The organism is Deinococcus sp. NW-56 (genome assembly GCF_002953415.1).
Taxonomy (GTDB): Bacteria; Deinococcota; Deinococci; order Deinococcales; family Deinococcaceae; genus Deinococcus.
Genome location: NZ_CP026516.1, coordinates 1064477 through 1175719 on the forward strand (window position 1 = coordinate 1064477; position 111243 = coordinate 1175719).

The following is a 111243-nucleotide window of genomic DNA, read 5'->3' on the forward strand; positions in this document are numbered from 1 at the left end:
CGGGCCTACCGCGAGTTTCTGGAAGGGCAACTTGGCGGCGTGCCCACCGAACTCGCCGCTTTGCCCCTGACGGCGACGGCGGCGGACGGCGAGGTGCTGCTGGCCCACGGCAGCCCGGCGGACGCGTGGGAGGCCCTGTTCAACTTGTCCGACGAGGAGAAGATGGCGCGGGTGCAGAACTGGCCGGGCGCGAAGGTCGTCGTCGTCGGGCACACCCACACCGAGGCAGTCTGGACGCGGGACGGCCTCACCTTCGTGAATGCCGGGGCCGTTTCACGCCAGAAGGACGGCGACCCCACCGCCCGCTGGGTGCTGCTGGAGCGCCGCGCGGGGGTCTGGAACGTGACCTTCTGCCGCACGCCCTACGACACCGAAGCCGCCGCACGGTGGGCCACCGACCACGCCCCGGACGGCGGCGCTGAAGCCTACATGGTGCGGACCGGCCTCAGGCCGTAAAGCCCTCGCCCTCCTCGGCCAGCCGCAGAACGTCCCCGAAGGGAAAGCCCTCGTCCTCCAGCCCGCCGGGGGGGACTACCCAGAGGGTCGGCATACGGGGAGGCTGGGTCGGAAAGTCACCGTAGCCGTCGGTGAGGTAGATCAGCACGTCCGGCTCGTGCGTCTCCGCCAGCGCGAAGATGGGCCGGAAGTCGGTGCCGCCGCCGCCCTGGGGCGGGGGGATGGGGTCGCCGGGGCGCAGTTCCCAGGGGCCATAGGCTTCGGTATCGGCGTAGTAGAGGGTCGCGCGGACGTGCGGGTACGCGCCCAGCACCCCCTGCACCTCGGCCACCAGCGCCCGCACCGCCGCGTCGTCCACGCTGCCGGAGGTGTCCACGGCGACGAGGGCGGTCAGCGACTCGTCGTCCAGCGCCTCCAGATACAGCCCCCGTCCCACAAAGCGGCGGTCGAAGCCCCCGAAGTCCACCGGCGTCCGCGCCAGAAAGCGCCAGAGCTGCGCCCGCCAGTCCAGCCGCGCGGGCGAGAGCCGGGCGAGTTCGCGGTGCATGCCCAGGGGGTCGTGCCCCTGCCCCGCCATCGCCTCCACGCTGCGGGCCTGCGCGAGTGCTTGCTGCCACTGCCGCGCCCCCTGGCCCCCCGGCTTGCCGTCACGCGGCGGGGCGTCGGAGGGCGGGCCGTCCAGCAGATCGTCGGCCTCGTCCTGGCCGTCCTGGGCTTCGCGGCCTTCCAGCGAGGTGTAGACCTCCTCCACGCTGAGGCGCTCCAGATGCTCGTCGCGGGCGGCCCCCGGCGGCAGCGGCAGCCCGGCGGCGGCGACCATCCCGTTCACGATGGTGTCGGCGGCGCGGTTCCAGCGCTTCTTCTCGCGCGGTCCCCGGCGGGGCACGTGCGAGAGCGCCGCGTGCAGGACCTCGTGCAGCAGCAGGCCGTCGAGCACGTCGGGCGGGAGGCTGGCCGCCACCTCCGGATTCACGTACACCCGCTCGCCGTCGGTGCCTGCCGCCGCGACCTCGCGCGAGGGCACGAACTCCGCGTGCAGCAGCAGCGTGGCGAAAAAGGCGGACTTGCCCCGCAGCCGCAGCCGCGAGCCGGAGATCAACGGTTGGAGGTCGGGGGAGGTCACGGGGCGGCCCTCATCCCCCCGCCAGCTCCAGCGTCCCCGCCACCAGCGTGGCCAGCCGCTCGTCGCGCGAGAGCAGCCCGGCGAGGTCGCCGAGTTGTCCGGTCGCCTGGAACTTGCTCACCAGCGTGGCGACATACAGTTGCAACCACTCCGGCCCGGCGGCGTCGGCCAGCCAGGTGAAGGCGTGGTAGGCCTCGTCCGCATTGGCGGCGCGGGCGGCGAGGCCCACCACGGCGGCATACCGGACGCTGGGTTCGGCGGGCAGCCTTAGCCCTGCGCCCTGGCCGCGCAGCACCAGCCCCAGGTCGGGCAGGCCCTCGTACAGCCGGACGAAGGCGGCGAACTCGGCCCCGGCCGCCTCCCCCACGGCGGGCGCAGCGTCCAGCCCGGCGCGGTGCAGTTGCGCGGCCATCTCCCACGCGCGGGGACTCGGCCACGCGGGTTGCGTGGGGTCCAGGTGGTGCAGCAACTCGGGCCGGAAGGTCAGGAAGGCGATCACGTGCTCGTGCAGCCCCTTCCCCAGCGCGTAGGAGCGCCACGAGTCGAAGTCGGGCCGCACGCCGAGGTGCAGGAAGCGGTTGGCGAGGGGCGGGGGCATGTCAAAGACGCTCGCCCGGTCCTCCTTGCGGTTGCCTGCGGCCCACACGAACCAGCCCTCCGGCAGCTCGTAGCTCCCGACCCGGCGGTCGAGGATGAGCTGCTGCGCCATCCCCTGCATGGTGGGCGGGGCCATGTTCACCTCGTCCAAGAAGAGGACGCCCTGCCCCCCGCGTGGCAGGAACTCGGGCGGATACCAGCGGCTCACGCCCCCGCCCTGGCCGTCGGCCTCGGGCACCGGCAGACCGCGCAGGTCGGTGGGCGCGAGCTGCGAGAGGCGCACATCCACGAAGTCCAGCCCGTGCGCGGCGGCCACCTGCGCGACCACGCTGCTTTTGCCCACGCCGGGCGGCCCCCAGATCATGGTGGAGAGCTTGAGGTTCCCCGTGACTAGCGCGGAAAGGTACGACTGCAACTCGGCGGGGGTGAGGGTCACGGGGGAGAGGGTAGCGCGTGGGGGCGGGTCAGCGCGGAGAGGGGGCGGACAGTTCGCCGCGCAAGCGTTCGCGCAACTCGCCCGCCGAGTACGCCCGCGAGGGGAGGCGCACCAGCCGCAATCCCGCCGACCGGAATGCTACGTCCTTCACCGCGTCCCGGTGCTGCTGTTTTTCGCTGCCGTGGGAGGCCCCGTCCAGCTCGATGGCGAGCACCGGGCGGTAAGCCGCCCCACCGTCCACGATCAGAAAGTCCACGTGCTTGTCCCTGAGCCGCGCGTAGGTCGCCTGCCGCCCCTCCTGCGCCGTGATTTTGAACAGATCGTTCAGCCGGACATTCGGAAAGACCCGGTAGGAGGTGCCCGCCAGCGCTTCCTCCAGCGCCCCGAAGAAAGCGTGCTCGTCCCGGCTGAAGAAATACCGCTTGACCTCCACGGGCAGGCGGTCGGGCACGGTGCCCGGTGGGGACGGCGGGGTGGGCTGGGCGCGGGGCGTTTCCCGGACACCGAACAGGCTGGCGAGACAACCGAGGGGAGCCATACGGGCGAGCCTACCGGGTCGGCGGGCGGGCCGGGGCGGCATCTTCGTCACCCTTTCCCCGCGTAGACTGGGCCAAACTGCCCTTCTTTCCCCCACGCCCCCGCTATACTTCCCCCGATTCTTTGACCCGGTTCAATTTACCTGCGTCCACTCTGTCTGCCGCGCCCATCTCAGGAGGCCCTGCCCTTGCTGCCGCTCGAACATAAAATCCTCTTCTTCCTTTTCGCCCTGGTCGCCGGACTGTACGGCCTGTGGGGCTTTTACCGCCTCTACCTGCGGATTCGCCGGGGCGCCCCCGCCTCCGAGATCCGCTGGAACGAGATGGGGTCGCGGCTGTGGTACGCCGCCAAAACCTCGCTGACGCAGGAGCGCACCTTCCGCCGCCGCCCGTGGGTCAGTGCGCTGCACAGCCTGATCTTCTACGGGTTCGTGTACTACCTGCTCGTGAACGTGGTGGACGGACTGGAAGGCTTTATCCCCTTCCACATCTATTCCGATACCTTCCTGGGCGCCACCTACAACCTGCTGGCCGACGTGCTGTCGTTCCTGGTCCTTGTCGGCGTGGTGAGCCTGGTGGTGCGCCGCCTCTTCCACCCGTCCAAGCGGGACTTCCGCTTCACCGAGAAGACGCTGCTGCACCCGCGTGTCAAGAACAACTTCATCAAGCGCGACTCACTGATCGTGTCGAGCTTCATCTTCTTCCACGTCGGCAGCCGCATCCTGGGCAACGCCGCCAAGATGGTGGAAGAAGCCCGCGACCTGGGCCGCTACGACGCCTTCCAGCCCATCTCGTCGGCGCTGGGGTCGGCGCTGTTCTCGGGCCTGAGTGAGCAGGCGATCCAGAACTGGCGCATCTTCGGGTACTGGGGAGCGCTGGGCAGCGTGCTCGCGTTCCTGGCCTACTTCCCCTACACCAAGCACATCCACATCTTCATGGCGCCGATCAACTACGCCCTCAAGCGTCCGGTCGGCTCGGGCGTGCTGCCCCCCATGAAGGGGCTGGAAGAGGCGATGGAGGCTGAGGAACCCAAGCTGGGCGCCGAGAAACTCGAGGACCTCGAGTGGCCCCGGCTGCTGGACGCCTACGCCTGCATCCAGTGCAACCGCTGCCAGGATGTATGCCCGGCGAACGCGACTGGCAAGGCCCTGAGTCCCGCCGCGCTGGAAATTAACAAGCGCATGGAGCTCAACGACCTGACCTCCAACGGGCAGAGCGGCGTGCTGCTGGGCGGCCCCAGTACCCTGGGCTTCGCCGCGCAGGGTCTCGCGGCTCCGGCGGGCGCTCCGCACCCCAGCCCCTTCGTGCTGCGGCCGACCGCCTTCGAGTCGGGGGCCAGCACCGCGCACCCGCTGCTGGAGTTCGCCATCAACGAGGAGTCGGTGTGGGCCTGCACGACCTGCGGCGCCTGCATGCAGGTCTGCCCGGTGCAGGACGAGCAGATGCTCGACATCATCGACATCCGCCGCCATCAGGTCATGGTCGCGGGCGAGTTCCCCCCGCAGCTTCAGACCGCCTTCCGGGGCATGGAGCGGGCCAGCAACCCCTGGGGCATTTCCCGTGACAAGCGCATGGAGTGGGCCGAGGGGCTGAAGGTGCCTACCATCGACGAAAACCCCGAGCCGGACGTCATCTACTGGGTGGGCTGCGCGGCCTCCTACGACCCCGGCGCCCAGAAGGTGTCCCGCGCCTTCGTGCAACTGCTCGACAAGGCGGGCGTGAATTACGCCGTCCTGGGCAAGAAGGAAGCCTGCACGGGCGACTCGGCCCGCCGGGCGGGGAACGAGTTCTTGTACCAGCAGCTCGCCCAGGAGAACGTGGAGACGCTCAACTCCGTGCGCCCGAAGCTGATCGTCGCCACCTGCCCGCACTGCATGAACGCCATCGGGCACGAGTACAAGCAGCTTGGCGGCCATTACCAGACCATCCATCACACCGAGTACCTCGAAACGCTGGTCGCGGCGGGCAAGCTGCCCCTGGCGCAGCTTCAGGAGCACGTCACCTACCACGACCCCTGCTACCTGGGCCGTCACAACGGCGTGTACGACGCGCCGCGCACGCTGATCACCCAGATGGCCGGACAGGTGCTGGAGCTGGAGCGCAGCCGCGAGGGGTCCTTCTGCTGCGGGGCGGGCGGGGCGCAGTTCTGGAAGGAGGAGGAAGAGGGCCGCGAGCGCGTCTCCGACAACCGCTTCCGCGAGATTCAGGCCCGGCTGGACGGCGCCACGCAGGCGGTCGCCGAGTACGAGCAGACCGGCAAGGTGGTCGCCGTGGGCTGCCCCTTCTGCAAGTCGATGATGAACTCGACGCCCGAGAAGGCCAAGCACGACGACATCGTGGTCAAGGACGTGGCCGAGCTGATGCTGGAAAGCGTGCAGCGGGCGACGGGCGAGTGGGTGGCCCCCACCGCCGCGCCGGAAAGCACCCTGGAGGACTCGCCCCAGCCCACCGTCCCCAACGCCGAAACGCCGATGGCCCGCACGGGCGCGGCCCCCAGCGCAGGCCTCGGGGACGACGTGGTGGGCAGCACCAGCGCCGACGTGCTCAACGCGCAGCCGGGCAGCCCGGTTGGGAACGCCGACACCCAGCCCGAAGCCCAGGCGGCCGCACCCAGCCCGCTGACCTCCAGCTCGGCGGATTCGTCGCCCCGGAAGGCGTGGAAGCCGGGAGAGGTCGCCAGCCCCCAGCCTGCTGCCGCCAGTGACGAGACTGGTCCCGCGCCCGCCCGCAAGAGCTGGAAGCCGAAGGGAAGCGGGGACGACGTGAGCGCGGCCCCGGTGGAGGAAGTGTCCAACGTCCAGCCGCCCGCCACCAGCGAGGGGGCGGCCCCGGCCCGCAAGGCCTGGAAGCCCAAAGCCAGTGACGACGTGAACCCCACGCCCGTCGTGCCCGAGGCGCAGGCCGAAGCCGCTGCCCCCGCCCGCAAAGCCTGGAAGCCGAAGGCCACGGCCGAATCCCAGCCTGCCGAGGCCGCCCCGGAGCCGTCCGTTACGGTCGCGGCCCCAGTATTGGAGACGGCCGCGCCCACGGGCGAGCGCAAGAAGTGGAGCCCGAAGGCGGCTGCGGTCCCGGCCCCCGAAGCGGCACCGCAGGCCGAAGTGTCCGTGCCGACTGAGGCTGCTCCCGCGACGGGCGAACGCAAGAAGTGGGCGCCTAGGGCGGCGAGCGCCACCCCTGCGGAACCGCCTGCCGTCACCGCCGAGTCTGCCGCCCCCGCTCCCACCGAGCGCCCCAAGTGGCAGCCCCGCCGGGGGGCGGAAGCGGCCGCGCCACAGCCCCCCGTCGACGCCGCGCCGATCACCGAGCACGTCCACCTCGACCGGGTCGGGGAGAACCTGCTGGAGGAGGGCGCGCAGGCCACCTCCGAGCCTGGCCCCGGCGGCCGCAAGAAGTGGCAGCCGAAGAAAAAGGACTGACCTGTCCTCCTGACCCAAACGCCGTCCATCCGGGCGGCGTTTTGCCGTGTGGGCGGCGAGCCGTTGCCCACCCCCGGCCCGCGTTAAGATGCCCCCCATGACCATCGCCATCGTCACCGACTCGACGAGTGACCTCAGTCCTCAGCTTTGCGGTCAGTACGGGATTCGCAGCGTGCCGCTGTACGTTCACTTCGACGGCCAGATGTACAAAGACGGGCTGGAAATCACGCCTGCCGACCTCTTCGCCGGAATCAGGGCGGGCAAGAAGACCCCCAGCACGTCCCAGCCCAGCCCGGCCGAGTTCGCCGCCGTCTACGAGGACGCGCTCAGGGCGGCCGACGAGGTGCTGAGCCTTCACATCAGCGGGCAACTCTCGGGCACGGTAGGCAGCGCCCGGCTGGCCGCGCAGGACTTTGGCGGACGCGTCACGGTGATGGATAGCCGCTCGGCCACCCTGGGGCTGGGCATGCAGGCGATCCGGGCGGCGCAGCGGGCCGGGGAGGGCCGCTCCATGGCCGAGATCGTGGGTGAACTGGAGCGGGTCGCGGCGAAAACGGATATCCGCTTCACGGTGGACACCCTCGACTTCCTGCGGGCCAACGGGCGCATCGGCGGGGCGACGGCGCTGCTGGGCGGCCTGCTGAACATCAAGCCCATCCTGACGGTGAAGGCGGGCCGGGTCGAGGCCGCCGGGCGCGTGCGCGGCAGCAAGAAGGTCGTGCAGGACCTCGTGGACCACATCCGCAAGTACGTGGAGACCAACGGCGGCGCCCGCGTCACCTTCCTCTCGACCCTGGGCGGTGAGGCGACCTTGCAGGAGATTCGCGCGGGGGTGGCCGGGGTCAACTTCGAGGACCTGGGAGACCACCACATCGGCGCCGTGATCGCCACGCATGTGGGGCCGGGAACGGTCGGCGCGGCCCTGGAGCCGTTGACGGCCTAGGCTGTGGCGCCCCCCCCCGCCCTGCGCAACAAGGGGCGCTATGTGCTGCTGGCCCTCGCCCTCGCGGGGCGTGGGCCGCGTGGCGCCCGGCCCCGGCCCCGGCCGCTGCGGCCCCGCCCGACCTCGTAACCGTCGCTGCCCCGGCGGAGGCGCCCGCCGCGCCCTGCCTCGGCCCGGCCCCCGCCGCTGCGCCCGCCCCGGCTCCGCCCCAGGCCCTCAGCGGCCGGCTGGGCCTGTGGGTTGCCGAGATCGATCCCGCCACCCTGCGCCCGTTGCGGGCGGTGGCTCAGGCCCCCGACGGGGTGTTTCCGCTCGCCAGCACCTACAAGCAGGCGGTGCTGTGGGCGGTGCTGCGCGAGGTGGACGCCGGGCGGCTCTCGCCGGGCGAGCGCTTCGACGTGTCCACCGCCAGCCAGAGCCTCGGCGACTACCCCTACGACGGCAGCAATGTCCGCGACCTCACCGAGCGGATGATCCGCCACAGCGACAACACCGCCACCGACCTGCTGCACCGCCGGGTGGGGCTGGGCGCGGTGCAGGCCCTCGCCGACGACCTCGGGCTGTGCCGCACCCGCCTGATCCTGCCCACCAAGGCGTGGTGGACCGCGCAGACCGGCTCGTCGCCCGCCTTTCTCGCAGCGACAGGTTGGGACAAGGCCACTGGTCAGGAACGGGCGCGGCTGGCAGCGGCCATCGACGCGGACGCCCAGCGCCTGCGGGCTGACGTGCTTCAGAACCGGCTGAACACCTACTTCGACGGCACCCCGGACCCGGCCGATGACCTGCGGGTCCATAACCTCAGCACCCCCTACGAGTTCGCCACCCTGCTCGCGCACCAGCACCTGCGCTCCGGTCTCTCGCCGGATACCCTCGCCTGGCAGCGCGAGGTCGCGGCGATGGGCTACGGCCGCTCGGCCCTGTCCCCGCAGGGCGCCGGGAAGGTGGCGGCTTTCGCGGGCAAGGGGGGCAACGGCTGGCGGCTGCTGACCTACAGCGGCTACCTGCGGACCGAGGATGGGCGCCACCTCGTCTACGCCTTCATGCAGCACGGGGCCGACGAAACCTACACCATGCCGAACACCCGCGCCGCCTTCGCCTGGATCGGGGCCGGGCTGGGGGCGGTGCTCTCAAAGCCGTAAGGGGATCGACATGGGGAAAGCCGCCCGGAGCATCGTCGACGGGCGGCTTTCCCCGTTGGCCCCGGCAGTCAGCCGCCCAGTCCCACCCGTTCGAGTTCCGCTGTGATCGCCGCGTCCAGCCGTTCACGAGCCTGGGCATACGGTTGCGTCAGGGTGGCGCCCGCCGCCGGGACATGCCCGCCCCCGCCCAGCGCCACGGCGACATTCTGAGCGCTGACGCCCCCGCGCGATCTGAGCGACAGCTTGATCCGGTCGCCGAAGTCCTTGACCATCACGGCGAGGACCGATCCCTCGGCGCCGCGCAGGATGTTGACGTAGGTTTCCACGTCCTCCCAGGTCGAGCCTGCCCGCTCCAGCATCGCGTCGTCCACCCGGGCGAGGACCACCCGGCCGCCGTGCAGGAATTCCATCGTGCTCAGCACCTCGCGCAGCAGCAGGTAGTAGGAGCGGGAATGCTGGCCCAGATTGTCGTTGATCCAGCCCAGCCGCGCCCCGTGCGAGAGCAGCCGGGCCGCCGCCTCGAAGGTCCGGGGGGTCACGCTGTCGTAGCGAAACGACCCCGTGTCCGTGTTCAGCCCCAGCATCAGCGGGGTGGCGATGGCCTCGGACCAGGGGGCACCCAGCGCGTCCACCACGTCGGCCACCATCATCGTGGTGGCAGGCAGGCTGGGGTCAACGAGCAGGGCGGCGGCCTGACGGCGGTTGGTGCCGTGGTGGTCGATGTTCACGACCGGGCCGCTGAACGTGCCGAGGTCGGCCCCCGCTACCCGCGCGGGATCGTTGTTGTCCACGTCCAGCACGGCGGCGAGTGCCCCCTGCGGCCACTGTGCGAGCGTGGGGACGACCTCGCCTTCCCGCACCAGAAAGCGCAGGTAGCGCGGCACGTCCATCACGGCGATGACCTCGCGGCCCAGCGCCCGCAGCGCCCGCGTCAGGCCCAGCACGCTGCCCAGCGCGTCCCCGTCGGGGTTCTCGTGCGACAGCACCACGGTGGGGCCAGGGTGTGCCCGGAGCAGCCCGGCCACGGTCTGCACGGCCTGGGGGTAGGAGAAGTCGCGGTCGTTGATCGCCGTCATGGGGGCGAGTATAGGGATGGGCCAGCCGGGGAGAACACGGCCACATGAGAGAAGACTCAGGGTTCCTGGCCGCCGCGACACGGGCCAGCCGGGGGAGCGCCGCCTGGGCAGGTGGCTGCGGCACAATCGGCCCATGACCCGGCCTGTTTCTGCACACCTCCGGCACGTCGCCTTCGACTGGGGCGGCGTCTTCACCGTCGGTACCTTCGACGGCCGCTCGACCGCCCGCCTCGCCGAGCGGGGCGGCCTTCCGGTGGAACGCGTGCGTGAGAGCTACTTCCGGCATGTGCATCAGCTGGAGGTGGGCGCGTGGACCCTCCCGCAGTTCTGGGACGTGCTGGCCGCCGAGACGGGCCTCACCCTGACCTACTCCGAGTTCAAGGCGCTCTACCTCAGCAGCGTCCACGACAACGACCCGATGTACACCACCCTGGCCGGGATTCCGGCGGGGGTGCGGGTGGGCCTGCTCAGCAACAACTACCCCGTGGTCAGCGACCACCTGCGCCGCGACCCCCGCTTCGCCCGCTTCGACGCGCTGGTCTTCAGCAACGAGTTGCGGCAGAAAAAGCCCCACCCCGACGCATTCGCGGCCCTTGCGGAGGCGATGGGGGTCCCCGCCGCGCAGACTGCCTTCGTGGACGATGTGAAGGAGAATGTCGCGGCCGCGCGGGCAGCGGGCTTTCACGGCCTGCTGTACCACCACGACCGCCACGCCGCGTTCGAGCGGGAGCTGGCAGAGTGGCTGGGTCGGCCTGTCCCCTCCGGCCCCTGACCTGCGGGTGGTGTACTTGCCTTCCTGGTGTACTTCCCCGTCGCCGGGGTACACCACCTCCCACGCCGCGTGACGTGAGTCACACTGCCTCATCGCACAGGAGGAGGCATGGCCGCATGACCCAGACCATCACCACGCCCATCACGCACACCGAGCACCCACAGGCCGGGCGCGTGCTCACGCCGGGGGCACTGAGCTTTCTGGAAGAGCTGCACACCCGCTTCGATGCCCGACGCCGCGACCTGCTGGCCGCACGGCAGGAGCGCCAGCGGCGGCTGGACGCGGGTGAACTGCCCGACTTCCTACCTGAAACCGCGCACATCCGCGAGGGCGACTGGAGGGTCAGCCCGCTGCCCGCCGACCTGCAGGACCGCCGGGTGGAAATCACTGGCCCGGTGGACCGCAAGATGGTGATCAACGCGCTGAACAGTGGCGCCCGCATGTTCATGGCCGACTTCGAGGACGCGAGCAGCCCCACCTGGGCCAACTGCCTGGAGGGTCAGGTCAACCTGATGGACGCGGTGCGGCGCACCATCTCGCTGGAGTCGGGCGGCAAGAGTTACCGCCTGAACGGGACGACCGCCACCCTCCTCGTGCGCCCGCGCGGGTTGCATCTGGAGGAGAAGCACGCGCAGTTGGGAGGTCAGCCCCTCTCCGGCTCGCTCTTTGACTTCGGCCTGTACGCCTACCACAACCTGCACGAGCGGCAGCGCCAGGGCGTGGGCACGTATTTCTATATCCCCAAGCTGGAATCGCACCTCGAAGCGCGGTGGTGGAACGACGTATTCACCTTCACGGAGGACACCCTGGGAGCGCCGCGCGGGACCATTCGCGCCACTGTGTTGATCGAGACGATCCTGGCGGCCTTCGAGATGGACGAGATTTTGTATGAGCTGCGCGAGCACTCGGCGGGCCTGAACTGCGGGCGCTGGGACTACATCTTCTCGTACATCAAGAAGTTCCGCGCCCACGACGACCGGATTCTCCCCGACCGCGCCCAGGTCACGATGTCCACGCCGATGATGCGGAACTACTCCCGCCTCGCCATCCGCACCTGCCACCGCCGGGGTGCCCCGGCCATCGGGGGCATGAGCGCTTTCATCCCGGTCAAGGGCGACCCGGAGGCCAACGACCGCGCCTTCGCCCAGGTCCGCGCCGACAAGGAGCGCGAGGCGGGCGACGGTCACGACGGCACCTGGGTCGCGCACCCCGGCATGGTGGCCCTCGCCGCCGAGGTCTTCGACCGCTTGATGCCGGAAGCCAACCAGATTGACGCCGGCAAGCAGATGGACTTTAGGGTCACCCCCGAGGACCTGCTCACGCCCCCGGAGGGCACGATCACCGCAGCAGGCGTGAACCTCAACGTGGACGTGAGCCTCCAGTACCTCGCCGCGTGGCTGGACGGCCGGGGCGCGGTGCCCATTCACAATCTGATGGAAGACGCCGCCACCGCCGAGATTTCCCGCGCCCAGCTCTGGCAGTGGGCGCACCACGGCCAGCGCACCGAAGACGGCACGCCTATCACCCCGGAAGGCCTGACCCGCCTGATCGCCGCCCACCGCGACCGCCTCGGGCGCGAGCAGCCAGAACGGGAAGCCCGCTTCGGGGAAGCCGCCGAGCTGCTCACCGCCCTCGTCACCGCCGACACCCTCGAGGAGTTCTTGACCCTGCCTGGGTATCAGCGCCTCTCCTAAATCGCCACCTTCCATCCCCGTAACTTCGCCCCACCGGGCGAGGGCCGCCTCTCACACCCCGAGGAGACCACCATGACCCCCACCCCGCGCACGCACGCCGAGATTCTGGAAAAGACCTGGAAGACCGAGGACCGCTGGCAGGGCATCCGCCGCAACTACTCCGCCGACGACGTGGTGCGGCTGCGCGGCAGCCTCCCCATTGAGCACACGCTGGCGCGGCACGGCGCCCAGAAGCTGTGGCGGCTGATGAAGGAAGAACCCTTCGTGAACGCGCTCGGGGCGCTGACTGGCAACCAGGCGATGCAGCAGGTCAAGGCGGGCCTGAAGGCGATCTACCTCTCGGGCTGGCAGGTCGCTGCCGATGCGAACAACGCCGGGCAGATGTACCCCGACCAGAGCCTTTACCCCGCCTCCAGCGTGCCCGACGTGGTGCGGCGCATCAACAACACCCTGCGCCGCGCCGATCAGATTCAACATGCCGAGGGCAGCGGCGACGTGGACTACTTCGCGCCCATCGTGGCCGACGCGGAGGCGGGCTTCGGTGGCCCCCTGAACGCCTTTGAGCTGATGAAGGCGATGATCGAGGCGGGCGCGGCGGGCGTGCATTTCGAGGACCAGCTCGCCAGTGAAAAGAAGTGCGGTCACCTGGGGGGCAAGGTGCTCGTGCCCACCTCGCAGTTCATCCGCACGCTGAACGCCGCTCGTCTCGCCGCCGACGTGTGCGGAGTGCCCACCGTGCTGATTGCCCGCACCGACGCCGACGCCGCCAACCTGCTCACCAGCGACGTGGACGAGAACGACCGGCCCTTCTGCACCGGCGAGCGCACCCCCGAAGGCTTTTACTACGTCAAGCCTGGCATCGAACAGGCGATCAGCCGCGCCCTGGCCTACGCCCCCTACGCCGACGTGATCTGGTGCGAGACTTCGGTGCCCAACCTGGAGGACGCCCGGCGCTTTGCCGAAGCCGTCCACGCCCAGTTCCCCGGCAAGCTGCTCGCCTACAACTGCTCGCCCAGCTTCAACTGGCGCAAGAATCTCGACGATGAGACCATCGCCCGCTTTCAGGTCGAGCTGGGGCGGATGGGCTACAAGTTCCAGTTCATCACCCTGGCGGGCTTTCACTCGCTGAACATGGGCATGTTCGACCTCGCCCACGGGTACGCCCGGCGGCAGATGAGTGCGTTTGTCGAGTTGCAGGAGCGCGAGTTCGCCGCCCAGGAGCGGGGTTTCACGGCGGTCAAGCACCAGCGCGAGGTGGGGACCGGGTACTTTGACCTCGTGGCGACGGCGGCAGGCGGCGGCCAGAGCAGCACGACGGCCCTGGCGGGCAGCACCGAAGCCGAGCAGTTCGTGGGGGCGCACGACTGATCCAGAACCGGGGAAGACACGTCATGACCGCCCAGTGGGGGAGAGCCGGGAAGGTTTTCCCCCTGCGGCGTTGGGGATACGCTGAGGCATGTTCGCCCTGCTGACCGACGCTCCCCTGCCTCCCAATCCGGCTCTGGTTCGGTCGGTCGAGGTCGCCTTTCCAGGCGGACGGGGGGTGCGCGTCCCAGGCCCGGAGCCGATGGCCGACTTCCCCGCCAATCCCGTCCAGACCCTGCTCTCTCCCCGTGGGAACGCAGCCGCCGTGCGCTTCTGCTGGGACATTCCCAAGTACGACTCGTGCCAGGTGCGGCTGGTGCGGCCCAGCGGGGCGGTGCAGGTGCTGAAGAACAGCAATGTGCGGCAGCTCCTCTGGACGCCGGACGGCCAGTACCTGATCGGCGCCGGGGTCAACACGGTGCGGCTGTGGAATCTGGTGGGCCGGGTGCGGACAGCGGTGCCGACACCCGGCGAAGTTTACCCCCAGCCCTTCCGGCGTCTGTCGCGGATTGTCGGGCTCAATCTGTGGGGCCGAGACCTGTGCGTGCGGACAGAAGACCAGTGGTTCGCCCCGACGGGGCAGGAGGCGGGCCGCAGCGTGTCGGCCACCCGCTATACCCTCCCGACCCTGCGTTCACTGCAGGTGCTCTCGTTTGCGGCGCAAGAGGGCCAACAAGCCCCCTGCTCCCTCCCCGTCACCGAGCCATGAAAGTGGCCCAACGAAAAGAGGCGGACTGCTCCGCCCCTTAGTCCCAAGCCAGAATGTTCTACTCCGTCCCCACCTCATGCCCGTCGTCCCGCTGCTCCAGCCGGAAGCCGTGGGGCAGGAAGTCGCGGACCAGCCCGCTGACCACGTCGCCGTTGTGGTTCACGCACACCACCCGCGCGTCGGGCGCAAACTCGAACAGAATCTGGCGGCAGGCCCCGCAGGGACTCGCGGGCGGGGTGGCCTCGGAATAGACCACGAGGTCCGTGAAAGTGCGCTCCCCCGCCGTCGCCATCGCCTGCACCGCCGACTGCTCGGCGCAGCGGGCGAGGCCGTAGGAGGCGTTCTCCACGTTGGCCCCGAAAAAGACTCGGCCCTCTGGGGTGCGCAGGGCCGCCCCCACCCGGAACTTGCTGTAGGGCGCGTAGGCCTGACGGAACGCCGCCTTCGCCCCCTCCAGGAGTTGGGGGTCAGGAGTCACCGGCTCAGGCGTCACGCGTCGACTCCTCGTAGGTCTCGAAAATCATCGTCTCGGGGGCACGTTCCACGCGGACGCGGGCCACGCGGCGCTGGTCGGCCTCCTCGACGGTAAAGACCCAGCCGCCGTGAACGAAATGCTGGCCGGGTTCCGGGATATCGCCGAAGTGGTTGGTCATGAACCCCGACAGGGTATCGTACTCGCCGTCGCCGTCCTCCAGATTGGTGCCCAGCCGCTCCTCGACCTCGCCCACCGTCAAGCTGGCGTCCATCAGGTAGCGGCCCTCGCCCAGCACCTCGATCAGGGGCAGTTCTTCCTCGTCGGTCTCGTCGTAAATCTCGCCCACGATCTCTTCCAGGGCGTCTTCCAGCGTGACCAGGCCCGAGGTGCCGCCGAACTCATCCACCACGATGCTCATGTGCGACTTCTTCTCGCGCATCTTGGTCAGGAGGTCCTTGATCTTCATCCCTTCGGGCACGAAGAAGACCGGGCGCATCACGTCGGCGATTCGCACGGTGTCGAGTTCGTGCAGGTGCGCGAGCAGGTCGCCCGTGTGCACGATGCCCACGATGTTGTCGGCGGTGTCCTGATACACCGGGACCCGCGAGTACCCGTGAATCGCGTTGAGTTCCAGCAGGTGCCGCAGCGGGCTGGACCCGTCCACGACCACCATGTCGATGCGCGGCGTCATGATCTCGCGCACGGTGGTGTCCGAGAGGTCGAAGACGTTGTAGACGAGTTCCTTCTCGTCGTCCTCCAGCACCCCCTCCTGGCTCGACGCGCCCACGATCATGCGGATTTCCTCTTCCGAGTAGGCCGTGTGGTGCCCGGCGACGCCGCGCAGCCCGAAGAGGCGCACCACGCCGTTGCCCATCGCGTTCAGGCCCACGATGGCCCACTTGAACACCGCCGTGAAAACCAGCAGCGGCCGGGTGACGAGCAGCGACACCTGCTCGGAGCGTTGCAGCGCCCACGACTTCGGCGCGAGTTCTCCGAAGACGATGTGCAAGATGGTGCTGATCGCAAACGCGAGGCCGAAGGAAATCGCCGTGATCTGGCCCTCGCTCAGCGTCGTTTCGCCCAGCAGCGGGTGGATCAGGTGCTCGATGGCAGGCTCAGCGACAAAGCCGATGGCGAGGCTCGCCATGGTGATCCCGAGCTGGGTCGCGGCGATATAGAGGTCGAGGTTTTGCAGCGCCCGCTGGGTGGCCTTGGCGGTGCTGTTTCCTTCCTCGGCCAGTTGGTCGATCCGGGTGCGCCGCACGCTGACGAGGGCGAACTCGGTCGCCACGAAAAAGCCGTTCATCAGCACCAGCACGACGAGGGCGAGGATTCCGAGCAGATCATTCATGGGTGGGCGCGCTCCATTCGCGCCCCGGCACGCCGCATGGCACATGCTGCCCGCCCGCCCACGCGTCTAGGGCGTGAGCGGCGCGTCGGTTGCCGGTCGGGGGACCACAGTAAAAATCCCGCCCGCAGGCGGTCTTCACCGGGCGTCAGGGCAGAGCCAGAACTGGGAGGCTCCATAACTCCCCCCAGTCTACCACAGCCCCCGCCCCCGGCCCGCGCAAGTCTCTTGCCCAAGGGACGCTCAAGGCGCCGCCCGTTACCCGGCCAACAGTCGCAGGAGGGGCGGTCCCAGCACGGCCAAGCCGACCCCCAGCGCCCCCAGGCTGGCGACCAGCACGGCCCCCGCCGCCGCGTCCTTCGCCACCTTCGCCAGCGGGTGCCACTCGGGCGAGGCGAGGTCCACCACCGCCTCCAGCGCCGTGTTCAGCAGCTCCACGCTCAGGACCAGCCCGCAGGCGAGCAGGATGGGGGAGAGCGGCACGCCCAGCACCAGGGCCAGCCCCAGCGCCAGCACGCCCGCCCAGACCTCGATGCGGAAGTTGGCCTGCGTCCGGTAGACGTGCCGCAGCCCGGCCCACGCGAAGCCCGCCGAGCGCCACCAGCGGCGGAGGCTGAGGGCGGAGCCGTCCGACCTCACGTCAGGCTTCGGGCGATGGAGCTTCAGGGGGCAGCGCGGCGCGGGCGGCGGCCCAGGCGCCATGGAAGACCTGCCACTCCTCGCCGGTCGCGCCCTCCTCGAAGCCCAGGCCCTCGGCGTGGGGGTGGTCAAAGCCGACGAGGTGCGTCAGGCCGTGGCTGGCGAGCAGGGCAACCTCGCGGGTGAGGCTGTGGCCCCGCGCCTGCGCCTGCCGCCCCGCCGTGTCCAGGCTGATGATGATGTCCCCCAGGTGCGGCGGCATGAAGGGGTCGCCAGGTTCCCAGGTCGGAAAGCTCAGCACGTCGGTGGGCGCGTCCTCGCCCCAATGCTCGTGCTTGAGCTGACGAATGGTGCGGTCCCCGACCAGCACGACCGTCACATCGCGGTCCTCCACCCCGAAATGCCGCATCGCCGCCCCCAGCGCAGAGCGCAGGGCGGGGCGCAGGCCGGGCGGCGGGGTCTTGCGGGCCACGAGGTCGATCACCTCCCAAGAATAGGGCAGCTGAATGGCCGACAACTTCCGACGACGGGCCAGGGGAAAACCGCCGGACCCGTACCGGAGTTTTGAAGCTGGGGGCGAGGGTCAGGGGGTGGCGGGCGGCTGGCCGGGGGAGGCGGCCCCGTCCGCCTTGAGCCGCACCGGCCACCACGAGCGCGGTCCCAGGTCATAGGCCAGCGCGGGCACCAGCACCGTGCGGACCAGGAAGGTGTCCAGCAGCACCCCGAACGCCACGATAAAGGCGAGTTGCAGCAGGAACAGGATCGGAATGACGGCGAGCGCCGCGAAGGTCGCCGCCAGCACCAGCCCCGCCGACGTAATGACGCCCCCGGTCACCGCCAGCCCCCGCAGAATGCCGGGCCGGGTGCCGTGGTGCAAGGCTTCCTCGCGCACACGGGTCATCAGAAAGGTGTTGTAGTCGATGCCCAGCGCCACCAGAAACACGAAGCCGTACAGCGGCACCGAGGGGTCGGCCCCCGGCAGGTCCAGCACCTGGTTGAACACCAGCGCCGACACCCCCAGCGCCGTAGCGAAGGACAGCACGGTGGTCGCCATCAGCAGCGCGGGCATCAGCACGCTCCGCAAGAGCGCCACCAGAATCACGAAGATCACCGCCAGGATCAGCGGAATGATCAGATTCCGGTCGCGGATGGACGTGTCGGTGGTGTCGATGGCGACGGCGGTGCTCCCCCCAATCAGCGCCTCGCCTGAGAGCCGCTCCCGCAGCGCCCTCACGGTGGCCTCGGCCTCCGGGCTGTCGGCGGGGTCATCCAGGGTGGCCTGAAGCAGGACCTCACCGCCTCGCACCGTCGGCGCCGGGGCGGGGGTGCCAGGAGGACCGAACGCCTGAATGCCGTCCTCCGTCACCGGGGCCGACCCCGAGGGCGAATCCTCGCTCAGCACCGCCACCGATGCCACGCCGCCTTCGGCGAGCAGGGTCGCGGCGACCTCCTCCAGCCGCTCCTGATCGGTCAGGACATAGGCCGGGTTGCCGGAGCCGCCGGGGAAGTGCTCGGCCAGCGCCCGCTGCCCGTCGCGGGCGTCGGACGTGCCCAGTACGAGTTCGCTCTGCGCCACGCCGTCGGCCCGCAGGCCCGGCGCGAAGGCGGCCCCCAGGGCGAGCAGCGCCGTCGCCGCGATCCAGGCGGCGCGGGGAGCGCGGGCGATGCGGCGGCCGATGCGGGCATAGATACCGGTCGCCGTCTGCGCCTCGTCGGTGCGCGAGGGGTCATAGACCGGGCGCTGCGGCCAGTAGGCGCTCCGCCCCAGCACGTACAGCAGCGCGGGCAGCAGCGTCAGCGCGGCGAGCATGGAAAAGACGATGCCCACCGCCGCCACCGGCCCCAGCGATTGGTTGGACCCCAGGTCGCTGAGCAGCAGGCACAGCAGCCCCGCGATCACCGTGCCGCCCGACGCCAGCACGGGTTCCAGCGAGCCTCTAAGCGCGGCGAGCGTCGCCCCGTACCTGTCCGCGTGGCGTCGCAGTTCCTCGGCATACCGCGCCGTGTACAGCAGCGAGTAGTCGGTCGCCGCCCCGATCACCAGGATGAACAGGATGCCCTGCGTCTGCCCGGTCAGGGTAAAGACTCCCCACTTCGCCAGCCACCAGTTCACCAGCAGCGCCACGCACAGGGCAAAGAGGCTGGTCAGCAGCACGACCACCGGCAGCAAGACCGAGCGGTACACGGCGAGCAGAATCACCAGCACCGCCCCCAGCGCCACGAGGAGCAGCAGGCCGTCGATCCCCCCGAAGGCTGCGGTGAGGTCGCCCGTGAACCCGGCCGGTCCGGTCACGTGGGCGGTCACGCCCGTCGGCACCGCTGCCCGCAGCTCGCCGCGCACCTCGGCCACCACTTCCGCGATGTCCGAGTCGGCGTTGATGGGGAGGAAGGCCTGCGCCGCCAGCCCGTCCTCGGAGGGGATCAGCGGGGAGACGCCCTCGACCGCCTCCAGCTCGCCCAGCGCGGCCACGGCCTCCCGCAGCGTGCCCAGGGCCTCCTGGGTCAGCGGCTCCTCGGCGGTGAAGACCGCGATCCCTGGAATGGTGCGGTCGCCCAGAAAGTCGGGCAGGCGGGCAGCCACCCGGGTCGCGTCCGCGCTCGTCGGCAGGAAGGTGGCCTGGTCGTTGGTGGACACCTCCTCCACCCGGCCGAAGTAGGGACCCCCGATCCCAGCCGCCGTGAACCAGACCAGGATGAGGAGCAGCGGCACCAGCAGCCGCACGAACCGTGGAGGGGATGACGAAGCCATGAGGCCAGGGTAAACCCGCGTGAGCGCCCGCCTTGATCGGCGCGGCTTACACTCCGCGCTCCGCTGTTCCCACCGTGATGGCCCCATAGGCACCCTCGCGCTGCACCCCCACCTCCTCCTCGATGGCGAGAATCACACGGTTCACCCGGTTGGGCGTCTCCCCGAGGTCGCGGGCGAGGCTGCGGGCGGTATAGCGGCCGGGTTCGGCCTGGAGCCGCAGCAGGACGCGCACGGCGAGCCGTTCCAGGCTCAGGCCACTGGCACTGGCGGGCATGGGATACCTCCGGTGGGGTGGGCAGCGAAAACCCCGCCAGCGGAGGCGGGGCAAGGGCAGAGGGCACTCAGCGCGGGTCGCCCTCGTCTTCGGGAATGGAGGCGAACTCGCCCCGGCGGGCGGCCCGCTTGTCCTGCTCGGCGTCCTCGGCCTGCTCGTAGGCCCGGATAATCTGGCCCACCAGGGGGTGGCGCACCACGTCCACGTCGGTGAACTCGTGCCACGCGATGCCGTCGATACGACTCAGCACCCGTTTGGCGACCGCCAGCCCGCTCGTCACGTGCCGGGGCAGGTCGATCTGGGTCACGTCGCCCGTGACCACGACCTTGGAGGAAAAGCCCATGCGCGTCAGGAACATCTTCATCTGCTCGCCCGTGGTGTTCTGCGCCTCGTCGAGGATGACGAAGGCATCGTTGAGGGTGTTGTGCGTGACGATGAACCTTTCGGTCACGTACAGCGCGTCCCCTGCCGCCACCCGGATGCACTGCATGGGGGCGCGGCCTACCCGCTCGATGTTCGTGATGAAGCGCGTGGGGCGGCCACCGCCACCGTGCTCGGCGTACCGCTCGGCCTTGCGTGCGAGGCGAAAGGGGGCGACGTGCGCGGGGAGGCGGATGTCCAGCACGTGCGCGTCGTGGCGGTAGGCCACCGGGCGCCCGTTCGCGTGGCCGGGAGTCCGGCCTTCCGCCGCCCTCACCCGGCGCCGCGCCGTCCCACCCAGCGACTGCACAAGTTCGGTCACGTCGTCCGCGAGCTGCGGGGAGGTCGTCGTGTACTGGACGCGGCAACTCCTGCCCGCCTGCGTCACCGGGCCGCCGTCGGTGTCCAGCAGGCCCTGCAAGACGGCGAGGCGCACGGCGGCGGCGTTCTGCTTGTAGACCTCAGGCACGAATTTCTGCGAGGAGGTCTTGCCGTCTAGGCCGAGTGTCCGGAGCGCGGTCGTGACCGGGTTCGCCACCCGCAGGCCCCCGCGTCCCCCCGCCGTGTGGCGCAGGGTGTAGTCGTAGCCACCCTTGTGCGCGACGGCCAGGACGGGTTGCGCCGCTTCCGCCGGATTCAGCGCCGCTTCCAGCGCCGTCACCAGTTCGGGGTCGGCGGTCGAGAAACTGGGCGTGATGGTGCAGGTCGTGCAACCGTCGCCCAGCAGCAGGCCCAGCGCGTAGGGGTCGAGCGGTACGGGCTGCCCAGGCAGTTCGGCGGGGGCGCTCAGCATCGGGATCTCGTAGCGGTACTGGTGGGCTGCCCTGAGGTTGCCCATCATCTCGCGCGTTTCGAGCACCCGCCCCGGCTTCCCGCGCCGCTTGTCAGAGGCCGTCCGCACGGTCCAGAGGTGTTCCTCGCAGCACTCCACGCTCGACCCGTCGCTGAAGGTCACCCGGTAGGAATCTTTCTCGCCCTGCGGATACACGCCGAGGACACGGGTGGGGCGCCCGTCCGAGCCGATCACATGGTCGCCGACCTCCAGGCTGCCCATCTCGCGCCAGCCCAGGGGGGTCAGCACCTTGGTCGTCAGCGGCTGCGCCCGCCCGCGCATAAAGGCCAGCGGCGCCACTTCAATCACCCCACTCGTCAGGTACGACTCGAACTTCTCCTGATCGAGCATGTCGTACAGGGCGTCGTACAGGGGCCGCAGGTAGGGGTCGATCTTGGCCTGGAGGTCGCCGGGCAAGAAGCCCAGCCGCTCGCCCGCCTCCACCGCCGGGCGGGTCAGGATGATGCGCTTGACCTTTTTGGCCTTGAGGGCCTGCACCGCCATCGCCACCGCGAGGTAGGTCTTGCCCGTTCCGGCGGGGCCGACCCCGAAGGTGATGTCGGAGGCGTCAATCTTCTCGAGGTAGACCTTCTGGCCCGGCGTCTTGGCCTTCAGGCCGCGCGGCAGGCTCAGGCCCGAGACCTGGGTTTCGGCGGCCAGGCTGCGGCCCTCGCCGCTGAGGCGGGCACTTCTGAGCAGGCTCTCGGGTGTCAGCTCGCCGCCCGTGCGGACCACGTCGAGGGCGTCGCGCACCATGCGCTCGGCGGCCTGCACGACTTCGGGTGTCTCGCCGGTGATGGTCACCGTCTCGCCCCGCGCGATGATCTTGGCCGGGGTCAGTTCGCGCATCCGCCGCAGGTTGGCGTCCCCGGCGCCCAGCAGGGCGTAGGCCTCGCGCTGGTTTTCGAGGTGCAGGGTGGCGGTGGAGGAAGCTCCCCCCTCGGGGGTGGGCGGACCGGGAGTACGTTCTGTCAAATCGGCTCCTGATGGGACGTGCGCGGCACAGGGCGCACTCTCCCCCCAGAGCGGGCTGGCGGGAGTGGGAAGGGGATCGGCATCTCGGACGCCTCATTCTCTGACCCCGGCCCCCGACCGGACGTGGGGCGGGGCACAATTGAGGCCCGCCAGAGGCTGTGGAAGGCGGGCAGTACACTGGGCCGCGTGACCCTCGGCGTCCCCGACCTTCCGCCCGGCTCTGACCCCGCTCGCCCCCGGCAGGCCTACCTGTACGCCGACCCCGCCGCGCACTCGCGCTCGCCCGCGATGCACCGGGCCGCGTTCGCCCACGCGGGGCTGGCAGGCACCTACGAGGCGGTGCGGGTGCCCGCGCCCGAACTGCCCGCCGCCCTGGCGCGGCTGCGCGAGCCGGGCGTGCTGGGCGCCAACCTGAGCCTGCCGCACAAGGAGGCGGCGCTGAGCCACCTCGACGGCCTCACCCCGGCGGCGCGGGCGATCGGGGCGGTCAACACGGTGGTGAACCGGGACGGGCGGCTCCGCGGCGAGAACACGGACGCGCCGGGGCTGCTCGCGGCGCTGGCGGAGGCGCAGGCTCCTGCCACTGGCCTCGCCGTGGTACTGGGCGCGGGCGGGGCGGCGCGGGCGGCGGTGTGGGCGCTGCGCTCGCAGGGCCGGGAGGTGCGGGTCGTGAACCGCACCCTGGCCCGCGCCGAGGCGCTGGTGCGCGACCTGGGCGGCACGGCGCAGGCCACCGGGGACGTGTCCTGGCCGGGCGTGACCCTCCTCATCAACGCGTCGAGTGCAGGCCTGGACGCCCCGGAGGAGACGCCCCTGCCGGATTTCGACTTCTCGCGCCTGCCTCCTGACGCTCTCGTGTACGACATGGTCTACCGCCCCGCCGAGACGCGGCTGCTGCGGGAGGCCCGCGCCGCCGGACTCCGCGCCGAGAATGGGCTGTCCATGCTCGCGCATCAGGCGCGGCTCGCCTTTCTCGCCTGGACCGGGGTGGACGTGCCCGTGTCCGTCTTCCGAGCGGCGGCGGGCGGCGCGGGGGGGCGTCCGTGACGGGCACCCGGCCGCTGGACCGCCGCTGGCCGCTGGCGGCCTTCACGCTGGTGCTGCTGCTGAGCGTGTTCGCGGCGGCTTTCTTGCACCGCTTCGTGCAGGAGCAGCAGCGGGCACGCTTCGAGCGCGAGGTCAACGCCCACGCGAGCATCCTGCGCGACCGCCTCAACGAGTACGAGACGCTGCTGCGGGCCACCCGGTCCTTCTGGCTGGTGGAGGGCGAACCTGGACAGGGCGAGTACGGCACCTACGTGGACAGCCTGGACCTGCGCGGGCGCTTTCCCGGCGTGCTGGCGGTGGGCTTTACCCGCTGGCGCGAGGGGGCGGGCGGGCGGCCACAGGCGGTCATCGAGCGCATCGCCCCCGCTGACGGTATCAACCGCCGGGCGCTGGGCTTTGACATGCTCACCGAGCGTTGCCGCCGCGCGGCCATCTTGCGCGCGCGCGAGACCGGGCGCAGTCAGGTGAGCTGCCCGGTCAAGCTGGTGCAGCAGGGTGCGGACGGGCAGCCGCTTGACGGCATGCTCCTCTTCCTGCCGGTGGAGACGGGGGGGCGCTTTCAGGGGGTGGTGTACCTCGCGCTGGACACGGCCTCGCTGCTGCGGGCCTTGCGGCCCGACGGGGCGCTGCCGGGTGTGGCGGTCGAGACCCGGCTGGGCGGCGTGCGGCTGGGCGGCGAGCGCCTGAGCGTGCCCGCCGCCTTCGAGCGCGAGGTGCGCCAGGAGCAGGTGGGCGGCGTGTGGACCCAGACCCTGCGGGCACCCGCCAGCTTCGGGCGCGACGCGGCGGCCTCGGTGCCGGTGGTCGTGCTGCTCGCGGGGATGCTGGTCGCGGGCCTGACCTACCTGCTGATGGAAGCGCAGGTGCGGGCGCGGCGCCGGGCCGAGGAGGCGCTGAGTTCCCTGGCGTGGTCGCGCACGCAGCTTCAGCAGTCGCAGGCCGAGTTCGAGGCGATCTTTCACGCGATTCTGGACGCCGCCGTCTTCACGGACGGGGAGGGCCGGGTGCTGCGGGTCAACCGGGCGCTCGAAGAGCAGTTCGGCTATCTCCCGGCTGAGCTGCAGGGCGAGGGCCTGGGGCGGCTGCACCTCGACCGCCGTCTGGAGGGCCGCGCCACCTTCGACCTGATCACCACGCCGTACCGGCGTAAGGACGGCAGCGTCTTTTCCGGCGAGGCGCAGCGCAGCGCCGTGGTGGGGCCGCGCGGGGAGAGCCTGGGCTTTCTGGAGGTGATCCGCGACGTCTCCGAGCGGGTGGAGGCGGAGCGGGCGCGGCAGGCCGAGGAACGGCGCTCGCGGGCGATTCTCGACGCGATTCCCCACATGCTGCTCGTGAGCGACCCCGGCGGGCAGGTGACCTACGTCAACACCCAGCACCGCGAACGCCTGCGGGGCGCGGCGCTGGAGGGTCAGGTTCACCCCGAGGACCGCCCTGCCTACGCCGGGATGTGGGCACGGGCCACCGCGCAGGGCACCCAGGCCGAGGGCGAGGTGCGGCTGATCATGGGGGGCGGGGGACCGGGCCGCTGGTTCGTGGTGCGGGTCGCGCCCATCCGGAACGAGGCGGGCGAGGTGACCGAGTGGGTGGCCTCGGCGACCGACATCCACGACCGTCTGGAAGCCGAGCGGCGTGCCCAGCGCGACGAGGCCCGCTACCGGGGCGTGCTCGAGGGCGTGCCGCAGATCGTGTGGCTCAGCGACGCGGCGGGCAAGGTCACCTACTTCAACCGCCGCTGGACCGAGTACGTGGGCCAGGGGCGGGCCACCGAACCCTTTGCCAGCCTGCTGCACCCCGAGGACCGCGCCGAGTACCTGCTGCGCTGGAAAGACGCCCTGCGGGCGCGGCGGCCCTTCGAGGCCGAGCACCGCCTGCTGGGCGCGGATGGCCGCTACCGGACCTTCGTGACGCGGGCGCTGCCGCTGGGCGACGCGGGGGGCGCCGAGTGGGTGGGGACCAGCACCGATGTCGACGATCAGGTGTACGCCGAGGCCTCGGCGCGGCTGCTCGCCACCGTCTCCGAGCACCTCTCGGCGCGGGCCGACGATCCGCTCGCCTCGCGCTCGGAGAACTACCGCGCCGCCCTCGACCGGATCACCGGGCGGCTGGCCGAGAGCGCCGGGCTGTGGGTCGCCGCGCCGGAGCTGCGGCTGCTGGCCTCCTCCCGCCTGCCGACGGGGCAGATCAGCCCCGAGGTCCGCGCGGCGGTCGGGGAAGCGCTGCGCCGGGTCAGCGGGGCCGAGCAGCCCCTGCACCTCGACGCCGGGTCCACCCCGCTGCTGTACGAGGTGGGCGCGACGGGCGCGGCCTTCTATCCCCTGATCGGGCGCGACGGGGCCGCGCGGGGGGTGTTGGCCCTGACCTACCGCCAGCCGCCCGGCGACCGCGACCACGACCTCGCCGGGGAACTCGCGCAGAGATTTGCCACCGCCCTCGACAACGACGCCCTGCGGCTGGAGGCCGAGGAGGCGCACGCCGACCTCCAGGGCCTCAACCAGTCGCTGGAGGAGCGCGTGCAGCAGCGCACCCTGGAACTTCAGGACGCCAACCGTGAACTGGAAGCCTTTTCCTACTCGGTCAGCCACGACCTGCGCACTCCGCTGCGGCACATCGTGGGCTTCGGGGACCTGCTGCGCAAGGACGCGGCAGGGTCAGGCAGCCTCTCGCCCAAGAGCGAACGGTACCTCGGTGTGATCACCGACGCGGCGGGGCGCATGAGTCAACTGATCGACGACCTGCTGGAGTTTTCACGGATGGGCCGGCAGGAACTGCGCCGGGGACCGGTGGACCTCGGGGCGGTCGTGCGCGAAGCCTGGAAGGACCTCGAACCCGACCGGGCGGGCCGCGACGTGACCTTCGAGCTGGGCGAGCTGCCCACCGTGCAGGGAGACGCCGCGCTGCTGGGACAGGTGTTTGCCAACCTGCTCTCCAACGCGCTGAAGTACTCGCGCACCCGCCAGCAGGCCCGCATCACCGTGGGCGGGGAGCAGGACGGCGAGGAGGTCACCGTGACGGTCCGTGACAACGGCGTCGGTTTCGATCCCCGCTTCGCAGATAAACTGTTCGGCGTGTTTCAGCGTCTGCACCGCGCCGAGGAATTCGAGGGGACCGGAATCGGCCTCGCCAATGTCCGCCGCATCGTCGTCCGTCACGGGGGCCGGGTGCGGGCCGAGTCGGTGCCCGGCGAGGGCGCGGCCTTCCACGTCACCCTGCCGCTGCGGGGTCCGGCCGGGGAGGGCCAGCCGTGAGCGGCGAGCACGCCCTGCCCGAACCCGGTCAGACCCTGCGAATCCTGCACCTCGAGGACAACGAACTCGACCATGAACTCGTCACCATGCACCTGGGCGACCTGCCCTGGCCGGTCGAGACCGAGCGGGTCGAGGACGAGGCGGGCTTTCTGGCCGCGCTCGACACGCACCGCCCGCACCTGATTCTCAGCGACTTCGCCCTGCCCGGCTACGACGGGTTGTCCGCCTTCCGCGCCGCGCACGCCCGCGCTCCTTTCCTGCCCTTCATCATCGTGACGGGCGCGATGGGCGAGGAGACGGCGGTGGACACCCTGCGCGAGGGGGTCACCGACTACATCCTCAAGCAGCGCCTCGAGCGCCTCAGCCCGAGCGTCCGGCGCGCCATCGCGGAGGCCGACGCCCGCGACCGCCGCGAGCGCGCCGAGCAGGAGGTGCGCGAACTCAACCTCTCGCTGCAGGCCCGGCTGGAGGAAGTCGAGCGGTTGCGGGCGATCGCGGAAGGCCAGCGCCAGCGCCTGGAAACGCAGGCCAAGCAGCTCGAGGAGGCGCTCAACCTCCAGAAGACCTTCCTGGCCGAGACCAGCCACGAACTGCGGACCCCCCTGACCGCCCTGCTGGGCTATCTGCGCCGCGCCGAGCGTGAGGCGGGCGGCTCGCAGACCCTGCAGGACGCGCAGCGCGTCGCGGAGAACATGACCCGGCTGGTCAACGACCTGCTGCAACTCTCGCGCGGCGAACTCGTGCAGGGGATCGAGATGCATTTCGTGAACCTCGGCAACCTCGTGCGGCAGGTGGGGCGCGACTACGGGGTGCGGGCGGAGGCGCCCGATCTGGAGATCGTGGGCGATCCGGGGCGGCTCACCCAGGTCTTTGTCAACCTCGTCAGCAACGCGATCCGGGTGTGCGGCACGCCCGACCTCGTGCATATGGAGGCCGAGCAGGGCCGGGGCGGCCAGGTCTGCGTGCGGGTGATCGACCACGGCCCCGGCATCCCCGACACCGTCAAGCCGCGCATCTTTGACAAGTTCTACCGGGGCAAGGAGGCGGGTTCGACGGGCCTGGGCCTGACCATCGCCCAGCAGGTTGTGAACTCGCACGGGGGCCGCATCGAGGTGCAGGACACGCCCGGCGGCGGCGCGACCTTCGTGGTGTGCCTGCCGCCGCCCGAGGAGGACGAGGACGACTTCCTGTCCCAGCCGGGCGGCGAGGCGACGCTGGAACAGTTGCCCTGAGAAGGCGGTGGTGGGGCGCGGTCGCTGGCCGAGCGAACTCAAGAAGAGCGGTGGGGGTGTGGTTTCCTGGGGGCCGTCCTTCTGTCAAATGCTCTAGGCTGGGGCCATGAGCGACGTCAAGACCATGCAGGTGACCTGGCTGGGTGAGCAGCGCTACGTGGGCGTGAGCGCGAGCGGGCACCAGCTCCTGATCGACAACAGCGCCACCAAAGTCGGCGTGTCGCCCATGGAGGCGCTGCTGGGGGCGCTGGCGACCTGCACCGCCTACGACATCGTGCAAGTGATGGGCAAAAAGCGCATCAAGCTCACGAGCTACCGCATCGAGGCCGAAGGCGAGCGGGCCGACGAGCACCCCCGGCGGTACACCCGCATCGTGGTGCGCCATATCGCCAGCGGCGAGGGCCTGACCCCCGAGGCGCTGGAGCGGGCCGCGCACCTCAGCCACGAGAAATACTGCTCGGTGGCGGCCAGCCTGAACAGCGAGATCGTGGTGGAGACGCGGGTGGAGGCGGGCGAGACCGCCAGCGTGTAAGTCACGGCTGAAGGAAGGTGGGAGACGCCGATGGACGTCCCCCACCTTCTTTTTCCAGGCTGGCTACTCCCATACCCGCACCCCCGCCTCCCGCAGCAGCCGAATGACCAGCCCCAGCGGAAAGCCGACCACGTTGGAGTAATCGCCCTCGATCCGGGCGACCAGGGCCATCCCGACCCCCTGAATGCCGTAACCCCCGGCCTTGTCTAGCCCCTCGCCCGTGGCCGCGTAGTGGGTGACCTCGGCGTCTGACAGGGCGCGGAAGGTCACGTCGGTGCGTTCCACGCCACTCCGCTCGCCGTCTGGTGCGAAGACGCTGACCCCGGTGTAGACCTGATGGGTCTGCCCCGAGAGCCGCTGAACGAAGGCGCGGTTCTCGGCCTCGCTTTCTGGTTTGGCGAGCAACTCGTCCCCCAGCGCCACCACCGTGTCGGCCCCGATCACCACCGCGCCGGGGTGCTGCCGGGCCACCGCCGCTGCCTTCTGCCGGGCGAGGCTGTCCGCGAGCCGGGCGGGGTCGCGTTCCTCGCTGGCCTCGTCCTCCCCGCTGACGACGACCCGGAAGGGGACGCCGAGGTTCGTCAGCAACTCGCGGCGGCGCGGGCTGCCCGAGGCGAGAATGACGTCCGGAGCCTCAGTAGCCAGAGCCGTTCCCCCCGCCGCTGACGAGGCCCACGCCGCCCGAGGTGCCCAGACGCGTCGCCCCGGCCTCGATCATCGCTCGCGCGTCGTCGGGGGTGCGGACGCCGCCCGCCGCCTTGATCTGGACGCGCTGTGCTGGCTGGAGGGCCGCGATCACCTCGGCCATCAGGCGCACGTCTTCCACGGTCGCCCCGCCCGTGCCGAAGCCAGTGCTCGTCTTGACGAAGTCCGCGCCGCCCGCGACGGCGGCCTCGGTCGCGCCGCGCTTTTGCTCCTCGTTCAGGTAGCAGGTTTCGATGATGACCTTGAGCACGCGGTCGGGAATCGCCTTGCGGACGGCCCGCACGTCCTCCTCCACGGCCTGCCAGTCCCCGGCGAGCGCCGCGCCGATGTGGATCACCATGTCCACCTCGTCGGCCCCGGCTTCCGCGCTGAGGCGGGCTTCCACGGCCTTTTGCCCTGGCAGGACGGCACCCAGCGGAAAGCCGCAGACGGTGGCGACCTTCACGCCCGACCCGGCGAGTTCGGCGGCGGCGAGGTGCACGTAGACGGGATTCACGCAGACAGCGGCGAAGGCATGCTCGCGGGCCTCGGCACACAGCGTCCGGATGTCGTCCGGGGTGGCGGTGGCCTTGAGGAGCGTGTGGTCGATGTAGGGGGCAAGGTCCATGTCCCGCAGAATAAGGGCTGACCGCGCTACCCTCCTTCCATGACCGACCCGGCCACGACTGACCCGGCTCCCCGCCTCCAGCCCGGCGAGGCTTTCCCCGAGTTCGCCCTGCCTGACGCGGGGGGCCACCTGCACCGCCTGTCCGACTACGCCGGGCGGTACGTGGTGCTGTACGTCTACCCCAAGGACGACACGCCCGGCTGCACGAAGGAAGCCTGCGACTTCCGCGACAGCGCGAGCCTGAAGGCACTCGGCGCCGCCATCCTGGGCCTGAGCCGGGACGACGCGGCCAGCCACAGCGCCTTTGCCGAGAAGTACAGCCTGCCCTTCCCGCTGCTCTCAGACCCCGACGCCGAGTTTCTGAAGGAACTTGGCAGCTATGGCCCCAAGACCCTGTACGGCAAGGTTACCGAGGGCATCAAGCGGCAGACCTTCCTGATCGGCCCGGACGGGCGGCTGGTCAAGTCGTGGCTCGCGGTGAAGGTGGACGGCCACGCGGACGCGGTCGCCGCCGCCATCGAAGCCGACCGGGGAGGGCGCGGCGATGGGTGACCTCGAAGCGCTGAAAAAGGAGGCGGCCCTCCGCGCTGTCGCCCTCGTCGAGAGCGGGATGCGGGTGGGGCTGGGAACGGGCAGCACGGCCAAGTACGCCATCGAGGAACTTGGGCGCAAGCTGGCGGTGGGCGAGTTGAAGGACATCGTGGGCGTCGCCACCAGCGAGGCGTCGGAGGCGCTGGCCCGCGAGGTCGGCGTGCCCGTGCAGCCGCTGGACCCCCGGCCGCTCGACATCGCCATCGACGGGGCGGACGAGATCGACCCCGACCTGAACCTCATCAAGGGGCTGGGCGGGGCGCTGCTGCGCGAGAAGCTCACCGAGGTGCAGGCGCGGCGGCTGGTCATCATCGCGGACCACACCAAGCTGGTCACCCGGCTGGGGGAGAAGGCACCGCTCCCCGTCGAGATCACCCGCTTCGGCTTTCTCTCGACGGTCGAGCGGTTGCGGGCGCTGGTGCCGGGCGGCAGGTTGCGGCAACCGGGAGCGCAGCCCTACGTGACGGACAACGGGAACTACATCTATGACGCGCAGCTCCCTGCCGCGTTTGACCCTGCCGAGTTGGAGCGGCAGCTTAAGGGCACGCTGGGGGTCGTGGAGACGGGCTTTTTCCTGGGCGTGGCGGACGTGGCGTTCGTGGCGGCGCCGGAGGGGGTGCGGGAGGTTCGGCGGGGGTAGGGGGAGCGGCGCTGCGCTCGGCAAAGGTCGTCCCCCCATATTCCGGTCCCGCTTGCCTCGCCCCCGTTTCCCCCTCCACGCCATCCTTCGCCCGAGGGAAAGGCCTCGGCGCATCCGCGCCGAACGGCTCGTCTGCCTGGAAAGAGGACTTGCGAGGTGGGGACGTTGGGTTCGGCGGACACAGGGAGAAGATGGCTTCAGCAAAAGCGCAGTTTCACCCCTCTCTCCCCGTGGGCGACTCGTAGAGCCGCGTAGCGAAGGTCCTTGCGGAGCAAGGGGTAAGGGGGCAACGCCGGAACCGCAGACCCCCCCCACCCCCTGCTGGCCGCTCCCTAGAACCGCCCCAACTGCTCCGCCAGCACCTCCGGGTCCTTCGTCGGCAGGTCGCAGGCGTGGCCCACACACACGTAGGCGGTGCCGCCGCCCGGCCGCCCCTCCAGCACGGGCAGCCCCTCGCCCTGTTCGGCGGGAGCGAGGGCCGCGAAGGGGAGGGGAAAGCGGGCCAGCACCCGCTCCAGCCCGGCGCGTTCGGTAGGGGTACCGATCAGGGCGACCTCGACGTGGGGGGCTTCAAGGAAGGCCGCCGCCTGCCACAGCCCGCCCATACCGTGCGGGGCGGCGAGCATGTCGGCCGCGTAGGTCTGGACGGTGCGGCGGGCCAGGGTCTCGGCCTCCTCGTCTCCGTAGTAGCGGCCCATCCACAGTCCCAGCAGGGCGGCGGCGGCGTTGTCGCTAAGGACCGCCGCGTCGAAGGCCTCGGCCTGACGGGTGAGCAGGGTTTCGGCGTTGCCCCCGGTGGAGCGGAAGAGGCCCGCCTCCTCGTCCCAGAAGTCGCGGCGAACAACCTCCCACAGCTCCCGCGCCCATTCCAGATGGGCGAGGTCGCCGCCCGCCTGGTACAGCGCGACGAGGCCCAGCGCGTAGAGGGCGTGGTCCTCCAGCAGCCCCTCCACGCGGGCCACCCCGTCCTTGTAGGTGTGGCGCAGGGTACCGTCCGGAAGGCGCATCCGCTCGCGCACGAAGTCGGCGTTGCGGCGGGCCACTTCCAGATAATGGGCCTCCCCCAGAATCCGCCCCGCGTCCGCGAAGGCGGCGAGTGCCAGCCCGTTCCACGAGGTCAGCACCTTGGTGTCGGTGCCGGGCTGGGGCCGCCCCTGCCGCGCCTCGAACAGGTGCATCCGGGCGGTGTCCAGCCGCTCCAGCAGAGCGGGCATGTCTTCGCCCAGGTCGCGGGCCAGCGCCTCCGGCGGGGTGGGCACGTGCAGCACGTTGCGGCTGCCGTACTCCGGGCGGTGCGGGTCGAGGAAGTTGCCCCCCTCGGTCACGCCATACACCCGCAGCACGAGGTCAGCGTCGGGGCCGTCCCCCAGGACTTCCCGGATTTCGTCGGGCGTCCAGGTGAAGGTCAGCCCTTCCACTCCCTCGGTATCGGCATCCTGCGCGGAGTAGAAGCCGCCCTCCGGGGCGAGCATCTCGCGTTCGAGGTAGGCCAGCGTCTCGCGGGCGAGGCGGGCGAAGGTCTGGTCGCCCGTGTACTGCGCCGCCCGCAGCAGCGTGCGCGTGAGCTGCGCGTTGTCGTAGAGCATCTTCTCGAAGTGGGGGACCAGCCACTGCGCGTCCACCGAGTAGCGGTGAAAGCCGCCGCCGAGCTGGTCGTAGATGCCGCCCGCCCCCATCCGCCGCAGGGTGTGCAGGGCCATGTCGCGCCCGTCCTCCCGCGTCAGCAGGAAGTCCAGCGTGGTCGTCCCCGGAAACTTGGGTGCACTCCCAAAGCCGCCCCGGTCGGCGTCGTACACGCGGCGCAGGTTCTCCACCGCGCGGGGCAGGAAGTCGGTGGGGAGGTCATCCGCCGTCCCGCGCGGGCGGCTGGCCTCGCGGATGTGGCCGGTCAGGGCCTCGGCGTTACCCAGCAGCTTGTCCCGGTCCTCCTGCCACGCCCGCGCCACGGTCGCCAGCAATCGGCGGAAGCCGGGCATCCCATAGCGGTCTTCGGGCGGAAAGTAGGTGCCCGCGTAGAAGGGCTCGCCGCCGGGCGTCAGGAACACCGTCATGGGCCAGCCGCCCTGCCCGGTCATGAGCTGGGTCGCCGTCATGTACACCCGGTCCACGTCGGGCCGTTCCTCGCGGTCCACCTTGATGTTCACGAAATCCCGGTTCATCTGCGCCGCCGTCGCCTCGTCCTCGAAGCTCTCGTGGGCCATCACGTGGCACCAGTGGCAGGTCGAGTAGCCGATGGAGAGGAGCACGGGCACGTCGCGGCGGCGGGCTTCCTCAAAGGCTTCCGGGGACCAGGGCCACCAGTCCACCGGGTTGTCGGCGTGTTGGAGAAGGTAGGGGCTGGTCTCCTGGGCGAGGCGGTTCATGGGGGCAGGGTAGTGCGCGGCGGGTGAAGGTTCGGGTGAGGGAGGAGGGGAGAGGCTTCATGGGTGTTGGGGATAAGCAAGGCATCTTGATTCGCCTCTGCCCCCACCCCCAGCCCCTCCCCCCAGAGGGGGCAGGGGAGCGACGCTGCGCTGGGCAAAGGTCGTTCCCCCATGTTCCGGCCCTTTCTGGCCTGCCCCCATTTCCCCTTCCACGCCATCCTGCCGCCCAACGTAAGGCCTCGGCACTACCGCGCCGAACGGCTCGTCTGCCTGGAACGTGGACTCGCCAGGCGGGAACGTTGCGAACGGCTGACACAGGGAAAAGAGGGCTAGGGCAAGAGCAAGGTAGTGTTTACGCCCTCATTGCTGGCTAGTTGCTGATAGCTGACCGCCCCCTACACCCCCGCCAGCAGCCGCTCCACATCCTCCAGCGTCGTGTAATGCGCGATGCTGGCCCGCACCACGCCCTCCGGATACAGGCCCAGGTCCTTGAGGGGCTGCACCGCGTAGAAGTGCCCGGCGGCCACGTCCACCCCGCGCTCGCTCAGGCGGGCGGCGGTCGCCTCGGGGGCCTCGCCCTCCACGCGGAAGGCGACGGTGCCGATGCGGGCGGCAGAGGCGGAGGGGCCGTAGACCGTGACGCGCGGCGCCTCCAGCAGCCCCGTCAGCAGCCGTTCCCCGACCGGGCGTTCCAGCTCCACGATGCGGGCGGAAGCGGCGTCCAGCGCCTCGCGGCTCAGGGTGGCGTGGCCGCCCAGGTCGCGCAGGTAGTCCAGGGTGCCCAGCCACCCGGCGAGCAGCTCGAATTGCGGCGTGCCGTGCTCCAGCCCGGTGATGTCCCCCTGGGGCACGAAGCTGAGTTTGGGCCAGGCGAGGTGCGGGCGGTGTTCGGGCGACATCCACAGCGCCCCCAGGTGCGGTCCCCAGACCTTGTAGGGGCTGAACATCACGAAGTCGGCCCCCCAGCCCTGCACGTCGGGAAAGACGTGGGGCGCGGAGTGCACGGCGTCCACGACCGTCCACGCCCCCGCCGCCCGCACCTGCGCGGCGACCGCCGGAATGTCCACCGTGGCCCCCAGCGCGTTGCTCGCCGCCGTCACCGCGACCAGCCGGGTGCGCGGAGAGAGCAGCGCGGAGAGGTCGTCCGCGTGCAGCCCCATGTCGGGCTGCCGGGCGTGCCAGACCTTGACCGTCACGCCCACGCGCTCCAGCTCGCGCCAGGGGCTGGCGTTCGCCTCGTGTTCCAGGCCCGACAGAATCACCTCGTCCCCCGGTCCCCACAGCCGCGCGAAGGCCGCCGCCAGCCGGAAGGCGAGGGCGGTCGCGCTCGGCCCCAGGGCCACGTCCTCCGGGTTGGCGTTCAGGAAGAGGGCGGTCCCCTCGCGGGCGCGGCCTTTGAGCGCCAGAATCTCCTGCCCCGGCCGGTGTCCCGGCATCGCGTTGATGGCCCCGTAGCGGGTGAGGTGCCCCGTGATCGCGTCGATGGAGCGCTGCGGCAGCAGCCCGCCCGCCGCGTTGTCGAGGTAGGCCCGCCCGGAGGCGAGCGGGGGGAACTGGGCACGGATGGCTTCGGGGGTCATGGGGGGAAGTGTAGGACGTGAGGCTGCTTGGCCTACCGTCGCCCCTTCACCCACAGCACCGCCCCCCCCAGCACCAGCCCCCACACCGCACTCCCCACCCCCAGCAGGGTCACGCCGCTCGCGGTGACCGCCAGGGTGAGGAAAGCGGCCTCGCGCCCATAGTCGCCCTCCAGCGCTGCCGTGAGGCTGGAGAGGGTGGTCGTGACCAGCGCCAGTCCCGCCAACGCCGCGACCACGGGCGGGGGGACCGCCGCCACCGCGCCCACCACCCAGCCCGCGAAGACCCCCAGCATCAGGTAGAAGAAGGCCGCGCTCAGGCCCGCGACCCAGCGCCGGGCGGGGTCGGGGTGGGCTTCCTCGCCCGCGGCGATGGCCGCCGTGATCGCCGCGAGGTTGGTGGTATGCGCCCCGAACGGTGCCGAGAGCAGGCTCGCCAGCCCCGAGCCGGTGATCAGCGGCGAGGTGGGCACCCGCCCGTACCCGCAGGCCCGCAGCACGGCCACCCCCGGAAGCTGCTGCGAGGCCAGCGTCAGGATGGTCAGCGGCAGCGCCAGCGTGACTGCACCCCGCAGTGAAAACTCGGGCGTGGTCCAGACCAGCGCACCCAGCCCGCCCCCGGTGAGCGGCCCGACTGCGCCGACCGCCAGCGACAGCCCGGCCCCCGCCAGCAGCGCCGCCGGAACCGCCCAGCGGGCAAACCACACCCGCCCCGCCAAAAAGACCAGCAGCATGCCGCCCACCGGCACCGGGGCCTGCGGCAGCGCCCGGAACGCCCCCAGCACGAAGGGCAGCAGCACCCCGGCCAGCAGCGCGTTCGCCAGCGCCGCCGGAATCCGCGAGGTCAGGCGCTCGAAGGCCCCGCTCCACCCCAGGGCCGTCATCACCCCGGCGGTCAGGACGTAGGCGCCCAGCACCTCGGCATAGCCCAGGTCCCCAGCCGCCGCGAGCGAGGCCACCAGCGCCAGTCCCGGCGTGCTCCAGGCCATCTTGATCGGGGCGCGGTAGTGCCAGCTCAGCCACCCGCCCGACACGCTGATCGCGAGGTAACAGGCCAGCACCCAGCTCGCCGTCTGCCCCGGCGTCAGCCCGAAGTCCCGCGCCGCCCCCACCAGCAGCCCGATGCTGCTCGCCGCCCCGACGACCACCGCGACAAAGCCCGCCACGACCGCCGATCCCGAGGCGTCGCGCCACAGGTCGCGCAGGGTTGGCCGTGAGGAACGGGGCAGGTCGGCGGTGGGAGGCATCGCCCCGCATTCCAGCACGGCGGGGCCTAGCACGGTGGGGCCTCGGCAGACGCTCAAGCCGCCGCTCATGCCGGGGCGCCCCCGGCAGGCGTAGGGTGCGCCCATGACGACCTCCTCCCCGCCCCACCGCCGTCCGCTCGGCCGCACCAACCTGCTTGTCACCGAGATCGGCTACGGTGCCTGGGGCATCGGCGCCGACATGTGGAAGGGCGCTCAGGACGACGAGAGCCTCGCGGCGCTGCGGCGCTACGTGGAACTCGGTGGCAACTTCATCGACACGGCAATGGGCTACGGCAACGGCCACAGCGAACGCCTCGTGGGGCAGGTTGCTCGTGAGTTTCCCGGCACCCTGGTCGCCACCAAGGTCAGCCCCAGGAACATGGAGTGGCCCGCCGCGCCAGGCACCACCGCTGACGAAGCCTTTCCCGGCGAGTACGTCGTGCGGATGACCGAGGCCAGCCTGGAGCGCCTCGGCCTGCCCAGCATCGACGTGCAGCAGCTCCACGTCTGGAACGATTCGTGGCTGGGTCAGGGCGACTGGCAGGAGGCGGCCGCGCAGCTCAAGCGGGAGGGCAAGATTCGCGCCTTCGGCATCTCGATCAACGACCACCAACCGGACAACGCGGTGAAGGCCGTGGAGTCGGGCGCCGTGGACACCGTACAGGTCATCTACAACGTCTTCGACCAGTCGCCGCAGGACCGCCTGTTGGACGCCTGCCGAATGCACGGCGTCGGCGTGATTGTGCGGGTCGCGCTCGACGAGGGAAGCCTGACGGGCACGATCACGCCCGAGACGACCTTTCCCGAGGGCGACTGGCGCCACACCTACTTCGGTGGAAGCCGCAAGGCCGAGTTGCAGCCCCGGCTGCGGGCCATCGAGACAGACCTGGGCATCTCCACCGCGCAGCTTCCCGAAACCGCCCTGCGCTTCGTGCTGAGCCATCCGGCCGTCAGCACGGTCATCGTGGGGATGCGCAGCGTTCGCAACGTGGAGCGCAACCTCGCCCTCGCGGATGGGCGGGGCCTGCCCGCCGAACAGGCGCACAAGCTCTATGCCCACCGCTGGGACCGCAACTGGTACCTCCCGGCGGGGGACTGATACCGAATTGCGATGATTCCTTGGAATCATCCGAGCGGACTTGGAGAGCTGCGAGGCAGAGCGAGGAGCAAAAAGTACGGGGTTGCGGTGATGGGAGACCTTACGGCGTTCTTCCAAACGTTCTGGAATCAGAGCAGTCCCGTATAAGGCCACGCTGTCCCCCTTGGCGAGACTCGACCACACCCCCTTGAGCGTCTGCTCAGACAGCCGCACGCTTCCGCCGGGACCACTCGCCTAGAGTTCCCGGCGGAGGTTTCGTTTCTTGTCGACCGTCCCCCTGCCATCCACCCGCACCCACCTGCCGGACATTCTGCGGCTGGCCCTGCCCGCGAGCGCCGAAGCTGTCATTCAACTCCTCTTCAACTTCCTGGCCCAACTGATCGTCGCGACCCTGGGAGCCACGGCAGTCGCGGCGGTCGGCCTGTCCAACAACGTCACGATGGTCCTGATGTTCACCCTCGCCACCCTGGGGTCGGGCGCGGGCATCCTCGTTGCGCGGGCACATGGGGCGGGGGACCGGGGCGCGGTGAACCGGACGGCGGGCACCGCCCTGCTGCTCGCCCTGGGGGTGACCACCCTGATCGTGGCGGGCTTGTACACCTCCGCTGGTCCGGTGCTGGGGCTGCTGGGGGCTCCGGCGGACCTGCTCGCGGCCGCCACGCCCTTCTTTCAGGTCGCGCTGCTGAGCGTGCCCCTGATCGTGCTGAGCGTGGTCGCGGGCAATGTCCTGCGCTCGCTGGAGCGGCCCCGCATCCCGATGGTCGCCACCCTGATTGCGGCGGCAGTCAACGTGGGGGTGGGCTACGCGCTGGTGCATGGGGCCTTCGGGCTGCCCCGGCTGGGGCTGGTCGGTGCGGCGTGGGGAGCGCTGGCCGGGCAGGCGGTGCGGGTCGGGCTGCTGGCCGCCTTCCTCTATGGCCCGCGCGGTCCCATTGCCCCGGCGTGGTCGGGGGTAGGGGTGGGGGGCCGCGTGCTGGTGCGCGACCTGCTGAACCTCTCGCTGCCGCTGGCGGCCACCCAGCTTGCCTGGAGCGGGGGCAACCTGCTCTACGCCCTCTTCCTGGCGCGGCTGGGCACCGAGGTGCTGGCGGGCGTGCAGATCGGCTACACGCTGGAGGGCATCTTCGTGGTGGCGTCGTCCGGGCTGGTGCCTGCCGCCACCGCCTTGATCGGGCAGGCGGTCGGGCAGCGCGACGCGGCCCTCGCCGCCGAGCGGGCGCGGGCGGTCGAGCGGTTCGGGCTGGTGACCGGCGTCACCTTCGGGGTGCTGTTCGCCCTCTCCGCGTTGGTCCTGCCGCTCCTTTACCCCAGCGTGGGCGCCGAAGTGCGAGGAATCGCGCTGGCGACCATTCTGGTCAACGCCGCCGTGCAGGTCGTCAAGGTCGCCAATATGGTGCGCGGAGCGGGCGTCCTGCCGTCGGGCAGCGACACGCGCGGCGTGCTGATCGGGGACGCGATCAGCGCCTTCGGGGTGGGGCTGCCGCTCGCGTGGCTGCTCGCCTTTCCCCTGGGGCTGGGGTTCTGGGGCGTGCTCGTCGCCCGCGTGCTGGAGGAGGTCGTGAAGATCGCCATCTTTACCTGGCGGCGGCGGAAGCTGTCGTGGGGCCAGGTGATCGCCGGGCAGACGGCCCTGAACGCGGCGACGGACTGAGGAGCGTTAGTCGGTAGCAGGCCGCCGCTGCATCAGCGCCGTCCGTTTGCACCGCGCCACCACCTCGCCGCGCTGGTTGATCGCCCGGTGCTCCACCACCACGATGCCCGCGTCCGGGCGGCTGCGGCTCTCGCGGGCTTCGAGCACCTCGGACTCGGCGCGGATGGTGTCGCCGTGGAAAACGGGCTTGGGAAAGACCACCCCGTCCAGCCCCAGATTTGCCACCAGCGTCCCCAGCGTCAGCTCATGGACACTCAGGCCGACGAGCAGGCTCAGCGTCAGCAGGCTGTTCACCAGCGGCTGCCCGAACTCGGTCGCGGCGGCGTACTCCCGGTCGAGGTGCAGGGGCTGGGGATTCATCGTCAGCGTGGTGAACAACACGTTGTCGGCCTCCGTCAGCGTGCGGGTCACGCGGTGGCGAATGACGGTGCCGGGGGTGAGTTCTTCGAAATAGCGGCCCTGGGGGCGCAGTAGGTCTTCGTTCATGGGGAGCCTCTGGGGAAGATGGGAGTCAGTTCGCCTGTTCGCGGGCGTGAAGGATGGCGCGGGCCTTTGCCAGCATGGGTTCGTCCACCATCTGGCCCTCGAAGCTGAAGGCGCCGTGCCCCGCGAGGGCCGCTTCGTGCGCGGCGTCGAGCAGCCTGCGGGCACGTTCGGCCTCCGCGTCGGTCGGGCCGAAGAACTCGTGCGCCAGGGCCACCTGCGCGGGGTGAATGCACAGCTTGCCGCCGTAGCCCAGGGCGCGGCCCTGCGCGGCGTCCTCGCGGAAGGCGTCGGGGTCGTTCAGGGCCGTCACCACGATGTCGAGCGCGTGGACCCCAGTCAATCGGGCGGCGAGGGCGACGTGCGAGCGGGCGTACAGGACTTCCAGATTGCCCGGCGTCCGCGTACCCCCCAGGTCGGTCGTGTAGTCCTCTGCCCCGAAATAGGCCCACTCCACGCCCTCCTCGGCCAGAATCTCGCGGGCGTTCCAGACCCCCGCGCCCGTCTCCAGCCCGGCCAGGAGGGGGAGGTCCAGGCCCCGCTCCGCGAGCGTCGCCCGCACCCGGCGCACGTCCGCCGCCGCCTCCAGCTTGGGCACGACCACGCCCGCGAGTTCGGGGGTCAGCACGGCGAGGTCGTCCTCAAAAAAGGGTGAGTGCACCGCGTTCACCCGCACGAACACGGCGAGGTGCGGCGCGGCGGCCACGAGGTCGCGGGCCGCGTCGCGGGCGACCGGGCGGGCGGCGGCCTTGGCCTGCGGGGTGGCGGGCACGGCGTCTTCGAGGTCGATCACGACCGCGTCGGGCGCGGAGCGGGGCAGTTTGGCGATCAGGTCGGCGCGGCCCCCCGGCGCGAAGAGGACGCTGCGGGGGCGCAGGCTGGGGTCAGGAGCAGGCACGGGGCTCAGGATACGGGACGGCCCTCGCTCCGGGCTTCAGGGGCGGGCGGGCTCCAGCGGGGCCAGGCTGCGGGCCACCGCTCCGGAGTATCGCAGGACCTCGTACCCCAGGGTCAGCGCCCCGTGAAGGGCCGCCGCGTCCCGCCAGCCGGACCCGAACGCCCGCCACGCGCCCCCGTAGTAGGCGCGGTAGGTGTCTGCTAACGCCCCGTGCCCCCGGTGCTGGAGGTGGGTGACCAGCACGGACCGGGGCTGTCCCCACGCCTCCTCCCACGGCAGCCCCAGCGCGTGCAGCAGCCGGGGCGCCGCCGGAGTGACCCGCCACGCGAGGCCCCGCAAGGCGGCGTACTGATGCGGCCCCACCTTGTCGAAGAGGTCGGCACCCAGGTGCCGGGCCGCCTCGTCCTGCTCGATCAGGGCCAGACGGTCGTGCTCCGGGTCGGGTGCCGTGCCGGGATACGGCTCGCCGTGCAGCACGGTGACGGCCGAGCGGGCGAAACGGGGCATCTCCAGCAGGTCGTTCAGGAGGCTGAGTTGCAGGCGGGGCCAGTGCAGGGGGCGCGGGCAGGCGGCCGCGTAGGCGGCGTTGACCTCGGCCATGAAGCCCAGCGCGGCCTGTGGGGCGGTCAGCTGATGACGGTCCTGCGGGTCACGCAGCCAGAGGTGCAGGTCCACGTCGCTGAGTTCGGGCACGTAGTCGATGGGGTCGGGCCAGGGCTTGCTCGCCGAGCCCTTGAAATACACGCCGCGCAGGCGGTCGTGTCCCAGGCGGGCGAACACGGCGCCCAGCACGGCGGCTCGCATCGCCTCCACTTCGTGACGCAGCTGTTCAGGGTCCAGGGGCCAGGAGGTCATCCGGCCACTCTCGCCGCCTCGCCCGCCCCCGCGCATCCGCCGAACGGCCCACCCGTGCCTACAGCGCGGAGGGAGGAGAGGTGGCAGAGTAGGCCCATGACTCCCACCCCCTTCCAACTCGGCCTGTATTCCTTCGGGGACTTCACGCCTGACCCCGCCACCGGGGTGACCCTGAGTCCCGCCGAGCGCCTGAAGAACTTGCTGGAGGAGGCCGAACTCGCCGATCAGGTGGGCCTCGACGTGTTCGGGCTGGGGGAGCACCACCGCCCCGACTACCTGGTGTCCTCGCCCGCGACTGTCCTCGCGGCGATGGCGGCCCGCACCCACACCATCCGCCTGACGAGCGCCGTGACCGTGCTGGGGACCGACGACCCTGTGCGCGTGTACCAGCAGTTCGCCACCCTGGACCTCCTCTCCGGGGGCCGGGCCGAGATCATGGTGGGGCGCGGCTCCTTCGCGGAGTCGTTCCCGCTGTTCCTGGGCGGGATGCCCGCCGACTACGACGCCCTCTTCGCGGACCGGCTGGAGCTGCTCTTGCAGGTGCGCGAGCGCGAGCAGGTGACCTGGCAGGGCCGCACCCGTCCGCCGCTGGGTGGACAGGGGGTCTACCCGCGCCCTGAAGCGCCCCTCCCGGTGTGGCTGGCGGTCGGCGGCACGCCGTCTTCGGCCCGCCGTGCGGGAACGCTGGGGCTGCCGATGGCGCTGGCGATCATCGGGGGGGCCTACGAGCGGTTCGCGCCCTTCGTGCGGCTCTACCGGGACGCGGCCCGCACCGCCGGGCACGGCGAACTGCCGCTGGGCATCAACGCGCACGGCTTCCTCGCCGACACGTCGCGGGGGGCCGCCGACCTCGCCTTTCCCGCGCACAGCCTCGTCATGAATCGCCTCGGCCGCGAACGGGGCTGGGCACCGATGGGCCGCGCCCACTTCGACGCCGAGCGTGGGCGGGGCGGGGCGCTGTTCGTGGGCGACCCGGAGGAGGTGGCGGCGAAGATCCTGCACCAGCACGAGCTGTTCGGCCACACCCGCTTCCTGATGCAGATGAGCGTGGGCACCCTCCCGCACGCGGCGATGCTGCGCTCCATTGAGCTGTTCGGCACGAAGGTCGCTCCGCTGGTGCGGGAAGAAGTCGCGCGGCGTCAGCCCACGCCGAGTTCGTAACACACCACGAAAAAGCCCTTCACCGTCATCTCGTCCACCGCCCGGAAGCCCGCCGACTCGTACAGGGCGCGGAGTTTGGGGCGGGTGGCGGCGGTGTCCAGCCGCAGGAAGGCGCCCCCGGCCTCGCGGGTTTCGCGGGCGGCCTCGGCCAGCAGCGCGTGGGCCAGGCCCCGCCCCTGCGCTGCCGGATGGACGCCGAGCTTGTGGAGGTAGCGGGCCTGCCCCGGCGGGTCGTCCGGCCAGAAGAGGGGGTCGGCGTCCAGCAGCACGTAGGTGCCCACGGCCTCACCTCGGAGCCACGCGACCCGCCAGCCCTCCGGCGGGTAGTGACGGCTCAGGCGCTCCGGCGTCAGGCTGGGCAGCGGCCACAGCGGTTCGCCCCGCTCCAGCAGCCGGGCGGCGGTGGCGGTCAGCACGGCGGAGGCGGCGCCGAGGTCGCCCTGAGTAAAGGTCAGGTCCACTCAGCCCCCCAGCGGCGCCGCGGGTTCGATGCCCGTCGCGTAGAGGTCGCCGTCCCGCGCCTCCAACCGGACACGGGGCAGCGGCCCATTCGCCTTGCCGAAGACGGCCTCACCCGCCTTCAACGGGTCAAAGACGCTGTAGTGGCAGGGGCACCCCAGTTGCGGGTGCTGGTCTTCCCTCGGCGGGCGGTAGTTGTACGCGAAGGCCAGCACCTCCGGGTCGCGCACGAGGACCACCGGGCAGCCCAGGTGGGTGCAGATGCGGCTGTAGGCGGCGTAGTGGCGGCCCTCCACGCTCAGGCCACCGGGGACCGGCTCCGGGAGCCGCAGCGCCACGCAGGGGCGGCCGTCGTAGGAAAACGGCACCTCCGCCCACGCCTGGGCCAGTTGCCCCGCCGAGGCCACCCGCACCGCCGCTCCCGGCTGAAACTGGGGTTCGCCCGCGTCCCGCTTGCCCAGCGTCACCCGCGAGGCGTACCAGCCCATGTATCCGAAGGTCCCCAGCGTGCCCGCGACGGGCAGGACCCACCAGTTTTCCAGCAGTCGGCGGCGCGTCAGGCGGCGTGCCCTGGGCCGCTCGCCCTCGCCCGTCACTCGCCTTCCTTCTGCCAGCGCTCCAGCACGTCCAGCAGGGCGTTCAGGTCGTCCGTCCCCAGGTTGGGATAGGCGGGCATCGCCCCCTTGCCCTGGAGGATGATCTGCCGCAGTCCATCCCGCGAGAGGTTGGACACCCGCAGGCTGGGACCCAGCGCCCCGCCCCCACCGTTCGCCCCGTGGCAGCTCGCGCAGTTGGCGGCGTAGACGCGCAGGCCGGGGTCCGACTCGTTCTGGCGGGCGCGGATGTCCGTGATCGTCTCGTCGGCGTCGCGGCCGGAGGGGTTCAGGGTTCGGTAGCGTTCCAGTGCGGTCAGGGCGGCCTCGTCCTCCCCGAAGCGAACGAGGGCAAAGCCCAGGAACAGTTGCGACTCGGCGTCGTTGGGGGCGAGCCCCGCGGCCGTCTGGACCAGCAAGAAGGCTTGCTCCGCCTCCTCCGGTCCCAGTGCCTTGCCGCCTTGCGCGGGCCGGGTCAGCAGCACGATGCCCAACCGCCGCAGTGCCTCGGGCTGCCGGGGGTCCAGCCGCAGGGCCGCCGCGTAGGCGCTCGACGCCTCGTCGTACAGGGCGGAGTCGAAGGCCGCCCGGCCCCAGGCGAGGTAGTCGGCCACCGAGCGGCTGGCCTCGGCGCGGCGGCGCAACTCGGGCAGCGCGAGCGAGTTCTGGACGGTCTGCGCCTCACGCGGCGAGAGGGCCGCAAGCTGCCAGCGCGGCACAAAGGTCACCGCTCCAGCCACGGTCACCAGTGCGGCCAGCCCCACCCCGATCAGTGCGAGGCGGCGGGTGCGGCCCGCCCGGTTCGCCGGGGGAGGCGCAGGCGGCAGCGCGTCCAGCGCCCGCAGGGTCAGCGCCGCGCGGCGCTCCAGGTCAGGCCGTCGCCGCTCGTCGGTCAAGGCGGCGAGTTCCCCGTACAGGCGGTCACGCTCGGCCGTCAGCCGCTCGCGCTCCGGGGCGTCGGGGTCACTCGGCGCGGCGGCTCCCAGTGGCGAAAGCACCAGCCACAGCGACACGCCCACGATCAGGGCCAGCAGGATGAGGCTCAGCATCACGCCCCCTCCTTGCGCCGCGTCTGGCGCTGCACTTCGGCGAGGTAGGGGTCAAAGGTGTCCCCCTCGGCCTCGGGCGTGGCGGCAGCGGCGGCGGTGGGCTTGCGCCGCAGGAAGCGCCACAGCACCAGCCCCCCCGCCCCCAGTGCCGCCAGCGGAGCGCCCCACAGCAGCATCCCCACGCCGTCCTTTGGCGGGTCCAGCAGCACGAAGTTGCCGTACCGCGCGGCGAAATAGCTGTAGATCTCCGCGTCGCTGCGCCCCGCCGCCACCTGCTCGCGCACGTCGCGCAGCATCTCGCGGCTGATGTCGTTCGTGCTCTGCGTGATGGGTTCCCCGGTGCAGATCGGGCAGCGCAGGTTGTCCCCGATGGCCTCGGCGCGGAGGGCCTGATCGGTCGTCAGGGCGAAAGAAGTGGAGAGCAGCAGGCTCATGGCCAGAGGCAGCAGGCGTGCCCTCGCTGGCGGCTGGCGGCTGGAAGCTGGCCGCTTCAAATCCCCTCCACCCCGATCTTCTCCAGGCCCACGTTCAGCCGCTCGCGGCTCAGCCCGCCCCGGTCCACGTGGCGGATGATGCCCTCCTGGTCAATGAACACGGTCTCGGGAATCCCCGCCACCCCGTAGTTGATTCCGGTCTTGATGCCGGGATCGCGCAGGTTGGGATAGGCCAAGGCGTACTCGCGGATAAAGTCGCGGGCGTTCTGCTCCTTGGTCTCCTGAAAAAGGATGCCCAGGATGGCAGGGCCGTTCTCGCCGCCCCGCTTCTCGCCCAGTTCGCGGAAGAGCGGCGCTTCCTCACGGCACGGCTCGCACCACGAGGCCCAGAAGTTCAGCACGACCGGGCGGCCCTGCAATGCAGCGAGGCTCACCTGCGCCCCGTCCAGGCTTTCCAGCGTGAACTCGGGCGCGGGCTTGCCCACCAGGGGGCCGCCGTCGGTGGCATTGCGGGAGGGGCTGAGCAGCGCCACGCCCAGCACCGCCACCAGCGTGGCCGCCAGCACGGGCGGAAGCAGTCGCCGCCACAGGGGCGCGGGAGCGGGGGTCGGATTGGAAGAAGGGGAGAGTTCAGTCATGGTGATTCACTCGCTGTGTGTTCTCCCTCCCTCCTTGTGGGGGAGGGTCGGGGTGGGGGGTGGCAAGCGCCAGCTTGCCCTCTTCGCCGTCCAGTCAACGTCACGCGGCATCCCCTCAGTCCGTCGCCGGAGCCGCCTGCAACGCCGGGGCACGGGCCGGAGCGCGGCGCGGGGTCACCAGGGTCAGCCCCGCCCCCAGCACCACGATCAGGGTGCCCCACCAGATCCACGACACCAGCGGGCTTTCAATCAGCCGCACGCTCGCCCACTTCCCCCCTGGATCGAAGGCGGTCACCACGAGGTAGGTGTCGCCTAGCAGCCCGTAGCGCACCGCGGGGGTGGCGAAGAGCGTGTCCCCTCCCTGAACGTACGTATTCAACCGCGCCTCAAAGAGTTCTTCGTCGATAAGCACCTGCGCGACGATAGATCTCCCGTAAGGTTGTTGAACAGGCCGGATCGTTTGCAGGGCAACGGACTCGTTCAACAACTTCGTGGGGGCCGCGCCCACGTTCAGCGTGACCTGCGCGTCCTGCCGGTACGCCGACGAGAACGCGATGCCCAGCGCCATCACGACCAGCCCGACGTGCGCGAGGTACGCGCCGTAGCGCCGGGGCTGCTCGCGCACGAGGCCCACCACGCCGCCCCGCCCGCTCGCCCGGGACGCCCGCAGCGCCCGCCCGGTCAGCAGGCCCAGCCCCACCACGTTGTAGGCCGACAGCCCCACCGTCGCCAGCACACCGACGCCGCGAATCCCGAAGGCGTAGGCGATCACCGCCGCGCCTGCCCCCGCCAGCAGCAGGGGACGCAGTGCCCGCCACAGTCCCTGCCCCTCGGCCCGGCGCCAGGGGAGCAGCGGCCCCACGCCCATCATCAGCAGCAGGCCCAGCCCCAGCGGAATGGCGAAGGCGTTGTAAAAGGCCGGGCCGACCGACGTGTCCCGCCGCCCCTGCACCGCCTCCACGATGGTGGGGAAGAGGGTGCCCACCAGCACCATCACCGCGAACACCAGGAACAGCCAGTTGCCCGCCAGGAACGCTCCCTCGCGGCTCAGGGCGGCGGGCGGCTCGCCCTCGTCGCGCAGGTGCGGCGCCCGCCACGCGGCCAGCCCGATGCCCGCGACCAGCAGGAAGGCGAGGAACCCCAGGAACACCGGTCCCACCGGCCCCCCGGCGAAGGCGTGCACGCTCTGCACGATGCCCGAGCGGTTCAGGAAGGTGCCCAGCACCGTGGACGCGTACGCCAGCACGATCAGCCACACGTTCCACGAGCGCATCAGGCCGCGCCGCTCCTGAATCTGAATGGAGTGCAAGAAGGCGGTCGCCAGCAGCCAGGGGATGAAGGAGGCGTTCTCCACCGGGTCCCAGGCCCAGTACCCGCCCCAGCCCAGCGTCTCGTAGCTCCACCACCCGCCCGCGACGATGGCGGCGGTCAGCAGCGCCCACGCGGTCAGCGTCCAGCGCCGCGTCACGACGACCCAGTGGTCCGACAGCCGCCCGGTCACCAGCGCGGCCACCGCGTAGGCGAAGGGCACCGCCAATCCCACGAAGCCCAGATACAGCAGCACCGGGTGAACGGCCATCATCCAGTGGTTTTGCAGGGCGGGGTTCGGTCCACGCCCGTCCGCCGGAATCTGGGCCAGCGGAGTAAAGGGGCTGGCGACCGTCGCGCAGATGCCCACGAAAAAGAGCAGGCTGGCGTACATCGCGGCCAGTGCCCAGGGCCGCAGCGCGTCGCGCCGCAGGGTCAGGCTGAGGATGAAGGCGTACCCCGCCAGCAACCACGCCCACAGCAGGATGGAGCCTTCCAGCGCTCCCCACAGGCTGGTCACCTTGATCCACGTCGGAGAGGCCCGCATGGAATGCTCGGCCACGTACCGCACCGAGAAGTCGTCGCCCAGCAGCGCCGCCATCAGCGTGAGGGTGGACAGGCTGACGAGTGCGAACACGGCCCACACCGCCCGCCGCGCCGCCTCGGTCGCCCGCGCGTCGGCCTTGAGCCCCCCGAGGGCGGCGAGCCAGGTGCCGCCCAGGGTGAAGGCGAGGGCCGCCAGCAGCGAGAGCTGCCCCAGCGCCCCCAGTGGGCTGGCGTCAAAGGAAATCAGATTCAGCACGTTGTCACCTGCAGGAGTCCGGAGACTTCACTCCAGCCCCAGCGCTCCGCTTTGGTGCTTCCATTGCGCTCCGGACTCTTCAATTCCTGCTCCCTGTCGGTCGGGTTCTCACGAACCGGAATCACTCGGCCTGCCGCAGCAGGTCCTTCAGCTCCGCCTGCGTCTGCGGCACGTTGTACTCCTCGGAGTGCTTCACCACGAGTTCGGACGCATGGAAGGTGTCGCCCTGGAACTCGCCGCGCACCACGACCCCCTGGTCTTCCTTGAACAGGTCGCTCACCGCCCCGGTGTACTGCACGGGAAAGGAGGCGCTGCCGTCGGTCACGTTGAACCGCAGGTCCAGCGTCTGCGGGTTGTACTGCACGGCCTTGACCAGCCCGCCGATCCGCAGCGGGCGGCCTTCCAGCTCGGCGCGTTGCTGCACGTACTCGGTCGGCGTCACGAAGTACTCCAGGCTCTTGCCCAGGTTCCCGAAGGCCAGGAAGGCCGTCAGGCCCACCAGCGCCAGCACGCCCAGCACGGTGGGCAGCGGGTTTTTCTTGCGCCGCCGCGCCTGGGGCAGGGGGTTGGGAACTGTCATCGCCGCTCCTCCTCGTCCCGAACCTGCCGCAGCCGCCACCACATCCAGCCCAGGTAGCCCACCAGCAGCAGGAACGTCACGACGTACACGACCACGACGTATCCGGTGTACTTATCCACGGGCGACCTCCATGCTCTTCAAGTCTTCCATCAGTTCGCGTTCCTCGCGGGCGTCCTCGCGGGCAGCCAGGATGCCGCGCACCCGCAGCAGGTAGGCGTACAGCAGGGTAAAGGCCAGCGTGGCGACGAGCAGCACCCAGCCGTAGATGGGCGCGGCGTCGAAACGGATGCCGCCCAGCAGCTTCAGCGTCTGCGTCTGGTGCACCCCGCGCCACCACTCCACCGCCATGTAGTTGACCGGCACGTACAGGGTGCCCACCAGCCCCACCACGGCGGCGACGCGGGCGCGGCGGTCCGGGTCGTCGATCAGGGAGCGGATCAGGAGGTAGCCCCCGTAGATCACGATGCTCAGGGCGGTGGTCGTCAGCCGGGCGTCCCACACCCAGTAGGCGCCCCAGGTCGGCTTGGCCCACAGCATCCCGCCCACGATGGTGGACACCGTGAACAGCACGCCGATCTCGGCACTCGCCATCGCCAGGCGGTCCCAGCGGCGCTGCCGGGTCAGCAGGTACAGCAGCCCGAACAGGCCCGTGCCGCCGTAGGCGAGGTAGCTCAGCCACGCGCTGGGGACATGCACGAAAAACAGGCGCACCAGCGACCCCTGGTTGAGGTCGAGGGGGGCACTCAGGCCCAGAGCCACGGCCACCCCCAGGCTCAGCAGGGTGGCGAGGCCCAGCCCCGTCGTCACGCGGTCTTGTTTCATCTCAGGTCCCCCATTCTCACCCGCACCCCCTGCCCCACACCGTGAGGCCGGTGGGCGCAGGAATCCTTCGTGCGCCCAAGATCGCGTCCCGGTGGGCCTGGGGACAAGTGCGAGTGTCCCCGGCAGAGGCTATCAGGAGCACTGCTTTTGCCCAGAGCTCATAGCCTCTGCCGCGCCTGCTACCGTGAGGATCACCCTTTCCCCTTTCCCGGAGGCTCCATGAAGCGTTCCCGCGTTCTGCCCGTGCTGGTCCTCGCCGCCGTTTCTGCCGCGCTGCTGGCCGCCTGTGCTCCGTCAGCCACCGCGCCCGCCGCAGCTCTCCCCGACCCCGCTGGCTACCGCCCCGCCGACGTGACCGTCCCGGTGCCCGGCATCGGCGCGGTGGGCCGCTGGATGATCACCAAGGACCTCGTGCCCGCGACGTGGCTGGGCGAGAAGGTCGGCGGGCGCACCCTGCGCGAACCCATCAACGTGCTGCTGATCGACCGGGGCGCCCGCACCCCCCAGGAGGCCACCACCCGCCTGCTCGCCGCGATGCGGGCGGCCGGGTATCCCCCGCGCGGCGGCCACTCCACCGGCTACTGGGGCGAGGTCGGTGGGCAGCTCTACCCCATGCTGCCCACCGGCAGGGGAGAAGCCTTCAGCGACGCGCCGTTCTGGCTGCCCAACAACCACGGGCGCATCTTCGGCCCGGTGGCGGTGGAGGGCGGGTACGCCTTTACCGGGGCCTTCAGCTTGGAGGGCGTGCGCATCTACCCCACGCTGGGCCACCCCTACCGCTCCTTCCAGGTGTCGCGCGAGGACCTCGCGGACAAGTTGAATGCGGCGTCGGTCTACAAACGCGCCGGATACGTGGAGATGGGGTCGCGCCTGGACACGGCGACGGAGACGACCGGGGACCACGACGGGCGGGCGGTGCTGCTGGTGGCGGGGGGATAGGGTTACCCCTCCACCGCAAATCCGAACAGCAGCGTCGCCAGGATCACTGTCCCCACGTCGAAGCCCGCCAGAAAGATCAGCCACGTCGTGACCTCGCCCGACCAGCCGCCCGCAAGCAGCAGGCTGGTCGCCTTCACGGTGGCGATCACCACCGGCACGAGGATGGGAAAGGCCAGCGCGGGCAGCAGGGCCTCGCGGGCGCGGAGGTTCACCGTGATCGCGCTGTAGAAGGTGGTCCCGGCGCTCAGCCCCAGGATGCCCAGCGCGGTCACGAGGGTCAGTGCTCCCCACGGCACGGCCTGCCCGGCTCCCGCCGCCCCGAACAGCAGCAGGCCGGTGGGCAGGGTGAAGGCCGCCACCACCGCCAGCGGCCCCAGCACCCCCAGCAGTTTGCCCAGGTACAGCGCCCCGTGCGGCCCCGGATACAGCAACAGTTGCTCCAGTGCCCCGGCCTCCTGCTCCTGCGCGAAGGCCCGCCCCGCGCCCACCGCCGCCGCGAGCGCGAGGGCCGTCCAGACCGCTCCCGCCGCCAGCCCCGCCGTCTGGGTGGGGGAGCGCCCCGCCGTGTCCCCGCCCAGCGCGAGGCCCAGCACCAGCAGCACCAGCCCGGCGAAAAAGGCGGTGGCGAGCAGCGTGTCGCGGGTTCGCCCGGCCACCCGCAGGTCCTTGGCGGCGAGGGTCAGGACGGTGGACCGGGGGCGAGGGTTGGGGGCGGCGGAGGACGGACGCTCGCCCATGCCCCACGTTCTACGCTCCACGGTCCTCCTCCACCCGGCCCGCCGCCAGCCGCACCGCTCGCGGCGCCACCTGCCGCGCCAGCCCCGGCTCGTGGGCGGCGATCACCAGGGTCACGCCCTGCCCCGCGAGGTCGCCCAGCAACTCCAGCACCAGCGCCCGGCCCCCCTCGTCCAGGTTGGCGAAGGGCTCGTCCACCAGCGTGACCGGGCGGGCCAGCAACCAGGCCCGCGCCAGGGCCAGCCGCTTGCGCATCCCCGCCGAGAGGAACCGCGCCCGCCGGTTCGCGGCCCCCGCCAGCCCCACCCGCGTCAGCGCTCCCGCCACGTCGCCGGGCTGTCCGTGCATCCGCAGGGCGAAGGCCAGATTCTCCGTACAGGTCAGGTCCGGGTACAGCCCCGCGTCCACCGGCATCAGGTGAACGTGGTCGCGCACGGCCCGGCTGTCGCGCAGGTCGTAGCCCAGCACCCGCCCCTCCCCCCGCGTGGGCCGCAGTCCCGACGCCAGCACCCGCAGCAGCGTGGTCTTGCCCGCGCCGTTCTCGCCCAGCAAGGTGATCCCCTCCCCGGCGGGCACGTCCAGCGTCACCCCGCGCAGGATGACCTCGCGGCCCAGCCGCAGCCAGAGGTCACGCAGTTGCAGGGCTTGGGGGGCCGTTGGAGGGGAGGCGGGGTGCGGACTCACACCCTCAGCCACGCGGGCATCACCTCATAGAAGAAGGTCGCCAGCCGCGTGAACTGCCCGGTCAGCATCAGCACGCCGACAAGCACGAGGACCGCGCCGCCCACCTTCTCGAAGACTCCCGCATAGCGGTTGAGCCGCCGCAGGTTCAGGCGGTCCCACAGCAGCGCCGCGATCAGGAAAGGCACGGCCAGCCCCACGGTGTAGGCGGCCAGCAGCCCCACGCCCGTGCCCAGGCTGGTGGTGCTCGCCGCCAGACCCAGGATGCTCCCCAGTGCCGGACCGAGGCAGGGACTCCACCCGAAGGCGAAGGCCGCGCCCAGGGCGACCGGGCCGTAGCCCCCGGCGTTCGCCAGCGCCCGCGTGTCGCGCATCAGGAAGGGCAGGCGCACCACCCCCAGCATCACCAGCCCGAAGAAGAGGATCAGGACCGCTGCCACCTGTCCCAGCAGAATCTTGTGCGGGGCGAGGAGGGCGCCCAGCGTGCTGGCAGTCGCCCCCAGCGCGATAAATACCAGCCCGAAGCCCAGGATGAACCCCAGCGCCCGCCCCAGCGGCGCCCGCGCTCCCCCGATCACCCCGAGGTAACTGGGCACCAGCGGCAGCACGCAGGGGCTGAGAAAAGAGATCAGCCCTGCCAGAAAGGCCACCGTGATGGACGGGGCACTGGGAGCGGTCAACATGGGCCGAGTCTAGCGGGGTGGGGGAGGGCCGGGCGTCCCCCGGTGATCTGAAGCCGTTCCTGCCTTCCGGTCGGGGGGGGGCGGGCCTACCCTGGGGCATGGCCGACGCCTTCTCTCCACCCCTGATTTTCGTCTACAACGCCGACGGCGGCGTGGTGAATGGGCTCAAGGACCTGTGGCACAAGACCGTCTCGCCGCAGACCTACGCCTGCTCGCTGTGCGCGGTGACCTACGGCCCGCTGGGCATGCGGCGCGAGTGGCGCGAGTTTCTGCGCGGGCTGCGGCGCGAGGTCCGCTTCCTGCACCGCGACGAACTGGCCGTCGAGTTCGGTCTGCGCGGGGTGCCTCTTCCGGTCGTCTACGAGCTGAGGCCGGACGGCACCCTGGGCGAGTGGCTTCCGGCCTCCGAATTGCGGGCCGTCACGACGCTGGACGAGCTGATGGAGCGGGTGGCGGAGCGGCTCTGACTCCGGCTCAGCCGATATTCAGCCCCACGTCGAAGGTCGCCCGGTAGCCCTTCTCCGGGCTGCCGACCAGGCTCAGCAGCAACTGATTCCCGCCGTTGCGGTAGATCCCGTCATTGGCGTTGAGCGTGTTGCGCCTGCCCTTCCGGCTGTAAGGAGCGCGGGCATGGACGCGGTCGGTGACCTCCTCGGGAAAGAAGAGCTGGGAGGTGAACTCGCCCGTCACCCGGCCCGCCGCGTTCAGGGGCCGCAGCTTGAAGTGGAGGTGCACCGCCCGGCCCGGATACCACCCCGGATAGACGGTGGTGAAGGTGGCCCGGCCCCGCGCGTTCGTGACCTGGGCACCGCGCAGAAAGTCCCCGGTGTTGCCCTGCACGTCGGAATAGACGCCCAGGGCGTCGCACTGCCACACGTCGATCAGCACGTTCGCGCGGGGCTGGCAGCTTCCGACCGCCACCCGCGAGGTCACGAACTCCAGCGTCAGCGGTACGCCCTCGCTGACCTTCCCGGTCGTGGTGTCCCGGCGAATGTCGCCGCGTCGGAGGCCCTCGTCCACGTAGTACGGTCCCTCGGTCATCGCGGGGCGGACCACGCAGCCGGGCAGCCCGGTCACGCCGCTCGTGCCCGCGCTGGTGCCTCCCGCGCCGCCGGGAGGAGCGCCCCGCTGGGCCAGGACTCCACCCGCCGCGAGGGCCGCCGCGCCGCCGCCCAGACCCAGCAGCCGCAGAGCACGCCTCCGGTCCAGCAGGGTGCCGACCATCTCGTCGTCGTTGTCGCTGTCCGGGTGCTGAGGGTGGGGATTCATAGGGCACCTCCTTGAAAGGTGCCTTCAGCGTAGGGCCAGGCGGTTAAAGGGGCGTTGGAGGGGACGGGGCGGTCACCACGCGGCGGAGCCCCTGTCTACTTGCCCCCAGATGCATCCGCCGCCTTGCCCAGTTCCCCGAAGGCCAGCTCCACCTCCAATTGCGCCACCTTGAGCGCCAGCGAGGCGACCGACGCCGCCAGCGGTTCGCGGGCATGGGTGCAGGCCGCGTTCACGCCCTCCTGGATGGAGAGCAGCGCACTCCGGGCCTGCGAGGCGGCGAGGTACAGGCTGGCGTTGGTCGGCGTCGCGCTGGCCGTGTACACGTTCCGCTGACCCGTCACCAGTTCGTTTCCCCGGTCCAGCAGCGTCTGGACCTTCCTGGGCATGAACTGACACGCCTCGGCCCGCCGCGTTCCCGTGACCGCCCGTGCCAGTTCGGTCCGCGCCTCGAACACCAGGCTGCTGACCTGGCCGACATACCCGCTCAACGTGCCCGGCGTGACGGGCGCCGCCGGTGCGGTCTGTGCAGAAGCGTGCTGCGCCGTGAGCAGGGCGGCGACCCAGAGTAGTCGTTTCATGGTGCTCTCAAGGTACAGGCTTGGTGGGGGCGCGGGGGGCGAGAGCCGTCGCCGCGTCCCCACAGCCGAGGGGCGGCCCCCCTTGGAAGGCCGCCCCCGGCGGACTGGAAGGGTGAGGTGCTTACGCCCCGGCGGGCTGGCTGGTCTTCTTGCGGCGCCGGGCCTGCCACTCTTCGAGCCACACGACCATCGGGGCCACGATGTAGATCGAGGAGTAGGTGCCCACCAGAATCCCGACGAGCAGGATCAGCGCGAAGTCGCGCAGCACCGGCCCGCCCAGCACCAGCAGGCTGACGAGCGGCAGCATGGCGCTGATGGAGGTCATCACCGTGCGCGAGAGCGTCTGGTTGATGGAGGTGTTCACGATCTCGCGGTAACTCGCCCCACGCATCAGGCGCAGGTTCTCGCGGATGCGGTCGGAGATGATGATCGAGTCGTTCAGCGAGTAGCCGATCAGGGTCAGCAGCGCCGCCACCGTCCCCACCGTGAATTCCAGCCCCAGCAGGCTGAAGAGGCCCATCGCGATCGCCACGTCGTGGATCGCGGCCACCACGCTGCCCAGCCCCATCGTGAAGTCGAAGCGGAAGCCCACGTACACCAGGATCAGTCCCAGCCCCAGCAGCGCGGCGAGCGCGGTGTTGCGGGTGAGTTCCTGCCCCACGGCGGGGCCGACCGTCTCGCGGGCCAGCACCTGACCGCCCGGCAGCTCGCCGATGGCGGCCGTGAGCTGGTCGGCCTCGGGAGCGGTCAGTTCCGGCACCTTCACGCTGTACTGCACGCCCCCGGCCACGGGCGTCAGCTCCCGCTGAATGGTCGCGTTCTGGGCGTTCACTTTCTCCAGCCCCGCGCCCGCCACCACCCCGCGCACCTGCTCGGTCGAGGTGTTCGCCGCCGTGCGGACGGTCAGGGTGGTCCCGGAGGTGAAGTCCACCCCGTAGTTCAGGCCCTTGGTCGCCAGCATCAGCCCGCCGCCCAGTGCCAGCAGCACGCTGAGGGTGGTCACGATCGGCGCGGCCTTCATGAACTGGATGTTCGTCTTGCCAATGCGGGTGGGCGCGGAGATGTTCGGCTTCCGCTGCGCGAGCCACTGCATGAACCACTTGGCGAACACGAGGTTCGAGAAGGTCGAGATGACCACACCGATAATCAGGGTGACGGCAAAGCCCTTCACGGCGCCCGTCGAGTAGTTGTAGAGGGCCAGCGCCGAGAGGATCTGCGCGGCGTTCACGTCGAGAATGGCGACCGTGGACTGCTCGTACCCGGCGCCGATGGCGTTGCGGATGCCCTTGCCCCGGCGCATCTCTTCCTTGATGCGCTCGAACGACACCACGTTGCCATCGACCGCGCCGCCGATGGTGAGGACCAGTCCGGCGATGCCCGGCAGCGTCAGGGTGACCCCGAAGCCGCCCAGCGCCCCCAGAATCACGATGGCCGAGAACAGCAGGCCCAGGGCGCCCACCAGCCCGAACCAGAAGCCGTAGTACAGGAACAGCATGGCGAACACCAGCACGATGCCCACCGCCGAGGCGATGGCGCCGCTGCGAATCGCGTCCGCGCCCAGCGTCGGCCCGATGGCGCGTTCGGCCTCGGTCTTGATCTCGATGGGCAGCGCCCCCGATTGCAGCACCAGTGCGAGTTGGCTGGCTTCCTCGGCGTCGAAGTCCCCGGTGATCTGCACGTCGCGGAAGAGGCGCTGCTGGATGGTGGCGACCGACTGAATCTGGTCGTCCAGCACCACCGCCATCAGCTTGCCGACGTTCTGGCCGGTGAACTCCCCGAACTTCTTCGCGCCCTCTTCGGTGTTCTGGAAGGTCACGACCCAACCCCGCCCGTTGGGGTCGGTGGTGGACTGCGCGTTGTCGATGACCTCGCCTGTCGCCTGCACTGGGCCGAGGTCTTCGAGGGTGTAGCCACCCGTCGCGGGCTTCTGCTGCGCGAGGGCCGGGTCAGGCTGCGCCCCGTCCTGCACGATGCGGAACTCCAGCCGCGCCGTCTGTCCGATGATGTCCCGCGCCCGCTGCTGCACGGCGGGGGTCGCCCCCGGAATCTCGACCACCACGCGCTTGCCGCCCGCCACCGTGACGGTCGGTTCGGCCACGCCCAGCGCGTTGATGCGGTTCTCGATGACGGTCTTGACCCGGTCGAGTTCCTCGCGGGTGGCGTTGGGGTTTTCCGGCGCGAGTTCGATGCGCAGGCCGCCCTTGAGGTCGAGGCCCAGCGTCATGAACTGGTAGTTGTCGTCCCAGAGGGTCCAGAGGTTCTTGGTGTGCTCCCAGGGGCGCCAGATGTACAGCAGGCCGCCCAGCAGGGTCAGCACCAGGAGCAGCGCGGTCCAGGGGTTGGGCTTGCTGGCCGTCGGCGCCGGGCGCCGGGGCGGGGGCCGCCGGTTGCGGTTGGGGTTGGAATAGGTCACGGAAAAACTCCTGCACGGGGGAAGGATGGAGGGGCGAAGGCGGCCACCTTTCCCTCAGCCCCCGTCGGTCTGCCGCCGACCCAGCAGTGCGAGGCTGGGAGACAGGGTGGGCGCCGTCCAAACCGGTAGGGGAGCCGCGCGGCGCCGGGCCTGCGGTGGGGTCCACAGCGGCGCGGGGGGAGTCCCCGCGAGCAGATTCGGCCACGCCGGAGCCGGAGCGGGCGCGGGCCGCAACTCGGGCAGCGCCGGGGCGACCGGAGCCGCCGCCACACGCGGGCCGGAGGTGCCCTCCGCCGGGACCGGGGCCTGCTGGCCCAGCAGCACCGCCAGCACCGAGAGCAGGGTCAGCAGCCCCGGCCAGGCCCGCAGCCTCGCCGCCCACCCGGTCAGGGGCGGCAAGTTGGGGCGGGGTTCGTGGGGCTGGGGCATGGCAGGTGGGAAGCGCGGACGGCCGCGCAGTGCTCCGGAGGATAGCAAAGGGTTGATGAAGAAACGGGTCGAGGTGCCTTCTTCCTCTAGCGCCCACTTAACCGTCCCGGCTCACCCTGCGCCTGTCCCGGCGAAGGTCGCCGGGCCGCGTCCACCCAGGAGTGATCCCATGAGCAAGCCAGGCCGCCAGACCCTCTTTGCCCTCGCCGCCGTACCCCTGACCGCTGGCCTCGTGCTGGCGGCGAGCAGCACGACTCCCTCTGCCCAGCCCTCTTCTTCCCAGACCCCCCAGCGGGTGCAGCCCAGCCAGCCGGGCACCAGTCAGACTCAGCCGTCCCCGAACCCGTCGCCCTCCACCGTCACCAACTACGCCGACGTGTTCCTCCAGAAGCTCGCTGCCGCGCTCGGCGTGACCGTGGAGCGCCTGAAGGCAGCGGCCCTGTCGGCAGGGAGCGCCACCGTAGATCAGGCGGTGGGAGCGGGCGACCTGTCCGCCGAGCAGGCCGCTCGGATCAAGGAGCGGATGCAGAACGATCCGCTGCGCTTCGGCTTCGGCCGGGGCGGATTCGGGCGCGGGGACCATGAGCACGGCCCCGGTGGGCGCGGGTTCGGCCGCGACTTCGGGCACCACGGCGGCGAGCGCGGCAGCTTCGGTGGACAGGACCAAGGCAGTGCTCCCGCGCAGGAAGAGGTGGGCGCGGCCGAGATGGGCACCTGACCTTTCCGCCCACCGTGGCCTTTAGGCCCTGAGAAGGACCACAACAACGGAGAGGGGCGGCCCCCACCGGGAAACCGCCCCTCTCTTGCTGAATGCGGATGGCTCAGCGCTGGCTTACGCCTGCTCGACTTCCACCATCTCGCTGGCCTCGATGATGTCGCCGATTTCCACGCCGTCCCAGTCCAGGTTAATGCCGCACTCGTAGCCGGTCTGCACCTCGCGCACGTCGTCCTTGAAACGCTTGAGGCCCACCAGGGTGCCCTCGTAGACGACCTGCTTGCCGCGCGTGACCTTGGCCTTGGCGTTGCGGCGCAGCATCCCATCGGTCACGTAGGACCCGGCGATGTTGCCGCTCTTGGGGTGCCGGATGACCATGCGGACCTCGGCGCGGCCCAGGTAACGCTCCTCGAAGACGGGGTCGAGGTTGCCCTTGATCAGGCGGTCGACCTCGTCAATGAGTTCGTAGATGATCCGGAAGGACTTGATCTCGATGCCCTTGGACTCGGCGACCTTCTTCACGCCGCCCGAGGGCGTCACGCTGAAGCACAGGATGGTCGCGTCGGCGGTCGAGGCGAGCAGCACGTCGCCTTCCGTGGGCGCCCCGATTCCGGCGAGCATGACGTTGAGCTTGACGTCCTCGCTCTCCTTGCGGGCCAGGATGCCCTGGATCGCTTCCACGCTGCCCTGGGTGTCGGCCCGCAGGATCAGGTTGACGGTGCGCGTCTCCCCGAGTTCGCCCATCATCTCCTCGAGGGTCAGGCGGCGGCGCTCGCGGGCGTTCTCCGCGTCGCGGCGGTCACTGGCCCGCTGCGCGATGACTTCACGGGCGGCGTGCTCGTTCTTGGCGCTCAGGACCGTCTCGCCGCTGGCCGGGGCCTCGGAGAAGCCCAGGATCTGCACCGGGGTGCTGGGGCCAGCCTCCTTGAGGCGCCCACCCGCCGAGTCCGTCATCGCCTTGATCTTGCCGTAGCCCTCGCCGACGACCAGGAAATCCCCGACGCGCAGGGTGCCCTGCTGCACCATCACGGTGGCGAGCACGCCCGCCTGACGGTCCACCCGGCTCTCGATGATGACGCCCGAGAAGGGGGCCTTGGGATCGGCCCGCAGGTCCTCGAGTTCGGCCGTCAGGCTGATGTACTCCAGCAGGTCCTCGACGCCCTCGCCCGTCTTGGCGCTGACGGGCACGACGACCAGATCACCGCCGTACTCTTCCGGCACGAGGTTGAGCTGGGTGAGGTCGGTCTTGACCCGCTCGGGGTCGGCCTGCGGCAGGTCCACCTTGTTGATCGCCACGATCATGGGGACCTTGGCGGCCTGCGCGTGCGCGATGGCCTCGCGGGTCTGCGGCATCAGCGAGTCGTCGGCGGCGATCACGATGATGGCGATGTCCGCGACGTTCGCCCCACGGGCGCGGATGGTCGTGAACGCCTCGTGGCCCGGCGTGTCGATAAAGACGATGCGGCCCTTGCTGGTCTGCGCCTCGAAGGCACCGACATGCTGGGTGATGCCGCCCGCTTCCTTGGCGGCAACCTTCGTCTTGCGGATGTAGTCGAGCAAGGAGGTCTTGCCGTGGTCGACGTGCCCCATGATCGTGACCACCGGGGCGCGGTGGGGCACTTCAGGGGCGGCGGGGGCCGCTTCGGGCTCGCGCTCGGCGGTCGCCGTGGCGCTGGGGGCCGGGGAGGCACTCTGGCTGGGAGCCGCCTCGGGCGTCTCGCCCTGAGCCTGGGCCGCCGTTCGGGGCGGGGCCGCCCCCTCGGTGAGGTCCGGGGTGGCTTCGGCGGGGGTTGCCGCGCCGTCCCCAGCTTCATCGGCCAGAATCTGCTTGATCAGCTCGACGGTGTCTTCCTCGATGGTGCTGCTCACGCTCTTGTACGACACGCCGAGGCCGTCGAGGATCTCCAGCATCTTGTGGTTGTCCACGCCCAGATCCTTGGCGAGGGTATAGATACGAACTTTCGACATGCTCACCTCCGGTGAGGCCTGCGCCGTGGCAGGCAGGGGGTTCAGGTTGTCATGGTCGGTCTGGGGCCTGTGCCCTTAAGCTGGGGCAGCGGAGGACGCGTGCAGCGCCGCGCTCACCGCCGGGGCGTCTCCCCGGAAGGTCCGGCGCAGCCGCTTCTCGGCCCAGCACCCCGGCGAGTCGGCGCACACGTAGGCGCCGCGTCCGGTGCGGCCCTTCTGAGCACCGGGAGCCACCTGCCACCCGCCCGCCGCGTCCCGGCTCACGCGCAGCAGCTCGGCCTGGGGCCGCTTCGTGCGGCAGGCCACGCAGGTGCGCTCGGGAACGTGGGCGGTGGGGGAGGAGGCGGTCACCGTGGGGTCACTCCGCCTGGTCGTCCGGACTGGCGGTCGCCACCGACTTGCTGTCCTTGAACAGCGCGTCGAAGGCGGACGCGGCGCCCGAGCGGCTGCCCGCGCCCGTCTGCTCTTCCTGCATCGCCTGCTGCATCGCCGCGTCGAGGTCGGAAACGGCGGCGGTCTCGCGCAGGTCGATCTTGTGCCCGGTCAGCTTGGCCGCGAGCCGGACGTTCTGGCCGCCCTTGCCAATCGCGAGCGAGAGCTGGTCAGGCATCACGGTGACGGTGGCCTCGTTCTCCTCGATCTCGATGGGGCCGACCTTGGCGGGCGAGAGCGCGTTGCGGATGAACTCGCGGGCGTTGGGGTCCCACAGAATCACGTCCACGCGCTCGCGGCCGAGTTCGCCGGTCACGGCCTGGATGCGGTTGCCTCGGTGCCCGATGCACGCGCCGATGGGGTCCACGTTGGGGTTGTGCGAGAACACCGCCACCTTGGAGCGCTGCCCCGCCTCCCGCGCGATCGCCTTGATCTCCACGATGCCGTTGGCGACTTCGGGAATCTCCTGCCGCAGCAGGTACTCCAGCAGGTGCTCGTCGGCCCGGCTCGCCAGGATGGTCGGCCCCTTGGGGGTCTTGCGGACCTCCTTGAGGTAGATCTTGACCCGGTTGCCGGGGGTCAGCTTCTCGCCGGGAATCTGCTCGCGGGGGGGCAGGATGGCTTCTCCAGCGCCGAGTTCGACAAACCAGTTGCCCTTGTTGTCGCTTCTCACGACCTGCGCGGTGAGCACCTGGCCCTCGCGGTCCTTGTACTCGTTGTAGACCACGTTGCGCTCGGTCTCGCGCATCTTCTGGGTCAGGGTCTGCTTGGCGGCTTGCAGGGCGATCCGGGAGAACTTCTCGCGGTCCACCGGAAACTCCATCTCCATGCCGACCTCGACGCCGGGATCGAGTTCGAGCGCGTCCGCGAGGCTGATCTGGAGGTTCTCGTCCTCGACCTTCTCGACGACCTCGCGGACGACGAGCACTTCGAGTTCCCCGCTGACGGGGTCGAGGTGCACTTCGACCCGGCGGTCGGGTTCCACGTTGCGGACGTAGGCCTGCGCGAGCGACTGCTCGAAGGCCTCGATCAGTTGCATCTCGTTGATGTTGCGTTGCTGCGCGACTTCACGCAGCGCGTCGGCGAAATTGAATTCGGGCTGGGTCATCCCAAGTCCTCCTGTATTGAGTTTTATACGGATTCCGTCCGCTTCCTGAACAGCCAGAACAGCAGCGACTGTTCATCCATCTCCCGAAATCCGTCCTCGTTCCTACTCCCTTCGGTCGGGTTTTCAGGTGTCGGGGACACCTTCCAACCGGAAGGCTTGTTAGCGGTGCCGGTCCGGGAACTCGGCGAGGTTGCCCTGAAAGCTCCCCACCGTGAGCGTCACGTCCTCGCCCGCCACGTCGAAGGTGACCTGCTCGCCCTCGACGCCCTTGATGGGGGCGGTAAAGGAGTGTTCGCCGTTTCGCACGCGGGCCTTGAGGCCCACCATGCGCTCGAAGTGCCGTGCCCGCGTCAGCGGCCGCTTGGCCCCCGGCGATTCGAGTTCGAGGCGGTACTCGCCCGAGATGGGGTCGGCGCGGTCGAACTCGGCCCCGACCGTGCGGCTGGCCTGCTCCAGATTCTCGACCGTGACGGGCTGCTCGTCGAGGCGGTCCATCCGGATCACCACGATGGGCCGCCGCCCCGGATTCTGCACCTGCACGTCCAGCACCTCGTACCCCAGCGGGCGCAGGACGCCGTCCGCGAGGCGGTGAAGCTGGTCTGAATTGTTGTTCGCGTTGCTATTCATATTGTAGGCCCCTCTTCTCCGGGGCCGGTCACCACCCCCTCCACGAAAAAAGGTGGGTGCAGAACCCACCTCGCTTTCGAGGATTTCTGGGGGCCAGTATACCGCAAGAGCGGTCAGGGGCCTGAACGGGGGTCACAAAGGGGTCAGTTCGCCGGAGTATCGCTTCCCAGCCGCACGGTCACGTCCGCCCCCGCCACCCCCGGCTCGGCGGTGACCTGCCCGAAACCCACGTCGCGCTGCACGGCGGCGGCCCGCTCGCCACTGAGGGTGGTGGGACCTTCCTGGCGCGGGCCGTTGGCGATGGTCACGTCGGCGTAGCCCAGCCCGCGCAGCCGCGCCTGCATCCGGGCCGCGCTGCCGTCGGGGGCGCCCACGTTGAGCACGGCCACCGAGAGCGAGCGCGGGTCGTTCGGGTCGCGGAAGTGTTGGCGCACCAGTTCGGCCAGGGCCGCCCGGTCCGCGATCCAGGTGCCGCCCGCCCCGTAGTCGCCGGGAACGGTGTGGCTCTGCACGCGCGGACCACGCAGCGCCGCCCCCAGCAGCGCCCCCACCTCGCCGCGCGAGAGGTCCGAGCGGGTGTGCTCGTGCATGGCGCCCACCATGCGCGGCAGCCGCCACCAGTTCAGTGGATTGCGGGTCTGGTTCACCAGCGCCGTGAGGAAAGCCTGCTGGCGCTGCACCCGGCCGATGTCCCCCAGGTTGTCCTTGCGGAAGCGCAGAAAGCCCTCGGCCTGCTCGCCGCTCAGGCGCTGCCGCCCCGGTTGCAGGTCGATGTGGAGCTTGCCCGCGTTGTCGTCGTACTTCATGCGCTGGCCCACGTCCACCGTGACCCCGCCCGCCGCGTCGGTCAAGGCCCGCACCGCCCCCAGCGAGAGCAGCACGTAGGAGTCCACCCGCACCCCGGTCAGCTCCTGCACGGTGGCCGCGAGTACCTCCGGCCCGCCGTGGCGGTTGGCGGCGTTGATCTTGCTCAGGCCCCAGCCGGGCACGTTCACCCAGGTGTCGCGCGGAATGCTCAGCAGGTCGGTCTGCCCGTCGGGGTGCACCTGCGCGAGCACGATGGTGTCGGTGCGCCCCAGGAAATCCTCCGGTTTGGGCGGGTAGGGCCACACGCCCGCCGAGTCGTCATATTCCACGTCCACCCCGGCGAGCAGGATGTTCAGGGGACCGTCCGCCGTACGGGGCAGGGCGCCGTAGCGGGACAGGGCGGGCGCGGCGGGGGCCGCGAGGGCGACGAGGCCCGCCAGCACGACGAGCAGGGAAAGGAGGGTGCGGCGCACGCGGCGAGTGTAGCGGCGCAGAAGATGAGGGGCAACGTCGCAGCCGCGCCGCCCGCGTTCAGCGGCCCACCGCCTCCAGCCAGCCGGGGAGGGTCGCGGGCTGTGCCTGCCCCCAGAAGTGCGTGAAGGCCCGCCCGAACTCGGCATTGACCGCCGCTTCCGACGTGGCGACGCTGTACTCGTTCAGGCCGCGCGGGGTCCATGACGAGTAGTGCAGGTTCTGGCTGCCCACGACGAGCATCTGTCCATCCACCCGCATCACCTTGGCGTGCAGGGCGCCGGGGTACCAGCGGGCCTCGAAGCGGTCTGACAGGCCACGCGCGGCCAGTTCCCGGCGCAGCACCGCCAGCCCGATGCGGTTTTCCAGGCCCAGCAGGCTGTGCTCGTGCGTCATGACCCGCACCCGCACCCCGCGCTCCATCGCCGCGACGAGCGCCCGCATCCACGGCAGCGCGTCCGCCTCGTAGGTGCACAGCCGGGGGTTGAGCAGCGCGAGGTTGCAGCGCAGGCCCATGCTGAAGCTGACGTGCAGCAGCTCGATCTCCTGCCGGGCCGCCCCGATCAGCGCGAGTTGCGCGGCGTCGGCGGCCTGAAAGCCCTCGCGGCGGTAGAGGCTGAAGGCGCGGTCCTCCCCCACGGGGACCAGCGGAAAGGTCGCGGTGCCCTGCGGGTGCGTCGCCTGGGCGGGACCCGCCGCCCGGCACGAGGAGCGCACCCGCCGCGCGGTCACGCCGGGGTCGCACTCGACGCGGGTGGAACGTACCCATAGGTCGTCGAACACATTCAGGCCGTCCCGTGCCACTGGCCCCCGCACGTGCAGCCCGAAGTCGCGCAGGTCGCCGCCCCCTGGCTGCTCGGCGGGAAAATGCAGCGGTCCCACGTTGAACCCCATCGCCACGAGGTCGCGTCCGTCTATGACCAGCAGCTTGGCGTGGCTGTGGGGAAAGGTGCCCGCGTAGTTCGCCACCTCCACCCGCCAGCCCCGCGCCGGGTCCGCGAGGGGCACGCCCGCGTCCAGCAGGTCGCGGATGGCCGCATAGACCTGCGACCCCCATTCGAGGTTGGCGGTGACCGGAAAGTTGCCCAGCGCGACCCGCACCGTGACCCCCTGCGGGTAGGCGGCGGGGTCGGCCTGCACCCGGCGGTACAGCTCGGCCACTCCCCCGGCCAGCACGGCCCCCGGCCCCCGGCGGGGTTCGTCGGCCCATTCCATCACCGCGTACAGCACCTCGCGCCGCGCCCCGGCAATCTGCGCCGCGAGCACGTCGTAGGCCCCGTGGGGGGTGGGCGCTTGAGCACTGAAGGCGGGGTCAGGGTTTGGGGTGTGCAGCAGCCCCAGCACCCGGTTGCCGCACGAGAGGTCGGGCCGCCCGCCCCGCGTGGTGACCTCCCACAGCGCCCGTTCGAGCGGAGCCGTGGGCACGGGGCACTCCAGCCCGGAGGCTGCCGGAATCGCCAGCGGCTCGGCGCGGGTGGGGCGCGACTGCACGAAGGACACGGCCTGCTCGGCGACCCCCCAGACCCCCAGCAGCGTGACCCCCAGCGCGGCGAGGGTGAGGGTGACCTGCCGATGGTCCGCCCCGTCGCGCTCCGGGTGCTCGGCGGCGTCATGGATGCTGGCGGCGACCGCGAGATCGCCCACGACCTGCGCGGCCACCAGAAAGGCCGTGAGCCAGCCCAGGAGTGCCCAGCCGCCCCCGTCGAGCAGGCTGGGCACTCCAAGCAGGGCCACCACCCCGCCCCCCACCAGCCCCGCCGCACCGAAGCCGGTCAGGCCCGCCAGCGCCGGACGCCACGCCACGGCGGCCCGCACGGTGAGCAGTCCCAGCACCCCGCCCGAGATCAGGCCGTACAACCCGCAGGCGGCGGCCACCACCCCCGCGAGTTGCAGGCCGCCCAGCACGTCGCCCAGGCCGCCTCCCTGGTAGATGCCCGCCAGCCCCAGCACCCCGGTGACGGGCACGATCAGCAGCCCCGCCGTCGTGCCCGTCGCGGCCCCCGCCCGCAGCCGCGCTTGCCCCCGCGAGAGGCCCAGCCGCCCCAGCGGCAGCGCCCGCGCCGAGAGCGCCCCCGACAGCCCGAAGCCCAGCGTGACGCTCACGAGTGCCCCCAGCCCGCCCACCAGCGCCCGCACCAGCGGTTGCCCCGGCGGCACCAGCGCCAGCACCACGCTCAGCACGCCGCGAGCCAGCAGCAGCCCCAGCGCCAGCCCCGCCAGCGCGGCGAGCGCGAGCCGTCCGCCCTGGGTGGGGCTGGGAGGACGGGGCAGCAGGCGCATGGAGGTTCAGGATAGGGGAGAGGCCGCCGCCCTACCGCCGCGCCTCCACCCCCAGCCGCGCGGCCCCCAGTCCGCCGTAGCCCACCTCGTCGGCGGGGGGTGGGTCAGCCCGGCCCGCGCGTCGCGCAGCAGGCGCTCGAGCCCCAGCGCGGGCAGCAGCGCCGCCCCACCTGCCGTCCGCACCGCGAGGTCGGTGGCGGCGACGGCCGCGTTCGTCGCGTGGACCTTCGCCGCGCCCAGCAGCGGCACCGCCCCTGGCCCCGGCGCGGCGTCCCAGGCCCGCGCCGCTTCCCCCAGCAGGGCGCGGGAGGCCGTCAGGTCTGCCGCCATGCGGCCCACCGCCTCCTGCACGCGCGGCAGGGTGGCGATGGGGGCGCCCAGCGCGGTGGGCACCCGCTCCCGCGCGTAGGCCGTCAGCGTCTCCAGCGCCGCGTCGCCCACGCCCAGATACGTCGCGGCGAGGGCCGTCCAGAACCACGCGCTGCTCGCGGGATGGGCCGGGGTCGGCGGGGCGACGTGTTCGGCGGGCACCCACACTCCGTCAAAGGTCACGTCATGGCTGCCGCTTCCGCGCAGGGCGAGCGCCCCCACCCAGGTCGGCTCGACCGCCACGCCGGGGGCGTCCAGCGGCACCAGCAGCCGGGCGACCTCCCCGGCGGGGGTGGCCGCGCTGACCACCGCCAGCCCCAGCACCCGCGCTCCGGTGGCCCAGGTCTTGCGCCCGGTGACCCGCCAGCCGTCCCCATCTGGCACCGCCGCCGTGCGCGGCAGGCCCCCGCGCGACGGGCTGCCGAGTTCCGGCTCGCTCGCCAGCGCGTTCACCAGCCGCCCCTCCACGCTTGCCCCCGCCAGCGCGGTCAGCATCGGTTCGGGCAGGGTCTGGCCCTGAAAGGCGGCCCCCACCACGTGCGTGTGCATCGCCAGCACCAGCGCGAGCGCGGCGCCTGCCTGCCCCAGGCGCCGCTGCGCCTCGGCGTACTCCTCCAGCGTGGCTCCCAATCCTCCGGCCTCTCGCGGCAGGGTCAGCCGGGTGTACCCGCTCGCCCGCAGCGCGGCCCCCGCCTCCGGGGTCACGTCCCCAGCCGCCTCGCAGGCGCCCATGTGGGCACGGATGGCCGCCTCTGCCTGTGCGGTCACAGCTTCCAGATCGGCGAGCAGGGGAGATCGGGGCGTCATGGCCCGCAGGGTAGGGCATCCTGCTTTCCCAGATGCCCCCCTCCCCAGTTCGCCCAAAACAGAATACAATGGCCGAACTATGCCCCAATCCCCCCGCGACGCGGCCCGCGCCGACATCCTGTCCCGCTTCCTGCCGAGCGTGGACCGCGACGTGAGCGGTCTGGCGGCGGCCCACTGCGAGGAGCGCAGCCTGACGGCCCCCGGCGGCTTTCCCGCCGCGACCCTCTGCCTGGGCAGCCACGCGGCGGTGACCCGGCTGATCTGGGAAACCTTCGTGCCTGGCTGGGACGACGTGGTGTACGTCTACGACGGCACGCGCAGCGAGCAGACCCGCTACCTGGGGGCCAAGCTTCATCTCACGGTGGCCCTCGCCGCCTCGGGAGACGAGCCCACGCCGGGCGTGCAGGCCGCGCTGGAGGCCGCCCGCCGGGCACTGGCCGACCTGTGGCGGGTGTGGGCGGGGTACCAGGCCACCACGACCGACGCGCTCTCGCTGGCCGTGACCGAGTTCGAGGACGTGCGCTGAGGCGTCCGCCGCCGCGTTACCCTGGGGCACTTCAACTCCCGAGGTGCCTTCCATGTCCCAGCCCACCCTTCCCGCCACCTTTCGTGCCCTGCGGGCCGTCAAGGACGACGCGGGCGTCCGCGCCGAGTTCCAGACCCTCACCCCTGACGACCTGCCGCCCGGCGACACGGTGGTCCGGGTAACCTCCTCCAGCCTCAACTACAAAGATGGGCTGGCGGTGGCCGGTCGCCCAGGCGTCCTGAAGTCCTACCCCATGACCCCCGGCATCGACCTGGCGGGCGAGGTCGTGTCCGACGAGACGGGCACCTATGCCCCCGGTCAGGGCGTCCTGCTGACCGGCTGGGGCATCGGCGAGCGGCAGGACGGCGGGTATGCCGAGTACGCCCGCGTCCGCTCCGAATGGCTGGTGCCGCTGCCCCCCGGCACGGACGCCCACTGGGCCATGAGCGTGGGCACGGCGGGTTTCACGGCGATGCTGGCAGTGATGGCGCTGGAGGAGCACGGGGTGACCCCGGACCGGGGCGAGGTCCTCGTCACGGGCGCGGCGGGCGGGGTGGGCAGCACGGCGGTCGCGCTGCTCGCGGCGGCGGGGTTCACGGTGACGGCGAGCACCGGGCGGACGCAGGAGGAGGGCTACCTGCGCTCGCTGGGCGCCGCGAACGTGATCGGCCGGGGCGAGCTGCCCGCCCAGAAGCGCCCCCTGGAAAAGGAACGCTGGGCCGGGGTCGTGGACTCGGTGGGCGGCGAGACCCTTGCCGGGGCCATCGCGGGCACCCGCACCCACGGGGCGGTCGCGGCCTGCGGGCTGGCGGGCGGGAGCAGCCTTCCGACCACCGTTTTTCCCTTCATCCTGCGCGGGGTGAGCCTGCTGGGCATTGACTCGGTGACCTGCCCCACCCCCAGGCGCCGCGCAGCCTGGGAGCGGCTGGCCCGTGACCTGCCCGCCGACAGACTCGCGGACGTGACCCAGGTGCGGCCCCTCTCGGACGTGCCCGCCCTGGCCGAGCAGATTCTGGCCGGGCAGGTGCGCGGGCGCACGGTGATCGCGGTCGCGCCGGGGGAGATAGGGGGAGATGAGGCCGGGCGCGATTTTCCCATCTTCCCGTCAGCTGGGATGCACTAGGCTGACAGGCATGAGAAAACTTGGAGGTCTGGCGCTGTTGGGGCTGTCGACTGTTTTGGCATCATGTAATACCTCTTCAAGAGCACCCCTGCCCACCCAGACACAAATTACGGGGGATATCCAGACTTGGTCCGGGCCTGGCACCGTTACGCCCCAGAGTAGCGGCCCAGCGTTGCAAAGCGTGGCTGTCAATGCGGACGGTACCTTTGTCATTCCTCTGCCCTCTGCGGCCCAGCTTTCCGGTAAAACTCAGCCAGTTGCCAGCACCTTGCTTGAAGGGCTCAACCTCTTGAACTGCCGTAACGTCAGCCTAACGAGCTCCAATGGTCAAGCTCAGGGCAAGCTGATCTTCGCCCTGCAAGCGCAGGACATGGCAGGCAGCCGTAGTGTGGTGGCAGCCACCCTGTCTACAAGGAACTTTACGGTTAATGTTTCCGCAAACGCATGGCTCTACGTGGATACCGCCACAACGTTGCAGGGACGCATCGGCTGTTCCCTGGTTGGATACAATTTGCCAGTTGATGTCTCCATCAATGCTGAGCCGGGTTGGAATGTCATCAGTATTGATGGTTCTGCTGGAGCATTGAGCTCGGCGGAAGCCGATGCGGAGCGGGCCACCTCTGCCCCTGTGCAAACCTGGGTGACTCTGGAAGAACTCCGGTCACAGCTGCCATTCTGAAGACGGGCTGTAGACTCCGATGATGAATCGCATCTCCCCCCTTCTGCTTCCTGCCGCCCTGCTGCTCGCGGGCTGCGCTCCCCGGACCGTCTCGCTGGGGGCGGCGCCCACCGCACCCGCGCAGCCGGTCACCCAGATTCCGGGGGACATCTCGCGCTGGTCGGGCACGGGCAGCGTCGCGCTGACGGGGCCGGGCGGGCAGGTGCTCGCGCGGGCGGCGGTGGCCCCCGACGGCCGCTTTACCCTGCCGCTGCCGGGCGAAGCGGCCCTGACGCCCCTGCTGCGCTCCCCTGGCGAGGCCCTCTCGGGGCTGGGCTGCACGGGCAGCGTCCTGAGCAGCGAGGCGGGGGCGGGCAGCTACGCCTTCCTGGGCCTGACTCCGCAGGGGTCACAGGCCGCGACCGTCTTCGCCGCGCAGGCCGAGCGCACCAGCTTCGCGTCGGGGACCTTCTCGGGCCGCGTCTACCTGTACGTCAACCGCCCCACCCGCCTGAGCGGCACGGTGGACTGCGGTCAGGTCGTGCAGGACTTCGCCGGGGTCCAGGCCGCCGTGCCCGTCACGGTGGACGTGATCGCGCAGCCCGGCTGGAACGCTCTGGAACTCGGGGTCAATGTTCGGGCCAGCCTGAGCGGCGCGAGCGCGGGCGGACGCCTCTCGGCCGTGGCCGACACCGAGCGGCTGTGGCGCACCCCCGAGGAAGTGGTGCAGCAGGTCACGGGGTCCTGACCGGCCCGGACTGAAGGGGAGGGGGGAGCGGCAGGTCTGCTCCCCCTCGCCTTTTGGCCTGCCCCGGCCATGCTCTACCCTCTTCCCATGCCCGAATCCGCCGCGCCGCCCGTGGGCCGCTTCGCCCCCAGCCCCACGGGCGCGATGCACCTGGGCAATGCCCGAACGGCGCTGCTCGCGTGGCTGCACTCGCGGGCGCTCGGCGGGCGGCACCTGTTGCGGTTCGAGGACCTCGACACCGGACGGGTGCGGCCCTGGGCCTTCGACGTGACCCGGCGTGATCTGGAGTGGTTGGGGCTGGACTGGGATGCCGAATACGTGCAGTCGGAGCGGCTGGACGTGTATGCGGACGCCCTGGCCCGGCTCACGGCGGCGGGCGAAACCTACCCCTGCACCTGCACCCGCCGGGAGATCGCTCAGGCGATTCAGGAGAGCGCGGGAGCACCGCACGGCACCGAGCCGGTCTATCCGGGCCTCTGCCGCCTGCATCCCCCCAGTCCGGGTCGCCCCGCCGCCCTGCGCTGGCGTGTTCCCCACCTGACCGTCTGTGCCCAGGATGCCCTCACCGGGGACAGGCTCTGCCAGCACCTCCCCAGCGAGGTGGGCGACTTCGTGCTGCGGCGGGGCGACGGCGTCTATGCCTATCACCTCGCCGTGGTGGTGGACGACGCGGCGATGGGGGTGACGGACGTGCTGCGGGGCGCGGATCTGTGGCCCGCGACCCCCCGGCAGGTCGCGTTGCAGGGGGCGCTGGGCTATCCCACCCCGAGATACCTTCACGTCCCCCTGATGACCGACTTCCGGGGCGAGCGCCTCGCCAAGCGGGGTGGAGCGCCCCCCGTGCAGGCGCTGCGCGAGGGAGGTGAGGAAGCCGGGCGGGTCCTCGCCACGCTGGCCCGTTCGCTGGGCTGGGACGTGCCGGAGACGGTGACTGCGCGGGACCTCCTCCCCCTCTGGCGGCGAACATTGGAGAAGGCCGGATGGTCGCTCCCGTCACAAACTTAGACCGGTTGTCTAAGTTTCCCCAACTGCACCCGAGCGGGCCGGTCTACCCTGGGGATCATGTCTTTGAGTCTTCCGGCTTACCCGCAGCCTGACGCGCGGGGCCGCTTCGGGCGCTTCGGTGGGCGCTATGTTCCCGAGACGCTGATCCCGGCCCTGGACGAACTGGAGCGGGCCTACCTCGATGCCAAGGGGGACCCTGGGTTCCTGAACGAGCTGGAGCGGCTGCTGCGCGAGTTCGTGGGCCGCCCCAGCCCGCTGTACCTCGCCCGGCGGCTGACCGAGCACGCGGGCGGGGCGAGGATCTACCTCAAGCGCGAGGACCTCAACCACACGGGCGCCCACAAGATCAACAACTGCCTCGCGCAGGCGCTCCTCGCCGTGCGGATGGGCAAGAAGCGCGTGATCGCGGAGACGGGCGCCGGGCAGCACGGGGTCGCCTCGGCCACCGCCGCCGCCCTGCTGGGCCTGGAATGCATCGTGTATATGGGCGCCGAGGACATCCGCCGCCAGGCCCTCAACGTCTTCCGGATGCGCCTGCTGGGGGCCGAGGTCCGCGAGGTCACCTCCGGCACCGCGACCCTCAAGGACGCCACCAACGAGGCGATTCGCGACTGGGTCACGAACGTCCGCGACACCTTCTACATCCTGGGCTCCGTGGTGGGGCCGCACCCCTACCCGGCGATGGTGCGTGACTTCCAGGCCGTGATCGGGGAGGAGGTCAAGGTGCAGCTTTCCGAGTTGGAGGGCCGCTCGGCCCCCGACGCCGTAGTCGCCTGCGTGGGTGGCGGCTCCAACGCCATCGGCATCTTCGCCCCGTATGCCTACCTACCGGAAGCCGAGCGTCCCCGCCTGATCGGCACCGAGGCCGCCGGGGAGGGCGTGGAGAGCGGCAAGCACGCCGCGTCGGTCGCGGGCGGGCGCATCGGCGTGCTGCACGGTTCGATGATGTACCTCCTCAACGACCCGGAAGGCCAGATCGTCCCGCCGCACTCGGTCAGCGCGGGGCTGGACTACCCCGGCATCGGGCCAGAGCACTGCCACTACTCCGAGACCGGCGTGGCCGAGTACGTCCCCGTCACCGACGCGCAGGCGCTCGAAGCCCTGCAACTGCTGACCCGGCTGGAGGGCATCATCCCCGCGCTGGAAAGCGCCCACGCGATCTACCACGCGGTGCAGCTCGCGTCCGAGCTGGGGCCGGAGGGCATCATCGTGGTGAACCTCTCCGGGCGCGGCGACAAGGACGTGGCCGAGGTGATGCGGCTGCTGGAACAGGAACGGGACGCGGGCCTGCTGGACAAGGACCCCGAGCAACTCATCGCGGAGGTGCTGGCATGACCGCCACGCTGACGAGGGGCGCGGAGCGCCTCCACGCGGCGTTTGCCCGCGCCCAGGCCGGGAACCGCGCCGCCTTTATCCCCTTCATGACGGGCGGGTTTCCCAGCGCCGCCGAGTTTCCGGTGGTGGCCGACGCGTTGCTCGCGCACGCGGACATCCTCGAAGTCGGCATTCCCTACTCCGATCCCCTGGGCGACGGCCCCACCATCCAGCGGGCCTCCGAGCAGGCGCTGGCGGGGGGCACGAGCACCCGGCGCACACTGGGGCTGATCCGCGAGTTGCGGGCGCGGCACGACACCCCCATCGCCCTGATGACCTACGTGAACCCCATCTACGCCGTCGGCCCGCGCGAGTTCATGCGGCTCGCGCAGGAGGCGGGGGTGGACGGCCTGATCCTCCCCGACCTTCCGCCCGACCAGGACCTCGAGATCGCCGACCTCGCCGCCGAGCACGGCCTGGCGGTCACCTTCCTGATCGCGCCGACCAGCACGCCCGAGCGGGTCAAGCTGGTGGCGGAGGCCTGCACGGGCTTCCTTTACGCGGTGTCGGTCACCGGGGTCACCGGGACGCGGGAGGGGTCGGCGCTGGCCGAGGTTCCGGCGATGCTGGCGCTGGCCCGGCAGCACGCGCGGGTGCCCGTGGCGGTGGGCTTCGGCGTGAAGGACGCGGCGACGGCCCGTCAGGTCGCCTCGGTCGCGGACGGGGTGGTCGTGGGGAGCGCGTTCATCGGTGCGGTGCAGGGCGGGCAGGACGTGGGGGCGCTCGCGGCCGAGATCGCGGCGGGGTGCGGGCGGTAATCACCACGGTCCTGGCGGCTCCCTCCTGCAAGCCGAGGGGAGGGGGCCGCTTTTTTTCTGCGTTCATGTCGACTTTCTGTCAGACGGCGGCAAGAGGTGACCCTTACCCTGGAGGGCGATGCGTCTGGCCCCCCTCCTTCTGCTGCCCCAGCTTCCGGTCTGGATGCTGCTGGCGGTGGCAGGCATGCAGCTCTCGGCGGCGGTGGACGCCCGCACGCAGGCGACGGCGGAGGCCGCACACTCGCGCGAGCAGCTCTCCCGCATGGAGGCGGCCCTGCGGCTGACCCTCGACCTGGAGACGGGGGTGCGGGGGTACGTCATCACCGGGCAGTCCGCCTTCCTGGCGCCCTACCGGCAGGCGACCGCCGCCCTGCCGGAGGTGCTGGGCACCCTGCGCGAGGGGGCCGCCGCGCAGGCCACCCCGGACCGCCCGGCGCAGCTTGCCCGCATCAGCCGCATCGAGACGCTGCTGGAACGCTGGCAGAGCCGGGTGGGCCGCCCCGAGATCGCGGTGCGCGGGCGCTCGGCGCAGGAGGCGGCCGCGCTCGTGGCGCGGGGCACGGGCAAGCGCCTGATCGACGCGGTGCGGGCCGAGGCCGCCGCCTTTACCCGCACCGAGGGCACCCGGCTGCGCGAGCAGGAGGCGGCGGCGCTGGCCCGCTTGCAGGACCTGCGGCGCACCCTGCTGGAATACGGGACCGCGGTGATCGCCCTGTCGGTCCTCAGCGGCCTGCTCGCGGCGGCCCTGATCTCGCGCAGCTACCGCCGGGTCAGCCTCGCGGCCGAGCGGCTGGCGCGGGGCGAGGGGGGCGTGCGCTTATCGGACCGGGGACCGCAGGAGGTCCGCTCGCTCTCGGCCGCCTTCAACCGCATGAGCGAGCAGCTCGGCGCCGCGCAGCAGGAGGCGCAGGGCCGCGCCGCCGACCTGGCCACCCAGAACGCGCGGATGGCCGCATTGGGGGACCTCAGCGACTGGTTGCAGGCGGCGCGGGGCCTGGAAGAAGGTGGGCAGATTCTGGCCCGTGCCCTGCCCACCCTGCTGCCCGGCACGCGCGGCTCGCTCGCCACCCACAACGCCTCGCGTAACCTCCTCGTGCCGCTGCTGACCTGGGGGGGCGAGACGGCCTCCGGCGGCGCTCCCGACGGCTGCTGGGCGCTGCGCCGGGGCGAGACCCGCTGGCCGCAGGACTCGGGCTTCGCGCCCGCCTGCCCGAGCGGGCCGGGGGGGGGCGGGTACGTCTGCGTGCCCCTCTTCTCGCACGGGGAGACGCTGGGCATCCTGCGGGTGCGGGCCGAAGCCGAGGGCCAACCCCTGCCCCCCGAACTGCGCGGAACGCTGCCCGCCGCAGCGCGGCAGGTGGCCCTCGCGCTCGCCGGGCTGCGCCTTCAGGAGCGGCTGCACCAGCAGGCCATCCGCGATCCCCTCACCGGGCTGTTCAACCGCCGTCACCTCGAAGAGGCGCTGGCCTCGGCCGGGGCACACGCCGCCACGGGCGAGCCGCTCTCCCTGATCGCGCTCGACGTGGACCACTTCAAGCGTTTCAACGACACTTTCGGGCATGAGGCGGGAGACGCCGTCCTGGTGCGCGTCGGCGCCGCCCTGCGTGACCTCGCGCCCCCCGGCGCGGTGCCCGCCCGGCCCGGCGGCGAGGAATTTACCCTGCTGCTGCCGGGGCTGGACACGGAGGCCGCTGCGGCTCTCGCCGAGCGCCTGCGCGAGACGGTCGCGGGCTGGAGCCTCAGCCACGCGGGGATGGCGCTGGGACAGATCACCGTCTCGCTGGGAGTCGCCACGCTGGGAGTTCACGCTCCTGCCCCTGATGGCCTGCCCCGCGTGGCGGACGAGGCCCTCTACGCGGCAAAGGCCGGGGGGCGGAACCGGGTCGTGGTCGCCCGGGGAGCGGATGTCAGTCCACTTGGGATGTTCGCGCACTGAGAGCAAGCCAGGGCAGACCGCAAGAACGAAGAGGTCAGCTCAAGGCCTGCATGTTGATCGACCGCGCCAGCCCCGTCAGTTTCATGTCGGTGGCCTTCTCCTCGTCCTCGGAGGTCTGGAGCAAGGAGGCGTCCTCGGTGCGGCCCAGCAGTTCGGCGTAGGTCCGCAGGGTGCCGTAGGCGGCGATCTCATAGTGCTCGGCCCGCTGGGCAGCGGCGATCAGGCCCGCGTCGCGCACGGCGGGATCGGCCTTTTTCTCCAGCATTTCCCGCGCCTCCGCGACAAGGCCTTGCATGGCCTTGCAGGTCACGCCGCCGGGCTGCCTCCCTATCCCCCCCAGAATCTGCTCCAGCCGCCCGATCTGCTGCTGCGTCTGCCCGGCGTGCAGCTCGAAGCCCTCCCGCAACTCCGGGCTGCCCGCCGCCTGCGCCATCTGCCGCAGCGCCTCCAGCAGTTGATGCTCGGCCGAGTACACGTCCTGAAGCTGCTCGGCGTAGAGGTCCTGAAGGTCGGTCATCTTCATGCTCAGGTTCTGTCCGGTCATGGGGCCATCTTCGCCCCGGCTCCGGCAGGAGGTGTGGGCCGGGCGTGAAGTTTCGTTCACTCCGTTTGGCCCGCTACACTCCCCCTCATGTCTTGGATCAAGCACCTGCGGGTCGGCGAGGCCGACGTCTACTCCCTCACCGACGGGCAGTTCCGTCTCGACGGCGGCGCGATGTTCGGCAGCGTGCCCAGGGTGCTGTGGGAGCGCGTTTCACCCGCCGACGACCTCAACCGCATCCGGTTGCGGATCAATCCGCTGCTGATTCGCCTGGGCGGGGAGAATATCCTCGTGGAGACGGGCTTCTGGGACCAGGGCGGCGAGAAGTTCGAGGGCATGTACGCCCTCGACCGCGACGAGACGGTCTTCCGGGGCCTGTCGGAAGTCGGCCTGACCCCGGACGACATCGGCCTCGTGATCAACACCCACCTGCACTTCGACCACGCCGGGCGCAACGTGACCCCGGCGGGCGAGCCGACCTTCCCTAATGCCCGCTACGTGGTGCAGCGCCAGGAACTCCACGACGCCACCCACACCCACGAACGCAGCCGCGCGAGCTATATTGCGGCCTACATCGAGCCGCTGCGCGACGCCGGGCTCTACGAGGTCGTGGACGGCGAGCACGAGCTGCGGCCTGGCCTGAGCGTGCTGCCGCTGCCAGGGCACAACCTCGGCCAGCAGGGGGTGGTGCTGCGCTCGCGCGGGGAGACGCTGGTGTATACGGCTGACCTCGTGCCCACGCTGGCGCACGTGCCCTACCCGTATGTCATGGGCTACGACCTCTACCCGGTGACCACGCTGGAGACGCGCAAGCGCTACTACGGCGAGTGGTTCGAGTCCGGCGCGGTCCTCTGCACCCCGCATGACCCCGACGTGGCCTTCGCCCGGCTGGAGGAGGGGAAGAAGGGGGGCTTCGTGGGGGTAGCGCTGAACGAATAAAACCCCCTCCGGGGTGGAGGGGGCTCAAGGAGTGGAGGGTCAGCGCAGGATGGAGAGGTAGCTCTGGCGGGTGCCGCTGCTGTCGTAGTCGGCGGTCAGGAAGGCGAGCCCGCCGCCGCCGAGCGTGACGCCCGCCGGAACCTCTCCAAGCTGGACACGGGTGGCCTTCCCCGTGCGGGCGTCGATGCGCAGGACGCTGGTGTAATCCGCCCCCCACAGCACGTCCGGGTTCTGGCGGTCGAAGCCGAACAGGCGGTCGACCCGCAGCTCATTGAAGGTGGTCAGGCTGCCGTCCGCATTCAGGCGCTTGAGGGCGCTGTGCTGGGCGAACCACACCGCCCCCGATTCGCTGATCGCCACGCTGCCGCCCTGATCGGAAACCTCAGCACCCAGCGGCGTCACGGTCCCTGTCTGGGTGTCGATCCGCAGGGCGGCGCTGGAATAGGTGGGCAGGTAGACCAGCGTCTTGCCGTCGCCGCTCGCCACGAGGCGGCCGCCCTGCTGGCCGTAGTCCCGCGTGTCGTCCACGACGGTGACCTCGGCGGCCCCGGTGCCGGGGGTCCAGCGGGCCAGCACGCTGCGGTAGCCCCCGATGCCCACCACGGTGCGCTGCACGAACCACACCCGGCCCTGCGCGTCGGCCACGCCCGCCGACAGTCCGGCCGGACGGGTCAGCGAGGTCGCCTCGCCCGCTGCCGTGAGTCGGACGACCTTGTCGTCGCTTCCCATCGCCAGCACGTCCCCGCCGGGCAGCGCGATCAGGCTGCCGACCGAGAAGGGCACCGTCACCTTGGCTCCGGCCTGGAGGCCCACGTAGCGGGTCAGCTCAGTGCGGACCCCCGAGGTCGCGGGGTCGAAGCCGCTTGCGCCCACCACCCAGACGCCGTCGCCGGAGGGAGCGAGCTGACCTGCCGGGCCGACCGCCGTGCGGGCCGGGCGCACCGTGAGCTGCACCGTGTCCGGCCCCTGGGGCGGGCCAGCCTGCGGCGACGAGACCCGCACGGTCGCCGTGCCGGGCGCCGCGTCCGCCGCCACCGTGAGCGGAATGGTGACCGTGGTGGTCGTGCCCGGCGTGACCTGCGCGGTGACCGGCTGGGCCGTCACGCCCGCCGGGAGGTCGCTGACCGTCACCGTCGCGGGGCCGCTGAAGCCCTCCACGCTGCTCACGTTGACTTTCAGCCCGGCGGTGGTGCCGGGAGAAAGGAACAGGCCGCTCGCCGCCTCGGTCCCCAGGGTCACGCTCACGCTGGGCGCGATGACCCGCAGGCTGGGCAGGGTGCCGCTCCCCACCACCCGGCCGCCCTGCTTCACGACCACTTCGAGGGGGCCGTTGTAGGCGGGGGCGTTCGCTGCCGCCGTGAAGGTCAGGCTGGTCTTCACCGCCTGCGTGGCGAGCCGGGCCAGGGCCGACTGCTCGCCCACGCCCTGTGCTCCCAGGCTCTGGGCACCGACCGCAGGCAGGGTGATCGTGGAGGGCGTGACGGTGACGCCGGGCACCTTCGTTTCCAGGGTGACCGCGCCGCTGATCCCGCCGACCTGCGTGAAGACCGCCTCGCGGCTCACGGCCTGCCCGGCCCGCAGGGCGATCTCGGAGAGGTCGTTGAAGTAAACATTCGCCTGCTGGTCGGCCTGCTCGAATGCCAGCGTGACGCGGGTGCCGGGAGCCACGCTGCGGACGCGGAGCGGCTGTCCTGCGGTGCCAGGTTCCTCGCTGATCGCGTTCCAGCCCTGGGTCAGCGTGAGGTCGAGGTCGAGCGTGGTAGTGCCGCAGGTGGCGGTGCCCCTGAAAGTCGCTCCCCGCGACGAGTACAGCCGGGCGACCTGCTGCCCGTCTGCCGTCCGCTCGGTCACCGTGCCCAGGGGGTCTCCGGAGCGGCTGAAGACGATCAGTTCCGCGAATTCCACGCCGACATTCGTCGCACTGCGGGTGCCCGTGAAGGTACAGCCTTCGAGCAGGATACTGAGCGCCGTCGGCGTGGGGAGCGCGCCATTCACCGCTCCCGCCGCCGTCACCGTGGCGGGTTGCAGGTCGAGCAGGTCATCCCCCTCGGAGAAGTAGGCCGCCACCTCCCCGGTCCCCATGGTCCACCCGCTCAGGGTGCCCTGCAGCCGGGCGAGGTCGAGCGCTGCGCCGGGCTGCGCGGCCGCGCCGTAGATCAGGGTGACCGTCTTGGAGCCGTCCAGCGTCACGGTCTGGGCAGCGGGGGTGAGATAGCCGTTCACTGCGCCGCCCTCCACCCGGAACACGTCCCCGGCCTTCAGGGTCAGAGTCTTACTGCCCGCCACCGGGCCGCTGAAGGCCTCGGCCTTGGTCGCGTCGTTGACGACGGTGACGGAAGCCTGCGGCACGCCCTCGACCTTGAGGGTCAGGGTGTAGGTGGTCGGCGATGGATCGGGCCGCTCCTTGCCGGGGCCGGGGCAGGCGGTGAGCAGGACGGTAAGACTGACAAGGGCAGCGGAGAGCGGAAGCTTCTTCATGAACGCTCAGGATTCTAAGGTGCCCCCGCTGTCTGTGCCTGACGGTTCGCTGACGCCCTCCGAGTTCATGAAGGTCCCGGCCCTCAGGTGCCCCCAGTGTGCTTCCCTGTTGCCTATGGGTGAAGCGAAACGACGCAAGGAACTGGGCCTGATGCCCGTCACCTTCCCGGTCGAGGTGCGGGCCGTGAATGGCGAGGTCACGCTGACGGGCGGTCCCGACGACCCCGCCGTGCGCGAGCGGCTGCTGGAGGGCCTGCGCTCGGCGCTGCCGGGTGGAGCGACCTGGGAGCGGGGCTACCGCCAGCTCCACCTGATGATGGACCGGGGCGCGGGGCCGGTCGCTACCCCCGAGGACCTCGCGGCGATCCCGGTGCCCCCGCAGCGGCGGCTGACGGGCGACCTCGTGCTGAATGCCCGCAGCACCCCGGAGGACGTGCTGCCGCTGGGGGAGGGGGCTTCCCTGCGGGTGCGGACCTCCGAGACCTCGCACGACGGCGAAACCTGGGAGCCGCTCTCGCTGCCGGACGACGGCATGGAGCACCTGCTGCGGCACCCGCTGGCCCGCGAGCGCGGCTCCTTGCTGGGCACCCTGACCGCCGAGCACTGGCGCGAGGGCCGCATCGACCTCGATGCCGAGCCGCCCGAGGCGCTGCTCGAATCGCTGGAGGAGGTGGTGCGCGAGTGGCACGGCGAGGGCGACGAATGGTGGGCGCGGCACCTCGACCTGCTGGAGACGGAGGGGGTCGAGGACGCGCCCCCACGGGCCTTCCGGGTGCGGCTCGACCTGCATGGGCTGCCGCTCCTGCCCTCGCCCGCCAATCAGCCCCACGCGGTGGTGGGCGGGGGCGAGGAGGCGCTCGCCGTCTACCTGACCCCGCTGGCCTACACCCTTGGCGGCGAGGACTGGCTCCCCTACAGCGACGTGGAGGAGGGGGCTCTGGAGTCTTCCAACTTCGGGGACCTGCTGACCCAGATGCTCGACGTGCAGACCGTGCCCGTCACCGTGTGGGCCGACGGGCGGGTGGAGTGGCCCGAGGGCGACGTGCCGGAGGAGCAGGCCGAGCGGGTCCGGGGTGACCTGCGCTCGGCGACCGGGGCGGGCGACCCGGCGGCGTGGGCCGAGTGGACCCGCACCCTCCTCGCGGAAACCTTCGTGGACGAGGCGCCGGGCCTCTCGGAGCGTGGGGACCTGCCCGCCGTGCAGGGTGTCCGGCTCGACCTGCCCACCGACAGCCTCACCGATCCCGACGACCCCGCGCAGTACTTCATCGAGTCGGAGGTGACCTTCGACGGCCAGACCTGGCGCGACCTTTACGCGGAGGAACTCCCGGAGGAGCTGCGGGAGGGCGGGGCGGGCGGCGCGGCGAACTGACCGCCCCTTCCCGGTGGCCGCGTCACATCTTCGGCGGGCGCGGCTTTCCGCTGTCCCAGGCGTGGCGGATGACCCGCACGACCAGCCACAGGCCGCCCAGCAGCAGCGCGAGCAGGAGAAGGGCGAGCAGCAGTTCAATGGGACCGATGCCAGGCATGGGGCAGCGTACCCCGTGCGGATTCGTCCGATTCCTGAACAGTCGGGAGGGCACCGACTGTTCATCCATCTCCCGAAATCCATGCTTTTTCCTTCTCCCTTCGGTCGGATTTCCGGGTGTTCAGGGCACCCTTCAATCGGAATCCGTATCACTCCTGCGCCCCTTCATCCGGTGGGTGCCGCACCGTGCTAGACCGGCCCATGCGCCGCCCGCCCCTCCGTGCCCTCGCCCTGGCCGGTGCCCTGCTGGGTCCGTCCGTCTGTTCGGCCGCCCTCGCCGCGCCGGACATCTTCGTCGCCTACCCCCCGCCGGGGCACCGGGTCGCCTCCGACCACGTGCTGCTGGAGGGCAGCGTTCCGCCGGGGGCAACCCTGCGGATCGGCGGCCGGGCGGCGGAGGTCGGGCCGGACGGCCTCTTCATCCTGTGGTGGCCGCTGCGGGTGGGCACCCAGGACCTGCGGCTGGTGAGCACCCTGCGCGGGCAGACGGGCACCCGCATCCTGCGGGTCACCCGGACGGTGCGGTCGGTGCTGCCCGCCACGCCGACCGCCATTGATGCGGCCAGCGTGCAGCCCGCGCACGACCACACCTTCTGGGACGCCGCCGGGGACAGCGAGGCCGAGCGCACCGTCCCGGTGGCCTTCCGGGGGTCGCCGGGGGGCCGGGCCAGCGTGCGGGTGGGGGAGGGTCCGGCCACGCCACTCCGCGAGGTCGCGCCGGGTGAGTACCGGGGCGGGTATGTCCTGCCGCCCACGCAGGCCCTGGCCGCCGCCCCGGTCACCGTCCACCTGACCGGGCGGGACGGGCGCACGGTGACGCGAACGGCAGCGGGCCGCCTTTCCAACCTGCCCGGCGCCGCCCCGCAACTCGCCGTGCAGCGCCCCGGCACCGTGCCTGGCCGTGCGCTGAACCCGGCCGACACGCTGCTCACCACCCCCTCGGGCGAGCCGCTGCTGTACCCCCGTGAGGGCATGACCTTCCGGGCGGTGGGCCGCGTCGGGCCTGACCTGCGGGTGCGCCTCGCGCCGGGACAGGGGGCGCTGGTGACGGCGGCGCAGGTGGAGGTGCGGCCCGGTGCCCCGGCACCCGTTCTCGCCGGGGCGCTGCGGGTGGAGGGTCTGGAGGGTGCGCCCACAACGGTCGTTCCGGCCCTGCCCCTCGCCGCCGCCCTCCCGGTGCTGCCTCCGGTCCCCGGACCGACCCCGCCCACGGGTGACCTGCGCCTTCGCCTGCCGCTGGGTGGGATACGGGTGCCCTTCACGCTGACGCAGGCGGAGCCGGGGCGCCTCGTGCTCACCGTATACGGGCTGGCGACGCTGCCCGCGCTTCCACCGTCCACCGCCGATCCTTTGCTGGCTGGCCTGGACGTGACCACGCCCGCGCCCGGCGTCTCCCGCCTGACCCTGAGCCTGAAGGCCGCGCAACTGTGGGGCTTCGCGGCGGGTTATGAGGAGGGCGACCTCGTGCTGAGCGTGCGCCGCCCGCCCCTGCTGGACCCAGCGCGGCCCCTCGCCGGGCGGGTGATCGTGCTGGACGCGGGGCACGGCGGCACCCAGAACGGGGGAGCGGGGGCGCTGCGGGTGCCCGAAAAAGACCTCGTGCTGCCGATCACCCTCCGCGCCGCCGAGCTGCTGCGGGCACAGGGGGCTGACGTGCGCCTCACGCGGGACGGGGACGTGACGCTGGGACTGTACGAGCGCGGCCTCTTTGCCGAACTGGAGGAGGCCGACCTCCTCGTCTCTGTCCACGCCAACGCCCTTCCCGACGGGCGCGACCCGCGCGGCATTCGTGGCCCGGAGGTCTTCTTCACCCACCCACAGGCGCAGGCCCCGGCCGCCGCGATTCTGGCGGCGCTGCGGCGCACGCTGCCCGACCTCGGCACGGGCGCGGGCCTCAAGCCGGGGGCCAACCTCGCCCTCACGCGGCCGAGCGGACAGCCCAGCCTGCTGGTCGAGACGGGTTACCTCACCGACCCCGGCAATCTGCGGCTGCTGATGTCCCCGGCAGGGCGGGAGCGGCTGGCGCAGGCCATCGCCTCGGGAATCGCGGATTTCTATGCGGCGCAGGCGGCGAGCGGGGTTCAGCCGCCCGTCACGCGGACCCGCTAGGGTCTCTCCATGACGCGTCTCCTGTCGCTCGGAGCCCTGCTCGCCCTCTCGCTGGGAGCCGCCCAGACGGCCACGCCGCCCGTGCCGGAGGACGTGCGGGGCACCCTCTTCGCCCCCCGCACGGCGGAGGGGCCGCTGCGCGTGAGCCTCACCCTGCGCTCGTCGCTCGCCTCCCCGGTGGAACTGGATGCGGGCCGAGACTCGCGCCAGAACTGCGTCTTTGGCCCTCTCGTGCGTGTGCTGCGGGTAGGCACCCGCGAGGTCGTCTCCCCCGCGCCAGGCAGCGAGCCCCGGCTGTGCGCCCAGGACCTCCGAATCTGGCGACTGGCTGCGGGCGGCGGGGTGACCCTCACGCGGAACCTCGACCTCCCGCCCGGCGAGTACATGGTGGAGGGCTGGTTTGCCGGGCGGCTCGGCGGCAAACGGGTCAGGGTGCCCGCCCAGCCCGTGCGGGTGACGGTGCGGGGGGAGTAGCCCTCAGCCCCCACCCAGCCGCGCCTCCAGCCACTGCGCGGTTTCCTCGGCGCCCATCTGCCGGGCGGCCTCCACCGCCGTGAAGCCGCCCGCATCGCGGCGGTGCGGGTCGGCCCCGTGGGCGAGAAGCTGCTCGATCATCTCCCCGCGCCCGAACATTGCCGCGAGCATCAGCGGGGTGCGGCCGTCCGGCCCGGCTCCGTCCACCTGCGCCCCGTGCGAGAGCAGCAACTCCAGCATCGCCCGGTCGCCCCGGAAGGCGGCGGCCCCCAGCGGCGTCTGGCTCCGGTCGTTGAAGAGTTCGGGGTCGGCGCCGTGTTCCAGCAGCAGCCGGGCCGCTTCATGGTGGCCGTGGTAGCTCGCCAGCATCAGCAGGCTGTCGCCGCGCTGGTTGAGCAGATTGGCGGGCAGGCCGCGCTCCAGCAGCGGCCGCAGCCGCTCGGCATCCCCGAATCGGACCAGTTCCAGCACGTCTTGCAAGAAGGCGAGGGTCTCGGCGTCGGGCACGGGGCGGGTGGGGTCGGACATGGGCGCAGTCTGACGCTTGGGGGCAGGGGTGGAAAGGGGATTCAGGTGGGGGTCACCCTGGCCCCCTACGCTGGGGCATGCTCCGTCGCCTCTGGCTGCCTGCCGCCCTCGCCCTGGGGCTGGCGTCCTCCGCTCAGGCCCAATCCGCGCCGGTCCTCCAGTTCCGGCTGGAACCGGAGACGTACCACGCCTACCAGAACGACCCGCCTCCACCCCTGGCCCTCACCCTGACGCTGCGCAATCCCAGCGCCCGGCCCATAACCGTGACCTGCCGGGCGGTGGGCGGCCCGGTGCTGAAACGGTTCACGGAGGTTCAGGACGGCGAATCGGTCCTGCGCGACGAAACGGTGGGTGAGCTGCGCCCGCAGGCCGGGGCGCCCCTCTGCCGCCGCGTGGGCGAGCGGCTGACCCTGGCGCCACGCACGAGCTACACCTACACGCGGGCGCTGGGGCCGCAGACGGTCGGGGCACAGGTCCACTACCGCAGCGGCTGGAACGTCAGCGCGGCGGCGGGGTCGGGATGGTTGCGAAGCGGGACGGTGACGGCGCTGGTGGTGCCGGGGAGTCGCCCCACGCCGACGCCGAACCCGCAGGCATATCAGGATGCGCTGGAGGCCAGCCGCGCCCGCTGGTACACCCGCAGCAGCCGGTCCTCCCGGCCGGACACGCGCCTCTCCTTCGGCCTCGCGGACGAACTCTCGCGGCAGGCGTTCCTGGCAGAACTGAACAAGCGTGGGCTGGACCCCAGCCGGGTAGAGATCGAGGTCGCACCGCCTGTGCGCTTCCCGGCGAAGCCGACCCCGGCCCAGACCGCTTCCGTGACGGTCACGCCCGCCGCGCAGGGCTACCGCTTCACGTTGAAGGTGACGAACCGGACGGGCCAGCCGCTAGAGGTGGCCCAGAGCTATTGCGAACCGCTCGCCATCGAGCGTGTGCCCGGCGGCCTGCGGATGTGGCAACTCGGCAACGGTCCCTGCCCGGCCGTCGCCGCAGGGTCCATCACCCTGCGGCCCGGCGAGTCCACCACCAGCGAGGCCCGCTGGGACGGCCAGGACAGCCTCGGCCGCCGCGTGCTGCCCGGTCAGTACCGTGTGCGGCTGGCGCTGGGGCAGTTCGTGGGCGAGACGGTCTTCACCGTGAAGTGAGCGCCCCCGCCGCTGTTAAACTTCCCTCTTATGGACCTCAAGGCACAACTCAAAGCCGCCGTCGAACGGGCCGCCGCCGACCTCGGCGCCCCGGTGGACGCGGCGATTCAGGAAACGCCCGCCAGCAAGCCCGGCGACTACGGCACCCCCGCCGCCTTTCAGATGGCAAAGGCCCTGGGGCAGAACCCGGCGCAGGTGGCCGCGCAACTGGCGCGGACGGTGCAGCTTCCGGCGGGCATCGCGCGGGTGGAGGCCGCTGGCCCCTTCCTGAACTTTTTCGTGGACGTGGGGGCCTTCGTCAAGGCCGTGGTCGAGACGCCCTTCGCCATGCCCGCCCGACCCGACAAGATCGTGGTCGAGCACACCTCGGTCAACCCGAACAAGGAACTCCACGTCGGGCACCTCCGCAACGTGGTGCTGGGCGACTCCATGGCCCGCATCTTCCGGGCAGCGGGGTCGCGGGTGGAGGTCCAGAACTACATCGACGACACCGGGCGGCAGGCGGCCGAGGCCCTCTTCGCGGTGTCCCACTACGGCCGCGAGTGGGACGGCCAGAAGAAGTACGACCACTGGCTCGGCGAGGGCTACGTGCGCCTCAACGCCGATCCGCAGAAGCCCGCGCTGGAAGAAGGCATCAGCGCCGTCATGCATCGCCTAGAGGCCGGAGAATTGCGGGGCGAGATCGAAGAGGTCGTCCGGGCGCACCTGGAAACCTGCTTCCGCCTAGGCGCCCGCTACGACCTGCTGAACTGGGAGTCGGACGTGGTGGGCAGCGGCTTTCTCTCGCAGGCGATGAACATTCTGGAGGTCAGCCGCTACACCTCGCGCCCAGCGGAGGGCAAGTACGCGGGCGCCTTCGTGATGGACGTGTCCGAGTTCATGCCGGGGCTGGAGGAACCCCAGGTGGTCCTGGTGCGCTCGGACGGCACCGCGATGTACGCCGCCAAGGACATCGGCTACCAGTTCTGGAAGTTCGGCCTCTTCGAGGGCATGAAATTCAAGCCCTTCACCACCGACCCCGAGGGCAACACCGTCTGGACGAGTGCGCCGGACGGCGATCCCGACACCGAGCGGCGTTTCGGGCACGCCGACGAGGTCATCAACGTGATCGACTCGCGCCAGGACCACCCGCAGACGGTGGTGCGTTCGGCCCTGGGCGTGGCGGGCGAGACCCAGAAAAAGGAGCGGTCCATCCACCTCTCCTACGCCTTCGTCACCCTGGAAGGCCAGACCATCTCCGGACGCAAGGGCATCGCGGTCAGCGCCGACGACGCGATGGACGAGGCCGAGCGGCGGGCGTTGGCGGTCCTGGCCCAGATCAACCCCGACCTCGCCGCCCGCGAGGATGCCCGTGAGATCGCCCGGCGCATCGGCATCGGCGCGATTCGCTTCGCCATGCTCAAGGCCGAGCCGACCCGCATCCTCGACTTCCGCTGGGAGCAGGCGCTCGCGCTTCAGGGCGACACCGCGCCCTATGTCCAGTACGCCGCCGTCCGCGCCGCCAACATCCTCCGCAAGGCGCAGGAGGCCGGGTACGCGGTGGACGGCACCGGGGCCGACTGGGAGGCACTCCCCGACGTGGACCTCACCCTCGCCAAGCAGGTCGCCCGCCTGCCCGAAGTCGTGGCCCAGAGCGTCCGCATCCACTCGCCTCACGTGGTCGCCCAGTACGCGCTGGACCTTGCTACCGCCTTCAACGCCTGGTACAACGCCAAGGACAAGGCTGGAAAACCCGCCACCAACGTCCTGCAAAGCCCCGAGGGGCTGCGCGAGGCCCGGCTGGCACTGGTGGGCCGGTTGCGCCGCGCCTTCGAGGAGACGCTGGACCTGATCGGGATCGAGGTTCCGGCGGCGATGTAACCGCCGAAAAGGGGAGAGGGCCTGGGAGACATTGCCCCAGGCCCTCTCCTTTTGCCTGCAGCCTCAGCGCCGCAAGGCCTGTTCCGTCGCCTGCGCCTCCAGCCGCCCGAAAAAGGCGGCGAGCTGCCCGGCCACCTTGGGCGAGAAGCGGTTGGCGCCGAGGTGCGGGCCGCTGAGCTGCACGAACTGGCTCGGGCCGGGGGCCGCGCGGTTTCTCAGGCGCACCGCGTTGGTCGTCATCGGCACCACGTCGTCGTCGGGGCTGGCGACAAGGAAGAGGGGGAGCCGGGGAGCCTGCTCGGCCAGGCTCAGGGGGTTGAGGTCGGGGGCGGGCTCGCCACCTTGAAGGCCGTAGGCGTGCCCGATTTCCGCCCGGCGGGTCAGCGCGGTGCCCCAGGCGTTCCGCAGGTCGGCCCAGCCGTCGATCAGGGCCACCCCACCCACCGGGTAGGGGCTGCCCGGCAGGGCGCTGCGCAGCGCGAGCAGTCCGCCCATGCTCAGGCCCAGCGCGTAGGTGCGCCCGTTCCAGGCGAAGTGCGACCCCGCCTCCTGGCGCAGGCTGGCGACCTGCGCGAGCGCGGCGGGGCTGCCCCAGGTGCTCTCGCCGCCGTCGTCGCTGAGCAGCACGGCCAGCGGTACGTCCAGCAGGGCCTCGACCAGCACGCTGACCTGGGGGCTGTCCAGCAGCCGTTCGGCGCTCTGGCCGCGCGGATGCGACACGACCACCAGCGCACACTCCTGGCGGTAGCACGCGGGCGGCACCCGCAGGAAGGAGGGGCCGCTGACCCGCTCCAGCCGCACAGTGTCGGGCTTTTTGGGGAGGGGCAGTGGAGGGACGGCAGCGGTGGCCGCCGCGCCCGTCACGGCGAGGGCGGCGGCCAGGGTCGTCAGCAGGGAAAGGGCGAGGCGGTGCATGGGCCGGGGCACTCTACCGCCCCGGCCATGACCCTGTCCTGACGTGCCCGCTGAGCACCCTCTCATGGGGCGGGAGGGTCGGGTGTCAGCGCCCGAAGATAAACAGCCCCAGCCGCTTGCCCAGCAGCAGGCGCCCGATCACCATCGGGACCAGCAGCGCGATCAGGAAGTACAGGGTCGCCGTCAGCGCGAGGGCGAGGGGGCCGCCGTCGGGAATCCCCACCCCGTACTCCAGAAATTGCAGCAGCGCGGGGTGAATCAGGTAGATGGGCAGGCTGACGGTGCCCAGCGTGGCGATGGCCCGCCGCAGCGTCCCCCCGCCCTCCGGCCCCCGCCGCTGCCAGGCGTAGGCCGCGCCCAGCAGCGTCAACGCCACCAGGATGGAATAGCTCCAGTTCAGCGCGTTGTAATGCAGCGGCACGGTGGGCTCACCCTTCAGGTTGCCCACGGCGGTGGGGAGGTACAGCGCAAAGACCACCGCCAGCGCCCCCAGCAGCAGCGGCAGGCGCTGGCGCCACCACGCCGGGAACTCGTCCAGCCGCGCTCCCACCCCGATCCCGGTCAGGACAGGCAGCAGGTACCACAGCACCGTGCTCGCCGGAAACTGGAGGGTCAGCACCTCGCGGTTGAGGAAGTACACCCCGAGTTGGACGGCCAGTCCCAGTCCCAGCATCAGCCCGATGGGGGGGCGGCGCCGGGCCAGGGGCAGCAGCAGCGGCAGCAGCAGGTAGACCTCCAGCGCCACCAGCAGGAAATACAGGTGGAAGCTCGCCTTGCCGTACAGCAGCCAGAAGCTCCAGCGCTCCGGGTCCGCGAGCTGCTCGGGCGGACGCTGGGTCGTGATCACGTACCACACGGCATACAGGGCGCTCCACAGCAGGTAGGGCCACGCCCCCCGCGTGACCCGCCGGGTGAAGTACCGCCCCAGGTCGAACTTCTTGAGCAGGCTGCGGGTCAGCACCACCGCCGAGAGAAAGACGAAGGCGGGCACCGCGAAGTGCAGGGTCCGGTTGAGGATCAGCAGCAGCTCGTACGCGAGCGACCCCGCCTCGGCGTGCCGCAGCGCCATGCCGCTGGTGTGGTGCGCCACGACCTCCATGATGGTCAGCCCCCGGAAGGTGTCCACCGCCGTGAGGCGCGGGGCGGCCGTGGCCCCCTGCTCCAGGGGCGCGGCAGGCGAGGTGGCCGGGACAGGCGTGGCGGGAGCAGGCTCGGACATCCGTTGCCACTCTACCCGCCCCGTGCATGAGGGGCGTCCATCCAAAGGCGGGGGCGGCTCATGGGTAGGGAAGACAGCCTAGCCTCGCCCCCGCACCTCGTACCCGGCCGCCCGCAGCAGGTCGGCTGCCCGCGCCACGTCGGCGGCACTTTCCAATCCCAACCGCAGTGCCCCGCCCTCCTCGCGGATAGCGAGCACCTCGATGTCCTTGATGTTCACGCCCGCGGCCCCCAGCGCCTGCGTCACTGCCCCGATCTGGTTGGGCCGGTCGGGCATGGCGACCACGAGGTCGTGCCGGGGCGGCAGCAGGCTGCGCCGCACCACCGGCAGGCTGTCGCGCGTGCGCTTGCCCTCGGCGGCGGCGGCGAGGAGGTCGCCGGGCCGCTCCAGATCGGCCTCCAGCCGCTCCAGCCCCCGGCGGAAACGGGCCAGGGCTTCGCGCAGGGCCTCCCGGTTCTCCACCACCATGTCGCGGCTCATCCGGGGGTCCCCACTCGCCACCCGCGTGAGGTCGCGAAAACCCCCCGCCGCGAGCAGGCTCAGCCGCTCGTCCCGCGCCACGAGGTGCGTCAGCGCGAGGCTCACGAGATAGGGGAGGTGGCTCACGGTCGCCACCAGGCTGTCGTGCGCCTCGGGCGGCATGACCACCGGGGCGGCCCCCAGCCCCTCCACGAGTTGCCGGGCGCGGCTGAGCGCCGTCAGCGAGGTGTGCTCGGTGGGCGTGAGGACCCACACCGCGTTTTCCAGCAGCGCCGCCCGCGCGTGCGTGACCCCGCCGCGCTCGCTGCCCGCCATCGGATGCCCCGGCACGAAGCCCCGTACCCCCAGCGCGTCGAGTTCGGCGGCGATGCCGGTCTTGACACTGCCCACATCGGTCACCAGCGCGTCCGGCGACAGAAAGGGGGCCAGCTCGCGGGCCAGCGGCCCCAGCGCCCCCATCGGCGCAGCGAGGACCACGAGGTCGCAGCCGCGCAGCCACTCGCCCGGCGTCGCCTGAACCTCGTCCACCACGCCGAGCGCCTCGGCCTCGCGCAGCACGTCCATGCTGGCGTCGTAGCCGACAACCCGCCGCGCCAGCAGCCGCTCGCGCAGCCCCAGCGCCACGCTGCCCCCGATCAGGCCCACGCCCGCGATGGCCGCACGCTCGAAAGGAACCGGGGAGGACGTGAGAGAGGCGGAATCGGCCATGCGGGTCACCGTAGCATGGGTCCCGGACGGGCGCTCTGGCTTGCAGCTCACCGGAGGCCCGGACTGTCGCGGTGTGTGACGCTCCTGTGATACCGGCTCGGCTATAAATGCCCTCGCGCCTATGACCGTTTCTTCATCCTCTGTACCTCAAGACTGCCCGGCCGCTGCCCCAGAGTTGATGCCCACCTTCCAGCCCTCCCGCACCCCGGCGTCCCGCCGCACCCGGCCACCGTCGTTTCTGGAAGCGATGGGACTGGAGGCCACGTACCTCCTCGGGAGGTTGGTGGAGGGGGTGCAGATGGTCGGAAGCTGCACTCGTGGCGCCCTTCACGACATGGCCCGGCCCCTGACCCGAGTACTGCTGCTGGCCCTGCCAGCCCTGCTCGCCACCCTGTGGCTGCCTGCCGAGACTGGGCAAGCCCTGCGCCTCGGCCTGCTGCTGACCGCGCTGGTCGTGCTGGCAGGGCAATTCCTGGTCAATGTGATCCGGCGCTGGAAATTTCGCGCCTACAGCTATTACCGCCGCTGACCCCCGTCTGGCCGGGACGACCTGGAACTGTGGACCGCCGCTCTCCAAACGGGAAGCGGCAGCCCTCATTGGTCGCCTCGGCTCTCCTCCACTCGGACGATCTGAGGAGTGAACCCTGTTGCCTACCCCCGGCGTTTGCGGCGGCGGTAGGTCAGCAGGTCGGCATACATCCGGGTGCGGGCACGCGCCCCCTTCCAGAAACCGCGCTTGGTTTCCTTGAGCACCTGCCGCACCTGCCCCAGCTCCACGTAGCCCCAGCGGGCGCCCGTCTCGCGCAGCCAGTCGGTGATGGGCGGCTCGGGCCAGCGTTCCTCGCCCAGCCGGGGCACCGAGAGCAGCCAGTCGCGGCGGCAGGCCCGCTGCCCGCTGAGGTTGGGGGTCAGGCGGTTCCCCCAGTCGCTCGCGAAACTGCCGCCTCCCTCGAACACCCCGATCGCCATGTCGAGGTCGCCCGCCAGCACGGGCGCCAGAAGCTGCTCCAGATGCTCCCGCGTCAGCCCCATCAGGTCGGCGTCCAGCATGACCACGAACTCGGCTTGGGTGGCCTCCAGCGCCGCCTTGAGCGCCGGACCCTTGCCCCGGTTCTCGCGCAGCGCCACCACCCGCGCCCCCGCCGCCCGCGCGACGTCGGCGGTGCGGTCGGCGCTGCCGTCGCTCGCCACGACGACCTCCGGGGTGAGTTCCAGCGCGGTCCGCACCACGGTCGCCACGGTTTCTTCCTCGTTGTACGCCGGAATCACGACGGCCACACGGGGAACGGGGGAGGGAACGGGCGACGACATCAGGCCGCATGGTACTTCACCCCCGGCCAGCAGACGAAAACCCCTCTCTGCGGGGGAGAGGGGCCAGGAGTGAGGGGGGCGGCTCAGCCCTTGCGGTGCGTCAGCATCTCGTGGCGGTGGACCACCTTGGCGCGGGGGCGACCCTGCTGCTCACCCTGGGCGAGTTCGTGGGCGTCGAGCACCTGCCAGTCGTGGTAGGTGTACACGTCCACGCCCTTGCCCCGCAGCAGGGCGTCCACGGCCTCGCGGCCGGGCTGGGCGGCGGCGGGGAGCGCCCCGGCCCCCGCGTCCGCGAGGAGCCCAGCGACCGTGTCCACCGCGTCTTTCTTGTTCGTGCCGATCACGCCGCTGGGACCGCGCTTGATCCACCCGGCGGTGTATTCACCGGGGCGGCCCTCCACCCGGCCCTCCACGTTGGGAATCACGCCCCGGCGCTCGTCGAAGGGCACGCCGGGCAACGCGACCCCCTTGTACCCCACCGAACGCAACACCATCTGCACGGGGAGCACCTCGTACTCGCCGGTGCCCACCGCGCCCCCCGACTCGTCCAGCACGTTGCGCTCGACCTTCAGGCCGCCCACGTGCCCGGTGCCGTCGTCCAGAATCTCGACGGGCGAGACCAGAAAACGCAGGTGGATGCGCCGCTCCTTTCCTTCCGGCGTGCGAACGGCGAAGTCGCGCAGCACCTCCAGATTTTTCTTCACGGTGTTGTCGGTGATCAGCGCCTCGGTCGCCTCGTCCACCTGCACCTCGGCGGGCTTGACGATGGGGTCGGCGGCGTTCAACTCGCCGAACTCGCGCAACTCCTTGGTCGTGAACTTGGCCTGCGCCGCGCCCCGGCGACCCAGCACCCACACGTCGCGGACGTGGCTGCGCTCCAGCACCGTCAGCGCGTGCTCGGCGATGTCCGACCCGCGCAGTTCCTCCACCGTCTTGACCAGGATGCGGCTCACGTCCAGCGCCACATTGCCCACACCCACGACCGCCACGCCCTGGGCATTCAGCACCAGCTCGCGGGCCGCCGCGTCGGGGTGGCCGTTGTACCAGGCGACGAACTCGGTCGCGCTCATGGACCCTTGCAGGTCCTCGCCGGGAATCCCCAGGCGGCGGTCGGCACTCGCGCCGACCGTGTACACCAGGGCGTCGTACAGGCTCCGCGCCTCCTCGTGCGTGAGGTCAGTGCCGAACTCCACGTTCCCCAGAAAGCGCACGCGCGGGTCGGAGAGCACCTTCTCGAAGGCCCTGGTCACGCTCTTGATCGTCAGGTGGTCGGGGGCCACCCCGTAGCGCACCAGCCCGTAGGGGGTGGGCAGGCGGTCGAACACGTCGACCTCCACCGGCAGGGCCGTCTGCTTGGTCAGCGCCTCGGCCGCGTAGATGCCGCTGGGACCGCTGCCGATCACGGCCACCCGCAGGGGGCGGCCCAGGGAGGGGGTAAAGGTCTGCTCGCTCATCGGTGCCGAGTGTAGCGGGGGCAGCCGGGCCGGAGCGTGCGGGCATTCCCTTGAGCGGGACGGAAGCGGCCCTACAGCAAAAACGCCACCCGGCGTGAACCGGATGGCGCTGGGAAGGGGTGGGGCGTTACGCAGCGGCGATGGTCGCCAGCGCCCGCTCGTCCCTCAGGGTGATCTTGCCGTACCCGGCGCTGATCACGCCCTCGCGGCTGAGTTCGCCCACCACCTTGGTGACGGTCTCGCGCACGGAGCCGACGGCGGCGGCGAGTTCGTCGTGGGTGGCGTAGATCATCGTCTCGCCGGAGTCGAGCTGGGTCGCCAGGGCGGTGTCCTTCAGCTCCAGCAGCTCGCCCGCGATGCGCGCCCGCAGGCGCTTGCCCACCAGGCGGTAGATGCTCTCGTAGGCCCGCTCCAGCGTCTTGACGAGGTGGGTGGTCACGACGAGGTTGTCTTCCGCGCTCATCAGGGCGGGGTTGATCACGTCCACGGTGGAGTCGGTCACGGCCTCCGCGAAGTAGGCGCGGTTCACGCCTGCCAGCGCTTCCTCGCCGAAGTACTCGCCGGGCTTGACGTAGCGCAGGGTCAGGCCGTTGCCGTCGTCGTCCATGGTGTGGACGCGCACCAGGCCGCTTGCCACGCGGTAGAGCATGTCGCTCTTGCCGGGGTAGAGGATCACGGCGCCGGGCCGGTAGGTGACAGTGTCCACGAAGGTCTTGGTCAGGGAGGTGGTGTGCGTCTGCGTCATTTGGGTCGCCTCCTGGCGGTGAAGTTGATCGGTCGCCGGACCATCCCGGCATGGATCACAGTGTAACCCAAGGTCACGTTTTTGTAAACAGTTTTGTTTCTTTAATCAGGCTTTAGGTCACAGATCATTCAAGTTGCCCCAAGCCCGTGGAATGTGCCCAGCACGATGTTTCTCCATATCGTCACAGGTGGATCAGGCTCACTCGGTCCTCATCCTGCAAGGCATCACGGAAAGAAAAACCCGGCCTCCAGAGAAGCCGGGTCGGGGTGCTGGGGAAGGCTTAGAGCGCGTCCTCCCGGCGGATGGGGAAGGCATCGATCACGCGGTCGCCGGAGCCGAGGTTGATCACCTTGACGCCCTGCGCGTTGCGGCCGGTCACGCGAACCTCTTCCACGCGGGTGCGGATCACGGTGCCCTTCTCGGTCAGGACCATCAGCTCCTCGTTGCCCGCCACATGGGTCAGGGCGACGAGTTTGCCGGTCTTGTCGGTCACGTCGAGGGTGATCACGCCCAGGCCGCCGCGCCCCTTGCTGGGATACTCGCCCACCGGGGTGCGCTTGCCCAGGCCGCACTCGCTGATTGCCAGCAGTTCGCTGCCCTCGTCGCCGCCGGGGACCAGCGCCATGCTGACCACCTCGTCGCCCTCGCGCAGCCGGATGCCGATCACGCCCTGGGTCGCCCGGCCGGTGTCGCGCACCTCGGTCGCCGCGAAGCGCATCGCCTGCCCGTCACGGGTGGCGAGCACCACGTGGTCACCGTCGCGCTGGATGCCCACGCCGATCAGCTCGTCGCCGGGCTGGAGGTTGATGGCGATGAGTCCCGCCGAGGTGATGTTGCCGTACTCGGTGATCAGGGTCTTTTTCAGCATCCCGCGCTTGGTGGCAAAGACGAAGCTGCCGGGTTCGCTGAAGCCTCCCACGCTCAGCACCGACGCGATGTTCTCGTCGTCGCGCAGGGCGGGGAAGAGGTTGCGGATATGGGTGCCCTTGGCGTCGCGGCCCGCTTCCGGCAGGTCGTAGATCTTCTCGTGGAAGACCCGGCCCTGATCGGTGAAGAACAGCATGTAGTCGTGGGTGGAGCCCACAAAGACACCCGTGTTCACGTCCTCCTCGCGCAGCTTGCCGCCCGAGGCCCCGCGCCCGCCGCGCCCCTGCGCCCGGTAGGCGGTCAGGTTGGTGCGCTTGAGGTACCCCGCCCGCGTCATGGTGATCACCATGTCCTCGACGGCGATCAGGTCCTCCTTGGAGATGTCGTCTTCGAGGTCGGTGATCGCGCTGCGCCGCTCGTCACCGTAGCGGTCGCGGATGTCGCGGATTTCCTTCTTGATCTCGCGCCACAGCAGCCGCTCCTCGCCCAGGATGGACCGCAGGCGGGCAATGGTCTTTTGCAGCTCGTCGTACTCGGCCATCAGCTTCTCGCGCTCCAGGCCCACGAGGCGCTGAAGGCGCATGTCCAGGATCGCCTGCGCCTGAATCTCGGTCAGGTCGAAGCGGCTCATCAGGGTGTCCCGCGCCTCGGCCGCCGTGTTGCTGGCCCGGATGCGCTCGATGACCTCGTCGATGTGGTCGAGGGCCTTGACCAGCCCCTCCAGCACGTGGGCGCGTTCCTCGGCCTTTTTCAGCTCGTAGGCGGTGCGCTTGGTGACCACGTCGCGGCGGTGGTCGAGGAAGGCCCGCATGGTGTCGATCAGCGGCAGCACGCGCGGCTCGCCGTTCACGATGCTGAGGTTCATCACCGTGAAGGTCGACTGGAGCTGGGTGTACTTGTAGAGCTGGTTCAGGACCAGCGTGGGAATCGCGCCGCGCTTGAGTTCCACGACGATCCGCACGGGTTCCTTGCGGTCGGACTCGTCACGCAGGGCCGAGATGTCGGGAATCTTGCCCGCCTTGTACATCGCCGAGATGGTCTGGATCAGGTTGGTCTTGTTGACCTGATATGGAATCTCGGAGATCACAATCTGCGCCCGGCCGTTCTTCTCGTCGATGCGGGCCTTGCCGCGCACCTTCAGGCCCGAGTGCCCCGTCGCGTAGGCCTCACGGATACCCTGCCGGGAGATGCGCCCCCCGGTGGGAAAATCCGGCCCCTGCACGTGGGTCAGCATCTCGTCGAGGGTGATCGCGGGGTTGTCGATCAGGGCCAGCAGCCCGTTGCTGATCTCGGTGAGGTTGTGCGGCGGGATGTTCGTCGCCATTCCCACCGCGATGCCCGCCGCCCCGTTGATCAGCAGGTTGGGCACCGCCGACGGGAGCACCGAGGGTTCCACGGTGGTCTCGTCGTAGTTGGGCTTCATGTAGACCGTCTCTTTTTCGAGGTCGGCCAGCACTTCCTCGGCGAGCTTGGTCATGCGGGCTTCGGTGTACCGCATCGCGGCGGGCGGGTCGCCGTCGATGGAGCCGAAGTTGCCCTGGGGGTCGACCAGGGTGTAACGCATGTTCCACCACTGGCCCAGCCGTACCATCGCGTCGTAGATGGACGAGTCGCCGTGGGGGTGGTACTTCTTCATGACCTCGCCCACCACGGCCGCCGACTTGGCGTGCTTCTGGTTGGCGGCGAGGCCCTCTTGCAGCATGGCGTACATGATCCGGCGCTGCACCGGCTTCATGCCGTCGCGGACATCGGGCAGCGCCCGGTCCACGATCACGTTCATCGCGTAGTTGATGAAATTGGTCTTGACTTCCGCGGTGATGTCAACGGGATGGATTCCAGTCATGAGACTCCAGTCGGGCGGGCGGCAGGTCAGGGGAACTGGCCCGCCGCCGCGTGAGAGGAAGGGAGGCCCGGCGTCCTTGCCGGGGATGAAGCGAGTCTACCACATTCTGCCCTGAACGTAATCGACTCCCCCCCTTTGCACCCCGCATTCTACCGCATGGAGACGGAAAAACCACGCGGCCGGAGCCGGGAGTGGACGCCAGAGGGAGCTGGGAGAAAGGTGCGAGCCGCCCGCCCTCCACCCTTGTGAGAATTTTGCGTGGAATCGCCGCCTATGATCGGGGCGATGCTGTCACATCTCACACAACTGGTCGCGGACGTGGACGGAGCCTGGGCGGCGGCCATCGGCGGGCTGGACGGGCTGCTGGTGGAGGGCCACGCGGCGGCGAACACCGACCTTAACCTGCTGGTGGCCGAGCACGCGGGGCTGATGCGGGCGTCGGGCGCGGCCTACGGCGACACCCTGAACGGCGGTAACGTGCGCGAGCTGTATCTGCGCGGCGAGCGCCTGAGCGTCTACCTGCACCCCATCACCTCCGCTTTCTTCCTGCTGCTGGCGCTGGACGCCCGCAGCAACCTCGGGCAGGCCCGGCTGTACGGCCGCGCCGCCGCCCACCGTCTGGAGGCCCTGCTGTGAGCGCCCGTTTTGATGCCCTGCGGCCCCTGCCCGGCGTGGTGGCGGCCGCCCTGGTCGGCCCCGACGGGCTGCCCATCGAACTGCTGGGCGAGGGTGGCGACGGTCTGGCCGCCGAACTTGCGGCCCTGCGCGTCAGCCTCGACCGGGTGTGCCGCCGCCTCGGGGCGGGGGAAGTGACCCGGCTGGCCTTTACCAGCGAGCGCGTGGAGGTGGTCGCGGTCACCAGCGGCGACTTCATCCTGGGCGTGGCCCAGACGCGCGGCACCGACACCCGCGCCGCGCAGCAGCTTCTCGCCCGGCTGGCCCTGGAGCTGACCGATCTGCCCCGGCCGGAGTTCGCATGATCTCCGAACTGCTGGAGGTGCGCGGCGTCCGGCACGTCGCCCTGCTGGACGCGGCGGGCAAGGTCGTCACCAGCGCGGGCGCGGGGGCCGACATCAGCGTGGTGCCGCCCGCCCGCGCCGTCGTGGGCAGCCTCAAGGCCGCGCTGGGCGCGGGCGAGTGGCAGGACCTGCTCCTCGACTTCGGGGACGGCCCGGTCCTGCTGACCCCCCACGGCGCCGGGGTCTTGCTGACCGCCTTCGACGAGGTCGCCAGCCTGGGCCGGGTGCGCTTCGCGGTGGGGCGGCTGCTGGGGTAGGGCGGGGGAGCCGCCTGCCGGGGGGTTACACGCCCGGCGCCACCGCCTCCGGCTCCTCTACCCCCTCGCATCCCGGCACCCCATCGAACAGCCCCCGCAGCGGGTAGCGGGCAATCGGCGTGCGCGTGCCGCCGATGCTGAAGCCCTCGGTGCCCAGCATCCGGGTTTCGAGCGCCTCCCGTTCCTCGGGGGTCATGCGGCCCAGCAGGCTCTCCGCGCCCGTCTGGGTGCCGTGGGCGGCGAGGGCCGCTTTCTTGTTGTCCGCGTAGGCGGCCACGTTCATCCGGACCGCCACCGTGTCTGCGGACACCCCATAGACCAGCGGGTCGAGGTCCTGGCCCATCCGGGCGATTCCGGCCGCCGCCTCGTGGGTCATGGCGGTGTAGTACAGCCGCTGCGGCCCGCCGCCGGGCAGGTGCCCGGTGCTGAAAAAGGCGGCGGCGGTCGCCCGGTGAATCTGAAGGTGGTCGACGTGCCCGTAGCCGCCATGCGGGTCGAAGGTGACGATGACCTGCGGCTGCACCTCCTCGATGAGCGCCCGCAGCTTGACCTCCACGTCGAGCGGGTTCACGTTCATCAGCGCGAGGGGATCGTCATAGCGGGTGCGCTCGTAGCGGCCGGAGTCGTGATAGTCGAGAAAAACCGGCTCCCCGATCTCCAGCGCCCGGCACGCCTCGCGCAACTCCTGCTCGCGCTGCTGCCCGAGGTCGTCCACGGTCATGCCCGGCACCGTGATCTTGCCCGCCTCGCCTCGCGTGGCGCAGGCCAGGACCACCCGCACCCCCCGGCGGGCGTAGTGGGTCAGCGTGCCGCCGACGCTGAAGGCCTCGTCGTCGGGGTGGGCGAACACGGCGAGCAGGGTGGGCTGGGGGGCAGCAGTCATGGGCGGCAGTGTACGGCGGGGCGGGAACGTCAGACACGTGTGAAGCGTACGGATGGGGATGCGAGCCGCCCTGCGCAGCCTCTGGACCGTCCTGCGGGAACTGTTCCTGGGGGCTACCGGTCAACCCCGGCCCGGAGCGAGCACGGCGGACCGGGCACGCTTCGCCGCGAAGGTGGAACGGGTGCGTGGCGCCGCGCCCTCCAGCCCCCTGACTGCCCTGCGAACCCTGCTGAGGGAGGCTGCCTTCAGCCTGATCGGTCAGCCCTCGCCCGACGCGTCGCGCAGGCGCAGGCCCCGCCGGTAGAAGTCCCAGAACTCGTCCGGCCACGTCCCGTACAGGCGGCGGCGGTTGGCGAGGTCGGCGGCCTCCAGCGCCGTTCCCAGCGCCCGGTAAAAGCGGCTGCCCTGCTCCTGCATGGCCCGCGCGGTCCAGTAGACCTCGGCGTTCAGGAGGGTAGAGAGGCGGTCCTCGGTCGGGTAATCGGGCATGGAGCCAATCTAGGGTCAGGTCTGCATTCTGTCCCCGGCGTACTCCGGTATCATCGGCCCCGATGACGGCGGCGCCGACCACCACCGACCAGCAGGCCCTGGACATCCTCAAGCGCGTCTGGGGCTACGACGCCTTCCGGGGCGTGCAGGCCGACATCGTGCGGACGGTGGCGGGCGGGGGCCACGCGCTCGTGCTGATGCCCACGGGCGGCGGCAAGAGCCTGTGCTACCAGGTGCCCTCGCTGCTGCGGCCCGGCGTCGGCATCGTCGTCTCGCCCTTGATCGCGCTGATGAAGGACCAGGTGGACACCCTGCGGCAGCTCGGGGTGCGGGCCGCCTTCCTGAACTCGACCCTCAGCCCGGAGGGGGTGCGGGAGGTGGAGGCGGCGCTGCTCGCGGACGAGTTGGACCTGCTGTACGTTGCGCCCGAACGTCTCCTGCTGCCGCGCACGCTGGACCTCCTCGAACGCGCCCCGGTGGCCCTGTTCGCCATTGACGAGGCGCACTGTGTCTCGCAATGGGGGCACGACTTCCGGCCCGAATACGGGCAACTGGGCGTGTTGCCGGAACGCTTCCCCCAGATTCCCCGCCTCGCGCTGACCGCCACCGCCGACGACCGCACGCGGGCCGACATCCTGCGGGTGCTGGGGCTGCACGGGGCGCCGCAGTTCATCTCGTCCTTCGACCGCCCCAACATCCAGTACCGGGTCGCGGCGAAGGAGGGGCCGAAGTCGCAACTTCTCGACTTCATCCGCAGCGAACATCCGGGCGACGCGGGCATCGTGTACTGCCTGAGCCGCAAGTCGGTGGAGGAGACGGCGAAGTGGCTTCAGGCGCAGGGGGTGGACGCCGTGCCCTACCACGCGGGGCTCTCGCCGCGCGAGCGCAACACGGCGCAGGAACGCTTCCTGAACGAGGAAGGCCTGATCGTGGTGGCGACCGTCGCCTTTGGCATGGGCATCGACAAGCCCAACGTGCGCTTCGTGGCCCACCTCGACCTGCCCAAGAGTCTGGAGGGCTACTACCAGGAGACGGGCCGCGCCGGGCGCGACGGGCTGCCCAGCACCGCCTGGATGGTCTACGGGCTGGCCGACGTGGTCAACGTGCGGCGGATGCTGGCGCAAAGTGCCGCGCCCGAGGACGTGCGCCGGGTGGAGGCCGCCAAGCTCGACGCCCTGCTGACCTACTGCGAGGCCGCGACCTGCCGCCGACAGGTGCTGCTGTCGTACTTCGGGGAGACGCTGCCGGAGCCGTGCGGCAACTGTGACGTGTGCCTCGCCCCCCCGCGCGTGCGCGACGCCACGCGGGAAGCGCAGATGGCGCTCTCGGCGGCGATCCGCACCGGCAACCGCTTCGGGGCTGCCCACCTCACCGACGTGCTGCTGGGCCGCGACACCGAGAAAGTGCGGGCGATGGCGCACCATACGCTGCCCACCTTCGGCGTGGGGCGGGCGCACGACGAGAAGACGTGGCGGGGGCTGCTGCGTCAGCTCGTCAGCCTGGGTTACCTCGCGGCGGGCGACCACCACGGACTGAGCGCGACGGCGAAAGCGCGGCCCCTCCTGCGCGGCGAGGAGACGCTGCACCTGCGCGAGGACACCCTGGCGCCCCGCCCGGCCCGTGACCGCTCCGCCCGGCCCGGCCGCGCCCCGGTGGACGCGCAGGACCGCCCGCTCTTTGAAGCGTTGCGGGCCTGGCGGCTCCAGAAGGCCCGCGAGCAGGGCGTGCCCCCCTACGTGATCTTCACCGACGCGACCCTGAAGACCATCGCCGAACTGCGCCCCGGCAGCCTGCACACCCTGGGGACGGTGAGCGGCGTGGGTCAGCGCAAGCTCGCGGAGTACGGGGAGGAGGTGCTGGGGGTGGTGCGGGGGCAGTCGAGCAGCCAGCGGCCAGCTTCCAGCCGCCAGCCCACGGAAGCCGAGCGGGGGGCGGCCGGGAATGCGGCGGTGCTGGGCTTGCTGCGCGGCAGTCCTCCGTCATCGGCTCCCAGCGCTCCGCCCGTCCGCCCCCGCCCGGAAGCCCCGGCCTCCTCACGCCCCGACGCGCTGTTTCCGCACGCCACGGGCGACACGCCACACGCCCCCCATAACCCCGAGGTCGCCGAGGCCCTGCGCGAACTGCGCCGCGAACTTGCCCGCGAGACGGGGCACAGCGCCTTCGTGATCTTCCCGAATGCCACCTTGGACGCCCTCGCGGCCCGGCAACCGCGCACGCTGGCCGAGTTGGAAGGGGTGCCGGGGCTGGGGCCGAAGCGGATAGAGGCTTACGGGGAGCGGATCGTGGACGCGGTGCTGACGGCGCTGGACGGGTAGCGCGGGTTTCTCAGTCCGCCGCCCCCGCCTGCATGGGCCGCACCGCCCGCAGCCGCAGGCTCAGCAGCAGCCCGCCCGCCACCAGCACGAGCGCCAGCACGTAGGCCCGCCGCAGGCCCTCGGCGAGTTCGGGGCCGCCCGACAGGATCGCGGCGGGACCGATCAGGAGGGCCATCAGCGCCACCCCCAGCGCCCCGCCCATCTGCCGGGCGAACAACACGCCGCTCGTCACCGCGCCGAGTTCCTCGCGCTCCGCCCGCTCCTGCGCCGAGAGCAGCAGGCTCAGCATGGCGAAGCCCATCCCCATGCCCACCACGAACCCCAGCACCGAGGTGACCCACAGCGGCGCGTGCACCGCAAAGGTGAGCGCCGCGAACGTCCCCGTCAGCACCAGGAAACCCACCTGCGAGAGCCGCGCGAGGGGCACGCGGTTGAGCAGCCGCGCCGCGAGGATGCTCGTCAGCGTCCAGCCCACCAGCATGGGCGTGAGGATGGCCCCGGCGCCCGTGGCACTCCCGCCGCCCACCCCCTGCGCGTACAGCGGGAGGTAGGCGATCACCCCGAAGTAAGCCGCCCCTCCCAGGAAATTGCCCGCGAAGGCGATGGCGGTCGTGCGCTGCCGCAGCGCCCCCATGGGCAGCAGGGGCTGGGGGTGCCGCCGTTCCACCATCACGGCGGCCAGCAGGATCAAGAGTCCCGCCCCCACCATCGCCCACAGCCGCGACTCCAGGCCCCACACCGTCAGGCCGCTGCCCAGGGTGAAGAGCGCCGCGCCCGCCCAGTCCAGCCGCGCCGGGTGCGGGGTGCCCGTCTCGCGCAGGTGGCGCAGGGCGATCAGCAGCGCCGCCACCCCGAATGGCAGCGAGGCATAGAAGGTCCAGCGCCACGAGAGCGTGTCCGTCAGCCAGCCGCCCAGCAACGGCCCCAGCAGCCCCGAGAGGCCCCACACTCCGCTGATAAAGGCCTGCACCCGCCCGCGTTCGGTCAGCGAGTACGTCTCCCCGATGATGGTCAGGGTCAGCGGCAGCACCGCCCCCGCTCCCAATCCCTGCAAGGCCCGTGCCCCCACCAGCCAACCCATGCTCTGCGCGAGGCCACACAGGGCGCTGCCCAAGAGGAACAGCACCACGCCCACGAGGTACAGCCGCCGCCGCCCCACCACGTCCGAGGCGCGGCCCCACAGTGGGCTGGAGACCGTGCTCGTGAGCAGGTAGACCGCGAAGGGCAGTGCGTAGAGCCGCTGGCCTCCCAGGTCCGCGATCACGCTGGGCATGGCGGTCGCCACCACGCTGGACTCCAGCGCCGCCAGAAAAACGCCCAGAATCAGGCCGGAGGTCGCCAGTTGCCGGACTCGCCGGGCCTGCGGGGAGAGGGGAGCCGCTTCGGTCATGGGGAGCAGGCTACTCCCCTCTCCAGCCTGGAACCCCAGGTCAATAACCCATGAAGAGAGACCCAGACCCAAGGAAAACCGCCCCCCGACTCGGGAGGGCGGCAGAGTGAGGAAGGGTTAGCGGCGGTCGGTGGGCAGGGCCGTGATCGCGGGGTGGGTCGCGGCGCCGCGGGCACCCAGCCACGAGAGCAGCAGGGTCAGCCCGGCGGCCAGCAGCCAGCCCAGGCCGGTGTTGCGGGCGGTGGTGCGGGCGGCCTGCTCAGCGCTCTCGGCGAGCTGCTGGCCCTGGCGCTCCAGTCGGTTGAGTTCGTTGGTGATCACCGTGCGGACTTCCTGAGCCTGGGCATTCGTCAGGCCCTGGCGCTCCAGCCGGGTCTCGAAGGACTCCCCGGTCAGGGCGTTGCGAATGGCGTTCAGGCGGGCGGGCACGAAGTCGGTGATGGTGCCCAGGTCCTGCTGGCCCAGGTCATAGGCCGAGCGGCGAAAGACGTTGGTCACCACGTTGGCGGCGGCGTCCACCTGCTCCTCGCTCAGGCTGGGGCTCTGCTCGGCGATCAGGTCAACCACGTCCTGCTGGTCGACCCCGCTGATGAAGTTCTGCAGGGCATTCTGAACCCCGCCGTCCTGGGCGGCATTGCCCGCCGCGCTGGTCGCCGTGCCCACCACGCTGCTCACGGCACTGGTCGCCAGACCCAGCAGGCTGCGGGCGGCCCCGAACAGGGTGTAGGTCAGCAGCAGCACCAGCAGGCCGCCCGTGATCAGCCCGGTCAACGAGGCGTCTTCCGGGGTCATCGCGGCGATGCCGTCGTCGTTGCGGGTCGAGGGCGCACTCGCCCGCACCGCCGTCCGCCCGGCCGCCCAGGCCCCGACCAGCGCGGCGATGGCCGTCCAGATCGCGGCCTGGATGCCGGTGCCGGTCAGCGTGATACCGGTCAGGGCGGTGATCACGAGGCCCAGGGCCAGCACGGTCAGGGTGCTCACCAAGCCCAGCACGACGCCCGCGAGGACGCCGCGCCAGCTCAGGCGACGGGAGAGCCGATCGGTGTTCAGGGTCATAGAACCTCCTGGGTGCGGGCCAGGGAAGGGGAGTGTCCAGAGGACGGCCCCGCCCGCATTCAGCTTTCACCCTAAGCGCCGATCCCTCTCCGGTGCGCCCCCGCTCGCTTAATGTCGTCCTCACACCAATCGGGGCGGGTGAGCACAGTTCGCTTCCGCCCTGGTCACTTGAGCGGCCCTTTACCTGTTCCGCCCTCCCCGCAGCGGGCGCGTTACGTTGCGGATATGACGCAGCGGACAGCATTGGGGGAGGGCAAGAGCGCCTTCGTGACCGGAGCCAGCAAGGGCATCGGGCTGGAGGTGGCGCGGGCACTCACGGGAGCCGGGTACGCGGTCACGATCACCAGCCGCAAGCAAGGCGAAATCGAGGCGGCGGCCCGCGAGATCGGCGGGCAGGCGCTGGGCGTGGTCTGCGACGTGCGCGACCCGCAGGCCCTCCAGCGGGCGGTGGACGCCCACGTGGAAGCCTTCGGCGGCCTCGACGTGCTGTTCGTCAACGCGGGGCTGGGGCACTTCGCCAACGTCGACGACCTGACGGTCGAGCAGTGGCAGGAGGTGATCGACACCAACCTCAGCGGCGCCTTTTACACGGTCAAGGCGGGTTTGAGCGCCCTCAAGCGGCGGGGCGGGTACATCTTTACCCTGTCGAGCCTCGCGGGGAAAAACCCCTTCGCGGGCGGCGGCGCCTACAACGCGAGCAAGTTCGGCCTCAACGGGCTGTCTGAGGTGCTGACCCTCGACCTGCGGCAGCACGGCATCAAGGTGACCCAGATCATGCCCGGCAGCGTGGCGACCTATTTCAACGGCCACACCCCCAACGAGGCCGATGCCTGGAAGATTCAGCCCGAGGACATCGCGCAGCTCACCCTCGACCTGCTGGCAATGCCGGAGCGCACGTTGCCGAGCCGCATCGAGGTTCGCCCCAGCCGCCCACCGCAGAAGTAAAGGCCGACGCTCCTTCCTGCCCCTGGCCCCAGGCCGGGGGCATTGCCTTGTGCCCCGCCCCCGTTCCCCGATTTGCCCTAGAATGCCCCGCGTGTACACGAACCGCCGCGCACACCACGAGTACGAACTGCTGGAGCGCTTCGAGGCGGGCATCGCCCTGACGGGCAGCGAGGTCAAGAGCGTCCGGGCAGGCGGCGTGGATTTCCGGGACGCCTTCGCGCGTCTGACGGGTGGGAATATCGAGCTGGAGGGGTTGTACATTCCGACCTACACTGAAGCCACCTACAACAACCACGAACCCCGCCGCCCCCGCCGATTGCTGCTGCACCGCGAGGAGATCGGCAAGCTGAAGCGGGCGCTGGAGCAAAAGGGTCTGACCCTGGTGCCCACGCGGCTCTACCAGAAGGGCCGGGTCTTCAAGGTCGAGCTGGCCCTGGCCCGTGGCAAGAAGCTCCACGACAAGCGCCGCGCCGAAGCTGAGAAGACCCTGCGCCGGGAGCTGCGCGAACTGTGAGGGGGCCGCGCTTGAGCCGGGCGCTCGCCCGCCCGCTGCTGCTCTCGGCCGCCCTCCTGATGGCGGGGCTGGCGGGGGCGCAGATCGCCTTCTCGCGCCTCAACCTCGCCGGGCAGCAGGTTCAGAGCGTGAATCTCTACGGGGCCGAGTACGCCAGCCAGAGCGTGCTGGACCGGGTGGTCCGCATCAGCCGCGAGGGCCAGGTCATCCGGGTGGAGGGGTACGGGCACGTCCTGCTGTTCCCCCTCGACGAGGACCCGCAGCGGGCCGCCACCGACTTCAACACCGTGCAGCTCGACACCGAGCGTGTGAAGGCCCGCACCGCGACCCTGCTCAACGGCAATCTCTACCTGCCGCTGGACACGCTGGCGCGGGGCCTGGGGGCGCAGTACCGCGCCGGGAACTTCCGGGTGATTCCTGCCCGGCTCCAGGGGGTGAGCAGCCGCGCGGGGGCGAGCAGCGACCGCCTCGTGCTGGACCTCACCCGCGACGTGAGCTTCAGCGACGAGCTGCGCGGCACCACCGTCACCGTGACGCTGGAGGACGTGCAGGGCGAGGCGCGGCGCTACACCACACGCGGGGCCTTCGTGCCGCGTGCTCAGGTGGCCCGCGACGGGGAGGACCTGAGGCTCAGCTTCACCCTGCCGCCCGGCAGCGGCTACCGGGTCTACCGGGTGGTGCGGCCCGGCGGGTCCCGGCTCGTCGTGGACGCGGGGCCGGGCATTCCCTACACCAGCCCGGCCCTGCTGGAGCGCATCTCGCGCCCGCTGATCGTGCTGGACCCCGCCCGCGTCGAGGGGTTGGGGCGCGACGTGACGCTGGACGTGGCTCGCCGCGCTGCCGAACTGCTGAGTCAGGCGGGGTGGCAGGTGCGCCTGACCCGCGACGGGCAGAGTGCCCTGGGCCTGAACCAGAAGCTCGCGCTGGCCCGCCGCAGCGACGTGTACCTCGCGCTCAACCTGGGGCGCTTTCCCGGCACCGACCGGGGCGGCGTGACCGTGTACGAACCCACCGGCCGCTCAACCGCGCAGATCGTGGAGGCGGTGCGTTCGGGCGGCAAGGCTCCCTACATCGACCTTGCCATCGGGGGGTCGGGGGGGACCAAGCGCCTCAGCGAGCTGCTGCGGGGCGAACTGAAGGGGGGCGGCGTGACCGCGCAGGCCGAGACGGTCAGCCGCACGCTCACGCTGGGTGAGGCGCCGCAGGCCGCGCTGCTGCTGGAACTCGGCTGGGTGGGCAACGAGGAGGATCGCGCCGACCTCGCCTCCGCCGGGCGACTGCGGGCGATGTCGGTCGCGGTGGCCCGCTCGGTGGCGACCTACCTCACCGCCCGCGCCGCGAACGCCGGGCGCACGGTGTCGGCCACGCCCGCTGCCGACACCCAGGCCAGCGGCACGGCAGGAGCAGGCCAATGAAGCGCCTCTTTTCCCTCTTCAACGTGGTAAGCCTGGCCCTGCTGGGAGCGGCGGCCTATGCCTATACGGAAGTGCAGCGGCCCCCGGCGACGCCCGAAGCGCCCAAGCTCCAGCTTCAGGAGCGGCAGTCCAAGCCGGTCAAGGTCTACTTCAGCGACGCGCAGGTCCAGACCATGAAGCCCGAGACCCGCACCGTGCAGGTCACCCAGGACACGCCCGCCGCCACCGCGCAGGCGGCGCTGCGGGCCTGGGCGAACGGGCCGCAGACGCAGGGGTCGCTCCCGGTCGTGCCCAAGGGCAGTCCCGCGCCGAACGTGTGGCTGCGCGGCACGCACGTCTACGTGGACCTGCCGGAGAGCTACCAGCGGCTGCGCTACGGCACCAGCGGCGAGCGGATGCTGCTGTGCACGCTGACCCGCACCCTGCTGGAGGTGCGTGGGCAGGACGTGACCTTCCTGGTCGGGGGCAAGAACGTCGAAACCCTGTGGCACCTCGACCTGCGCGAGCCGTACCGCGCCCAGGACTGCACCGACCAGTGACCCGGCCCGCCTAAGTCATGCTCCGCAGCATCACCCTCCACGGCTTCAAGAGCTTCGCCGACCGCACCCGGCTGGAGTTCGGCCCCGGCGTCAGCGCCGTCATCGGGCCGAACGGCAGCGGCAAGAGCAACGTGGTGGAGGCGATTCGCTGGGCGACCCACGGGGCGCGGGCGCGTGAACTTCGGGCCGGACGCGGCACCGAGCTGATCTTCCACGGGAGCGGCGGCAAGGCTCCCCTGGGGCTGGCCGAGGTCGAACTCGAGCTCCAGACGCCGGAGGGCCGGGTCAACCTCAGCCGCCGGGTCTACCGCGACGGCACCGCCGAACAGGACCTGGGGGGCCGCCCTGCCCGCGCCCGCGACGTGCAGTCGGCCCTGCGCGGCACCGGGCTGGGGCCGGGGGGCCTCGCCGTCATCGGGCAGGGCGAGGTCAGCGGGGTCGTGCAGGCCGAGGGCCGCACCCTGCTGGGCTACGTGCAGGAGGCCGCTGGGCTCTCCCGCGCGGTGAGTGCGAGGCTGGAGGCGGCGGCCCGGCTGCGCGAGGCCGGGGAACACCTGGACCGCCTGCGGCTGGTGCAGGGCGAGCGGGCGGCGGCGGTCGAGCGGCTCGCGCAGGCCGCCCAGGATGCCCAGACCCACCGGCAGCTCAGCGCCCGCGTCCTGACCCTGGAGGACGCCCTGCGCCGCGAGCGCCAACTCGCCCTGGGACGCGAGATTGCAGCGGCTCGGCAGGAGGCGGAGTCACTGGAAACGCGCTCCGCTGCCCTCGCCGGGGAGGTCGCTCGGGGGGCTGAGCGGGTGGAAGCCGCCCGCGACGCCGCCCACGCCGCCCGCGCCCGCGCGGAGGCGTTCGCCGGGGCGCTCGACGCGCTGCGGGCCGCCCGTGACGCGCACGCTCAGGCCGAACGCTACGCCGCTCATCTGGGCGCCGAGGCCGAGCGGCTAGAGGCAGAGTTCGCCGCCCTGCCTGCCCAGGCCCCCGCCGAACCCGCCCCCGACCTCCCCGCGCTGGAAGCCGAGGTCACCGCTGCCCGCACCCGTGCCGAGGCCGCCGAACGCCGCGCCCGCACCCTGGAAGCCGAACTATCCCGCGCCCAGGCCCAGGCTGCCCGCACCGCCGAGGCCGCCGCCCGCCTCGACGCCAGCCGCGAGACGCTGCGCAACGAGCTGGACCGCGCCGAGGGCAATCTGGAGTCGGCGCTGGACTCTCTGGCCGCCGCCCAGGAGCGCCTGACCGCGCTGACCGCCGCCCGCGACGAGGCCGAGGCCGCCCACGCCGCCCAGGCCGCCGGACTCGCGCAGGCCCAGGCCCACGCCCGCCACTTGGAGGGCGAACTCGCCCGCCTGAATGCCGGAGTCGCCCCCCTCCGCCGCGAGCGCGAGCGGTTGGAAGCGGCGCTCAACTCCTACGCCCGTTACGGCGAGGGTGCCCGCAACGCCCTGCGCCTCGATCATCCCGGCATCGTGGGGTCGGTGGCAGACCTCCTGACCGTGCCCGCCGAGTACGAGACGGCCGTGACCGCCGCCCTGGGGCGCCGCCTGGAACAGATTGTCGTCCACTCCGGCGAGGATGCCCGCACCATCATCGAGGAACTCAAGCGGGTGGGGGGCCGGGCGACCTTCCTCCCGCTGGACCTCCTGCGGCCCCGCCCCCGGCGCGACGGGGGGCTGCTGCGCGAGGCGGGCGTGGTAGGCAACCTCGCCGACCTGTGCCCCACCGACCCGCCGCTCGTGGGGGAGGCGATCCTGGCCGACACGCTGATCGTAGATGACCTGCGGGCCGCCAACCGCCTCGCCCGCGCGTATCCGAACCGCCCGCGCCTCGTGACCCTGGAGGGCGAACTGCTGGAGGCCGGGGGCGCGATTACGGGCGGACGCCTGCGCGACAGCGGGAGCAGCGTGCTGGCCGACCAGCGCCGCTTTCAGGAGCTGGACGCCGAGCTGGAGGACGCCGAGCAGCGCACCGCCCGCCTGCGGGCCGAGCTGGAGCGGGTTCAGGCGGGGCTAGCGTGGACCGGGACTGGCCCCTCTTCCCTCCAACTCACCCGCGACGCTGCCGTCCGCGAGGCCCGTGACGCCGAGCGCCGCGTTACCGAGCTGGAGGCGCAGGCCCGCAGCCTGACCGCCCACCGCGACCGCCTGCGCGAACGGCTGGAGGCCTCGGCCCCCGCCGTTCCTGCCCAGCCCACCGAGCCGCCCGCCGACCCCGCCGCGCTGGAAGCCGAGTTGCTCGCCGCCCGCCGCGCCGCCGAGGAGGGCCGCGCCGGGGAACGGGCAGCGCTGGAGGCCCTGGCCCTGGCCCGCGAACTGGACGCCGCGTGGCGGGCCTACCGCAGCGCCCACGCCCGCGCCGCCGACCTGCGGGAGCGCCTGGCCGCCAACGCCGCCGCCCAGCAGACCCAGGGCACCCACCTCGCCGGAGCCGCCGCCGAGGTCGCCCGCCGCGAGGCCGCCCTGGGAACCCTCGACGAGCACGAACTCGCCCGCGCCGAGGCCGAGCGGGAGGCCGCGACCCAGGCCTACACCTCGCTGATCGGGGAGCAGAACAAGGTCCGCGCCCGCCTGGAGGACCTGCGCCTGCTCGTCGCCCGGCGCGAGGGCAGCCTGGAGCCCCTGCCGGATGGATGCAGTCCCCCCGGTACTCCCCGCGAGTGGACCGCCGAACTGACCCGCGTGCGCGGCGAGCTGGAGCGCCTCGGCCCCGTGAATGCCCGCGCCGAGGCCGACCACGCGCTGGAGGTCGCCGAGCTGGAGCGCCTCTCCGCCGAGCTCGGGGACGCCGAGGCCGCCGCCGCCGAGTTGCAGGCCCACCTCACCGGGCTGGAGGGGGCCGAGGAGGAGGCCACCCGCGCGGCCTTCGGGCGCGTCAATACCGCCTTCCGGGAGTACTCCGCCGAACTGCTGGGGGGCCAGGGCGACCTGGAACCCGAGGAAGACGCCTCGGGCCGCCTGACCGGGCTGCGCCTCGCCGTCCAGCCCAAGGGCAAGCGCACCCGCTCCATGACCCTCCTCAGCGCGGGCGAGCGCACGATGGCGGGGCTGGGGTTCCTCTTCGCGCTGAACCACGCCGGGGGAGAGGGCGGGGCGGGCGGCCTGCCCCTCGCCGTGCTGGACGAGGTGGACGCCCCGCTGGACGAGGCGAACATCCGCCGCTTCACGGCCTTTCTGGAACGCTTCTCCGCGCGGGGCGCCCAGTTCCTGCTCGTCACCCACCAGAAGGCCACGATGGAAGTCGCCCACGCACTGTGGGGCGTGACTACCGACGCGTCCGGGGCCAGCCGGGTTCTGAGCATCCGCCAGGGGGACGAGGCGCCCGCGCGGTCCTCGGCCGTTTGAGGAGGGGCTGGGTAAGCCAGTCGCCGGATGCCCTTTCGCCATGTCCCGCGCCATCCTGCCCGCCATGACTGAGCAGACGCCCCCCGAAGTGCTCGCGGGCATCCTGACCCGCTGGCAGCGGCGGGAGTATGCCGAACTCGCCCGCTGGCTGCCTGCCTCCGGTGTCCGGCCCGACCCCTGGCGCACGCCGACGGGCCGGGAGGTGAAGGCCGCCCGGTTGCACTACCGCCGTCAGCCCCTGCGCGACTTCCGCATCCTGACCGCCACCGACACGGACCCCGCCGCCGCCAACGTCGTCGCGGACCTGTTCTGCGTGGTGGACGGCGAACTGGAATGGCAGCGCCGCCGTTACCGGATGATTCACCTTGGCCCGGACGGTCGGCCCCGGCCGCGGGACTGCCCGGAGGGGCTGTGGGTGCCGCTCGCGGTGTATGCCGTGGCATTGCCGCCGGGTCTGCGGGCCTGACCTACTCCCGCACGTCTCTCCAGACCAGCCCGTCCCCCGCCGCGCACAGCGGGCACTCCGCTGCCGGGAAGGTCTGGAAAGGCGGCGCCATCAGCGTGGCCAGCCGTTCGCCCTCCAGCCGCGTCCGGCTGAGCCACGCGCTGACGCCGAGGACCGTGTGGCCCTGTTCTCGCAGGAAGGCCAGGACGGCGCGGGCGTCCGTCCCGGTGCAGATCAGGTCGTCCACGTAGACGACCCGCTCGCCGGGCGTGGGGACGTGCATCCGGTGCCAGCCGGGTCGCTCGCCCGTCAGGACATAGGCGACGGGCAACCCGAGGTGCCGCGCCACGAAGGAGGCCAGGACCGCCCCGCACGCGGGCGCCCCCACCAGCAGGGTCGCCTCGGGAAACGCGGCCCGCAGCGAGGCCGCCTGCACCGCTGCCACCCCGTCCAATGTGGCCGGATCGCGGACGATCTCCCCCTTCTCTATCCAGCCGTCCCCATGAAGGCCGTTGCGAAAGGCGGTGTGGCCGGGGCGTAGAGCGCCGCGTTCTCCCAGCAGCCGGGGGAGGTCAGCCGTCACGGAACATCCTGCGCCAGCACGTCGGCCAGCAGCGCCCGCCCAAGCGGTCCCGCTATCCACGGCAGAAGGCGGGCAACCTCGGCAGGGGAGCCGGCGATTCGGTGGCGCGTTTCAAATGCTGGGTTGAAGACGTCCAGCCGCACCCGCGCCTGGTAGCGCAACTGGAAGTACGGCTCCGGCGTCAGCCCCTCCACCCGCACGGCTCCCAGCAGGCGGCAGGCCAGCACTTCCGCGCAGGCTTCTTCCTGAACCTCACGCCGCAGTGTCGCCTCCCAGTCCTCCCCGGCTTCCGGGTGGCCGCCGGGCAGACTCCACGTTTCGCCGTTCTCGGACACCAGCACCACGCGGCCCTCCTCGGTCAGGCAGACGCCGCTGATCTGTGTGACTGCTTCACCAGAGGAAGGCTGATAACCCGGCAGCCACGTCAGCACGGTGGGGCGGCCCTCCCAGCTTCCGCGCTCGGTCACCCCACCGCTCACCCGTCCAGCCGCTGCACGCTGCTTCCGGCTACGCTCTTGGTGACCAGCAGGCGGCTGGGCAGGCGTTCGGAGAGGCTTTCCACGTGCGTCACCACGCCCACCATGCGGCCCTGGGTGCGGAGGTTTTCCAGCGCCCCCGCGACCGCCTCCAGCGCCTGCGGGTCGAGCGTGCCGAAGCCCTCGTCGAGAAAGAGCGCCCCCAGCACCTTGTTCCCGGCGAGGTAGTCGCTCAGGGCGATGGCGAGCGAGAGGCTGGCGAGGAAGGTCTCGCCGCCCGACAAGGTCTTGACCCCCCGCGTCTCGCCCGCGTTCCAGAGGTCCTGCACGACGTACTCGCCATTTTCCAGCGCGAGGCGGTAGCGGCCGTCGCTGATGTCGTAGAGGAGTGCCCCCGCTCCAGTCAG

At 71.3% G+C, this 111243-nt stretch carries 105 protein-coding genes and 3 pseudogenes (2 of these 108 only partly in view); 46 read left to right on the top strand and 62 right to left on the bottom strand.

The window, feature by feature from the left end:
* On the top strand, window positions 1–456 hold the 3' portion of the coding sequence (locus tag C3K08_RS05415) for a metallophosphoesterase (RefSeq protein WP_104990379.1). 234 nt of this gene lie to the left of the window's left edge; the window shows 456 of its 690 coding nt (coding positions 235–690); its start codon lies beyond the left edge, outside the window; the stop codon is at window positions 454–456.
* Here C3K08_RS05415 and C3K08_RS05420 read toward each other — a convergent pair.
* From C3K08_RS05420 to C3K08_RS05430, 3 genes are read right to left on the bottom strand one after another with little or no spacing between them, the layout of a single operon-like run.
* Window positions 446–1579: a VWA-like domain-containing protein gene (locus C3K08_RS05420; RefSeq protein WP_104990380.1), complete on the bottom strand. Its 1134-nt coding sequence runs from the start codon at window positions 1577–1579 to the stop codon at window positions 446–448. The genes C3K08_RS05415 and C3K08_RS05420 overlap by 11 nt on opposite strands.
* A 10-nt stretch (window positions 1580–1589) precedes the next feature.
* Window positions 1590–2612, bottom strand: coding sequence for an ATP-binding protein (locus C3K08_RS05425; protein WP_104990381.1), 1023 nt, complete (start codon window positions 2610–2612; stop codon window positions 1590–1592).
* A 28-nt stretch (window positions 2613–2640) separates the two neighbouring features.
* A complete protein-coding gene (locus C3K08_RS05430; protein WP_104990382.1) occupies window positions 2641–3150 on the bottom strand; it encodes a DUF2726 domain-containing protein in 510 nt (169 codons plus the stop codon).
* 186 nt (window positions 3151–3336) lie between these two features.
* On the opposite strand from C3K08_RS05430, the gene C3K08_RS05435 reads away from it, so the two are divergent.
* From C3K08_RS05435 to C3K08_RS05450, 4 genes are all read left to right on the top strand, one after another.
* A complete protein-coding gene (locus tag C3K08_RS05435) occupies window positions 3337–6564 on the top strand; it encodes a heterodisulfide reductase-related iron-sulfur binding cluster (RefSeq protein WP_104990383.1) in 3228 nt (1075 codons plus the stop codon).
* A 97-nt stretch (window positions 6565–6661) separates the two neighbouring features.
* Window positions 6662–7507, top strand: coding sequence for a DegV family protein (locus C3K08_RS05440; RefSeq protein ID WP_104990384.1), 846 nt, complete (start codon window positions 6662–6664; stop codon window positions 7505–7507).
* Between the two features lie 3 nt (window positions 7508–7510).
* Window positions 7511–7636 carry a hypothetical protein gene (locus C3K08_RS18720; protein WP_255411730.1) on the top strand — a complete coding sequence of 42 codons (126 nt, stop codon included), beginning with the start codon at window positions 7511–7513 and terminating at the stop codon, window positions 7634–7636.
* Between the two features lie 152 nt (window positions 7637–7788).
* Window positions 7789–8646 carry a serine hydrolase gene (locus tag C3K08_RS05450; RefSeq protein WP_369848553.1) on the top strand — a complete coding sequence of 286 codons (858 nt, stop codon included), beginning with the start codon at window positions 7789–7791 and terminating at the stop codon, window positions 8644–8646.
* Window positions 8647–8714: 68 nt separating this feature from the next.
* On the opposite strand, the gene C3K08_RS05455 is transcribed toward C3K08_RS05450, so the two are convergent.
* Entirely contained in the window at window positions 8715–9722 is a 1008-nt protein-coding gene (locus tag C3K08_RS05455; protein ID WP_104990386.1) for a bifunctional oligoribonuclease/PAP phosphatase NrnA, read from the bottom strand.
* 133 nt (window positions 9723–9855) lie between these two features.
* On the opposite strand from C3K08_RS05455, the gene C3K08_RS05460 reads away from it, so the two are divergent.
* The 4 genes from C3K08_RS05460 (at window position 9856) to C3K08_RS05475 (ending at window position 14262) form a co-directional block, all read left to right on the top strand.
* Complete coding sequence (locus C3K08_RS05460) at window positions 9856–10494, top strand: HAD family phosphatase (RefSeq protein ID WP_104990387.1); 639 nt, start codon at window positions 9856–9858, stop codon at window positions 10492–10494.
* 116 nt (window positions 10495–10610) lie between these two features.
* Window positions 10611–12188 carry a malate synthase A gene (gene aceB, locus C3K08_RS05465; protein WP_104990388.1) on the top strand — a complete coding sequence of 526 codons (1578 nt, stop codon included), beginning with the start codon at window positions 10611–10613 and terminating at the stop codon, window positions 12186–12188.
* A gap of 72 nt (window positions 12189–12260) precedes the next feature.
* The gene (gene aceA, locus C3K08_RS05470; RefSeq protein WP_104990389.1) at window positions 12261–13556 is read left to right on the top strand and encodes an isocitrate lyase; all 1296 of its coding nucleotides are present in this window, start codon (window positions 12261–12263) and stop codon (window positions 13554–13556) included.
* Between the two features lie 88 nt (window positions 13557–13644).
* On the top strand, window positions 13645–14262 hold the full coding sequence (locus tag C3K08_RS05475) for a hypothetical protein (RefSeq protein WP_104990390.1): 618 nt from the start codon (window positions 13645–13647) through the stop codon (window positions 14260–14262).
* A gap of 58 nt (window positions 14263–14320) precedes the next feature.
* Here the strand turns inward: C3K08_RS05475 and cdd are convergent, their stop codons facing one another.
* From cdd to C3K08_RS18405, 9 genes and pseudogenes are all read right to left on the bottom strand, one after another.
* Window positions 14321–14755: a cytidine deaminase gene (gene cdd, locus C3K08_RS05480; RefSeq protein ID WP_104990391.1), complete on the bottom strand. Its 435-nt coding sequence runs from the start codon at window positions 14753–14755 to the stop codon at window positions 14321–14323.
* Window positions 14745–16088, bottom strand: coding sequence for a hemolysin family protein (locus C3K08_RS05485; protein ID WP_104990392.1), 1344 nt, complete (start codon window positions 16086–16088; stop codon window positions 14745–14747). The genes cdd and C3K08_RS05485 overlap by 11 nt, the downstream gene beginning before the upstream one ends.
* Before the next feature lie 255 nt (window positions 16089–16343).
* Window positions 16344–16724: a diacylglycerol kinase gene (locus C3K08_RS05490; RefSeq protein WP_104990393.1), complete on the bottom strand. Its 381-nt coding sequence runs from the start codon at window positions 16722–16724 to the stop codon at window positions 16344–16346.
* 1 nt (window position 16725) lies between these two features.
* Window positions 16726–17208, bottom strand: coding sequence for an rRNA maturation RNase YbeY (gene ybeY / locus C3K08_RS05495; protein WP_199777001.1), 483 nt, complete (start codon window positions 17206–17208; stop codon window positions 16726–16728).
* A 99-nt stretch (window positions 17209–17307) separates the two neighbouring features.
* The gene (locus tag C3K08_RS05500) at window positions 17308–19473 is read right to left on the bottom strand and encodes an MMPL family transporter (protein ID WP_104990395.1); all 2166 of its coding nucleotides are present in this window, start codon (window positions 19471–19473) and stop codon (window positions 17308–17310) included.
* A 46-nt stretch (window positions 19474–19519) separates the two neighbouring features.
* Complete coding sequence (locus C3K08_RS05505) at window positions 19520–19747, bottom strand: hypothetical protein (protein WP_104990396.1); 228 nt, start codon at window positions 19745–19747, stop codon at window positions 19520–19522.
* 67 nt (window positions 19748–19814) lie between these two features.
* A pseudogene (locus C3K08_RS18395) lies at window positions 19815–20168 on the bottom strand (PhoH family protein); the annotation flags it as partial.
* A 312-nt stretch (window positions 20169–20480) separates the two neighbouring features.
* Window positions 20481–21281 (bottom strand): annotated as a pseudogene (locus C3K08_RS18885) (LAGLIDADG family homing endonuclease); the annotation flags it as partial.
* Window positions 21270–21974 (bottom strand): annotated as a pseudogene (locus C3K08_RS18405) (PhoH family protein); the annotation flags it as partial. The pseudogenes C3K08_RS18405 and C3K08_RS18885, both read right to left, overlap by 12 nt.
* A 288-nt stretch (window positions 21975–22262) precedes the next feature.
* Between C3K08_RS18405 and C3K08_RS05515 the strand changes: the two are divergent.
* The 4 genes from C3K08_RS05515 to C3K08_RS05530 all read left to right on the top strand — a co-directional run bounded on the left by C3K08_RS05515 (window position 22263) and on the right by C3K08_RS05530 (window position 28030).
* Complete coding sequence (locus C3K08_RS05515) at window positions 22263–23021, top strand: shikimate dehydrogenase (RefSeq protein ID WP_104991933.1); 759 nt, start codon at window positions 22263–22265, stop codon at window positions 23019–23021.
* Window positions 23018–26266, top strand: coding sequence for a PAS domain S-box protein (locus C3K08_RS05520; RefSeq protein ID WP_104990397.1), 3249 nt, complete (start codon window positions 23018–23020; stop codon window positions 26264–26266). Before C3K08_RS05515 ends, C3K08_RS05520 begins: the two co-directional genes overlap by 4 nt.
* Window positions 26263–27498, top strand: a complete 1236-nt coding sequence (locus tag C3K08_RS05525; protein WP_234009179.1) for a hybrid sensor histidine kinase/response regulator — start codon at window positions 26263–26265, stop codon at window positions 27496–27498. The genes C3K08_RS05520 and C3K08_RS05525 overlap by 4 nt, the downstream gene beginning before the upstream one ends.
* 106 nt (window positions 27499–27604) lie before the next feature.
* Window positions 27605–28030 carry an OsmC family protein gene (locus tag C3K08_RS05530; protein WP_104990398.1) on the top strand — a complete coding sequence of 142 codons (426 nt, stop codon included), beginning with the start codon at window positions 27605–27607 and terminating at the stop codon, window positions 28028–28030.
* 63 nt (window positions 28031–28093) lie between these two features.
* Here the strand turns inward: C3K08_RS05530 and C3K08_RS05535 are convergent, their stop codons facing one another.
* Complete coding sequence (locus C3K08_RS05535; protein ID WP_234009180.1) at window positions 28094–28618, bottom strand: Maf family nucleotide pyrophosphatase; 525 nt, start codon at window positions 28616–28618, stop codon at window positions 28094–28096.
* Window positions 28619–28664: 46 nt separating this feature from the next.
* The gene (gene deoC / locus C3K08_RS05540) at window positions 28665–29342 is read right to left on the bottom strand and encodes a deoxyribose-phosphate aldolase (protein ID WP_104990400.1); all 678 of its coding nucleotides are present in this window, start codon (window positions 29340–29342) and stop codon (window positions 28665–28667) included.
* Window positions 29343–29381: 39 nt separating this feature from the next.
* Between deoC and C3K08_RS05545 the strand changes: the two genes are divergently transcribed.
* On the top strand, window positions 29382–29894 hold the full coding sequence (locus C3K08_RS05545) for a peroxiredoxin (protein WP_104990401.1): 513 nt from the start codon (window positions 29382–29384) through the stop codon (window positions 29892–29894).
* Window positions 29887–30573: a ribose 5-phosphate isomerase A gene (gene rpiA, locus C3K08_RS05550; RefSeq protein ID WP_104990402.1), complete on the top strand. Its 687-nt coding sequence runs from the start codon at window positions 29887–29889 to the stop codon at window positions 30571–30573. Before C3K08_RS05545 ends, rpiA begins: the two co-directional genes overlap by 8 nt.
* A 332-nt stretch (window positions 30574–30905) precedes the next feature.
* On the opposite strand, the gene C3K08_RS05555 is transcribed toward rpiA, so the two are convergent.
* The 3 genes from C3K08_RS05555 to C3K08_RS05565 all read right to left on the bottom strand — a co-directional run bounded on the left by C3K08_RS05555 (window position 30906) and on the right by C3K08_RS05565 (window position 35865).
* A complete protein-coding gene (locus C3K08_RS05555; protein WP_104990403.1) occupies window positions 30906–32936 on the bottom strand; it encodes a thioredoxin domain-containing protein in 2031 nt (676 codons plus the stop codon).
* Window positions 32937–33331: 395 nt separating this feature from the next.
* Entirely contained in the window at window positions 33332–34516 is a 1185-nt protein-coding gene (locus tag C3K08_RS05560) for a cysteine desulfurase-like protein (RefSeq protein WP_104990404.1), read from the bottom strand.
* 32 nt (window positions 34517–34548) lie between these two features.
* Window positions 34549–35865 (bottom strand): benzoate/H(+) symporter BenE family transporter, encoded by a 1317-nt coding sequence (locus C3K08_RS05565; protein WP_234009181.1) that lies wholly within the window; start codon window positions 35863–35865, stop codon window positions 34549–34551.
* Here C3K08_RS05565 and C3K08_RS05570 point away from each other — a divergent pair.
* Window positions 35864–36859, top strand: a complete 996-nt coding sequence (locus tag C3K08_RS05570; protein WP_104990406.1) for an aldo/keto reductase — start codon at window positions 35864–35866, stop codon at window positions 36857–36859. The two genes, C3K08_RS05565 and C3K08_RS05570, sit on opposite strands and share 2 nt — an antisense overlap.
* A gap of 262 nt (window positions 36860–37121) precedes the next feature.
* On the top strand, window positions 37122–38510 hold the full coding sequence (locus tag C3K08_RS05575; protein WP_234009182.1) for an MATE family efflux transporter: 1389 nt from the start codon (window positions 37122–37124) through the stop codon (window positions 38508–38510).
* A gap of 6 nt (window positions 38511–38516) precedes the next feature.
* Here the strand turns inward: C3K08_RS05575 and C3K08_RS05580 are convergent, their stop codons facing one another.
* From C3K08_RS05580 to C3K08_RS05590, 3 genes are read right to left on the bottom strand one after another with little or no spacing between them, the layout of a single operon-like run.
* Window positions 38517–38996 (bottom strand): MaoC family dehydratase, encoded by a 480-nt coding sequence (locus C3K08_RS05580; protein WP_104990407.1) that lies wholly within the window; start codon window positions 38994–38996, stop codon window positions 38517–38519.
* Between the two features lie 25 nt (window positions 38997–39021).
* Window positions 39022–39891: a CoA ester lyase gene (locus C3K08_RS05585; RefSeq protein ID WP_104990408.1), complete on the bottom strand. Its 870-nt coding sequence runs from the start codon at window positions 39889–39891 to the stop codon at window positions 39022–39024.
* 36 nt (window positions 39892–39927) lie between these two features.
* Window positions 39928–40746: a hypothetical protein gene (locus tag C3K08_RS05590; RefSeq protein ID WP_104990409.1), complete on the bottom strand. Its 819-nt coding sequence runs from the start codon at window positions 40744–40746 to the stop codon at window positions 39928–39930.
* 96 nt (window positions 40747–40842) lie between these two features.
* Between C3K08_RS05590 and C3K08_RS05595 the strand changes: the two genes are divergently transcribed.
* On the top strand, window positions 40843–41907 hold the full coding sequence (locus C3K08_RS05595; RefSeq protein WP_104990410.1) for an LLM class flavin-dependent oxidoreductase: 1065 nt from the start codon (window positions 40843–40845) through the stop codon (window positions 41905–41907).
* Here C3K08_RS05595 and C3K08_RS05600 read toward each other — a convergent pair.
* The 9 genes from C3K08_RS05600 to ccsA all read right to left on the bottom strand — a co-directional run bounded on the left by C3K08_RS05600 (window position 41886) and on the right by ccsA (window position 48592).
* Window positions 41886–42368 (bottom strand): N-acetyltransferase, encoded by a 483-nt coding sequence (locus C3K08_RS05600; protein ID WP_104990411.1) that lies wholly within the window; start codon window positions 42366–42368, stop codon window positions 41886–41888. The two genes, C3K08_RS05595 and C3K08_RS05600, sit on opposite strands and share 22 nt — an antisense overlap.
* Window positions 42369–42962, bottom strand: coding sequence for a Rieske 2Fe-2S domain-containing protein (locus tag C3K08_RS05605; RefSeq protein WP_234009183.1), 594 nt, complete (start codon window positions 42960–42962; stop codon window positions 42369–42371). It abuts the gene before it with no gap.
* Window positions 42959–44008, bottom strand: coding sequence for a c-type cytochrome (locus C3K08_RS05610; protein ID WP_234009184.1), 1050 nt, complete (start codon window positions 44006–44008; stop codon window positions 42959–42961). The genes C3K08_RS05605 and C3K08_RS05610 overlap by 4 nt, the downstream gene beginning before the upstream one ends.
* A complete protein-coding gene (locus C3K08_RS05615; protein ID WP_104990413.1) occupies window positions 44008–44442 on the bottom strand; it encodes a cytochrome c-type biogenesis protein CcmH in 435 nt (144 codons plus the stop codon). Before C3K08_RS05615 ends, C3K08_RS05610 begins: the two co-directional genes overlap by 1 nt.
* A 56-nt stretch (window positions 44443–44498) precedes the next feature.
* On the bottom strand, window positions 44499–45080 hold the full coding sequence (locus tag C3K08_RS05620) for a TlpA family protein disulfide reductase (protein ID WP_104990414.1): 582 nt from the start codon (window positions 45078–45080) through the stop codon (window positions 44499–44501).
* A gap of 115 nt (window positions 45081–45195) precedes the next feature.
* Window positions 45196–47190 (bottom strand): heme lyase CcmF/NrfE family subunit, encoded by a 1995-nt coding sequence (locus tag C3K08_RS05625; RefSeq protein ID WP_104990415.1) that lies wholly within the window; start codon window positions 47188–47190, stop codon window positions 45196–45198.
* Window positions 47191–47311: 121 nt separating this feature from the next.
* Entirely contained in the window at window positions 47312–47770 is a 459-nt protein-coding gene (gene ccmE, locus C3K08_RS05630; protein WP_104990416.1) for a cytochrome c maturation protein CcmE, read from the bottom strand.
* The gene (gene ccmD, locus C3K08_RS05635) at window positions 47767–47889 is read right to left on the bottom strand and encodes a heme exporter protein CcmD (RefSeq protein ID WP_104990417.1); all 123 of its coding nucleotides are present in this window, start codon (window positions 47887–47889) and stop codon (window positions 47767–47769) included. Before ccmD ends, ccmE begins: the two co-directional genes overlap by 4 nt.
* Window positions 47882–48592, bottom strand: coding sequence for a cytochrome c biogenesis protein CcsA (gene ccsA / locus C3K08_RS05640; RefSeq protein WP_104990418.1), 711 nt, complete (start codon window positions 48590–48592; stop codon window positions 47882–47884). Before ccsA ends, ccmD begins: the two co-directional genes overlap by 8 nt.
* Window positions 48593–48811: 219 nt before the next feature.
* On the opposite strand from ccsA, the gene C3K08_RS05645 reads away from it, so the two are divergent.
* Entirely contained in the window at window positions 48812–49531 is a 720-nt protein-coding gene (locus tag C3K08_RS05645) for a hypothetical protein (RefSeq protein WP_104990419.1), read from the top strand.
* Between the two features lie 2 nt (window positions 49532–49533).
* Here the strand turns inward: C3K08_RS05645 and C3K08_RS05650 are convergent, their stop codons facing one another.
* Genes C3K08_RS05650 through C3K08_RS05660 form a run of 3 tightly spaced genes read right to left on the bottom strand, consistent with a single transcriptional unit; the run spans window position 49534 to window position 51630 of the window.
* Window positions 49534–50268 carry a heme exporter protein CcmB gene (locus C3K08_RS05650; protein WP_104990420.1) on the bottom strand — a complete coding sequence of 245 codons (735 nt, stop codon included), beginning with the start codon at window positions 50266–50268 and terminating at the stop codon, window positions 49534–49536.
* A gap of 10 nt (window positions 50269–50278) precedes the next feature.
* Window positions 50279–50950 carry a heme ABC exporter ATP-binding protein CcmA gene (gene ccmA / locus C3K08_RS05655; RefSeq protein WP_104990421.1) on the bottom strand — a complete coding sequence of 224 codons (672 nt, stop codon included), beginning with the start codon at window positions 50948–50950 and terminating at the stop codon, window positions 50279–50281.
* A complete protein-coding gene (locus C3K08_RS05660; RefSeq protein WP_104990422.1) occupies window positions 50947–51630 on the bottom strand; it encodes a cytochrome c biogenesis CcdA family protein in 684 nt (227 codons plus the stop codon). The genes ccmA and C3K08_RS05660 overlap by 4 nt, the downstream gene beginning before the upstream one ends.
* Window positions 51631–51728: 98 nt before the next feature.
* On the opposite strand from C3K08_RS05660, the gene C3K08_RS05665 reads away from it, so the two are divergent.
* The gene (locus tag C3K08_RS05665; RefSeq protein WP_104990423.1) at window positions 51729–52097 is read left to right on the top strand and encodes a hypothetical protein; all 369 of its coding nucleotides are present in this window, start codon (window positions 51729–51731) and stop codon (window positions 52095–52097) included.
* Between the two features lie 7 nt (window positions 52098–52104).
* Here the strand turns inward: C3K08_RS05665 and C3K08_RS05670 are convergent, their stop codons facing one another.
* The 4 genes from C3K08_RS05670 to C3K08_RS05685 all read right to left on the bottom strand — a co-directional run bounded on the left by C3K08_RS05670 (window position 52105) and on the right by C3K08_RS05685 (window position 56319).
* Window positions 52105–52899 (bottom strand): intradiol ring-cleavage dioxygenase, encoded by a 795-nt coding sequence (locus C3K08_RS05670; RefSeq protein ID WP_104990424.1) that lies wholly within the window; start codon window positions 52897–52899, stop codon window positions 52105–52107.
* Between the two features lie 95 nt (window positions 52900–52994).
* Entirely contained in the window at window positions 52995–53477 is a 483-nt protein-coding gene (locus C3K08_RS05675; RefSeq protein WP_104990425.1) for a hypothetical protein, read from the bottom strand.
* 121 nt (window positions 53478–53598) lie between these two features.
* Window positions 53599–55890 (bottom strand): protein translocase subunit SecD, encoded by a 2292-nt coding sequence (gene secD / locus C3K08_RS05680; RefSeq protein WP_104990426.1) that lies wholly within the window; start codon window positions 55888–55890, stop codon window positions 53599–53601.
* A gap of 54 nt (window positions 55891–55944) precedes the next feature.
* A complete protein-coding gene (locus C3K08_RS05685; RefSeq protein WP_234009185.1) occupies window positions 55945–56319 on the bottom strand; it encodes a hypothetical protein in 375 nt (124 codons plus the stop codon).
* 169 nt (window positions 56320–56488) lie between these two features.
* Between C3K08_RS05685 and C3K08_RS05690 the strand changes: the two genes are divergently transcribed.
* Window positions 56489–57037: a hypothetical protein gene (locus C3K08_RS05690; protein ID WP_104990427.1), complete on the top strand. Its 549-nt coding sequence runs from the start codon at window positions 56489–56491 to the stop codon at window positions 57035–57037.
* Between the two features lie 114 nt (window positions 57038–57151).
* On the opposite strand, the gene infB is transcribed toward C3K08_RS05690, so the two are convergent.
* The 7 genes from infB to C3K08_RS05725 all read right to left on the bottom strand — a co-directional run bounded on the left by infB (window position 57152) and on the right by C3K08_RS05725 (window position 65903).
* Window positions 57152–59002 (bottom strand): translation initiation factor IF-2, encoded by a 1851-nt coding sequence (infB, locus tag C3K08_RS05695; protein WP_104990428.1) that lies wholly within the window; start codon window positions 59000–59002, stop codon window positions 57152–57154.
* A gap of 75 nt (window positions 59003–59077) precedes the next feature.
* Window positions 59078–59353, bottom strand: a complete 276-nt coding sequence (locus C3K08_RS05700; RefSeq protein ID WP_104990429.1) for a YlxR family protein — start codon at window positions 59351–59353, stop codon at window positions 59078–59080.
* 7 nt (window positions 59354–59360) lie between these two features.
* Entirely contained in the window at window positions 59361–60542 is a 1182-nt protein-coding gene (gene nusA / locus C3K08_RS05705) for a transcription termination factor NusA (RefSeq protein ID WP_104990430.1), read from the bottom strand.
* A 159-nt stretch (window positions 60543–60701) separates the two neighbouring features.
* Window positions 60702–61169 (bottom strand): ribosome maturation factor RimP, encoded by a 468-nt coding sequence (gene rimP, locus C3K08_RS05710; RefSeq protein ID WP_104990431.1) that lies wholly within the window; start codon window positions 61167–61169, stop codon window positions 60702–60704.
* Between the two features lie 143 nt (window positions 61170–61312).
* Window positions 61313–62449 carry an LCP family protein gene (locus C3K08_RS05715; protein WP_234009186.1) on the bottom strand — a complete coding sequence of 379 codons (1137 nt, stop codon included), beginning with the start codon at window positions 62447–62449 and terminating at the stop codon, window positions 61313–61315.
* 58 nt (window positions 62450–62507) lie between these two features.
* The gene (locus C3K08_RS18800; RefSeq protein ID WP_104990433.1) at window positions 62508–64727 is read right to left on the bottom strand and encodes a phospholipase D-like domain-containing protein; all 2220 of its coding nucleotides are present in this window, start codon (window positions 64725–64727) and stop codon (window positions 62508–62510) included.
* A gap of 6 nt (window positions 64728–64733) precedes the next feature.
* Window positions 64734–65903 (bottom strand): acyl-CoA dehydrogenase family protein, encoded by a 1170-nt coding sequence (locus C3K08_RS05725; RefSeq protein WP_234009187.1) that lies wholly within the window; start codon window positions 65901–65903, stop codon window positions 64734–64736.
* Window positions 65904–65982: 79 nt separating this feature from the next.
* Here C3K08_RS05725 and C3K08_RS05730 point away from each other — a divergent pair, with 79 nt between their 5' ends.
* From C3K08_RS05730 to C3K08_RS05760, 8 genes are all read left to right on the top strand, one after another.
* The gene (locus C3K08_RS05730; protein ID WP_104990434.1) at window positions 65983–66429 is read left to right on the top strand and encodes a hypothetical protein; all 447 of its coding nucleotides are present in this window, start codon (window positions 65983–65985) and stop codon (window positions 66427–66429) included.
* A 52-nt stretch (window positions 66430–66481) separates the two neighbouring features.
* Entirely contained in the window at window positions 66482–67552 is a 1071-nt protein-coding gene (locus C3K08_RS05735; RefSeq protein ID WP_104990435.1) for an MDR family oxidoreductase, read from the top strand.
* A gap of 10 nt (window positions 67553–67562) precedes the next feature.
* Entirely contained in the window at window positions 67563–68231 is a 669-nt protein-coding gene (locus C3K08_RS17850) for a hypothetical protein (RefSeq protein WP_158679855.1), read from the top strand.
* Window positions 68232–68253: 22 nt separating this feature from the next.
* Window positions 68254–68958 carry a hypothetical protein gene (locus tag C3K08_RS05740; protein WP_104990436.1) on the top strand — a complete coding sequence of 235 codons (705 nt, stop codon included), beginning with the start codon at window positions 68254–68256 and terminating at the stop codon, window positions 68956–68958.
* Window positions 68959–69045: 87 nt separating this feature from the next.
* Window positions 69046–69963: a tRNA glutamyl-Q(34) synthetase GluQRS gene (gene gluQRS, locus C3K08_RS05745; protein ID WP_104990437.1), complete on the top strand. Its 918-nt coding sequence runs from the start codon at window positions 69046–69048 to the stop codon at window positions 69961–69963.
* A gap of 57 nt (window positions 69964–70020) precedes the next feature.
* The gene (gene trpB, locus C3K08_RS05750) at window positions 70021–71298 is read left to right on the top strand and encodes a tryptophan synthase subunit beta (protein WP_104990438.1); all 1278 of its coding nucleotides are present in this window, start codon (window positions 70021–70023) and stop codon (window positions 71296–71298) included.
* Window positions 71295–72095 carry a tryptophan synthase subunit alpha gene (trpA, locus tag C3K08_RS05755; RefSeq protein ID WP_104990439.1) on the top strand — a complete coding sequence of 267 codons (801 nt, stop codon included), beginning with the start codon at window positions 71295–71297 and terminating at the stop codon, window positions 72093–72095. The genes trpB and trpA overlap by 4 nt, the downstream gene beginning before the upstream one ends.
* A gap of 118 nt (window positions 72096–72213) precedes the next feature.
* A complete protein-coding gene (locus C3K08_RS05760) occupies window positions 72214–74031 on the top strand; it encodes a diguanylate cyclase (RefSeq protein WP_104990440.1) in 1818 nt (605 codons plus the stop codon).
* Window positions 74032–74065: 34 nt separating this feature from the next.
* Here C3K08_RS05760 and C3K08_RS05765 read toward each other — a convergent pair whose 3' ends face one another.
* Complete coding sequence (locus tag C3K08_RS05765) at window positions 74066–74575, bottom strand: ferritin-like domain-containing protein (protein WP_104990441.1); 510 nt, start codon at window positions 74573–74575, stop codon at window positions 74066–74068.
* Window positions 74576–74662: 87 nt separating this feature from the next.
* Between C3K08_RS05765 and C3K08_RS05770 the strand changes: the two genes are divergently transcribed.
* Complete coding sequence (locus C3K08_RS05770; RefSeq protein WP_199777002.1) at window positions 74663–75511, top strand: MBL fold metallo-hydrolase; 849 nt, start codon at window positions 74663–74665, stop codon at window positions 75509–75511.
* A 39-nt stretch (window positions 75512–75550) separates the two neighbouring features.
* On the opposite strand, the gene C3K08_RS05775 is transcribed toward C3K08_RS05770, so the two are convergent.
* Window positions 75551–77989 carry a hypothetical protein gene (locus C3K08_RS05775; protein ID WP_104990442.1) on the bottom strand — a complete coding sequence of 813 codons (2439 nt, stop codon included), beginning with the start codon at window positions 77987–77989 and terminating at the stop codon, window positions 75551–75553.
* A gap of 115 nt (window positions 77990–78104) precedes the next feature.
* Here C3K08_RS05775 and C3K08_RS05780 point away from each other — a divergent pair, with 115 nt between their 5' ends.
* Window positions 78105–79361, top strand: coding sequence for a hypothetical protein (locus C3K08_RS05780; RefSeq protein WP_234009188.1), 1257 nt, complete (start codon window positions 78105–78107; stop codon window positions 79359–79361).
* Window positions 79362–79383: 22 nt separating this feature from the next.
* On the opposite strand, the gene C3K08_RS18725 is transcribed toward C3K08_RS05780, so the two are convergent.
* Window positions 79384–79518: a hypothetical protein gene (locus C3K08_RS18725; protein ID WP_255411731.1), complete on the bottom strand. Its 135-nt coding sequence runs from the start codon at window positions 79516–79518 to the stop codon at window positions 79384–79386.
* A gap of 200 nt (window positions 79519–79718) precedes the next feature.
* Between C3K08_RS18725 and C3K08_RS05785 the strand changes: the two genes are divergently transcribed.
* Complete coding sequence (locus C3K08_RS05785; RefSeq protein WP_104990443.1) at window positions 79719–81626, top strand: N-acetylmuramoyl-L-alanine amidase; 1908 nt, start codon at window positions 79719–79721, stop codon at window positions 81624–81626.
* 9 nt (window positions 81627–81635) lie between these two features.
* Window positions 81636–82100, top strand: a complete 465-nt coding sequence (locus tag C3K08_RS05790) for a hypothetical protein (RefSeq protein WP_234009189.1) — start codon at window positions 81636–81638, stop codon at window positions 82098–82100.
* A gap of 3 nt (window positions 82101–82103) precedes the next feature.
* Here the strand turns inward: C3K08_RS05790 and C3K08_RS05795 are convergent, their stop codons facing one another.
* Window positions 82104–82628 carry an ankyrin repeat domain-containing protein gene (locus C3K08_RS05795; RefSeq protein WP_104990444.1) on the bottom strand — a complete coding sequence of 175 codons (525 nt, stop codon included), beginning with the start codon at window positions 82626–82628 and terminating at the stop codon, window positions 82104–82106.
* A 77-nt stretch (window positions 82629–82705) separates the two neighbouring features.
* On the opposite strand from C3K08_RS05795, the gene C3K08_RS05800 reads away from it, so the two are divergent.
* Window positions 82706–83773, top strand: coding sequence for a hypothetical protein (locus C3K08_RS05800; protein WP_104990445.1), 1068 nt, complete (start codon window positions 82706–82708; stop codon window positions 83771–83773).
* A 30-nt stretch (window positions 83774–83803) separates the two neighbouring features.
* The gene (locus tag C3K08_RS05805) at window positions 83804–85633 is read left to right on the top strand and encodes an arginine--tRNA ligase (protein ID WP_104990446.1); all 1830 of its coding nucleotides are present in this window, start codon (window positions 83804–83806) and stop codon (window positions 85631–85633) included.
* A 63-nt stretch (window positions 85634–85696) separates the two neighbouring features.
* On the opposite strand, the gene C3K08_RS05810 is transcribed toward C3K08_RS05805, so the two are convergent.
* The 3 genes from C3K08_RS05810 to C3K08_RS05820 form a co-directional block, all read right to left on the bottom strand.
* Window positions 85697–86548 carry a S9 family peptidase gene (locus C3K08_RS05810; RefSeq protein WP_104990447.1) on the bottom strand — a complete coding sequence of 284 codons (852 nt, stop codon included), beginning with the start codon at window positions 86546–86548 and terminating at the stop codon, window positions 85697–85699.
* Window positions 86549–86633: 85 nt separating this feature from the next.
* Window positions 86634–87767, bottom strand: coding sequence for an acyltransferase (locus tag C3K08_RS05815; RefSeq protein WP_104990448.1), 1134 nt, complete (start codon window positions 87765–87767; stop codon window positions 86634–86636).
* A gap of 78 nt (window positions 87768–87845) precedes the next feature.
* Window positions 87846–88955 (bottom strand): prephenate dehydrogenase, encoded by a 1110-nt coding sequence (locus C3K08_RS05820; protein WP_104990449.1) that lies wholly within the window; start codon window positions 88953–88955, stop codon window positions 87846–87848.
* 178 nt (window positions 88956–89133) lie between these two features.
* On the opposite strand from C3K08_RS05820, the gene C3K08_RS05825 reads away from it, so the two are divergent.
* Window positions 89134–89484, top strand: coding sequence for a hypothetical protein (locus C3K08_RS05825; protein WP_104990450.1), 351 nt, complete (start codon window positions 89134–89136; stop codon window positions 89482–89484).
* Window positions 89485–89606: 122 nt separating this feature from the next.
* Here C3K08_RS05825 and C3K08_RS05830 read toward each other — a convergent pair whose 3' ends face one another.
* The 4 genes from C3K08_RS05830 to gyrA form a co-directional block, all read right to left on the bottom strand.
* Complete coding sequence (locus tag C3K08_RS05830) at window positions 89607–90266, bottom strand: glycosyltransferase family 2 protein (RefSeq protein ID WP_104990451.1); 660 nt, start codon at window positions 90264–90266, stop codon at window positions 89607–89609.
* Between the two features lie 83 nt (window positions 90267–90349).
* On the bottom strand, window positions 90350–91720 hold the full coding sequence (locus C3K08_RS05835; protein WP_104990452.1) for an FAD-dependent oxidoreductase: 1371 nt from the start codon (window positions 91718–91720) through the stop codon (window positions 90350–90352).
* A gap of 127 nt (window positions 91721–91847) precedes the next feature.
* The gene (locus C3K08_RS05840) at window positions 91848–92465 is read right to left on the bottom strand and encodes a helix-turn-helix domain-containing protein (protein ID WP_104990453.1); all 618 of its coding nucleotides are present in this window, start codon (window positions 92463–92465) and stop codon (window positions 91848–91850) included.
* Window positions 92466–92745: 280 nt separating this feature from the next.
* A complete protein-coding gene (gyrA, locus tag C3K08_RS05845; RefSeq protein WP_104990454.1) occupies window positions 92746–95175 on the bottom strand; it encodes a DNA gyrase subunit A in 2430 nt (809 codons plus the stop codon).
* 285 nt (window positions 95176–95460) lie between these two features.
* On the opposite strand from gyrA, the gene C3K08_RS05850 reads away from it, so the two are divergent.
* Genes C3K08_RS05850 through C3K08_RS05860 form a run of 3 tightly spaced genes read left to right on the top strand, consistent with a single transcriptional unit; the run spans window position 95461 to window position 96451 of the window.
* Window positions 95461–95811, top strand: coding sequence for a roadblock/LC7 domain-containing protein (locus C3K08_RS05850; RefSeq protein ID WP_104991941.1), 351 nt, complete (start codon window positions 95461–95463; stop codon window positions 95809–95811).
* Entirely contained in the window at window positions 95808–96155 is a 348-nt protein-coding gene (locus tag C3K08_RS05855; RefSeq protein WP_104990455.1) for a roadblock/LC7 domain-containing protein, read from the top strand. Before C3K08_RS05850 ends, C3K08_RS05855 begins: the two co-directional genes overlap by 4 nt.
* Window positions 96152–96451: a roadblock/LC7 domain-containing protein gene (locus C3K08_RS05860; RefSeq protein ID WP_104990456.1), complete on the top strand. Its 300-nt coding sequence runs from the start codon at window positions 96152–96154 to the stop codon at window positions 96449–96451. The genes C3K08_RS05855 and C3K08_RS05860 overlap by 4 nt, the downstream gene beginning before the upstream one ends.
* A gap of 25 nt (window positions 96452–96476) precedes the next feature.
* Here C3K08_RS05860 and C3K08_RS05865 read toward each other — a convergent pair whose 3' ends face one another.
* Together C3K08_RS05865 and C3K08_RS05875 are read right to left on the bottom strand one after the other, a co-directional pair.
* Window positions 96477–97334, bottom strand: coding sequence for a PIG-L deacetylase family protein (locus C3K08_RS05865; protein ID WP_104990457.1), 858 nt, complete (start codon window positions 97332–97334; stop codon window positions 96477–96479).
* Window positions 97335–97592: 258 nt separating this feature from the next.
* Complete coding sequence (locus tag C3K08_RS05875) at window positions 97593–97823, bottom strand: hypothetical protein (RefSeq protein WP_104990459.1); 231 nt, start codon at window positions 97821–97823, stop codon at window positions 97593–97595.
* Window positions 97824–97885: 62 nt separating this feature from the next.
* Here C3K08_RS05875 and recQ point away from each other — a divergent pair, with 62 nt between their 5' ends.
* On the top strand, window positions 97886–100138 hold the full coding sequence (recQ, locus tag C3K08_RS05880; RefSeq protein WP_104990460.1) for a DNA helicase RecQ: 2253 nt from the start codon (window positions 97886–97888) through the stop codon (window positions 100136–100138).
* Between the two features lie 10 nt (window positions 100139–100148).
* On the opposite strand, the gene C3K08_RS05885 is transcribed toward recQ, so the two are convergent.
* Both C3K08_RS05885 and C3K08_RS05890 read right to left on the bottom strand, forming a co-directional pair.
* Window positions 100149–101528: an MFS transporter gene (locus C3K08_RS05885; RefSeq protein ID WP_104990461.1), complete on the bottom strand. Its 1380-nt coding sequence runs from the start codon at window positions 101526–101528 to the stop codon at window positions 100149–100151.
* A gap of 117 nt (window positions 101529–101645) precedes the next feature.
* Window positions 101646–102584, bottom strand: a complete 939-nt coding sequence (locus tag C3K08_RS05890; protein ID WP_104990462.1) for a hypothetical protein — start codon at window positions 102582–102584, stop codon at window positions 101646–101648.
* Between the two features lie 225 nt (window positions 102585–102809).
* On the opposite strand from C3K08_RS05890, the gene C3K08_RS05895 reads away from it, so the two are divergent.
* The 6 genes from C3K08_RS05895 (at window position 102810) to C3K08_RS05920 (ending at window position 109798) form a co-directional block, all read left to right on the top strand.
* Entirely contained in the window at window positions 102810–103529 is a 720-nt protein-coding gene (locus tag C3K08_RS05895) for an SDR family oxidoreductase (RefSeq protein ID WP_104990463.1), read from the top strand.
* 82 nt (window positions 103530–103611) lie between these two features.
* Window positions 103612–104043: an SsrA-binding protein SmpB gene (gene smpB / locus C3K08_RS05900; protein WP_104990464.1), complete on the top strand. Its 432-nt coding sequence runs from the start codon at window positions 103612–103614 to the stop codon at window positions 104041–104043.
* 59 nt (window positions 104044–104102) lie between these two features.
* Window positions 104103–105458, top strand: a complete 1356-nt coding sequence (locus tag C3K08_RS05905) for an N-acetylmuramoyl-L-alanine amidase (protein ID WP_104991942.1) — start codon at window positions 104103–104105, stop codon at window positions 105456–105458.
* A complete protein-coding gene (locus tag C3K08_RS05910; protein ID WP_104990465.1) occupies window positions 105455–105997 on the top strand; it encodes a GerMN domain-containing protein in 543 nt (180 codons plus the stop codon). Before C3K08_RS05905 ends, C3K08_RS05910 begins: the two co-directional genes overlap by 4 nt.
* Before the next feature lie 17 nt (window positions 105998–106014).
* Complete coding sequence (locus tag C3K08_RS05915; RefSeq protein ID WP_104990466.1) at window positions 106015–109332, top strand: chromosome segregation SMC family protein; 3318 nt, start codon at window positions 106015–106017, stop codon at window positions 109330–109332.
* A gap of 40 nt (window positions 109333–109372) precedes the next feature.
* Entirely contained in the window at window positions 109373–109798 is a 426-nt protein-coding gene (locus C3K08_RS05920; protein ID WP_158679856.1) for a hypothetical protein, read from the top strand.
* Window position 109799: 1 nt separating this feature from the next.
* On the opposite strand, the gene C3K08_RS05925 is transcribed toward C3K08_RS05920, so the two are convergent.
* The 3 genes in view from C3K08_RS05925 to C3K08_RS05935 are tightly spaced (at most 8 nt apart) and all read right to left on the bottom strand, a layout consistent with a single transcriptional unit that may run on beyond the window.
* A complete protein-coding gene (locus C3K08_RS05925) occupies window positions 109800–110360 on the bottom strand; it encodes an orotate phosphoribosyltransferase (protein ID WP_234009191.1) in 561 nt (186 codons plus the stop codon).
* Window positions 110357–110827, bottom strand: coding sequence for an NUDIX hydrolase (locus C3K08_RS05930; protein WP_158679857.1), 471 nt, complete (start codon window positions 110825–110827; stop codon window positions 110357–110359). The genes C3K08_RS05925 and C3K08_RS05930 overlap by 4 nt, the downstream gene beginning before the upstream one ends.
* An 8-nt stretch (window positions 110828–110835) precedes the next feature.
* On the bottom strand, window positions 110836–111243 hold the 3' portion of the coding sequence (locus tag C3K08_RS05935) for an AAA family ATPase (RefSeq protein ID WP_104990469.1). 2325 nt of this gene lie beyond the right edge of the window; 408 of the gene's 2733 nt are visible here — the last part of the coding sequence; its start codon lies off the right edge, out of view — the gene reads right to left on this strand; the stop codon is at window positions 110836–110838.

What these genes read in the sequence shown, in the direction of transcription:
- C3K08_RS05430 (WP_104990382.1), bottom strand. Translation starts at nt 3,150, where the DNA reads ATGGCTCCCCTCGGTTGTCTCGCCAGCCTGTTCGGTGTCCGGGAAACG.
- C3K08_RS05440 (WP_104990384.1), top strand. Translation starts at nt 6,662, where the DNA reads ATGACCATCGCCATCGTCACCGACTCGACGAGTGACCTCAGTCCTCAG.
- C3K08_RS05455 (WP_104990386.1), bottom strand. Translation starts at nt 9,722, where the DNA reads ATGACGGCGATCAACGACCGCGACTTCTCCTACCCCCAGGCCGTGCAG.
- C3K08_RS05460 (WP_104990387.1), top strand. Translation starts at nt 9,856, where the DNA reads ATGACCCGGCCTGTTTCTGCACACCTCCGGCACGTCGCCTTCGACTGG.
- aceB (WP_104990388.1), top strand. Translation starts at nt 10,611, where the DNA reads ATGACCCAGACCATCACCACGCCCATCACGCACACCGAGCACCCACAG.
- aceA (WP_104990389.1), top strand. Translation starts at nt 12,261, where the DNA reads ATGACCCCCACCCCGCGCACGCACGCCGAGATTCTGGAAAAGACCTGG.
- C3K08_RS05475 (WP_104990390.1), top strand. Translation starts at nt 13,645, where the DNA reads ATGTTCGCCCTGCTGACCGACGCTCCCCTGCCTCCCAATCCGGCTCTG.
- C3K08_RS05485 (WP_104990392.1), bottom strand. Translation starts at nt 16,088, where the DNA reads ATGAATGATCTGCTCGGAATCCTCGCCCTCGTCGTGCTGGTGCTGATG.
- C3K08_RS05500 (WP_104990395.1), bottom strand. Translation starts at nt 19,473, where the DNA reads ATGGCTTCGTCATCCCCTCCACGGTTCGTGCGGCTGCTGGTGCCGCTG.
- C3K08_RS05505 (WP_104990396.1), bottom strand. Translation starts at nt 19,747, where the DNA reads ATGCCCGCCAGTGCCAGTGGCCTGAGCCTGGAACGGCTCGCCGTGCGC.
- C3K08_RS05515 (WP_104991933.1), top strand. Translation starts at nt 22,263, where the DNA reads ATGCACCGGGCCGCGTTCGCCCACGCGGGGCTGGCAGGCACCTACGAG.
- C3K08_RS05530 (WP_104990398.1), top strand. Translation starts at nt 27,605, where the DNA reads ATGAGCGACGTCAAGACCATGCAGGTGACCTGGCTGGGTGAGCAGCGC.
- deoC (WP_104990400.1), bottom strand. Translation starts at nt 29,342, where the DNA reads ATGGACCTTGCCCCCTACATCGACCACACGCTCCTCAAGGCCACCGCC.
- C3K08_RS05545 (WP_104990401.1), top strand. Translation starts at nt 29,382, where the DNA reads ATGACCGACCCGGCCACGACTGACCCGGCTCCCCGCCTCCAGCCCGGC.
- rpiA (WP_104990402.1), top strand. Translation starts at nt 29,887, where the DNA reads ATGGGTGACCTCGAAGCGCTGAAAAAGGAGGCGGCCCTCCGCGCTGTC.
- C3K08_RS05555 (WP_104990403.1), bottom strand. Translation starts at nt 32,936, where the DNA reads ATGAACCGCCTCGCCCAGGAGACCAGCCCCTACCTTCTCCAACACGCC.
- C3K08_RS05560 (WP_104990404.1), bottom strand. Translation starts at nt 34,516, where the DNA reads ATGACCCCCGAAGCCATCCGTGCCCAGTTCCCCCCGCTCGCCTCCGGG.
- C3K08_RS05570 (WP_104990406.1), top strand. Translation starts at nt 35,864, where the DNA reads ATGACGACCTCCTCCCCGCCCCACCGCCGTCCGCTCGGCCGCACCAAC.
- C3K08_RS05565 (WP_234009181.1), bottom strand. Translation starts at nt 35,865, where the DNA reads ATGGGCGCACCCTACGCCTGCCGGGGGCGCCCCGGCATGAGCGGCGGC.
- C3K08_RS05580 (WP_104990407.1), bottom strand. Translation starts at nt 38,996, where the DNA reads ATGAACGAAGACCTACTGCGCCCCCAGGGCCGCTATTTCGAAGAACTC.
- C3K08_RS05590 (WP_104990409.1), bottom strand. Translation starts at nt 40,746, where the DNA reads ATGACCTCCTGGCCCCTGGACCCTGAACAGCTGCGTCACGAAGTGGAG.
- C3K08_RS05595 (WP_104990410.1), top strand. Translation starts at nt 40,843, where the DNA reads ATGACTCCCACCCCCTTCCAACTCGGCCTGTATTCCTTCGGGGACTTC.
- C3K08_RS05610 (WP_234009184.1), bottom strand. Translation starts at nt 44,008, where the DNA reads ATGCTGAGCCTCATCCTGCTGGCCCTGATCGTGGGCGTGTCGCTGTGG.
- C3K08_RS05615 (WP_104990413.1), bottom strand. Translation starts at nt 44,442, where the DNA reads ATGAGCCTGCTGCTCTCCACTTCTTTCGCCCTGACGACCGATCAGGCC.
- C3K08_RS05620 (WP_104990414.1), bottom strand. Translation starts at nt 45,080, where the DNA reads ATGACTGAACTCTCCCCTTCTTCCAATCCGACCCCCGCTCCCGCGCCC.
- ccmE (WP_104990416.1), bottom strand. Translation starts at nt 47,770, where the DNA reads ATGACAGTTCCCAACCCCCTGCCCCAGGCGCGGCGGCGCAAGAAAAAC.
- ccsA (WP_104990418.1), bottom strand. Translation starts at nt 48,592, where the DNA reads ATGAAACAAGACCGCGTGACGACGGGGCTGGGCCTCGCCACCCTGCTG.
- C3K08_RS05645 (WP_104990419.1), top strand. Translation starts at nt 48,812, where the DNA reads ATGAAGCGTTCCCGCGTTCTGCCCGTGCTGGTCCTCGCCGCCGTTTCT.
- C3K08_RS05650 (WP_104990420.1), bottom strand. Translation starts at nt 50,268, where the DNA reads ATGGGCGAGCGTCCGTCCTCCGCCGCCCCCAACCCTCGCCCCCGGTCC.
- C3K08_RS05660 (WP_104990422.1), bottom strand. Translation starts at nt 51,630, where the DNA reads ATGTTGACCGCTCCCAGTGCCCCGTCCATCACGGTGGCCTTTCTGGCA.
- C3K08_RS05665 (WP_104990423.1), top strand. Translation starts at nt 51,729, where the DNA reads ATGGCCGACGCCTTCTCTCCACCCCTGATTTTCGTCTACAACGCCGAC.
- C3K08_RS05670 (WP_104990424.1), bottom strand. Translation starts at nt 52,899, where the DNA reads ATGAATCCCCACCCTCAGCACCCGGACAGCGACAACGACGACGAGATG.
- C3K08_RS05675 (WP_104990425.1), bottom strand. Translation starts at nt 53,477, where the DNA reads ATGAAACGACTACTCTGGGTCGCCGCCCTGCTCACGGCGCAGCACGCT.
- C3K08_RS05685 (WP_234009185.1), bottom strand. Translation starts at nt 56,319, where the DNA reads ATGCCCCAGCCCCACGAACCCCGCCCCAACTTGCCGCCCCTGACCGGG.
- C3K08_RS05690 (WP_104990427.1), top strand. Translation starts at nt 56,489, where the DNA reads ATGAGCAAGCCAGGCCGCCAGACCCTCTTTGCCCTCGCCGCCGTACCC.
- infB (WP_104990428.1), bottom strand. Translation starts at nt 59,002, where the DNA reads ATGTCGAAAGTTCGTATCTATACCCTCGCCAAGGATCTGGGCGTGGAC.
- nusA (WP_104990430.1), bottom strand. Translation starts at nt 60,542, where the DNA reads ATGACCCAGCCCGAATTCAATTTCGCCGACGCGCTGCGTGAAGTCGCG.
- rimP (WP_104990431.1), bottom strand. Translation starts at nt 61,169, where the DNA reads ATGAATAGCAACGCGAACAACAATTCAGACCAGCTTCACCGCCTCGCG.
- C3K08_RS18800 (WP_104990433.1), bottom strand. Translation starts at nt 64,727, where the DNA reads ATGCGCCTGCTGCCCCGTCCTCCCAGCCCCACCCAGGGCGGACGGCTC.
- C3K08_RS05725 (WP_234009187.1), bottom strand. Translation starts at nt 65,903, where the DNA reads ATGACGCCCCGATCTCCCCTGCTCGCCGATCTGGAAGCTGTGACCGCA.
- C3K08_RS05730 (WP_104990434.1), top strand. Translation starts at nt 65,983, where the DNA reads ATGCCCCAATCCCCCCGCGACGCGGCCCGCGCCGACATCCTGTCCCGC.
- C3K08_RS05735 (WP_104990435.1), top strand. Translation starts at nt 66,482, where the DNA reads ATGTCCCAGCCCACCCTTCCCGCCACCTTTCGTGCCCTGCGGGCCGTC.
- C3K08_RS17850 (WP_158679855.1), top strand. Translation starts at nt 67,563, where the DNA reads ATGAGAAAACTTGGAGGTCTGGCGCTGTTGGGGCTGTCGACTGTTTTG.
- C3K08_RS05740 (WP_104990436.1), top strand. Translation starts at nt 68,254, where the DNA reads ATGAATCGCATCTCCCCCCTTCTGCTTCCTGCCGCCCTGCTGCTCGCG.
- gluQRS (WP_104990437.1), top strand. Translation starts at nt 69,046, where the DNA reads ATGCCCGAATCCGCCGCGCCGCCCGTGGGCCGCTTCGCCCCCAGCCCC.
- trpB (WP_104990438.1), top strand. Translation starts at nt 70,021, where the DNA reads ATGTCTTTGAGTCTTCCGGCTTACCCGCAGCCTGACGCGCGGGGCCGC.
- trpA (WP_104990439.1), top strand. Translation starts at nt 71,295, where the DNA reads ATGACCGCCACGCTGACGAGGGGCGCGGAGCGCCTCCACGCGGCGTTT.
- C3K08_RS05760 (WP_104990440.1), top strand. Translation starts at nt 72,214, where the DNA reads ATGCGTCTGGCCCCCCTCCTTCTGCTGCCCCAGCTTCCGGTCTGGATG.
- C3K08_RS05765 (WP_104990441.1), bottom strand. Translation starts at nt 74,575, where the DNA reads ATGACCGGACAGAACCTGAGCATGAAGATGACCGACCTTCAGGACCTC.
- C3K08_RS05770 (WP_199777002.1), top strand. Translation starts at nt 74,663, where the DNA reads ATGTCTTGGATCAAGCACCTGCGGGTCGGCGAGGCCGACGTCTACTCC.
- C3K08_RS05775 (WP_104990442.1), bottom strand. Translation starts at nt 77,989, where the DNA reads ATGAAGAAGCTTCCGCTCTCCGCTGCCCTTGTCAGTCTTACCGTCCTG.
- C3K08_RS05780 (WP_234009188.1), top strand. Translation starts at nt 78,105, where the DNA reads ATGGGTGAAGCGAAACGACGCAAGGAACTGGGCCTGATGCCCGTCACC.
- C3K08_RS18725 (WP_255411731.1), bottom strand. Translation starts at nt 79,518, where the DNA reads ATGCCTGGCATCGGTCCCATTGAACTGCTGCTCGCCCTTCTCCTGCTC.
- C3K08_RS05785 (WP_104990443.1), top strand. Translation starts at nt 79,719, where the DNA reads ATGCGCCGCCCGCCCCTCCGTGCCCTCGCCCTGGCCGGTGCCCTGCTG.
- C3K08_RS05790 (WP_234009189.1), top strand. Translation starts at nt 81,636, where the DNA reads ATGACGCGTCTCCTGTCGCTCGGAGCCCTGCTCGCCCTCTCGCTGGGA.
- C3K08_RS05795 (WP_104990444.1), bottom strand. Translation starts at nt 82,628, where the DNA reads ATGTCCGACCCCACCCGCCCCGTGCCCGACGCCGAGACCCTCGCCTTC.
- C3K08_RS05800 (WP_104990445.1), top strand. Translation starts at nt 82,706, where the DNA reads ATGCTCCGTCGCCTCTGGCTGCCTGCCGCCCTCGCCCTGGGGCTGGCG.
- C3K08_RS05805 (WP_104990446.1), top strand. Translation starts at nt 83,804, where the DNA reads ATGGACCTCAAGGCACAACTCAAAGCCGCCGTCGAACGGGCCGCCGCC.
- C3K08_RS05810 (WP_104990447.1), bottom strand. Translation starts at nt 86,548, where the DNA reads ATGCACCGCCTCGCCCTTTCCCTGCTGACGACCCTGGCCGCCGCCCTC.
- C3K08_RS05815 (WP_104990448.1), bottom strand. Translation starts at nt 87,767, where the DNA reads ATGTCCGAGCCTGCTCCCGCCACGCCTGTCCCGGCCACCTCGCCTGCC.
- C3K08_RS05820 (WP_104990449.1), bottom strand. Translation starts at nt 88,955, where the DNA reads ATGGCCGATTCCGCCTCTCTCACGTCCTCCCCGGTTCCTTTCGAGCGT.
- C3K08_RS05825 (WP_104990450.1), top strand. Translation starts at nt 89,134, where the DNA reads ATGCCCACCTTCCAGCCCTCCCGCACCCCGGCGTCCCGCCGCACCCGG.
- C3K08_RS05830 (WP_104990451.1), bottom strand. Translation starts at nt 90,266, where the DNA reads ATGTCGTCGCCCGTTCCCTCCCCCGTTCCCCGTGTGGCCGTCGTGATT.
- C3K08_RS05835 (WP_104990452.1), bottom strand. Translation starts at nt 91,720, where the DNA reads ATGAGCGAGCAGACCTTTACCCCCTCCCTGGGCCGCCCCCTGCGGGTG.
- C3K08_RS05840 (WP_104990453.1), bottom strand. Translation starts at nt 92,465, where the DNA reads ATGACGCAGACGCACACCACCTCCCTGACCAAGACCTTCGTGGACACT.
- gyrA (WP_104990454.1), bottom strand. Translation starts at nt 95,175, where the DNA reads ATGACTGGAATCCATCCCGTTGACATCACCGCGGAAGTCAAGACCAAT.
- C3K08_RS05850 (WP_104991941.1), top strand. Translation starts at nt 95,461, where the DNA reads ATGCTGTCACATCTCACACAACTGGTCGCGGACGTGGACGGAGCCTGG.
- C3K08_RS05860 (WP_104990456.1), top strand. Translation starts at nt 96,152, where the DNA reads ATGATCTCCGAACTGCTGGAGGTGCGCGGCGTCCGGCACGTCGCCCTG.
- C3K08_RS05865 (WP_104990457.1), bottom strand. Translation starts at nt 97,334, where the DNA reads ATGACTGCTGCCCCCCAGCCCACCCTGCTCGCCGTGTTCGCCCACCCC.
- C3K08_RS05875 (WP_104990459.1), bottom strand. Translation starts at nt 97,823, where the DNA reads ATGCCCGATTACCCGACCGAGGACCGCCTCTCTACCCTCCTGAACGCC.
- recQ (WP_104990460.1), top strand. Translation starts at nt 97,886, where the DNA reads ATGACGGCGGCGCCGACCACCACCGACCAGCAGGCCCTGGACATCCTC.
- C3K08_RS05885 (WP_104990461.1), bottom strand. Translation starts at nt 101,528, where the DNA reads ATGACCGAAGCGGCTCCCCTCTCCCCGCAGGCCCGGCGAGTCCGGCAA.
- C3K08_RS05890 (WP_104990462.1), bottom strand. Translation starts at nt 102,584, where the DNA reads ATGACCCTGAACACCGATCGGCTCTCCCGTCGCCTGAGCTGGCGCGGC.
- C3K08_RS05895 (WP_104990463.1), top strand. Translation starts at nt 102,810, where the DNA reads ATGACGCAGCGGACAGCATTGGGGGAGGGCAAGAGCGCCTTCGTGACC.
- smpB (WP_104990464.1), top strand. Translation starts at nt 103,612, where the DNA reads ATGCCCCGCGTGTACACGAACCGCCGCGCACACCACGAGTACGAACTG.
- C3K08_RS05905 (WP_104991942.1), top strand. Translation starts at nt 104,103, where the DNA reads ATGGCGGGGCTGGCGGGGGCGCAGATCGCCTTCTCGCGCCTCAACCTC.
- C3K08_RS05910 (WP_104990465.1), top strand. Translation starts at nt 105,455, where the DNA reads ATGAAGCGCCTCTTTTCCCTCTTCAACGTGGTAAGCCTGGCCCTGCTG.
- C3K08_RS05915 (WP_104990466.1), top strand. Translation starts at nt 106,015, where the DNA reads ATGCTCCGCAGCATCACCCTCCACGGCTTCAAGAGCTTCGCCGACCGC.
- C3K08_RS05920 (WP_158679856.1), top strand. Translation starts at nt 109,373, where the DNA reads ATGTCCCGCGCCATCCTGCCCGCCATGACTGAGCAGACGCCCCCCGAA.